This window comes from Microbulbifer regidiadema (SeqCode) (assembly GCF_052467605.1).
Genome location: NZ_CP174316.1, coordinates 573,550 through 688,892, shown reverse-complemented (window position 1 = coordinate 688,892; position 115,343 = coordinate 573,550). Strand labels below are relative to the sequence as shown.

The window sequence follows — 115,343 nt, the reverse complement described above, 5'->3', positions numbered from 1 at the left end:
GGTCTTGTGGGGAGGAAGCCGCTAGCAAAGCTACGAGCTGACGAACAGAAACATCATATAAGGCTTAGCCTGGAGGCGAGGTAGCCAAGGACACCGAAGCCGGGTGATCTATCCTTATTCGTTATGCATTTAGCTAGCCAATCACTGTATATTGACCTGGGGATACCTTGATAGGTTTAGGAAACCCCTTACCCAAAACTTTGAACCCATCGGCATTCAAACCTTCGCTATTATTGAAGCCTAGATTTACCACTTTTTCAAAGTGGCCGTACGACTCCCAGACTACGGTATTGATATATTTTATCGATCCGTCCTCTTCCCTATTTATGGACTTGAAGAATGTCGAACTTACAAAGCCGTCCTGCTTGCTAAAATAGGAAACGTATTCATTTCTGATTCTCTCAGCCGTTTCTTCCATTCCACTTGGAACAGTGATCGTATTAACTACGTGAACTTGATCCATTTTCTTTTATCCAGCGATGCATAACAGTGTACTCAAAAGCAGCTGCATTATATCTTATTATTTTGCCACTTTCGATCACAGGCATAAACCACTCGAAATCAAAAAACTAACGCCCCATATTAGTGTGGATATGCACACTTGCTTTTGATCTTCGATATTAACAATGTGATGAGCCAGCACCTGCTCAAGCTCCATAGTTCCAATTGGTTTTACCTGTTATTTCACCAATCACGTGGGGCTATCAACTCTTCTAGATCGACTTCAAATCCGTAAGCTTCTGCAACCTTTCCGAAACTCACAGCTATAGAATCGCGAGCTACGGTTTCTATTTCACTTCCTTCTTCTTCAAAGTCACTCTGTAAGTCATTTATTTTTTCGGTAGCACGGTGAGTAATCACATATAGTTCTTCTTCATTCTTGGGGTTGCCAGACTCAATCTTGCGGCAAATCTCAATCAGAACCCCCTTGACACGATCAACGAGGTGGTTTGGGAACCATCCATCTCGATACATCTCTTTAAGCAGATTTAATTGCTCAACTTCTTCCTCTGAAAGCCTTTTCATTTATCTTCTCCTTCGCATAACAGTATATTCAAAAGCAGCTGCATATATCACCTGTTAACATATCTCAGGAACAGGAAATCAAAAAATACATATAAATCAAGCAGTTAACCAACTCTAGCATAAAAATACCCAGGTGGATATATGCACTTGCTTTTGACCTTCAATATTAACCATCTAGAAAACAGCAAAAGAAAACGTCATAGATGATATTCGCCCTAAGCTACCCCCAAATCAGAGTGTTTTCTGGATATTTTTTATCAGCACACTCACAGATAGGTACCATCGAACCAGATGGCGCTGAATAATATCCGCTGGTACATGGAGTAGACTTCCCTCATTAACGCCCTACTTGTCAATATTTTGCGTTATCGCAGACGTGACCTTATTAATGGAGAGGAGCTCGGCGGTGCTGTTAGTCTAACAGCCGGATTTACCACCCGCAGTCCCACAACAGCCATGCTGTCCATCTGAGTGACAGGGTTGAGCGCGACCTCCGCGCCCCCACCTATCACATTCAATACAAGTGAGCCCAATAGACAGCCGCAACCACCATCACTACAAGCTACTTCAGGCCACCACCTCCACCTGTATCCACTAAGCGAAAGGTGTCACTGTAGTTGCTATGGGGACATTGGGAGAAACAAATACGCAAAGAGGAACTTCTTATTTAAATTTTCTAAGAAACGGCCTTGCTGGAGCTGTACGGAATAGTCTCCAATAAACAACCGCACTGAAACGCATCTAAATAAACAATGCTTTCATTGAGTTCTATTCGCTGTGATTTTTATTCTGCTGCAACCTTAGGCATTCGGCACAACAGTAGCTGCTTAGAAATTTATCCTTGTTATTCCGCCCTTATAATTTCCTATCGAATTATAAGGGCATCGTTTAATACGGATTCAGCAACACAACCGTTTTTTGTATTGGCTGGAAGAATAAGCTGGTTTATAGTTTTGGTTGTAGTAGCGGTATTTTTTGTTTCAATCTAATTTAGCTGGATAAAACAATAATAAATATAGGGTGCGACTAATGGCGATTGACGTCTGGTTCCCACTGGCGATTTACTACACTGACCTCACAAACCATTCAGAATATAAAAACGCTTTTCTAGACAGAATTCACACGCTGCGTGAACAATCGGGCAAGCAGCGCACTACGGAGAGCGCCAGCTGGACCGGCGACGTCCACAGGATAGACCAGATTCACAATGACCCGGCCTTCGCCTGGGTGACTGAACAGGTTGAACTTCACTCCTTGATCTATCTGAAAACTCTGGGCCACGATTTAAGCAAAATCGACATTTATATTCAGCGCTCCTGGCCCATTATTGCCACCAAGGGGCAGTATGTTGCCCGCCACGCTCACCATACCGCTAACCTCAGCGCCGTCTATTACATCTCTATACCCACAGAGGGTTATGCTGGGCAAACCCGCTTTTTTAATGAAACACGACAAAACGAACTGTCTAGTGGTATCGGCTCCAATATGACAGAGGGTTACAGCGAATTTAACCCGCTGAATTTCCAGCAGGCCAACTATGACCCCGTTGAAGGGCGGCTGCTGTTATTTCCTTCCAAGCAGATGCATGATGTTGCGGCCAATGAAACTGATGAAGAACGAGTCACCCTCTCTTTCGACCTGGTCCTGACCGCTAAAAATAGTGAAAACTGTGCCACCCCCGAATTCCTGATGCCCTCACCTGAGCACTGGAAAAGAGTCACCCAAATTTTGCCGGAAACTGACACTGAAACGGCTCTCGCCGGCTTAAACACATGATGGAACTAACTACCACCACCCGGTGCTATCAACCAACCGATAACTACACGCTGGTAAACCATCGCGGACACTGTCTCTGGCAAACCCAGCTCTTTGAGCACTGCTCCAGCCCAGCCGCTTGGCGACAGTATCAAGAGGCCCTAGGCCATTACCTGCCAGAAGATGGTTACCGGGATTTTACCGGTACGGTACAGTTGTGGTACGGCCTGGAGCAATGGCAGGGTTTTCTGGATTCAGTGGACAGGGTCTATTGCCACCTGAGGAATAATGATATTCCCATCAATGACTCAGCCATTGGCAATCTGGTACTTCAAGTGCGCGACGAGCACAGCGAAACCCCCTTCTTACGGGGGAAATCCGCTCTATGTGTCTATTTGAGATTGGATTTCGAGGCCGAGAAACCCTGCCAGTTAGAGTTTGATACTGGTGAAACGGCCCACCTAGCGGGAGGGACGCTGATCATCGCCAGCGGATATCGTCGCCACCGCCTTTCCGGCCAGGGCCATATTCTCCACTTTCAGCTGACTTTACCGGCACTGGCACGCCCTGAAGCGCTGATTACCCCGGAATTGCGCCAGCCGGATATCAGTGATGAAGTTGCCTTTGCCGCCGCAACCGCCCTGCCGCTGAATAAAGCCTTACCGTCGCCGACTGCGATTCTGGACAAACTGACCTGGCTACAGCGGCGAGCCTATCGGAGCCATCGCAATGGTCAAAGTCCATCAGTAAAACGCTTTTTACTCAACAATGCAGACCCAGCTTCAGCGACAGCTGAAGAGCTGGAACAAATTCGCAGCTATGGCACTAACAATAGCGCTCATGGAAACAGCCCTGTGGTTGTGGTTGACAACCTGCCCGTATTGACAGCGGATCAATGTACGGTATTGCGCAGGCATATTTGCGAGCATATTACTTCTGTCGTCCCGGACTCCGTCGACGACCAGCCCGAGTATCAAGTCAATATCACCTTGGAGCAACTGGCCGAACTACTCGACCAGTGCACCGTCGATAAGTTACTCGCCCTGCCGGATATACTCCACCAACATGCAGACCTGAACGGAGAGGAAGGCAACAGACAGACAACAATATTCCTCAGGATTTACTCACCCGACACCCGCCCCTATATCACCTTTCACTCCGATATCTGCCGCTATACCGCAGTACTGGCCCTGAATGATGAAAGTGAATTCCAGGGGGGCCGCTTTGTCATGTTGGGGGATAACCAATTGCAGACAGTGCCATGGCACTCGGGCAATGCCCTGCTCCACGCCGGCAATCTGGTTCACGGTGTGAGTCGGCTAACCGAAGGGGTGCGCTATTCGCTGGTGCTGTTTTACAGTGTTGCCCCATAGTCACTAGGGATGGGCGCCACTAACAGTGCCGGTAAGGCTGTGGTTTTTATGATTTTTAATTTCCTTCAATCTCGCCACCGACCTGCCCGATAAATTCGGATAGCTGGGCGATAGTCGGGTATTTATACAAGGTGAGTACCGACATATCCTGCCCCAGCTGTTGTTTGATCTGATTAATAATCTGCACTATCAGGAATGAGTTGGCATTCAGTTCAAAGAAATCATCGTGGATGCCGATTTTCTCAACACCCAGCCGCTCTTGCAGTATCTCGCACAACCTGATTTCCAGCGGGGTTTCGGCCCCGACAAAGGGGGTGGCCAGGTTCGGGCGGGCATAGCGCTTGATCGCCGCACTTTCCAACCCGGAAAGCTCGATCCACTGCTGCCTTCTTGTGGGCAGATCCCCTGTTGAATGGACCAGCACCTCGGTATCGCCGGCAGCAAGCGCCCGCTCAAACGCCAAAACAGCCTGCGCTGGGGTCATAAAGTAGTCGTCTTGTGCCACAGTAACAGGGCTACCCACTTGGGAAGCACTTTCTGTCTGCCAACCATCCCAGTTAACGCTGATCCAGGGGCTGAGCTGAGCCTGATTCTGTTCACGGACAAAAGCATCCATAAACTGATTGCCGGCGATATAGGCCGCGTGCCCCAGCCCGCCCAAGACATTGGAGATGGAGGACATGCACAGCACAAAGTCCACCGGTTTATCTGCCAAAACCGAAGCCAGAGCCTGAATTCCTTTTATCTTCGGCCACCACTGCTGTCGACAACCATCCGGATCGGTATTTACTACCGGTGAAAGCCACTCCATGCCCACCAGCCCGGCAGCATGAATCACGCCGTCGAGTGAACCGAAGTGTTCCTCCACCGTTATAATTGCAGACTTAAGGGCGCCCTCGTCGCCACAATCAGCAGCCAGGGCAATAAAGTCAGCCCCCATAACATCAAGCTGGGCGGTTTTATCTGCTGAAGGTTGCCTGGAGATCAAAGCCAATTTAGCCTGATACTCCCGCGCCAAATATTCTGCCAGGATCAATCCCACCCCACCCAGACCACCGGTAATCAGATAAACCCCTCCACGTTTCAATCGACTGGGAGCAAAGCATTCCGCCGGCATTGGCTCATAGCCCTCGGCCCAGCGCTGGTTACCCCGATAGGCCACTCTGGGTTTATCCCGGCTCTCATCCCCCAGCTCGCTCAGTAACTGCCGATTGATCAGTTGATAACCGCGCGCTGTAGTCATCGGGTTTATATCGATATGGCGACAGAGGATGTGCGGGTGCTCCTGTGGCAGTACCAAGGGCAACGCCAATATTGCAGTTTTTTCACACTGCACATCGGTCTCTCCGGCAACCTGCTGACTCCGATCGGATACCATCAGCCACTGAATTTTGCGCACCCCCGGGTGGACGGCCAGCACCCGGCTTAAATATATATTGCTGAAGAAGCCCCAATTCAGCGCTGATTGCCGCTCTAAAGGCAGGTGACCTGTCACTGTCCAAAGGTGCACCACATGTAACTCAACGGCCTCCAGTTCAGGCAGCGCCTGGAGCAGTTGCCGATAATCATCAGGGTTAGCCGGGTTGAGCACAAAGCGCAGCTCATCTATTTGGGAGAAAGCCTCCCCCCGACTCACCTGTACAACGAATTGGCCAGCGGCAATTAGCGAGTCGGCCAGTCTCTGCCCCACACCCAAGTCATCGACAAACAGCAATATCCGCTGTGGCTCCGGACCGATATGCGCACTTGTGGGCCGAGCTGGCGATGGCTGCCAAACAGGCTGATAGAACCACTGATCTATATCATCGATCATACCCTCTGAGTGGTGCTGACGACTGTCTGCCCGTGTTATTTCAGGTGGACTGAACAACTGCCGCTCGAAGGCATACAGTGGCAGTGGCAAGCGCAATCGACGCTCATTGGAATAATGGGCGGACCAGTCCGATAGCCCCCCATAAAGCCACAACTGCCCGAGACCGTTAAGCAAATAGGTAGTGTCATCTACCCGCTCATACTTAGTGCCGACCAGGTTCACCGCTTGCTGTGTTGAGGCTGTGGTAAGTTTCGAGCGCAGTAATACACTTAAGTCATTGCCTGGACCGACTTCCAACATAACGCCATCGCTGGTGGCGAGCAGGCTATCCAGGCAGTCTTCGAATTTGACCGTCTGCAACAGGTGCTGACACCAGAAAGCGCTGTCGGTGGCCTGCCCGGGCTCAACAATTCGGCCGGTCACGTTGCTGATATAGGGTATCCGGGGAGATCGCAGGTCAATTCGTTCGAGCGCCCGCTTGAACTCAGACTCTATGGCCTGCAATAGCGGGGAGTGGGCAAAGTGGGTCACGTCTACCGGGAAAGTAAAACAGCGTAACTGGCGCAGCTTTTGCTCCAGCTGCTCAATTTCACTTTTCAGGCCGGCAACAATACTGGTTCCAGGATTTTCTATGGCGATAGCCAGTGATCCAAATAACAGGGATTTGAGCTGTTCCCTGTCCAAGGAGGTGCTCAGCATGCGCCCCTCGGGCAGGGATTGCATAAGCCGCCCGCGGATATGTATCAGTTCCAGCCCCTGCCGCACGCTAAATACACCGGCGATGCAAGCTGCGGCATACTCGCCAAAACTGTACCCAACCATCAACTCCGGCACTATGCCTTTGCTAATCAGCATTCGGCTGAGAGCATATTCAAATATGAATAACAGTGGCTGGCTCACCCCGGTGTCGGTCAGGGTTTCCCTATTCTCATGATCGGGAAAAAGCACAACCTTTAGGTTATTGCCCGTTAAGTCCCGGTAGTCGTCAAAGCAGAGATCCATGATTTCGCGGAAGACCGGTTCCCGCTCATAGAGCCCGCGCCCCATATTAATGTACTGCCCCCCCTGCCCCGGGAACATAAACACCACTTGCCGCTTGTGCGCCGGACAGACACCACTCAGCACTCTGCCGGAGCGCTCTGAGCGCAGCTGCTCCAGCGCATCGCTGGCGCTGTTACAGACCAGGCTTCTGCGGTACTCAAATGCTTTTCTACCCAGCTGCAAGGTATAGGCAACATCCGCCATAGGAGCCGCTGGATTTTCATCCAGCCAGTTGCAAAAACGCTCTGTGGCCAGTGCCAGCGCCTGTTCTGATCTGGCCGACAGTGTGATCAGCCAGGGGCCAGCAGATGGCGTACCGGGCTGTATAGTCGGGCCTTGCTGCACAATAACATGCGCATTGGTGCCGCCAATTCCAAACGAGCTTACCCCCGCAATTTTCCTGTCCCCAGAACCGGGCCAGGGCTGTAACTCGCTATTAATCGTGAAGGGTGAACTTTCAAAATCAATGCTGGGGTTGGGGGTATCGAAATGCAGGGTTGCTGGCAGTTGGCGGTGCTTGAGTGCCAGCACAGTTTTAATCAGGCCCGCCGCACCAGAGGCACTGTTGCTGTGGCCGATATTGGTTTTTACCGCCCCAAGAACACATTTTTCCCGGGACTGGCTAAAAACGCTTTGCAAGGCTTCAACTTCAATCACATCCCCAAGGGCAGTCGCTGAGCCGTGAGTTTCGATATAGCCGACTTGTTCGGGACCGATCCCGGCAGCATTCATCGCAGAGCGGATCACATCCGCCTGCCCGGCCACACTCACGGCGGTATAGCCCAGTTTTCTGTCGCCATCGTTATTTAGTGCCGAGCCTTTGATCACCGCGTGTACGCTATCGCCATCCGCCAGTGCCTGCGACAGTTTTTTCACCACCACAACACCCACACCGTCACTGAACACCGAGCCACTGGCACAGGCATCAAAGCTGCGGTGATAGCCGTCCCCTGACAGAATCATCCCCTGCTCGTGCAGGTAACCGGTTTTTTGTGACAGCCATACCGATACACCACCCGCCAGGGCCATATCACACTCGCCCTGAAGCACGCTTTTACAGGCCATATGGACGGCCACCAGAGCGGTCGAACAAGCCGTAAAAAGGCTCAGGGTAGTGCCGGTTAAATTGAGTTTGTAGGCAATTCGCGAGGGGGAGAAATCTTTCTCGTAAAGCTGAACCCGGGCGTATTGATCAGAGGGTTTATCGGTTTCCATCACGGATGGCGTTGAGAGGTGTTCCCAGTACGGGTGTGGCCCGCCCCCGGCAAAAAAGCTAATTTTGCCGGGGTAATCTTGCGGGTTATAGCCGGCGTGCTCTAGTGCGTGCCAGGTACACTCATGCAACACCCTGGCCTGAGGGTCCATGGCTTCGGCTTCCCTGGGCGTATACCCGAAAAATTCCGCATCAAATGCCATGGCGTTTTCCAGCACACCGCGAGCCGCAACAAATGAAGGGTGATCAACTAACGAACCTGGCAGACCCGCTTCCAGCAGTTCTTCCCGGCCATATCGAGTCACAGAGTCGATACCGTCACGCAGGTTTTGCCAGAACTGCTCGATATTATCGGCACCGGGGAATTGCCCGGCCATGCCAATAATCGCCACATCATTTTCCCGCACTTCTAGCGGCTGTTGCGATACTACGCTTGGCGAGACCTTTCCAGCACTCTCTTTTGCAACTTCGCTGTTACCGGTTAAATAGCCCGCGAGCGACTGAATACTGGTGTAGGTTAGAAATTTGGCCAGGGGAACGGTTGTCGCGAACTGCCGGTTAACGAGTAAATTCAGCTGCACCAAATCTACCGAGCTGGCGCCAAGATCGAAGAAATTGTCGCAGACACTGATCTCGGCAAAACCAAAGTAATCGGCAAAAATCTCTGCCAGACGTTTTTCCAGCGCTCCCTGCGGGGCGATAAAAGGTGTCGCCAGACGATCGCGGCAAAGCGCTCCGGCAAAGCCCCCCTGGTGGCAGTGTGGCTTCAGCCTGGCCCATTGAGCCAGCTGTTCGGGCAAGTTACTCCCGGCCACCGCCAGCTGGGAGGGCACGGAGTGCTCAACAATACGCCTGAAGATGTCAAAGCCCTGCGCAGGCGTCAGCCCAATACTCCCCGTCACCTTGCGGAGGTAGGGGTTTTGACTGCTCCCGGGTGTCTCCCAGCGATCCCAGTTAACGCTAATCCAACGCTGATCGGAATTCGCCGCCACACTGTCCATATATTGATTTGCCGCCGCATAGGCGGCCAGCCCAAGCCCGCCAAGAGTGGCGGACAGGGAGGACATTAACAAACAAAAATCCAGTGAGCGGTCGGCGAACAGCTTGCCCAGCAATCGAGTCCCATGAACCTTGGCCTCAAAGTGCCGGGCGATGAAATCCGTATTTATCTCGGCCACCGGGCAGGCGGAATGCTCATCCGCCCAGCCAGCACAGTGAATTACCCCATGGATAACCCCAAACCTCTCCTCCGCCGCCTCAATCACTTGTCGCATCTGCCGTTCATCGGAACAGGAGGCGGCAAAGCAGAGCACATCGGCCCCCAGCGCCTTAACCCGGTCTTCGTCGTCACTGCCACGGCGCCCGAGCAGCACCAGCCTGGCTTGATATTGCCTGGCAAGCCCCTCGGCCAGAGCCAGGCCCACCTTGCCGAAGCCACCGGTAATAAGGTAGACGCCCCTCTTGCGCAGCCCCTGAGCCCTAGTCCTGTCAGTGAATAGCGCCCACTGTCGCTGCCAACACTGCCCTTCTCTCCATGCATAAATAACTTCATCACCGCTGTGGGACAGCGCCCGCGCCAGCACTGAGCCCGCAGCCTGCGTCAATTCCCGCCGATCAAAGTCCAGCAACTGACAGCTGATATTTCGGTACTCCTGATTGATCACCAGTGCCAGTCCCGCCAGCACCGTGTCCTCAGGTTGAACCTGTTCACCGGGGCGCACCGCATACAGGTTTTGGCTCAACAGGGTCAAACGTACCTGCGAGCCGTCCGCAAGTTGCTTGAGCAGAGCCACCACCCCCAGCATCCTGGCCGACATATCTGCCACTTGCGCACAACAATAAACAATATGGGCTATGGGTTCGGATGCCGAGGAAAGTGAGCCGAGCTCTTCGATAGAGCAGTAGCTTCCATAACCGTCTTCAGTCAGCTCCCGAGCCAACGCACGGTTATCGCCGACAATCAGTAACGTCTCCGGTAGATTCTGCTCAGGCAGATTTACGCGAGCCCAGCTTGGCTGATAGAGACAACTGTGCAGAGCTGGGGCTTCCGGCTGTGGCGGTTGCTGTGCGGAACAGGACAAACGGGCAAAAGAATAAGTGGGGAGCGGTAAAAAGCGGCGCAATTTCCCATCCAATAGATTCACTCTGATCGGTCTATTGCACTGCTGCTGGTATCGGTCCAAACACTGCTGTATGGGTTCAGCAGCGCCGTAAAAGATCGATACCCTGTCGCCCTTCCCTGAGATATGACACTGCCCATCCGACATATCAACACTAGCCGCAGGCGATTGCGCCAATAGATCTAGCGCCTCTTCCACACTGTCACAGATAAGCAGCCGCCGATAGTTAAACAGGCTCCGTCCAACCTGTAGGGTATAGGCGACATCAGCCAGGTTAACCCCGGGGTTTTGCGTGAAAAAGTTGGCGAGCTTGTCGACGCTGCCCTGCAAGGACTCAGCCGATTTCGCACTCAGCACAAGCAGGTGCGGTCCGCTACAGGGGCTGCTTTCAGTTTCAGGCGCCTGCTCCAGTATCAGGTGCGCATTGGTTCCGCCAATGCCAAACGAACTGACCCCGGCGCGGCGCTTTGCAAAGATTTCCGGCCAGGGTGTTAACTGCTGGCAAACAGTAAAAGGGCTATCACGGAAATCGAATTTAGTGGTGGGGTGATGAGCATGGAGGCTGGCGGGGATTTCTCCGTGACGGACAGCTAGAACGGTCTTGATCAGGCCGGCGATGCCCGAGGCAGTATTCAAGTGCCCCAGGTTGCTCTTAACGCTGCCAATATAACAGTACTGTTTGCGCTCAGTGGCAAAAGCCGCTTTCAGAGCCTCCAGCTCAATGGGGTCGCCCATAGACGTAGCGCTACCATGACCCTCCACATAGCCAATGGTGTCCGCAGAAACCGCCGCAGCCTTTTGCGCCATGCGAATAACCCTGGCCTGACCTGAGGCACTGGGCGCGGTATAACCCACTTTGCTGGCCCCATCATTATTGATGGCGCTGCCTTTGATTACGGCAACGATATTGTCACCGCTCTTTACGGCGCATCGCAAAGGTTTGAGCAACACGGCTCCGACACCGTCACCAAAACAGGAGCCGCTGGCTCCATTATCAAATGAGCGACAGTGACCGTCAGGTGAGAAAATCATCCCCTCCCGATAGAGATACCCACTTTGAAATGGCAACTCAACCGAGACGCCGCCGGCCACCGCCATATCGCACTCGCCGGCCAATAAACTCCGACAGGCCTGATGAACCGTAACCAAAGAGGTAGAGCAGCCGGTAAACTGCTGGGAAACCGGACCATTAAAGTTGAGCTTATGGGCCACTCTGGAAGCGAGAAATTCTTTGTGGCTGAGCAAGGTGGCTTCAAACTGCCCCAGAGTTGCCCCCTGGGAAGAATCCATCGCAGTCTTTTCCCAGGCAATATTGTGCGATGCACCAAAAAACAGGCCCACGGTCTGTTCGTGACTGTCCGGTGGATAGCCGCCGGCTTCCAATGCCTGCCAGATACATTCGTAACTCAAGCGCAATTGGGGAGAGCAAATCTGGGCCTCCCGAGGTGACAAACCAAAAAACTCGTAGTCAAAACGATCCAGATCGCGAACAACCCCCTTGGCCCGAACATAATGGGGGTCGGCCAGGGTCTCAGCATCAACTCCCGCGCTTAATAATTCATCCTCACTGAAAAAATGGATCGACTCCCGGCCCCCCTTAAGGTTCTGCCAGAACTCGTCAACATCCTTCGCCCCCGGGAAGCGGCAGGCCATACCAATAATGGCAATATCATCGCTGCCACTCTCTAAAGCCGGCATTGCAGCGGGCGGCGATACAACCTCTACAACGCTGCGCGCCAGATAGCCGGAATAGCTGTCAATGGTCGGATTGGCATAAAGAGCGGTCAGCGCCAGGGGGCGATTCAATCGCCGGCTCAGCTGCTGGTTCAGTTGGAACAGGTCCAGCGACTTCAGGCCAAGCTCAAAAAAGTTATCATAAATACCGACGTCAGCTATACCGACATACTGCTCGATCAGCGCAATGAGTAGCGCCTGATTCTCCGATTGCGCCGGGGCATAGGCTACCGACAAATTTGGCCTCGATTTCAGTGCAGCGGGCATAAACCCGGCCTGCTCAGGAATCTGCTCGATACGGTTTTGGCGCTCTGCAAACTCGGTGGCACAGACGATGACCTGCGCTTGCGACTGCCCCAGCGCCCAGGTCAGCGCCCTAATTCCCTGGGCCGGGCTGAGCCCCTCCTCCCCCATCAGAGAGGTCATAGAAGCCCGGGCAAAACTCGAATGGGCCAGGTTCAACCAGTGATCCCAGTTCACCGTGCGAACCCGGCACGGGAGTTTGTGGTGATGGGCAAACTCATCGAGGAAAGCATTGGCCGCACTATAGGCGGATTGCCCAGGAACATTTAACAGAGAGGCCACTGACGAACAGAGCAACAGAAAATCGCAGTTATGCCTGCACAGCAGTTCCGCCAATACCAGAGTGCCTTTAACTTTCGAATCAAATATCCGGGTATTCTGCTCCCGCTGGTCGGAGAGTATCAGCCCCCCGCCCGGTATCCCGGCACAGTGAATAGCCCCATCAATATGCCCAAATAACTCCTGGCCTTCGTTGAATATATCGGACATGGCCGCCGAGTTGGACACATCAGCCGTACGATAACTGACCCGACTGCCCAGGGATTGCAACTGTTTAATCTGGGACAGTTTGCCCGGCTGATCCGAGTCCAGGGCTGTCAGTCCAACAAGTATCAGATTGGCCTGAACTGTCTCGGCCAAATACTTGGCCAGAGCAAAACCGATACCGCCCAGGCCGCCGGTAATAACATAAGTCCCCAACCTCCTGAATCGATAGGAATCGTGAATATCGCTGGCTACTGGCTGGTACCTTGGCGCCAGGCGTCGCGATCCCTGTAGTTCAATAACATTCTCAGTCGGGTCTATAGCGGTGCTTAATTCCCGCACGAGCTGTTCAACCAGCAGGCAGCGCTCCTCTACACTGCCCTGTGGCCAGGTCACAGTTATAAGCGCACCGAAAATACTGCCCGTTTCACCCTGTATGGCCTTGAGTGGCCCAACAGCAGCGGCCTTGGAGAGGGTCGATCCGGCGCGGGCCAATACCCGGACATAACACCGCCGGGTATCCATATGTCTCATCAAACTTCTGAGCAAAGCGCAAATATCGAGATAGCTTTTATAAAACTGATCTATTTCAGTTGTGCCCTGCACCCCCATATGGAGAACGGCGGCGGGCAGGCAGCCGTTACGCTTTAGGCTATCCAGCACCGAGTCGTAGTCACCGGGACTGTGGACTGACACCGGTATACCCCGGTCTTGCAGAGCCTTTTGCAGGCAGGCGGCTAAACCACTGTCATTTTCAATCAGCAAAACTCCCGAGCTGAGGTCGACAGGGCCCCCCCTAGGGACATCAGCGGGAACTAAGCGGGGAATATAACTGTAAAAGTCGGCAGGCAGCGGGCTAGAGGAAAAGCACTGCCTCTCGAAGGGATAGGTTGGCAGGGCAACGCGATAACCATCGCCCTGCAAAGCCAGTTTGCACCAGTCAATGGGTGCGCCCGCAAGCCATAACCGGCCCACCTCCTCCAAACTGGCGGACTCTTCTGTGCCAATACCCTCAAACGGCTCCAATACCTGGGCGCGTTCGCACACCTTGTCACCGGTAAGGTAGGCCAGCGCATCTTGCAGACCTGAACAGACAAAATACAACCGGCAGTCAAAATGGTGCCTGCCCACTTGGAGGGTATGGCAAATAGCCCCCAGAGCGGGCGCTTGAGTTTGTTTTAGATACTCAGCCAGTTCCCTACAGCGAATATCAAGGGCTTTATCAGACCTGGCCGAAAGTACAAAAAGATAATCTTGTTGGGCTTCTCCGGCTGCGCTTCTGGGCGCAGGCGCCTCAAGTACAGCATGCACATTGGTACCGCCAATACCAAACGAGCTGACCCCAGCCAGAGCTGGCAGATTTTTATCCCAGGGGGTCAGATGAGTATTGATATAAAAGGGCCCCTCAGCAAAGTTGATGCGGGGGTTCGGATTACCAAAGTGAAGGCTGGGAGGCAATTGCCGGTGTATCAGCATTTTGACAACTTTTATCAACCCCGCGATACCGGCAGCGCTATTCAAATGGCCAATATTGGCCTTGACCGAACCCAGGGCGCACTGCCGGGCGCCGGGCATCGCCTGGCGGAGCGCTTCAACCTCAATCACATCCCCCAGTGCGGTAGCGCTGCCGTGGGCTTCGATATAACCGATATCCTGTGGCTGGGCCCCCGCCATCTGCTGTGCGCTGGAGATTACATCGGCCTGCCCGGCCACAGAGGGCGCGGTGTAACCCACCTTGCCTTTGCCATCATTATTTATGGCAATGCCTTTTATCACCGCCAGGATATTATCCCGATCCAACAGGGCTTTTTGCAGCGGCTTTAACAGCACAATACCCGCGCCGTCACTGAACACACTGCCGCTGGCATCCCGATCAAAACTGCGGTTCTGCCCATCCTTCGAAAACAGCATGCCCTCCTCGTACCGATAACCGCGCCGCACTGGCAGCATAATAGATACACCGCCGGCCAGCGCCATATCACACTGGCCCGCAGTCAGCGCCTGGCAAGCCGTAGCGACAGTAGCCAGCGAGGTGGAACAGGCGGTGTAGAGACTGACACTAGGCCCGCAGAGGTTGAGTTTGTATGACAGGCGAGTACTGAGAAAATCCTTGTCGGTCAACGGGGTGTCGACAAAGGCCTCGGCATCATTATCCCGACGCCAGCGGGATTCCCAGGCCTCGCTGGGGGAGGCTCCGACATAGCAACCGATTCTGCCGCTAAAAGTGTGGGGGTCATAACCGGCATGCTCCAGAGCGGTCCAGGCACACTCGTGCATGATTCGGGCCTGTGGATCGAGCTTGTGGGCCTCTATCGGTGCGTAGTTGAAGAATTCTGCATCAAAATCCTCTGCGCCGGCCAGCACCCCCTTGGCCCTGACATAGTCCGGGTGCTCCAGCTGCTCCCTGGCGACCCCCGCCTCCAACAGCTCCGCCACACTGAAATGGCTGATACTGTCCACACCATCCGTGAGGTTCTGCCAGAACTTATCGATATTGCTGGCCCCGGGAAAGCGCCCGGCCATACCGATAATGGCGATATCACAGCCGGGTCCGGCGCTTTTCTGCTGCGCTTCCGCAGCCTCGCCGGATAAATACTGAGCTAACTTTCTCAGCGTGGGATAGGAGAACAGTGTACTGTCGCCTACAGCGGCCCCAAATCTTTGCTGCAAAAGAGTTTGGACTTCCAGTATCTGTCTGGAGTCAGCGCCCAAATCAAAGAAGTTTTCATCCAGTCCCGGCTTCTCAATCGATAGAACCTGCTCAAATATCTGCACCAGTTCGACCAATACGCTGCTGCCTGGGTTAAATTCCCCCGCTTCGAAGCGCTGCTGCAAAAGTACCCGCTGTATTTTTCCACTGCTTGTTTTGGGTAATCGGGCCAGGGGAACCACTGCGGCAAGGGAGATGCCCGCTTCCCGAACCATATGCCGCTCCAGGCGCTGTTTCAGCGATATAAATTCGTCCTCCCCCCCTTTGCAGCGGACGAAAGCAACCACGGTTTCATCACCGCTCCCCGCCGGGTCACAGCCGACAAAAGCAGTCTGCTCAACACCTGGCAGTGTTTCAGCGATAGCCTCCAGATCGTAGGGGTAGAGGTTCTGGCCGTTGACAATCAGCATCTCCCTGGATCGTCCAACCAGGGTCAGCCTGCCATCGAGCAAAAAACCAATATCGCCGGTATCGAGCCAGCCATCGTCAGTGAATGTCTCCACAGCTGCTATCCCCAGATAACCGGAAGAGACATTTTCGCCTTTAATTTGCACATACCCTACGGTGCCCGCCGGGCATTCAAGACTGTTATCGCCGACAATCCGGATACGACAATTCGCTACAGGCTCGCCCAGATCAACCAGCTCCATGCCCTCCTTATCCAGCTGGACTGATTGACCGACGCTCAGAGAGGCGCGGTCAATACGCCGGGTTATTAATGCTTCACCGGCGGGGGGAAATGCCACGGCCAGACTGGCCTCGGCTAAACCATAAACCGGGAACATGGCGGCGGGAGCCAGTCCCAGTGGAGATAACCTTGCGGTAAATTCCCGGCACACTCCCGCATTAACCGGCTCGGCACCATTAAAAATCAAGCGGATAGACGATAAATCTATGTCAACGGAGGGGTTGGGCTTGAAGTGTTTTAGCAGATGTTTCAAACCAAAATTGGGCGACGCCGTTAAAGTCGCCCCTGTGGAACTGATCGCATCAAGCCAGATAGCCGGTCGCCTGACAAACAGTTCCGGGTCGATAAGCACCTGGGACCATCCGTGTACCAGGGGCACCAGATGAAAGCCAATCAGGCCCATATCGTGGGTGAGCGGCAGCCAGCTGAGTGTCTTTTCAAACGGTTGCGCATTTAGGGCCAAGCCGATGGCTTGAATATTAGTGAGCAGATTCTGATGGCTCAGTACTATCCCTTTCGGGTTGCCTGTAGAGCCGGAAGAGAACTGGATAAATGCAGTTGTTTCGGCCGCAATTTCCGCCACTAGCGGTACACCGCTCCCCTGGTTTAGCGCCTCTATAATTAGTATGCGCTCAATAATGGGGTGATCAACGGGCAAAGCTGCGGTCAGTTTTTCCAGATACTCCCCATCCCCGATCAGCAGCGCCCCATCGAGCCGCGCAAAAATCCGCAATACTCTATTGCGACTGTCAGCATTTAATCCGACCGCCAGTGGCACGGGGATATATTGCCCAATCAGGCAGGCCCAGAAAGCCACCAGAAAGTCTCTCTGGTTACTCAGCTGCAAAATAACCGTTTGTCCTTTCGGAAGATTCCGGGCCTGAAGAGAAGCCAGGGTCCGGCAGGCCTCGACATATAATTGCCGATAACCAAAAGATTGTCGCTTATTGCCGGAAAAATAGAAGACGATCCCCTGGTCTTTTTGGGCCTGTTCAGACAAGTGGGCAATCAAGTTGACTTTTAGCATTCCATGCTTCATTTTTTTAGTCAGGCCCTTGGAACAACACTAATAACGATTCCGCCGAACCATGAACGATAATATCAAGCCACAGATAAAGCGTTTCTTACTTCAGCATATTCGCGCCAATACCCTGGGTGATGACGACGATATTTTTAGCCGAGGGTTTGTCAATTCACTGTTTGCCATGAGGCTGGTCACTTTTATTGAAAATGTTTTTTCTCTGACCGTAGAAAACCATGAGCTGAGCATTGAGAATTTCAATACGGTCAATAATATCGCGGCGTATGTCGCGCAAAAAACTAACCAATAACAGAGTAACCGTCACTTCCAGCCAGCGGGCGGCCGTTGTCAAATATCCGCCCTGCCCTGCCGGGCTTGCCGTTTTTGCCAGGCTGCCCCGGGGTACCAGGACAGCCGCCGGGAGACCCGGCCATCCCCCCCAGGCCTGGCGCACCGCCACGGCCAACTCGCTGTTGATTTGGCGCTAGCAGCAAGCGGCTGTTCTCGCTGCGGTGCCAACAGGTGAGGTAAATATTGCGGCCATCCCCCATATTGCCCCCCACTCCGCCCGCCCCCCCGTTACCGCCATCGCCCCCTGAACCCCACGGTCCCGCAGGACAGTAGATTGAGCGCGCCCCCCCAGCGCCGCCGTCACCGCCGCAGCCGCCATTGCCCCCGCGTGCGCCATCGCCGCCACTGCCCCCATAATTTGCCAACAACACCGCCGCTCGCAGCTGCCCAACTTTTATTGTCAGGAAAAAAGCATCGCTCCCCCGACTGCCATTGCCGCCGCAGCTCCCGGGTTCACCTGCGCCCCCTGGATTGCCAGATCCCGCCTGTAAATAGCAACTCATATTACGGTCTCGCGCCGGGGTTCCGGGCAAACCGTGAGTACCGTCAGCGCCGGCAACGCCCGGAAGTGCAATTTCACCGTTTTCCCCCAGACTGTGTATCCGCACCGGCGCCGCTTGCGCCAGCATTGATTCACTTAGCGGTCGGCCCCTCTTATCTACCTGAATCAGAGCTCCCGTATAGATGGAGGTATCTGCGAGACAGTTAATTTCTGCTCCGCTCTCCATCAGAATTTGCTCAAAAAAAAGTACTATGGGTTCACCGTCGAAGCGGGCTTTGCTAATTACTGGGTGGTCCTTACGCACGTGCAGGGTTTTACCGGCATATACCGCCACATGAGTGGGGTAATGCAATTGATTAATCATCTCGCAGTAGCTGGCCACTGCTTTACTATCACCAAATAGAAAAGCCGAGTGGGCCTGACATATCTGGTTTTTCTGCTCATCGGTTAAATTCGCCGTAGCTGCAAAGCTGTTCAGATGGCAATCCCAAGAGGGCGGGATATCCAGATGCCTGGGAATCCCCCCCCTGTCATACAGCTCGTCGGCTATACCTCCCAGCGCCTTCTGTTCTGCTACTGTCGCCACAGTGATAAATTTGGCTTTAAGCGTGGCGGGGTACTGAGTGTCGCGGGAAAACCATGTCACACCGGGGTAGCTGCCGGTATCTATCACCCGCTCAGGAAAAGCACTAGCAGTCCAGCCCAGTTTTCGGGCGTACTCACTGAAAACCGTTTTCCAGTTATCTGGCCAGACAGTGCTGCGCGTCTCCACTACAGAATTATGCTGGGATTGCATGGTATTTATTCTTATTGATCTTGTTGGCAATAAAAACGGCTGGTACAACCGAGCGCCTATCCCGTCGGGATCCATTTACTGATGGAGGGCTCTGCTCTGCCGGCTGGCCCGTCGATGGCTTCATAGTTCAAGGTATAAACCACCCCCCTGGAATCCACTTCTATCCGCGCGCCGTTAACCCCCGCCGTGCGACTGATAAAATCGCCATCGGGCCGATACAAATCCAGGTAGTAGTCATTGACTTTGCTACCGTCACCGGTGTGGGACAGCACATAGATAATTCCCCCGGGGCTTACTGCCAGATCGAGGTAACAGGCACTGTCACTTTCTTGCAGGGGTAAGTACGGTGAGCCGCTAAACAGTGGGGTGGGATTTCCGTTTAAATCAAACGCTTGTAGACGCCTGCCCGCAGCTTCCAGCACCAAAATAAATCCGGATGGAGTGACGGCGGTTCCGATCGGCCCATTTAACAGGCCCTGCTCTGAACCCTCCCCACAAAGCAGTTGCGAGCGATTGGCATTGCTATCACTGGTCAGTGAGTCGGATAGCTGGACAATCTCCAGTTTACTGTTGGCCCAACTACAGGCTACGGCACAGCCTTCTGGGTGGATCGATAGCCCAGTGAGTCCATTTTCCAGAAAGCGCCCTGCGGTGGTGGATTCAGTGAGGTCAAACGGTCGGCCCGCGTGCAGATCGACCGGTCGCAAGGCGAACTGGCTGCTGCGCGGGTCCAGGTAAAAACTGCTGTTGTCCAGTACTGATTGAGCGGCTTGTGCATTCCAGTAAACCAGCCCCGGTTGCAGGGCAAAACCACAATCAATAACTTTGAGATTCTCTTCCGCCAGTACAGTACCCACATTCTGAAAAAAATAGGCCGTGCTCAATGTGTTGCCACTACTGCAATCGGTGACCGACAGGGAGGAAGCTCGCCAGCTATAACCCACCGACGCATTGGCCTGCTGAAGGGTAATATCTACCAGTCCAGACGGTTTCGAAGAGGCATCCAGATCCGTTTTTATTGCAGACGGTGCCGAAATATCGCTCTGCCAAAGATAGTGCCCGTCGGAGTAAGCCAGCTTGCAATAGTGTTTATACGCCGTGGATTCATCGATAGTAACGGGCATATTTTGAGCTGAAAAAATCAGGCTGCCCAGACGCTCGCTACAGTCTATAACCCCTTTATACTCTCCTGTGGCAACGACGCTGCCTCCGCTGTCGAAACAGCTCACACTGATGCTAACCGGGGCTTTATTGATGATGCTGCCAAAGTTCACCACGATGGGCTGAGCCAGGCTCATCAAATCAATATCAACGCTTTTTTTCTGGGTAAAACCTCCTGCATACTCGATATCGATTTCACATTGCTTAGTTTGCAAAGGCCATTGGCCATAGGTTTTATCCGCCTCAATGGTTACCTTGAGATCAATCAGGGAGGTCGGAGCCAGGGGCATATCGAAACTGGGAGGTCTGGCAAGTAGAGGCGCGGTGGTGGTAGCCAGGGCCCCACCATCGGGTTCCTCTCCACTATCCAACAGGGCTTTGAGGGTTTGTGCAGACCAACCGAGATATGGCAGAGCATTTTCTACGGTTTCCTGGCCGAAGCGGGTATTGATATTCTGCTTCAACGCGCTCAATTCCTCAGACAAGAATAAAGCTGCCAGTTGCCCGGACAGACAGCCCAGCGCCCCACTAACGCTATTGACCTGACTGCTATTCAGGAGAAAATCCCCGGCGTTGAGAATATCAGCCAGCAGTTCCTGATCGCTCAACAAATTGTCGTACCAGCTTTGTGTGGGCATCTGCTGGGCATTGGCCAGAATCATCGGCACGGAAATATCCAGTATGTACGACGTAATCAGGCCAGCGGCATCACTGCAAGCATCCCAGCCCCCTCTGCCAATACCGCCAAATACCAACTTTATCTGCTCCGCATTATCCGGCAGCGGAATATCAAAAGACTGACCCGTGCTGGCTACAGGAATGCCTGCAACTGCCGTCGTTGGCTTGAGCAGGCCGAGGTATTTCCGCGTTGCGCTTTCATAAGCCGAAGTTACTGAAGCGGGCAGTCGTGAAACCCAGTCCTTGGGTGTTACCTGTTTGCCACCTTGAAAAAACTCCACATAGACACCCAGGTGACAGGCCATATCGTTGGCCAGAAGCAGTTGAAAACTGTTGCTGTCACCGCTAAATCCAACCGACTGGAACAGCACTCCGCTCTGCGGGTTGAGACTGGTCTGTGTCCAGTTGGGAATTGATGAAGGGCCCTCCTGCGGCCCTGGTACAGTACCGTTTTGCACAGTCCACACCAGGTCTTTCAGGCGGGGATCATTGTTGGCCGGGGTTAATACGCTGGCAAGAAATGCCGGTACACCCTGTACGGTTTTATCGGATAGTTGCAGACGCTGGTAAGTGTTTTTTTCTCCATTGGGGGACGGAATATCCACCAACCGCGCCCAACCCGTATCGGTTGAGGGTGCCCCCTGGTCCATAATAACCTGTAGGAAATCCTGAAAATCTCCACTGTTTTCAACCAGCTTGCTGATCGTAGCGGCCGCATCACTTTGCAACATAATCAGCTGAGGAAAACTGCCGGCAATGGCACCCGGCACCTGATAAGGCGGCAATATTGTCATAGCGATATCCCCCTTGAACAGGAACAGGTCAGGCCCTTGGCATAACCTGTCCCGCTCCAGTCAGTTACGCGTCCGGCTCTCCTGGGGTCGACGGAATCCAGGTGCTGATTCCAGGCTCTGTGCGCTGGCCCGGGCCGAGCAGCGCGGTATAGTTCAAAGTGAACATATTGCGCCACTGGTCTACCGTTAGCTTGGCCGCATTGACCCCCGTTTGCGGCTCAGTGAGCAGGACACTGCCATCGGGGTTGTAGATATCCAGCATAAATTCCGGACTGCTGCCATTGGCTTTCATCAGCACGTAGATATAGCCCTTGTCCTCTACGGCAATATCCAAGTAACTGATGTCTTTACCCGTCTGCTGGCGCAGCGGCATTAAGGCCACCAATTGAGTCACCTGCAAGTTGCCACTTTGGGGTTTGACCACCCGGAAGTTCATAGCGTTAATGGTGTCGCTCACTTCCCACTGCAAACCTTTGGCATTGACCGTCACCCCGAGACTGAACGCGCGGTATATAAACAAATACGGAATCTGGTATTGATCCGGCAAAACACGCACGTCAAATACGGCACCGCTATCCTGGTCAGTAACCAGCCAAAGCTTGCCGGCCTCGGTGACCGTCACCGTGAAAACAGGATTGGCGTCTGCACCGCTGGCGTAGCCGTTGTTGACAAAGTCCGCACTGAGCGAGTCATCCACCTGCCCCTGGTCCAGGGCATCTACTGGCGAAGTGTCTGTGGTAAAACAGGGGGCCCTGGCTGGCAGTACATTTTTTTGGAACTCCTGCACCATATCAGTACCGGGTTCGCGGCTATCCAGCTCGGACACGAAGCTGAGCGGCATCTCCCAGGTTTCCTGTCCCACAGTAAAACAGGGCACAGCGTTACCCTTGACATCAAAGGCCTGTATGCGCTCATTGCCCTCTTCAAGAATCAGGATGCGACCGGCTGAGGTAATGGTCAATGCCACCGGCTTGTCCAGCAAACCTTCCCGCAAACCTTCACCGGACAGCGGCATGGCCACCGGCGACTCTTCATTGGCTACCGCCTCCCCCGGCAGGCGCAGCGCCAACAGTTTGTGGTTGTCGTAATCCACACCGATAACATACCCCTCCGGGTGTACCGCCATACCTTTGATGGTCACGTCCTGGAAGGAGCCCCAGGCTTTGGTCTGGTCGTAATCAAACGTGGAGACCCCGGGTTTAAACGAGACACCACGCAGGTAATAGAGCTGGTTTTCCTCGGTATAAGTGCGTGAGTCCAGATAGAAGTTATCCAGCTTGGGGACCGGGTAGGAGAAGACGCCGATAACGCTCACCCATTCGCCATCCCTGACCACCCGCTGGGTCACCAACTCGTACTCGGGTTCCTCGTCCGGGGCGCCAATGGTCCAATCCTGATCGCTGGTAACTACCGTGATGGTGGCATTATCCGGCAGCGGTAAACTGTAACCGGCAAACTCTTTGGCCAGTGCCTCCGGCACCGGCCCACCGCTATTGAGTGTTTCCCGATAGCTGTCGTAATCCAGTTCAAACAGGTCTGTTAATCCAAACTGGTCGTAGGCGATAAAACTGGGATTGGAGAAACCGCGACTGGGCTCAATGATGGCATCCTGTGGCTCCGCCAGGGTAGAGATGCTCTGGAAGCTGTACATCTGGCCATTCTCTTTGGCCGAGCCGTAGTCCCGGGGCAGGTTCTGGCCAGAGGCCCGCCAGGCATATCCCAGCTGATACTCTTTGTTATTGATGGTGATATCCATGCGGTCACATATACGGTGACCATCATTGGCACAGTCATTGAGAACCGCAGGCAGGCCGGGGGCGGGGTTGGTAGTGTTCTGCACTTCCAGCTCATAGTGGGTGGTGCCGTCGCCACTGTATATCTGTTTTTTATCAATGGCGAAATTCACCCCGGCGTCATTGTCCGCAAGCGTCCACTGGCTGCCGGCAGTGACCACTGTCACTAACGCATCGCTGGACAGATCATTACCATTTTCGGCAAAGGCCGCGCGCACGGCTTCATCTGGGTTACCGCCTTTATCCAGATCTGAAGCCAGGTCGGCACTGATAGAGAACTGAGTCACCTCCCAGTAGTGCTGGCGGCTGTCGGAATAGGCCAGTGTCTGCTTCTGGCTGTAAGAGGTATCTGCCGTCAGAGGCACTAACTTTTCCAAGATGGCACCAGTCACAGCCAGCTGATCATTGCGGTCCGGATCGGCATTTATCCAGCCGCTGTTATAAACCCCAGCCAGCCAATCATTGCTGGAATATACGCTGGCCACCACTTCAATCTTGCCGCCGGCAGGTATTTTCTCAAACGTGACTTCAATGGGGGCATCATGCTGACCCGGCATGGGGCCGGCCTTGGTAAAGGTTGTTCCCCCTTCCTTGCCGTCGCCTTTGGGATATTTGACCTGAATCACATAGTGGTCTGCTACCAGAGGCCAGATCGGCGCTTGTTCCTCGGTACCGTGGCGGGGATCGGGTTTTACTGTCACATTCAGATCAAGGGTATGCTGAACTTCCAGGGAATAAGTGGCCGGCGACAATACGCACTCCACCGTCGTGGCGCTCAGTGCGGCCAAGTCGGCAGCTATGCTAGCCACTTTCAACGCCCAGCCCGCTACGGGTATTTGTCCCAGGGCTTCCTCGGCAGTGATCTCGGCAACCGTTTCCGCAATGATCTTCTCAATGGCCTGCTTGTAGACTTGTTGAAGTATTTTCTGGACCGCGACACCAAAAATAATGCTGCTGGCGATATTGCCCAATTTGGACAGGATTGCTTTGCCGGCATTGGTTTTGTATTCCAGCCCCCCCAATATGGCCGCGACTGAGCCACCAAAGCCACAAACAATATAGAAGGCAATTTTGGCATCACCTTTCAGGCCACTGATAAATGGATTGACGATATAGACACTGAGTAAAGTACTCAAAACAGTGATGCCGTAGTTCACGATACCGGTACCCAGTACACCGACAATATCGACATCAGAGTCCCAGTCCTTGAAGCCATTGGCACAGCCCAGCCCCCCCAGCAGAACCCGCGCGGAAGAAGCCTCTTCCGGCCACTGGAATTCTACATCGGTCTTACCCGTCAGCGGCGGTACCGGCACCCCGAAAATAGCGTTGCCCGAGCTGATCCAATCCAGATAATTTTTACTGTCACTGGGCTCAAAAGCACTGCGCAAAAAGTCCGGCAAGGGGTCATCCCAGTCTTTGATATCCACCCGTTTAATGGGGGTGCCGTCCTGCTTGTAGAACTCCACATAAAGACTCAGATAGCGGCTGGGCCAGTTCTTGACCGGAAACGACAGCTTTTTGCTGTCATAGTCGTATTTGAGTTCGCTGTCGTATAGATAGAGTCCGTAGCTCGAAGTGATATTCTTGATACCGAAACCTGTGGCGTCAGCGCTGTCAGTCTCGACCGCCAATGCCACGGCATCTGCTGCCAGTGATGGTGGGTTGGGCGGCACCTCTGTTTCGGCTCTTTCTGTAGTACCGTTTTGTGCCGTCCATAACTGCCCGTTGAGCACCTCGTCGTTTTTAGTGAGTTTCAGTACCTGCTGCACCGCAGGCGTTGCCGCACCGATAACCCCGGTATCAGCGGCAGAGCCGGTACTGTATTCATCGGTTAATTCATAGTTGGGTATGGAGGGCTCGCCGGTATCGGGGTTGGTTGGCCAATCGGGTTTACTGCCGTCCTTGTAGTCCAGGTCCATATTGGCCGGAACCGGTTCTTCCTGATTGGTATCAGGATTGGTCCACATAACCCAGCTCTTTTTGTACCAGCAGGTTGGCGATCCGGGACCATTTATTTGTACATAGCTGATCAGGCTCTGAAAATCCTGGGTATTGTTGACGTGGTAATCAAACACATACTTGGTGACCGCCGGATTCACAGAGCCGATTTCCGGGTGCTGAAAGATAATTGCCCGGGCAGTTTCATAAGGCGGTTTGATATTATAGGCATCCGTGTGTAGCTGCTCGATTTCAGCCTCAGAAGCACTGGCTAGGTCAACCCCGTAGTGCTGAAAAACGGTATGGGGTTGAGCAGGACGTTTGGCCGCTTTATGGTGCAATGGTCTTCTATGAGCTATTTCCGGAATATGGATAAAACTCATGGCAATCTCGGGCAGCGGATGGTCATCCAGTGAATCGTAAACAACCTGCCGCATTGAGGACTGGTGCCTGGGCATGGGCACATCCTCAAGAAAATGGGTGATTTTATCGTGGTGGTGAGCGGGCAGCGCGGCCAGTGCCCTATTCTTCCCCTGATGCTGCTGGAACTTGCCCGGCGCGTCAGCATAGGCGGTCAGGTAGTGTTTCTTACCGTCGCCACCAATCAGGGAAAACTTGGCACTTTGGGGACAATGGCTCAGGTCAAAGTGCAGTAAGGTAGATTCCAGTGTTCTCATGCTCTTTCCTTATTTTTATCATTGTTATTCTGGTTTTAGACAAGCACTTCTCAATTCACAGGCGGGCTTGATGGGGGTTTTTGCGGGCAATAATAAATTCCATCCGCCGAAGGCACACAATAGGGAGACAGGGGCAGCTCTTTAGCTCGCATCCACTGGTTGTAATCAGTTCCGGCATGCTGGTTTACATCAAAGCGAACCGAATTGGGACAGATTGTCGATGCTTGCAGCACACTTTCCGGTAGCTCAGTAACACCACAAATAACATTCTCGTATTCAGTTTCCCCCTGGGCGGACAGCCGGATTACGCGAAACATATCACCGTAGATATTGAGCGTGTCACCAGCCTTGTCATTAACCAGATTGAACTTGATGTAATTGGTGATCGGGTTGAAGGGATTATTAGAATCATTGTCCACCCGCCAGCGCCCGGATTGGCTGCTACTGACGGTGGCCCGGTTGGTCAGGGGGCGGGAGTGCAGAGAAAACAGGGACAACAACATCGGCACCGCCGGCCTGGCAGTCAACGCCAGTTCATATAAATTCAGGCCGCGCCAGAGATTGTAAGACACCGACGTATCTGTCAGCAGCCAGTCGGTTTCCTGCTGTTTAGCTTCAACTGTGGCATCGCTACTCAGATCGATACCGTTCTGTTTGAACTGGGCGGCTATAGCGGCACTGACAGGGCCAGTTCCGAGCAGGCTCTCCAGATACAGCGGCATAAAGAACGCCGGTGTCTTGGTATCATCGGTACCCTCGGCAACGCCCAGAGCCGGCTGGTATTGGTCGCCGTCGACACTCTGGAAAATTACGTACTGACTGGTACCATCTGTTACTTGCCAATAGGTTCCATACTGCTGCACCGAGACAATAGCATCGTCGCTGATGGTGACACCATTGGCCGAGAAACCAGCCTGAATCTGTGGTGTTACCTTGCCCTGGTGTAAATAGGGCAGTAATTCTGTCGGCAGAGTGAAACTATTCTGAGCGTTAGTTAATTCTTCACTCAAACTAGCACTCTGCGCCGAGTCAAATAACCAGACACCATTGCGCACGCTGGTATCGGTTAAATCGCTCACTGACACCGCCGCATCGGTAAAAATAGCTTCATTCAGCTCGGTATCGGAAAAATTAGCACCCTGCAAATTGGCCCTGAGCAGGCTTGCCCCCCCGCCGCTCGCCGATTGAGTCAGTTTGGCGCCCTGAAACTCAGCATCCGTCAAGGTTGCATAATTGAAACTCACCCCATACAGCTGGGCCTGCTTCAAGTTGATGCCGCTCAGATTGGCATTGTCAAACTGGGCCCCTTCCAGAATCGCGCCGCCATCAAGCTTGGCACCACCGTAGAGTTGCACCCCGGATGCCCGAACATTGAACAGGTTGGCCGAGGTAAGGATGGTGCCCCGCATAAATGCATTGACCAAAATAGCCGCTGCCACAGTCTGATAAACGGCCAGAGAGTTACTGCCGCCCACGGATTCGAGTCGCACGGTATAAGTACCGGAAGAATCCTGTACCTCCCAGATTCTACCCGGTGCATAGGCGGCATCGGTGATGGAGACAGTACCGCTCAACGGATAACCGTTATCGCTAAAAATGGTTTTTACCGTATCGACATTGTCGTCCAGCAAAGCCTGTTTAAAGGTATCAAACTCGGCGGCATCCGTTACCCTAAAGCGCAGGCCAATAGAGCCCATTTGCGCTCCTGTCATATTGGCGTCGGTCAAGGTCGCGTTGGAAAAATTGGTGCCTACCATGGAGATGTTGCCGGTCAGCGAGGTAGCCGTCAGGTTGGCGTAGGCAAAATCTGCGCGATCCAGTTTACAGTTGTCCATCTTGCAGCCAGTCAAATCCGCATGACTGAATACCAGTCTGGTAAAATCATTATTCTGTAAATAGTTGTAGCGCAATTCCGTGCCGGTGAAATTGGTTTCCTCAGAGAAAATCATCTCCATCAGATCGATACTGCCACCGGCGGCACTGGGATTACTCAGGCGGGCATTTTTCAGATTGGCATCGGTGAAATCCGGCTGGCTAAGACTTGTGCCAGTCATATTGGTACCGGTGAGGTTGGCCCCGGTAAAATTTACCTTTATCAAAGTCGCATCGGTAAAATCCGTACCGGTAAAATCAGCTTGCAATAAGCTAGAACCACTTAAATCAGCACTGATCCCGGTCATCTTGGCATTTTTCACCAGCGCCCGGGTGAAAGTTACCGAGTTCATCGGTACATCTGAGAGGTTAACCCCGCACAGGTTCGCGTCTGTAGCATTGACGTTGGAGAAGTCAATAACGCTGGACAAGTCCGCATCCTCCAGATAAACCCAGCGCAAGTCTGGCTTGGGAGACTGGAAGCCTTCATTTTGAATCTGCTCCAGCCCAACGGTCACTACAGTTCGACTGAATACCGTTGTCGCCGCCGGCGTGCCGGATTTATCGACCCGTGTTAATTTACCGGAGCTGTTATCAAGGTAGTACTGGGTGCTGCCGCCCCCCTTTATTCCCCGGTCTACAATTCGAAAGTCGTTGCCATCGGTTTCCAGAGAAAAATAAGTCAGCTCCCCGTCGCGCTCAAGGCTGGCTTGATAGTGGTCTCCGCTCCAAGCGACATATTTACCATTGGGGCCCTGTAGGATAAACCCGCTGTCGCTGCCATAGGCATTGAATTTTTGTTCATCACCTTCGCTGGTACCACTGACATCTAGCTGTCCGTTATCGGAGCCGGTATCCAGAGTGATGTATTGGCTGTCCTGTCTGAAGGACCACTTCCCGTAAAAGTTCATAGACATTCAGCACCTGTCGTCCTTTCTGGATGCACGGGCCTATAGCCCCATCCCGATTTTATTTATTGTCCGGACGACTGACAGATACCGGACATTCTGGCTCAGCTGATATTAAGCACCAGCTTGTATTTTGGGTTTTCTTGGGGGGTGTACTTAGGTTGACCGCCCGTGCCGCCATCGCCCGACGGGCTGACATTACCGGGATCTCCTGAGCCGCCACTATCGGCGCGGGTCTTGCCATCGCTACCTAGCCCACCCTGGCCACCAGGGCCCGCTTTCCCGGCAGCGCCCGCAGAAGCCCCATTACCCCCATTGCTGGAGACGTCCGAAACGGGCAAGGGCAGCGTCTTGTCATAGGTAACTTCCACCTGTCCCCCATCCCCGCCCTTACCGCCGGAGCCCGCGTTAGCGCCATTACCACCCTGCCCCCCCATACCGCCCTCGGTTTCACCATGTTCGCTTTGGCAAACCTGCGGCTGCTTGCCACCGTTTCCACCATCGCCACCGCTGCCACCATCGCCGCCGTTACTGCCAGTGCCACCGTTGCCCCCCGAGGCCAGGACACTAAAAGTTCCGCTAAAGTCGACGCACTGCATTTTGACCGCACTCGGGCGCTGGCCGTCTCCGCCGTTTTGCGCATTAGGCGCCTTACCGCCGGGGTCGCCTGGTTGGCCGTCGCCCCCAGGTGTTTTACAGGTTTTGTGTTTTCCCTCGACACCATCGGTGCCTGGAGGCCCCGCTTTTCCGGTGTCACCATTGCCCTGAAACACTCCATTGGCACCGGCAGCCCCTCGGGATTGAATTGTATATATTTTCTCCATGACTATGCCTCACGGGTTAGAAGACAGCACCTTGCCGTTAACATACACTTGACCCCCCTTACCGGCACTGGCCTCACCACCGTTATCCCCAGTATCACCAGTACCACCGTCTGGATCACCCTTACCGCCTTCACCTCCGGCGCCGCCAACATTGCTGGAGCCGGCATTGCCCCCCTGGGTTGACGCATCGAAGGTAGGTTCCGGTGAACCTGCGTAATAAACGATATAGATCTCACCGGCATCACCGCCATCACCACCCTGGCCGCCCGGCCCACCCTGGCCGCCCTGACCTCCCGCACCCTGTTTACCACCGCTGCAATGCGAGGAGCTCTTGCCCCCCTTGCCGCCAATCTGACCGGGACCACCCTGCCCCCCCTGACTGGCGTCACCGCCGCTGCCGCCGGTAGTTGAAAAAGAGTAGTGACCTGTCATAACGTTGTTGGTGAACTTGATCACGGCGGCATCACCACCATTGCCGCCATTTTGCCCCGCTTGCCCGGTTTTTCCGGTAGTTCCAGCGTCGCCATCGGTGGCCTTGGTACCACAACTTTTACCGTCGTCTTTGGCATCTTTCCCTGAAGCCGCCTGCGGCGGGCTCACATCCCCCTGAGCCGGTGGCGCGGTGGTATTTTTACTGCCATCGCCGCCTTTAACGCTGATAGTGTACGGAACTGAATCACTGGCACTCATGGTCATCTCCCGAATAGGTTAAATTGAGAATAAGGCTGTAGCGGCTATTCGCTGACGAATTCTTGTACGGTCCAGGTAGCGTGGACTTCAAAATTGATACTCCCGCCCTCCTCTATGGTCAGCTTGCCAATATCAGCAACGGCGCCAGGAGTGGAGTCGGAAGTGACATTGAGTGTATCTCCCGATTTGACCGTAATATTCTCAGCGCTGAAAGCCATCAGGGTCATGGGAAAATGGTGTTTGTGAATAACGTCCTTATAGCTTTTGACATGGCTGGAGTGACCATAGACGTAGGTTTTCATCGCTTTGACGATATTGTTATTTTCCTCTGCCGACAGGGCTTCCGGGCCGTGGCTGTTTTTTGCCATATCCCAGTCGGGCAGGTTCTCGTGTAGGTGCCGCTCCATGGTGCCATTTTCGTAGTCTTGGTCGGCATTGCCGGCCAGTGCTTTTAAGTCATCCAAATTTTCAACTTCGATATACTGGGGTTTTATCAGCGACGCCTTACCTACACTATCGGTCAGATAGCATTCGCCACCACTGGTTTCGACATGCCCCGCAACACTGTCCTCACTCAGGCCCTTGTCCTTCACCCCCTGTAAGAGCCGCTTTTTCTGTTCCTTGGTCAACCCTTTGCTTTTTGACATCACTCGTCTCCTTTTTATGGTTTAGTGGGCAAAACCCAAACGGCCCAATATCAATGACACTGGAACCGCACTTCGACATAGTCCGGCAATGACTGGATATACTTAAATTCATGCTCCAATAGCAGCACTGCACCGAGCTGACTGACTTCACGGAAACCACCAAACTTGTATGTCACATACATCTGGCGGTTTCTGCCATTACAAATAAATTCAGCCTGTAAACGCACCGATTCTTTGCGGGCCTCATTCACAATGCTGTGCAACATGATGGTGCCGACCCCACGGGACATCACCCGGCAGGACATCAGCAACAACTTGATAATCCAGCATGCCTCCCGCAGCTCAACCAGTGCAAAACCGATAGTGCCGTAGCTGCCGAAATCATCGCTGAGCTTGGCGACTAAAACTAAATGATTATCGGACTGACAGAATGTTTTGAGTTGCTCGACGCTGTAGGTATAACCCGTAGTGTTCAACTGGTGGGTTCTCTGGATCAGCTCCTCAGTCCGCTCCAAATCCCGGGTAGTAGCGGGATGAATTTCAAAGACCATGTTGAGGGAAGCTAGAAAAGCTTCGCTTGGGCCAATAAAAGCCCGCTCGGCATAGCGGCGCTTTTCATCATTTTTATACAACTGTCTCCTAGCGATGCTTTCACCGGTGAGAAATTGCGGCTGCATAATGGGCCAGTCCAGTATTGACAGACTGTGTACGGCATCAATTACCGTCACCTGTGGGTGCTCAAACTGAACTTCTTTGCGCTCGAAGGATTGGTCGTCAACAAAAGCCAGTGCATCCAGTCCAATATTTAAGTCACTGGCAATCTGTTGCAGGGCTGAAGATTTGGTATTAAAGCTAATTTGTGGATAGAGAAAATACTCCCACAACCCCAGTGCCTTGAGCCGGGATCTGGCTAGAGTAAAATCATTTTTGCTGGCGATGGACTGTAAGATGCCACGGCTATCCAGAACTTTAATGACTCGGGTTATACCAGGCTTCAAATCAACCCTGTCGCTCTCCAGTAACACGCCCTGCCAGAGGGTATGATCCAGATCCCAGACCACACATTTAATCGGTTTGCTCTTGTTTTCTAGCATCGGTTCCTGAACTGGGCTGCCAGCAACTATCATATTGACGCCCCCAATATCAGTTGATGCATTTCATTACTGCCTTCGATGATTTCCATAACTTTGGCATCGCGATAAAACCTGGAGGCCAGATGGTCATCAATACATCCGCGCGCGCCATGAATCTGTACCGTATCCCGGGCCACATCTGCGGCTGTGGTCGCAGCAAAATATTTGGCCAGCATGATTTTTTCATCAGCTTCTGACAGCCCCGCATCCATAGCCAGCGCACCCTGGTAAGTTAACAGTCGCGCCGCTTCTAGCCGGGTTTTCATATTCGCCAGCATGCGCCGCACCAGCTGGAAGTCACCAATCGGTTGCGCAAACTGTTGGCGCTTGCCGGCGTGCTCGAAACTGGCTTCCATACAGGTCTGCCCCATACCCACACAGCCGCTGGCCACACTTAACCGTCCGATCGTAAGCGCTGACAGCGCTACGGCGCTGAATCCAAAACCGATACCACCGAGAACATGGCTTTTCGGAATTCGACAGTCGTCGAGGTAAATATTGGCAAGCAGGCTGGCACGGCAGCCACTTATGTTGTTGATAGGCTCAATGCAGATTCCCGGGCGACTGCTTTCCACAAGGCAGGCTAACGGTTTGCCGTCCTGCTGGGCGAAAACCAGCAAAAGATCGGCAATCTGGCCAAAAGAGATCCACTGTTTATGGCCATTAAGGGTATATTCTTGCCCCCTTGGCTCAGCAGATGCAGCCACACCTGCACCATTGCTACCGGTATCAGGCTCGCTGAGTGCAAAAGAGGCGATCTTCCGACCGAAGGCCAGGTCTTCCAGCCAGTCCAACTTTTGCTGCTGACTACCCCAGCGCTCAATTGCGTATGCCACCATACTGTGGACGGTAATAAGGCTGCGAGCTGAGCTACACCCCTGACCGACAGCTTCATTCAGAATGGCAAAATCAATCCATTGATACCCCGCACCGCCAAATTCAGAAGCAATAGTCGGCGCAAGGTAGCGCTCCCCAGCCATCAATCGCACCAAGCTATCGGGGAGCGATTGTTGGCGTTCAAACTCAGCGGCAAACGGCGAAATATACTCAGAAGTAAAAAGAGCAATTTTTTGCCGCAGCCGGTGTTGTTTTTCAGTGAATTGGAAATTCAAGCCTCACTCCATTATCCCGCAGAATTAGTAATTTTTATTGATTGCATTCACAGCCCAGGGGCTGGGCTGTGAATTACGGGTTGGCCAGTGCGCGCCTCTACCTATGATTTTTTACAGGTTATTATTGTTTTATAGAGGCCTTATTTGATGAAAAATTATTTACATATTATTTTTTTGAAGCTTATACCCCCAACTAGAGACACCCATAACCACTCTGTAAGTTTGGCAGCCATTTTCCGCCAGCGACTCGATTTGGGAATTGGTGCCTGCCAGTATTTTACAGGTAAAATGTAATCACCTTTTTCAAAGCGATACAAATGCTTATCCAGAATAAATAAGGCAGAGATGCTTAGCCAGAATTAATAAGCTACAGATACATCAACTTATGTCTGAACAAAACGGTGACAAGAGCCACGCTTGTGAGTGATTTTTAATAGCCGCTCTGAATATAATACAGCCAGAAAACTGCTGAATATTCGCCAGCAAAAATAGAGGTATACAAACTTCCGCAAGCCAATATTTTTAATTAGGACTATACAGAATGGAAAGCTCAGAGTTCAGTAATAATCGCTCTATTGCTGTCGTCGGAGTTGTAGGTGCCGGGGTGATGGGGCTCGGGGTCAGCCAGGCACTGCTTGAAACCGGGCATCAGGTTGTCCTGATTGAAAATAGCCATTCCACACTGAAACAAGCCAAAAACCGCCTTCACCAGCAGCTAAGAATGAGTATGATGATGGGCCGGATTAACCGCAACACGGATCTGGATAGTCTTCTTGGGCAGGTAGTGACCGATGGACAACTATCTGCCTTAGAGCCCGTCGACTTTGTCATTGAAAACGTGACCGAGCAATGGGCTGTAAAGGCACAAATCTACCCCGCGATAGATAAAATTTGCCGTCACAACTGTGTATTTGCTGCGAATACCTCCGCCATCCCAATCACTCGGATTGCCTCATTGACACAGCGGCCGGGGCAGATCATTGGCATCCATTTTATGAATCCGGTGGCACTGAAACACACAGTAGAGGTTATTAATGGTTACCACACAAGCGACCGGACCCTGGCCATCACTGCAACCCTGTTAAGACAGCTTGGCAAGGACAGCATAGTAGTCAAGGATGGTCCCGGTTTCGTGTCTAACCGCATCTCCCATTTATTTATGAATGAGGCCATTTGGGTAGTACAGGATAAACTGGCCAAAGCAAAAGATGTCGACGAGATTTTTATACAGTGCTACAACCATGAAATCGGCCCATTGGCCACAGCAGACCTGATAGGATTGGACACGGTCTTAAATACGCTGGAAGTGCTCTATGAGAACGCCCTTGACAGTAAGTTTCGCCCTGCCCCCCTGCTCCGGCAAATGGTCACAGCCGGACTGCTCGGTCAAAAATCAGGCCAGGGCTTTTATCAATACTAATACTCGACCGAAATACCCCTGTATATAGAGCGCGGTTTTTTTGTTTGCCAACTGCCAGCACACCCCCGCAAGCAGATCGCCAGACAGGCCCCATAGGTATATTCCCAATAAAGAGACTCGTAAAGAGAAGAGGTTTGTTTAAACTCTGATAAATAGCTTTGTGGGCATTCCGCCACAGGGGAAAGCATCTCAGAAATAGTAATTCGGGCTAGCGACACTGGAATAAGAATAGATGTCTATTAGCTTAACTATCTCGGCAATCATCTTTATCCTAATAGCCGCACGCCAATGGCTGCCACCAGCCATCCGTATCTGGCATATTATGACCCTTGGCGCAGCGGCACTGTTGGCCCTAGGGCAGATCACCTTTAAGGATGCCTTTTTTGCCGTTGACTGGGATTTAATCCTCTATTTATTCTCTGTATTTTCAATTGCAGCGGCTTTGTATGACACAGGAATTTCCGCACAAATCAGCAAACGAATACTTTCGCGGCAAACGCCCAATACCATGCTGGCAAGCTATGCCCTGATTATGGCGAGCTGTGCCGCCCTGCTTACCAATGATGCGGCAGCAGTTATTGGTGTACCTATCGCACTGCTAATGGCACGGGATTTAAACTGGAATGCTGTACCCCTACTTATTTTGCTCTGCGCTACCGTGACCGTCGGCAGTATGGTATCTCCGATTGGCAACCCCCAAAATATCTTGATTGCCAATGCAGGGCAGTTTGACAATATGTTTCTTGTATTTGTCCAGTGGATCTTTATCCCAGCAGCGATCACTATGCTATTTTCGATTCTCTGGTTAAAACGATTCCTGAAAGTTGACAAATCCAGTCACGAGGTGGGTATTCAGCCCAGTACAGACAATCAGATAACACAAAAGTGGCCACCCCTACTTTCGACAGCCCTCCTGATAGTCCTAATCGCTTTAAGGAATGTGTTACATGGTATAGAGGGTATCTACCTCCCAACCTTAGGCCAAATCGGTTTACTGGCGTGCTCTCCAATATATCTGGCAAGCGATAAGCGAAGAAGAGTCCTGCGAGAAGTGGATTGGACTACCCTCTTATTCTTTGTCTCGATGTTTATAGTAACTGGTTCACTGCTCGAATCCGGCTCGCTACAGCTGCTCCTCCACGGGAGCGAAATTAATTTGGCCGAGGCAAAAACTGTAACCTTTGTCAGCTTTTTTGCCAGCCAGCTGTTTTCCAATGTTCCCGTAGTAGAAATCTACCTGAACCTGCTGCATAAAAAAGAAACTCAAACACTAATGATGCTATCAGCCATATCCACAGCAGCAGGAAACCTCTTTATCATCAGCGCTGCCAGCAATGTGATAGTATTGCAACAGGCGGAAAAGTTTGGGGTAAAGCCATTTAACTTCTGGCAATTTTTTTTGTTAATGTTACCGGTAAGTCTTATCAGTGTAGCGGTTAGCTATTTCTATATCATTTACTTCGGCTCACTATAGATGTGATTTAGAGGCACCCTAAGGTTTCTCTATACGAGTGAAAGGGCGATAATCCCCACCCTCGAGTAGCAGGTAAATATAATAGGGCTCAAAGTTACCATCCACCTCCATCCCCGGACTGCCGACTGGCATCCCGGGCACTAACAAACCAATACCACCTTCCGGTGGGGCGTAAAGAAATTGCTGGATATAGACCGCTGGAACATGTCCTTCAAAGATATATTGGTTGTGCCATACCGCCGTATGGCAACCTTCCATTCCCCGGGGAATCCCCCATTGCTTGCGCACTTTTTCCATATTGACTTCAGCATGGGCAGTTACGGTAATATCGTTCTCCCGCAAATGATCAATCCAGCGGTTACAGCAAAAGCAAAGTGGGTGCTTATACACAACAAAGCTATCAGCATATTGCGCGACATCTTCCTCAGCAACAACCATTCCCACTGACACCCCAAGCGTAATCAGCGAGAGCAGCAAACCCAGTATTCCATTAGATCGCCTGGGCATAGTGGATAGCGTAGGATTCAGAGGAATCGGTCCAATAGCGAGCAGGCTCAAATCCGCCCTGCTTTAACAGCGCATTAAAATCACTAATTTTATACTTGTGACTATTCTCCGTATGAATGGTCTCCCCTTCTGCGAACACTATCTGCTCTCCAGCAACTGAAACACGCTGCTCCTTGAGACTGACCAGGTACATTTCTACACGCTGCCGCAACGGCTGGTAAAAGGCACGGTGGGAGAATAATGACAAATCAAAATTTCCGCCCAGTTCACTGTTGATTCGCTGTAACAGATTCTTGTTAAATTGCTCCGTGATATGTTCCCTATCGTGATAAGCTCTCTCAAGCACTATTGAATCTTTGACTAAATCGGTGGCGATCAGTAAGCCATCACCAGAACTCAGATTGGCGGCAAAGGTTTCCAGTAAAGCTTCCGCCCTACCCGCCTCAAAGTTTCCAATTGTCGAGCCCGGAAAAAAAACCACTCTTTTTCTTGAGTCAATAGTTGAAATGTTGCGCCAAACCGTTGCCTGGGTGAAGTCACCCACTTCCGGCCAGATGGAAAGATGCGGCAAACTCTTTTTAATACGCTGTCCGGCTTGATAGAGAATCTCTGGAGATATGTCGATCGGGTAGTAACCACTGGGGTCCTTCAGCAAGTGCAGTAAAGCCTCTACCTTTTCACAGTTGCCCGCACCCGGCTCAATCAATAGCGCCCCCGGCCCTATTTCCTCGGCAATATCCGGCAAATACTGCTTAAATATCCCAGCCTCTATACGAGTTAAATAATAATCCTCCACATCACATATTTTCTCGAATAACTGGGAGCCGATTTCATCATATAGATACTTACACGGCAGTGTTTTCTGCTCTCCTGCCAACCCCTGTAAAACATCTTCGCGAAATTTATAGTCCTGATATGAGCTTTCCTGCATCATTGATACGGCTACTTTCACACTTAGTCTCCTGCCAAACGGACACCAGTAAATTGCCACGATTGATGTGGGTAAAAGAAGTTGCGGTAACTGATCCGAATATGGTCAGCGGGAGTCGCAAAAGATCCACCGCGCAGAACCTTTTGGTTGCACATAAATTTTCCGTTGTACTCACCCACCGCATCCTCCCTCGCCTTGTAACCTCGATAAGGCAGGTAAGCACTGGAGGTCCACTCCCATAAATCTCCTAGAAACTGTGTTTGCCTCCGCTGTACCGGTAAAGGCTTGAAGAAACGCTTTTCCAGGAAGTTGGCCGCTGCCATCTGGTTGGGCTGGCGCAATTGACAAGCTGCGGCCTCCCATTCAAATTCGGTGGGCAATCGCTTTCCAGCCCAGGTGGCAAAGGCATCGGCCTCATAAAAAGAGAGGTGGCAGACCGGCTCGACAGGGTTTAGCGGCAGCAAACCATAGAGAGTGTACTGCTGCCAGCCACTACTATTCCGCCGCCAGTAAAACGGATGTTCTTGCTGCTGCTTTTGTACCAACGACCAGCCGTCTGACAGCCATAAGCGATGCTGTTGGTAGCCCCCATCCTCTATAAATTCAAGGTACTCAGCATTAGTTACCAGACGGGAGGCAATCACAAACTCATCGATAAACTGCTGGTGTTCTGGCCCCTCGTTATCAAAGCAGAAGGTGTCGCCATTACTGCCAATCCCATAGAATCCGCTGGGTATCTTGAGCCAGCGCAACGGCTCCAGCACCCCGTCCTCATCCTCGGGCAAGGCATCCCGGTAAGCCGGCATCATAGGATTAGCGGATAGCGCATGCTTGATATCGGTCAGTATCAATTCCTGATGCTGCTGCTCATGGTTCAGCCCCAACTGAACCAAGGCTGCCAAATTGTCACAAAGCGGCTGCTCATTGAGCAGCTGGCGCATAGCATCATCAATAAAGGCTCGATATTCGTAGATTTGGGAGCTATCCGGGCGCGAGATCACCCCCCTATTGGGGCGCGCAAAGGGGGTGCCCAGGCTATTGTAGTAAGAGTTGAACAGATGATTGAAATGCGGATTAAAGGCCTGATAACCTGATAATTGCGGCGCCAGGATAAAGGTTTCAAAGAACCAGCTGGTATGCGCCAGGTGCCATTTGGTGGGGCTGGCATCCGGCATGGATTGCAACTGCATATCCTCAGCAGACAACGGCGCTGCCAAATTTTCCGTCTCTGCGCGAACTTTCTGGTAATCCATCAGAAGCTGATATTGGATTTCCTCTAAAGTTACCTCACCGATATGTATTGCCATATTCCTAGTCAACCGGGATACATTGCCTCTCTATTGAAATCATCATACGCAGTTTTAGGCGTAAACCTACGGGCTCGCTATTTAACAGGGGGATATCTGTGCCAGTTTATTTTTCTTTTTATGCGGAAATAAAAAAAAGGGCCGGATAAACCGGCCCACTCTCTCGTCATGCTGACAGGAATACACTAATAAAATCAATCAAGAACCAAAACCAAGCGGGTTCGTTAACTTCTGTACACCCCATTTCAAACTATGGGTATTTTTCACCTCATACAGACCTTATCGGTTATCGTCTACTTGAGAAGCCCTGAATTATCTCACCATATCTGCATAAGATTTTCAGAAGCGTCTTTATTCGACAACAACACCTCCCTGTGCCGTATTAACCCACGGGTTAATTAAAATCGGACGGTCAAATCTGCACCGTACATTCTCGGCATAAAGCGCCAAGCGGGGCTGGCACCAATAGCAGCACCGGTACCACCGTAACCGCCGGCGATTTCTTCGTCGGTCAAATTCTGCACCCAAAGCGCCAGGGAGTAACTATCTGAAGGGCTGTTCCAAGCTCCTCGCAAGTTAAACAACTGGTAATCGTCTACAATCCGTGTGCGATCCGTAATTGAACCTATGCGTTCATCCGTCCAATTGTAATCGCCACGGAATAAAAGCTCTCCCCCAGAGGCCAGCGCTACAGTATATTCAGCCATAAGGTTGAGTTTGTGCTCCGGCGTTGATACCCGGGACTGGCCTACTTTCGAGTCCTCTTCTGTCTCACCAATCGCCTCAATGACCTGGTAATCGGTAAACTCTGTATCCAGATAGGAATAGTTACCGGCAATAAACAGGCTCTCTGTTACTGCCCACTGCACTTCAATCTCCGCCCCGGTACCCTCTGCATCTGAATTCCGCAGGTTATAACCGGGAATCGGGGTGCCGACTAAATCCAGCTCTTGCAGATTGCTGTATTCATAGGTGTAAACTGAGGTATTCAAGCGCACCCGGTTGTCGAACAAGCTGCTCTTAAGGCCAACCTCCAAGTTAACAACATCTTCCTGGTCGAATGATGACTCCACCCCGGGACCAAAGTTAAGACTGTTAAATCCGCCAGCTTTGAAGCCATCTGCCAGGGAGAGGTAGGTCATTACATCGTCATTCCAACGATAATCCAATACTATACGCCCAGATAAATCGCTCCAGCTATCGCTGAGTTTATCATCCAGAACGAGCTGGCCATTATTGTAAAACACAATGCCAAATAACTCAGACCCGAGGTCAAGTGTAGGCATATAGATAGAGCCTACAAAATTGCCATCTTCATCGACCAAGTTTACCGTTCCGCCGGAAAATGACAGGGGAATATAGTTGTTATAGGCCGTCTGGATGGTGAAATCTTTCTGATCGTAGGTATAGCGGGCACCGACAGTCAGATCCATCTTGTCGGTAAGACTCCAGGTCATATCGCCGTAGATGGCCGTTGACTTGTAATCACCGGTGTTGCGTACACTTTCCCCCCAAGGCGCATCCGAGGCTATCCAGGGATTAAAGCCCGCCATCATTTGTCCGATCATATCATCCGCGTGAAGCATTTCCGCACTAATTGAGTCCGGGTAGCCGAGCTCGCTGAGCAGTGCGGATATATCTCCCCTTTGCACCAATAAATCGTAAACAAAGGAGGCGCTGGCAATTCCCTCCAGACCCGCCTGCTGTAACTGCGTACGGGTGATAACCGCCAGCTCCTCCTGCTCGGTCTGGGTCAAATCTGGATAGGCAGCCTTGACCCCCTCATACACGGCAAAGGACTCCACCGAGCCGGTGGTAAAATTGGCGTAAGTGGTGTGATCCACCTCTTCTTCGGAATATGAAGCGCCCAGGGTCCATTTGATGGTGTCGGTAGTGCCGTTGAGGCGGAATTCCTGGGAGAACTGGCTTTGATCATCCGTATTCGCGGAGCCAAACATATAGTCCGGGTTGGCGGTGCCATCCTCATCCTGTTGCAGATGCGCATCGAACTCACGGTAAGCAGTAATCGAGGTAAAGGTGAAGTTATCGAAATCTTTGCTGATGGTCAGGGAGGTGCCAAAGGAATCCCGATCTTCAATCGTCGGCGTATCCAGGGCGTAATCACCAAAGACATCGGTTTCCCCTTTCAGGCTGGGGATAATTGTTGTCCGCAGAGCACTGCCCTGATCCATCACACCGTAATCGGCGCGCCACAAGACTTCGGTATCGCTAGATGGCTCCCATAACAAAGAGGCGCGATAGGTCTGAGTGTCCTGATCCCCGGCAGAAAAACCATTGGCCAAATTATCGGCGAAGGCATCGCGGCGATTGGTTGACGCAGAAAAACGCCCATACAGGTTGTCACTGATCTGACGATTGACCAATAAATCCGTTGACTGACGCCCATAGTTACCGGCTGTCAGGTTCAGTTCTGTAGAGTCATCCGCCTGGGGCTTGGTGGTAATAATATGAATCGCGCCACCGGTAGCATTGCGACCAAATAGCGTACCCTGTGGACCCTTGAGAACTTCGACCCGTTCAATATCGGTCAGTGGTATCTCTGCACCCGCACTGCGGCCGGTATAGACCCCATCCACATAAACGGCTACCGCAGGATCGGAGCCCACTGTCCAATCGTTAGTTTGCACCCCGCGAATACTGTAAGTCGGTTGCAGGGCGGTATCATTGTGCATTTCCACGCCCGGCGTATATTTCCCCAACTCGGTCAGATTTTTGACACCGGCTTCCTTTATATTTTCCCCGGTGAAAGCGGAAATCGCGATAGGTACTTCTTGCAGGTTTTCTGCTCGCTTCTGTGCGGTAACCACAACTTCTTCAATTTCTGCGGCGTGAACGTGAGAAGCCACAGCAGTGAGGAGAGCAATGGCCCCGGGGAGAATAGAAAAATTGAATTTACGGTTTATTACAGCTCTACCAACATCGTGCATCATCGCGTCCTCGCGTTTATTGTTATACCGCCTGATGTTTTCGACTGGTTGTTGTTTTTGTTATTGCACGCCATCTTACGGTTGCGTTTTCCTATTGAAAAGCCTGTAATGACTTTTTTCTTGTGACTGGTCAGTTCTTCGGTAGATAGCAGCGAAAGACAGGAAAATCCGGGGCTATAAGGCTGGAGTGTTGTCACCAAAAGTTACCCTCTGCTCCCCCACGGTAACTTTGTCGGTGAAACTCAAACTGCACGGCAAAGTATTATCGACATTAATCCAGAGATTTAGCGGCAATCACAATGGCAAAATTTCTATTTTCCAAGCGGTATCTACCGGTCCTTGCTATCAGTGTTTTAGCTCTGATTATTTTATTTTTAATGGGCTTCTGGATCTGGCTGCGGCAAAGTTTGCCGGCTCTCGACGGCACCATCGCCACGGGAGAATTAAAAAATTCAGTTACTATTGAACGGGATATACAGGGAGTTCCATTAATTCATTCGGAAAACCGAAATAGTTCGGCCTTCGCCCTGGGTTTTTTACATGCACAGGAGCGTTTTTTCCAAATGGATTTGTTGCGGAGAAGCTCCGCAGGAGAGTTATCAGAATTACTGGGACATGCAACAGTAAAGCACGACCAAAAAGTGCGCCAACATCAATTCCGCCAGCGAGCGGCGCGCAATATTTCCGCAATGCCTGCGCCACAGAAAATGCTACTAGAGCACTATGTCAACGGCGTTAATTTCGGTCTCAATCACCTCTCGGCAAAGCCCTGGGAGTACGCCTTACTCGGCCAGGAGCCCCGCCCCTGGAATTCTGCTGACAGCCTGTTAACTATCTACAGCATGTACCTGACACTGCAAAGTGAACGGGGTAGTTTTGAGTTGCGCGATACCGCTTTAGCCGAATTACTTCCAGCGGATCTATACGCGTTCTATTTTCCCAAAGGCGGGCCATGGGATGCACCATTATTTGGCAAGGCACGCAAAAAAGTCAGCATTCCCGAAACCCCAATTTCTACCCTCTTGGGGGATCGGGATTCTATCGTCTACCAGTCGATGGAAAGTGATGACAAAATTTATGGCAGTAACAATTGGGTCGTCGGCGGCAACTTGACCGCACACGGCGCTGCGATTCTTGCCAACGATATGCACCTCGGTCTCAATGTTCCCAATATCTGGTTTCGGGCCGGCTGGAGTATTCCCGGCAGCGACCGATTTGTTCGCGGTGTCACACTGCCCGGTGGCCCAATTACAGTTGCGGGTAGTAACGGCCTGGTTGCCTGGGGATTCACCAACACCGGTGGCGACTGGAGCGATCTGATCCCGCTGGAACTCAGCGAGGACGGAGATCAATATAAAACACCCGAGGGCTGGAGACGTTTTGGCCGCGAGACAGAATCTATTGCAATTAAAGACCGCGATGCAAAAATCATCGAAGTGCGCACCACTATCTGGGGGCCCGTGATCGGCACAAACCACCACGGAGTCCCCCTCGCGTTTCGCTGGGTTGCACACGATATCTCCGGCGCCAATATGAACCTGCTCAATATGGAGGAGGCCCGCAGTGCCGCAGAAGCGCTGAATCTTGCCGCCTCAATAGGCATTCCCCACCAGAACCTGGTGGTAGGCGACAGCGCGGGCAATATTGGCTGGTCTGTCGCCGGCGCTATCCCCAAGCGAGTGGGCTTTGATGGCAGTCGATCGGTCAGCTGGGCAGATGGCGGCGCCTACTGGGATGGCTATTTGCCTTCACAGCAGCAACCCCACCTGTACAACCCAAAGTCCGGCCGAATTTGGAGTGCCAATGCCCGCATTGTCGATGGAAACTACCTGGAACTGATGGGCAACCACGGTTATGCACTGGGCGCCCGCCAGCAACAGATTCGCGATCAGCTTTTCGCCCGGGAGCAATTCCATGAGCGCGATCTGCTGAATATCCAACTCGATGATCGGGCCCTATTCCTCGAACGCTGGCAACAGCACCTGCTCGCCCTGCTTGAGAAGCGGGAGGACTACCGCGAGATATATGAACAAATTCAAAACTGGGGGGCGCGAGCCAGTATCGACTCGGTGGGCTATCGCATTGTTCGCAACTATCGCCTCAAGTTGATGGAGCTGACAACAGCGCCAATTTTGACGTATATGCGCCGCTACCAGCCCAATTTTTCTTTTGGCCAACTCAAGCACCAATTTGAATACCCACTGTGGGAAATGGTTCAGCAGGAGCCCCCGCAACTTCTCAATCCAGACTTTGAATCCTGGAACGCAATAAAGCTCGCCGCCCTGGATCAAGTGCTGGAGAAAATGAGCTCCGATAACCTGCCCCTCAAGCGGCAGTCTTGGGGAGTCGAAAACAGGGCCAAGATTCAGCATCCACTGGGCAGGGCAATCCCGCTGCTCAACTGGTTTCTGGCCATGCCGGCCGACCCTCTCGCCGGGGATACCCATATGCCCCGCTTCCAGACCCCGACTCACGGCGCCTCCCAGCGTTTAGTCGTATCTCCAGGGCGGGATTCCAGTGGTATTTTCCATATGGCCACAGGCCAAAGTGCCCATCCACTGTCACCCTTTTTCGGCAATGGCCACCGGGATTGGGTTGAGGGAAATGCTTCACCATTTGTCGAGCGCGAGGCCCGCTACCGACTCACACTGAATTAGGCTCAACGGGCTATTGAGATCAGACACTCTCATCGAGAATGGCAAAAGATAAAAATGTAGTAAAGATGGCGAGAGTTAGAACAAAAGGCAGTATAGGAAAACACAGCATTAGCGTTATCGATACCAGCCAAAATTTTTTTACCCAACCTTTCTTTTGCTGGTAAGCATAGGTGTAGCGCCGAGTGTGGCTATCTTGCGCTGAAGGAATAACGATTTCACACACTGGCGGGAGGAAAAATCCCACGGCCTTGCTGCAATAGAAGCGAATAAATGCAAATAGCATTTTGAACACCCCCTGGGAGTACCTCCTGAGTATAGGTACTCCCAATCGGCGCAGGTGCCGGTGCTAACTCTCCCGGGTCGGCTGGTACCACTGAAGTTTTTCATGCAGGCTCACTACCCCGCCGATAATTGTGAGTGTTGGTGCGCGAACCTCACTATTTTCCGCAAGTGCCGGCAAACTGCTCAAATCACCGACAACCACTCGCTGATCTCGCGTCGTACCCTTTTCAACCAAGGCCGCCGGCGTACTCGCATCGAGTCCGTGCTTGATCAGTTCGGCACAAATCGTTGGCAAGCCCGTGAGCCCCATATAGAACACCAGGGTCTGTGCCGGACCCGCAAGCTCCTGCCAGGGAAGGTCCAGACCGCCCTCTTTCAGGTGCCCGGTAATAAAACGCACAGACTGCGCGTGATCCCGGTGGGTCAGCGGAATACCCGCATAGCTGGCACAACCGGAAGCGGCGGTAATTCCCGGCACTACCTGGAACGGAATACCCGCCTCTGACAGCTTATCTATTTCCTCGCCACCGCGGCCAAAAATAAAGGGATCACCCCCTTTAAGGCGCAATACTTTTTTGCCTTGGCTGGCCAAATCCACCAAGAGCTGGTTGATATCCTCCTGAGGCACCGCATGAAAAGCCTTGCGCTTGCCCACATAAATCCGCTCCGCATCCCGGCGCACCAACTCCATCACTTCCGCTGAGACCAGGCGATCGTAGAGCACCACATCGGCCTGCTGCATCAAGCGCAGCGCGCGAAAAGTGAGCAGGTCCGGATCTCCGGGGCCTCCGCCCACCAGGTAGACTTCACCTATCGGCTTGGGGCTCCCCTGCCAATCTCGAAGCGCATCCACAAATGCCCGCTCGGCATCTGCCGACTGCCCCGCTTCCATTCGGTTGGCAACGGGACCGGCAAATACCCACTCCCAAAAGTTTTTGCGGCGAGATTCAGGCAGTGCCGCTTTCACCCGGTCGCGCATCCGCGCCGCCAAAGCCACCAATGGACCCAGGCCCGGTGATAATAGCGCTTCGAGCTGAGCGCGAATTCTGCGGGCCAATACTGGCGCCGCGCCACCGCTGCTAATTCCAATAGACAGATCGCCGCGCTCCACAATGGCCGGGAAAGTAAAGGTGCACAACTCCGGGGCATCCACCGCATTGACCGGAAGGCGCTGGGCCTGGGCGTCGGCTGAAACCTGCGCATTAACCGATTCACTATCGGATGCGGCTACCACCAGCCCCACTTTCTGCAAATGCTCGCTCGAATAGGCCGCTTGAAACCACTCTCCAGCAGAATCCGCCACCATTTGCTGAAGCTCATCGGTGATTTGTGGGGATACCACCAATAAGCGTGCCCCAGCTTTGCGCAGTAAGCGGGCTTTACGCGTGGCGATGGAGCCACCGCCAACAATTAAACAGGGATAATCTTTGACATCAAATGCGAGGGGTAAATAACGCAACTTCTTATTCCATCAAATAGCGGGCAAAGTGAAACTCATTACTACAAACAAAAAAGGGCGAACTCTACGCTCGCCCTTTTGGAGTGCTACGCTCAGGAAGCTGAGATCACTTCCTGGCCTCGCATATAGGGCCGCAATACTTCCGGCACTTCAATACTGCCGTCCTCACGCTGGTAATTTTCCAGAACTGCGATAAGGGTACGACCCACGGCAAGGCCGGAGCCGTTCAGTGTGTGCACCAATTCGGGCTTGTTGGTTTCCGGGTTGCGCCAGCGCGCCTTCATTCGGCGCGCCTGGAAGTCACCTACCAGGGAGCAAGAGGATATCTCGCGGTACTTATCCTGGGACGGAATCCAAACTTCAATATCGTAGGTCTTGCGCGCGGAGAAACCGATATCGCCACCGCAGAGAATCACTGTGCGGTATGGCAGATTCAGCTTCTGCAAAATGGTCTCGGCATTTTGCGTGAGGGTTTCCAGGGCCTCTTCCGACTGATCCGGGCGCGCCACCCAAACCAATTCCACCTTTTCAAACTGGTGCTGGCGAATCATGCCGCGGGTATCGCGGCCGTGAGAGCCGGCTTCAGAGCGGAAGCAGGTAGTGTGGGCAACCAACTTATGCGGCAGACTCGCACCATCTTCAACAATATGATCGCGATACATATTGGTGAGGGGGACTTCCGCAGTCGGGATCAGGTAGAAACCGCGATCATCTTTCAGCTTGAACAGGTCTTCCCCAAATTTGGGCAGCTGGGAAGTGCCGTACAGGGAGTCACCGTTCACTACCACCGGTACATTGGTTTCCTGGTAGCCATGCTCTTCAGTATGCGTATCCAGCATAAACTGTGCCAGGGCGCGATGCAGGCGTGCAATATCACCACTCATAACCGCAAAGCGAGAGCCGGTGAGCTTCACCGCCATCTCAAAATCGAGGCCATTGAGCTGTGTACCCAGATCGACATGGTCTTTAACTTCAAAATCAAAAGTGCGCGGCTGACCCCAGCGGCGAATTTCTACGTTATCGTCTTCACTCTCGCCTTCGGGTACCGAGGCGTCCGGCAAATTGGGGATTGCGGACAAAATTGCATCCAACTCTTCCTGCAATTCAGTCAGTGCATGCTTGGCATCTTGCAATTCACCACCGAGGGACTCCACCTCTTTCAAAAGCGGAGCAATATCTTCACCATTTGCCTTGGCACGGCCGATATTTTTCGACTTGCTATTGCGCTCGTTTTGCAAACTCTCGGTGCGCACCTGCAATTCTTTGCGGCGCTCTTCAAGGGCTTCAAGTTTAGCAGTATCCAGTTCTACACCGCGCTTTTTCAGGGCGGTGGCCACCAGGTCCATATCCGTGCGAATCAGTTTGGGATCGAGCATCGTTTCCAGTTCGCCTGTTATCAGGCTCCTACAACAAAGAAGTTAAATTAAAAATACCGCGTCGCCAGAGCGACAGCAGCAGTGGTAGCCAACAGACAACTTACAAGGCTGCCGACAATATAGCCAAGGGCTACCAACGGTTGGCCATTGTGCCACAGTATCAGGCTTTCGAGGGAGAAAGTGGAGAAGGTTGTCAGCGCGCCAAGCATCCCCGTCATTAATAATAGGCGCCACTCCTCCCCCAACATGGCCCGCTGGGCGATCAGCACATACACGATGCCGATCAAAAAAGAACCCGCAATATTGACGATTAGCGTTCCCAGAGGAAAGCGGCCCTCGAATACCGGGTAACTCCAAATACTCACCAGGTGGCGAAGAACCGCCCCAAGTGCGCCACCCAAGGCGACTGCCAGCCACTGCATTGACCCGTTTCCTTCTATCTTGGCTCTCGGTAACGCTGCTTGTCACTCTCGCGATTTAAGCGGCGCAACATTTGCAGTTTTTCTGAAATCTTTAACTCCAACCCTCGGGAAACCGGCTGGTAGTACTCGCGCTCGGCAATCTCTTCGGGAAAGTAATTCTCCCCTGCCGCAAAAGCATCGGGCTCGTCGTGGGCGTAGCGATACTCCGCACCGTGGGACAGGCTTTTTGCCAGCTTGGTGGGTGCATTGCGCAAGTGCACCGGCACTTCGTAGCTGGGTTCGCGCCGGACATCCGCCACCGCGCGATTGTAAGCGGAGTACACCGCATTGCTCTTTGCCGCTACCGCCAGGTAGGTAATGGCCTGGGCGATAGCCAATTCACCCTCGGGGCTGCCGAGGCGCTCCTGCACGTCCCAGGCATTGAGTGACAGCTGCAACGCTCTTGGGTCCGCATTGCCAATATCTTCACTGGCCATACGCACCACACGACGGGCGATATACAGTGGGTCGCAGCCCCCGTCCAACATCCGTACAAACCAGTAGAGCGCCGCATCCGGGTCCGAGCCCCGCACGGATTTGTGCATGGCTGAAATTTGATCGTAGAAATAGTCACCGCCTTTATCAAAGCGGCGCACATCGGCACTGAGCACCTCGGCGAGCACGTCCTCATCGACGATCAGGCGCCCGCCCTCCTCTTTGGCCAAGTCGCAGGCCACCTCTAACAAGTTTAAGGCGCTGCGCGCATCCCCATCGGCAGCCCGGGCAATCTTACCCAGCACTTCCTCGGGAATCTTAACGCTCCGCTCTCGCAACTGCGGATCGGTTTGCAGGGCGTGGCGCAGTAACCCCAATAACTCAGCTTCGGGAATACTACGCAAGAGATAGACCCGGCACCGGGACAAAAGCGCATTGTTCAGTTCAAAAGACGGGTTCTCCGTCGTGGCGCCGACAAAGGTTACGGTGCCCTCTTCCACATAGGGAAGAAAGGCATCCTGTTGACCTTTATTAAATCGATGCACTTCATCGACAAATAAAATGGTGTGGCGGCCCGATTGTATGCGGTGCTGCTCCGCTTCGGCCACCGCCTGGCGAATATCTTTCACCCCGGCGAGTACCGCAGACAGCGTGGCAAAGCGGGCATCGCACTCCTCCGCCAGCAGTCGCGCAAAGGTGGTTTTACCGACGCCGGGAGGCCCCCACAAAATCATGGAGTGCAGCTGGCCGCGCTCTACCGCCTCGCGCAGAGGTTTGCCCTGCCCCAATAAATGCGACTGGCCCACATAGTGAGCCAGGGATGTTGGCCGCATACGGGCCGCGAGGGGTTGGTGGGTTCTGGGGGTATCGAACAGATCACTCATCTTTAATAATGTCAGTACCGGCTGGGGGCTCAAAATCAAATATAGAGGCAGCGAGTTTTGGGTTCGCCTCAATACCACTGAACTGGATTTCAGTGGTCTGGCCCATACCATCGCGCACAGTCATCGCTGACGGCAAGCCATTTTGGGCAAAGCGAATTTCCATGGCCTTAAATGGGGCCGATGGATTCTTGGGGGTCAAATGATAAACCCCGTCTTTGAGACTCACATTAAAAGAGCCTCGGATCTCCTCGACTTTGCCCCCCAGTAACAGCGCCGGAGTATCTTTAATGCGGGCATCTACCGGGCGGATTGTCACCTGCTCCAGGTCCGGGTCGTACAGCCAGAGGGTCTTATTGTTTGTCACCAGCAGTTGGGGGTAAGGCTCGCCGGTTTTCCAGCGCAATTTACCCGGGCGCTGCACCGAAAAGTTCCCATTGCTCTTTTGCGTCACTTCACCGCGCTCATCGATCAGCGTCTGGCTAAAATTGCCCGAAAGCGCCTCCAGCGGCTTGAGCAAACCGCTCAGATCATCGGTGGCATCAGCCCAGGCTGCGCTGGCGGTAACACTGATTGAAAGCAGCAGACCGTGCAGAATTCTTTTCATAGTAGGGTCTCAACATATTAATTTTTTAAAGATTAGCCCCGCCTAAGTGAACCGTGGCTTAACCCGCCAGCAGCCCCCGAGGGCTAACCTTCTATCAGGCTGGCGGCGGCGCCAGCACCTCTCGATTGCCGTTGTGGCCCGCTGGAGAGACCACCCCGGCCGCCTCCATGGCGTCAATAATTCGAGCCGCGCGATTGTAACCAATCCGCAACTGGCGCTGCACAGAAGAAATTGATGCCTTGCGCGACTTGGTAACGAAGGCGACCGCTTCATCGTAGAGCGCATCGGCTTCGGGGTCTTCGTCCTCACCGCCTTCAGACTGCAATCCCGGTACCGGGATGCTGTTGTTGCTGTCATCGACAATACCGTCGATATACTCGGGCTCACCGCGACGCCCCCAGTCGGCGACAACTTTATGCACTTCGTGATCATCGACAAAAGCGCCGTGGACACGCACCGGCACACCACTTCCCGGCGGCAGGTAGAGCATGTCACCGTGGCCCAACAACTGTTCCGCACCGCCCTGATCAAGAATTGTGCGGGAATCCACTTTGGAGGATACCTGGAACGCCATGCGAGTGGGTACGTTGGCTTTAATCAAGCCGGTAATAACATCCACCGATGGGCGCTGAGTTGCCAGCAACAGATGGATACCGGCAGCACGGGCCTTCTGGGCAATTCGCGCAATCAGCTGCTCGACCTTTTTACCGACAATCATCATCATGTCAGCAAACTCATCGATAACCACAACGATGGCCGGTAGCGCTTTCAGCGCTGGTGCGGTTTGTTCATCTTCCGGTACGCTGGAGGCGGGGTCTGGCTGCCAGATAGGATCAATCAGCGGTTCACCGGCCTCTTCCGCCTCTCTCACTTTGCGGTTAAAGCCCGCCAGGTTTCGCACCCCCATTGCCGCCATCAATTTATAGCGGCGTTCCATCTCACCAACACACCAGCGCAAACCGTTGGCCGCATCGTTCATATCGGTGATGACCGGGGTCAGCAAATGCGGAATGCCCTCGTACACCGAGAGCTCCAACATTTTCGGGTCTACCAGAATCAGGCGGACTTCATCGGGTGAGGATTTATACAGCAGGCTCAACAACATCACGTTGATACCGACGGATTTACCCGAGCCCGTGGTACCCGCTACCAACAAGTGGGGCATCTTGGCCAGGTCGGCGACTACCGGCTGGCCGGAAATATCGTGGCCCAGTGCCAGTGTCAGTGGCGACTTGGCATTGTCGTAGACATCCGCTGACAACACTTCACTGAGGCGCACCATCTGTCGGTTTTCGTTGGGAATCTCAATACCCACCACCGACTTGCCCGGAATTACCTCGACCACGCGCACACTGATCACCGCCAGTGAGCGGGCCAGGTCTTTTGCCAGGTTGGAAATCTTGCTCACTTTAACGCCGGGCGCCGGCTGAATTTCAAAGCGCGTTACCACCGGCCCGGGGAGTACAGAGACCACTTCGGCAACAACGCCAAAGTCCTTCAGCTTAAGCTCTAACAAACGGGACAGCGCTTCGAGGGACTCCCTGGAAAAGCCGGCCTTCTTGTTTTGATCTGCGGGATCGAGAAGACCCAGCGGCGGCAGGGTGCCGGTAACGGGCGTATTTTTGAAAAGCTCCTGCTGCTTTTTTTCTTTTGCCGCCCTGGGGCTCTGCTTGGGTTTGGGCGCAACCGGTTCGATCTTCGGGGGGATTCGCTTGGCCACGCGCTGCTTCTCCTCCTCGACAGCGGCCTTGCGCACGACGATCGCCTCCCGCGCAACTCTTTGCTCGTTGCGTTTTTGGCGCCAGCGCTGGTAGAGACTGCCCAGCAGGGCAAACAGGCCGAGGACATTTTTACCAATCGTTTCCGCCAGCTTGAGCCACGACAAGCCGGTAAATACCGTAACACCAATAGCAAATATGGCCAGCAGCAGAATGGTGGCGCCAACGTAACCGAGGCTTGATCCCAGCGCAGAAGACAGGGCATTGCCAATAATGCCCCCATTGGTAAACGGCAGAGGGGGATCGGCGGGATCAAAACACAGAGTCGCCATAGCCGCTCCAGTGATCAGCACCAGCAGCAGGCCAAAAACCCTCAAGGCAAATAGGGGCAGGTGGAAGCGCGCATTGCGATCGCGCAGAATATGGTAGGCCCGCAAACCAATCAGCAAGGGGAACAGGTAGGCCATCCACCCCAACAGAGACAGGCACACATCCGCCAGCCAAGCTCCGGCCGGACCGATGGCGTTGTGCACTTGCCGGGAACTCCCCGTCTGCGACCAGCCCGGGTCTTCTGCACTAAAACTTAACAGGCTGATGGCGAGCAGCAGAGCACCGGCCAGCAAACTGATCAGGGCCCCTTCGCGAACGAGTCGGGCGATCAGTGAGTCTGGCAATGCATTACTCTCCGCAGGGCTTTTTTCAGTTGCACTTTCGGCCTTCAATGGCTTACCTCAATAATTCTGTACTTTTTATATCCACATAGATTCGACAGGGTTTAGCGGAAAGCAAAATTTCCAAACCTTTCGACAAACTTCTGTACTACCTACAGAAGAAAATCACTCCATCAAACCATTTTACAATTTACGCTTTCAGATTGCGCCTTCCGGGCCCCAGTATCTAACGGTTTTTGTGATTTGGTGATAGCGCTGAAAAACGGGGAGCGCCCCCAGCCGGTATTCTCTTCTAAATTGATCGATTTGTACGTGTGGTAGATGCAATTTGGCATTATCGCCGAAGTATATTGCCCTCCACCTTTCCCGCACACGCCGCCGACAATCGCCTGGACCGCCCCCTCACAACCACTGTGGCGAACTGTGCGCAGGGTTATTTTGATTGCGACAGTATCCAATGATTCAGCGGGATAGCGCGAATCCGCCTACCTCTCCGCCCACCTCCTACCGAGAGAGGCCGACAACTCCTAGCTTAATATCGGAACTTTTCTATATTTTTCAATATCTTACAATCTATATCCAAAGTTAATCCAAAGCTTGAAGCAAGCTCTGGTGCCACTTGGATCGGGCTGGATAGGCGCGCTCAATCGAACAAATTAAAGCAAACTATTTCGCCGGATTGTAAATATCGCCTATTATATCGCCCAATTTAATAGTCTCGCCCGATCAAAAAGTGGACGGGCATACAGGCTCCCAGTCTATTGGGTAAACTTCACAAATTGGCTGTTTTTTTAAAGAGTACTTCATGAGCAATAACCATCATCGACTGATCATCCTCGGCTCAGGCCCCGCCGGTTATACTGCGGCGATCTACGCTGCCCGCGCAAACCTGAACCCGGTTGTTATCACTGGTATGCAGCAGGGTGGCCAGCTGACCACCACCACTGAAGTAGAGAACTGGCCGGGCGGCATTCCGGAACTTCAAGGTCCGGACCTGATGGTGCAAATGCAGCAGCACGCAGAGCGCTTCGAAACTGAAATCATCTTCGACCACATCGAATCTGTCGATCTGAAGCAGCGCCCTTTCACCCTGAAAGGCAATGAAACCTACACCTGCGACTCCCTGATTATCGCTACTGGCGCTTCCGCTCAGTACCTGGGCCTGCCCTCCGAAGAGGCGTTCCAGGGTCGCGGCGTCAGCGCCTGTGCAACCTGTGACGGTTTCTTCTACCGCGATCAGAAAGTCGCTGTTATCGGTGGTGGCAACACGGCAGTTGAAGAGGCCCTGTACCTCTCCAATATCGCCAGTGAAGTAACCCTGATCCACCGCCGCGACGAGTTGCGCGCAGAGAAAATCCTTCAGGATCGTCTGATGGATAAAGTGGAAAACGGCAATATCAAAGTCTGCTGGCACAACACCCTGGACGAGGTTTTGGGGGATGATAGCGGTGTTACTGGACTGCGCCTGCGCAACACCCAGGATGACACCACCCAGGAATTGGACGTTTCCGGTGTGTTTATTGCTATCGGCCACAAACCGAATACCGGTATCTTTGAAGGCCAGCTCGAGATGAATGGGGGTTACCTCATTGTGGAGAGCGGCCTGAATGGCAATGCCACCCAGACTTCTGTTCCCGGTGTATTTGCTGCAGGTGACGTATCCGACCACATCTACCGCCAGGCGGTAACTTCTGCGGGCACCGGCTGTATGGCCGCTCTGGACGCCGAGCGCTTCCTCGACGCCGAGAAGTAATTTGAACCTCCGGGCAGAAATCTTTCTGCCCGGCCCTCCCCCCTAGCGACAGGAGTCAGATCGTGGCAGGGAACACCCAAGGCCGCCTGATGTGGCTCGACCACAGCGTTGTCGGCTTTCCCCCTACCGAGCATGCACTGGACGACCCCAACGGCTTGCTGGCCGCCGGTGGCGACCTGACCCCCGAGTGGCTGAGTGAAGCCTATCAGCGGGGCATATTTCCCTGGTATTCAGAGGACCAGCCCATCCTGTGGTGGAGCCCCTCCCCCCGCTGCGTGGTCATCCCCGAGAAATTTCGTATAGGCCGCACGCTGCGCAAGGTATTGCGTCGGGGCACCTTTTCAGTCACCTTTGACCACGCCTTCGCCGACGTCATCGAGGCCTGCCGAGAGCCCCGGGCGAATGAAACCGGCACCTGGATCACCGATGAGATGTGCGATGCCTATATCGATATGCACCATCAAGGGCTCGCCCACTCTGTGGAGGTTTGGCGGGATGGCCAGCTGGTAGGTGGACTCTATGGTATTGCTTTGGGGCGGGTATTTTTTGGAGAGTCGATGTTCCACCGGGAGACAGATGCTTCAAAAGTCGCTTTTGCCCACCTCGTTCGGCAATTAGAATTGTGGGGCTGCCCACTGATTGACTGCCAGGTGAGCAATCCTCACCTCAGCAGCCTCGGCGCAGTGGAAATATGTCGTCAGGATTTCGAACAGCTGCTGGCGGACGGCGTTAAACAGCCGCCTTTCCCGCAGCCCTGGAAGCTTTCGTGGACTTATGGGTAAATATTCTCAGCTGGATTCGGTGCGCCTACTGGCCACCCTGCCCCACCCCTGCGGCTACCTGCCGGACCAGGAGGCGACGACGGTATTTGTCGATCCGCAAACCGATGTGGATCAACGGCTCTACAACCGTCTCTCCGAGCTGGGCTTCCGGCGCAGCGGCGCCTACCTCTATCGCCCGCAGTGCGCGACCTGCCACGCCTGTGTGCCGGCTCGTGTACCGGTAAGCCTGTTTGTCCCCGACCGCAACCAGCGCCGCTGTTGGAAGCGCAACAAGGATCTGGACATCTTTCATGTCGAGTCCATCGATACAGATGAACACTACGAACTCTACGCCCGCTATATCGAGCAGCGCCACGCCGACGGGGAGATGTACCCGCCCAGCCGCGAGCAGTATCGCAGCTTTCTCGGCCAGGCCTGGGGCGCCACGCGCTATATCGAGCTGAGGGCGCGGGGCAAGCTGATTGCCGTTGCGGTGACTGATATCCTGACTGCAGGGCTGTCAGCCATCTATACTTTTTTCGATCCCGAGGAGGACAAGCGGAGCCTGGGCAGCTACTGTATCCTCTACCAGATTGAGTGGGCCAGACGCCTGGGTCTATCCAATCTTTACCTGGGCTACTGGATCGAGCAGTGCCATAAAATGGCCTATAAAAGCCAGTTTCGCCCTATTGAAATGCTAAAAGAAAACCGCTGGAGCCTTAAATCGCTCTAGTTTAACCCACACGCCCTTTGCTCTATCTTGCCTTTTCGTGCAAAATGCTCGCCCGTCAAGCCGCGGCTAGGCCAAAGAGCCTCCGGGGTAAAGGTCTGATCACGTTATTGTAAGGTTGCTGCCGCATGGCAAAAGACGATTATATTGAAATGGAAGGCGAGGTGATCGACACCCTGCCGAACACTACTTTCCGCGTAAAGCTGGAAAACGGACACGTGGTAATTGCGCACATCTCTGGAAAGATGCGCAAGAACTACATCCGCATTCTCACCGGTGACAAGGTGAAGGTGGAGCTGACTCCATACGACCTGAGCAAGGGCCGCATTACGTACCGCGCGCGCTAATCTGCTCAGAGGCCAAAGCCGTGAGGCTGCTTGGCCAAAAACAAAAAAGCCACCTTGCGGTGGCTTTTTTGTTGCTTACCTGAAGCTAACTCACCTTAACCTCAGGCCGGCACCGCTGTCTTAATCGCCAGCTCATCGTTCTCAATGGTGACGCACACACGCCCGCCCTCTTCCGCCAGCTCGCCAAACAGCACGGCTTCCGCCAGGGGTTTGCGCAGCTTGTCGCGAATCAAGCGGGACATCGGCCTCGCGCCCATCTTCTCGTCATAACCCCGCACCGCCAGCCATTCGCGGGCCTCATCATCGACGATCAGTGTCACCTTGGAGTCATCCAGCTGCGCCTGCAACTCAACGATAAACTTATCTACCACCGTCTTCACCACCTCCAGAGGCAGGGAGCGGAACTGGATAATATTGTCGAGGCGGTTGCGGAACTCCGGGGTAAACATCTTCTTGATCTCCTCCATACCATCGCTGGAGTGATCTTGATGGGAGAAACCGATAGAGCGACGGCTCATCACCTCCGCCCCGGCATTGGTCGTCATAATCAAAATGACATTGCGGAAGTCCGCTTTGCGGCCGTTGTTATCGGTCAGAGTGCCGTGATCCATTACCTGTAATAACAGGTTGAATACTTCGGGGTGCGCCTTCTCAATTTCATCGAGCAGTACAACACTATGGGGGTGCTTGGTCACCGCATCGGTCAACAGGCCGCCCTGATCAAAGCCGACATATCCCGGCGGCGCGCCGATCAAGCGGGAAACCGTGTGGCGCTCCATATATTCAGACATATCGAAGCGAATCAGCTCGATACCCATCACTTTTGCCAGCTGACGACAGAGTTCTGTCTTGCCGACACCGGTGGGCCCCGAAAACAGGAAGGAGCCGATGGGCTTCTCTTCAGACCCCAACCCGGCGCGGCTTAACTTGATCGCCGTACCCAGCGCATCGATGGCACTATCCTGCCCAAACACCACCATTTTCAGGTTGTCGTCGAGGCGTGATAACTGCTCCTTATCGGAGGCAGAGACACTCTTGGCCGGTATCCTCGCCATTTTGGCGATCACCATCTCAATCTCACAAACCCCGATAACCTCTTTGCGCTCCTCGGCGGGCAGCAGAGATTGATAGGCTCCGGCCTCATCGATCACATCGATGGCCTTGTCCGGCAGGAAGCGCTCGGTGATATGGCGACTGGAGAGTTGCGCAGCGGCATCCAGAGCCCCGTCGGTAAAGCGAACCTTGTGGTGATCCTCAAAGCAGCTTCTGAGCCCCTGCAAAATCTGCACGGTCTCCTCGACCGAGGGCTCGCTGACATCGATCTTCTGGAAGCGGCGCGACAGCGCGCGGTCCTTTTCAAAGATGCCGCGATACTCAGTGAAGGTAGTGGAGCCGATACAGCGCAACTGGCCGCTGGAGAGCAGCGGTTTGAGCAGGTTGGAGGCATCCATCACTCCGCCAGAAGCGGCGCCGGCACCGATGATGGTATGAATCTCATCGATAAACAGCACCGCGTGCTCGCGCTTCTTAAGCTCCGCCAACAGCGCCTTAAAGCGCTTCTCAAAATCGCCCCGGTACTTGGTTCCCGCCAACAGGGAGCCGAGATCCAGCGAGTAAATTGTGCTCTCTTTAAGGGGCTCGGGAATATCCTCATCGACAATGCGGCGAGCCAGACCCTCTGCAATCGCCGTTTTACCGACGCCGGACTCCCCCACCAACAGCGGGTTATTCTTGCGGCGGCGGGCGAGCACCTGTGTGACGCGCTCTACCTCGGGCGCACGCCCCACGAGTGGATCAATACGGCCGAGAATTGCCTCCTGGTTAAGATTGGTGGCATAGCTCTCCAGCGGGTCGGAACCACCCGGTTCAGCCCCCCCACCAATTTCCTCATCGACCTGTTCGGGGGCCGCGTCGGAACTGTGATGGTGGTTATTGCTACTGGAGCCGACACGGGAAATTCCATGGGTGATGTAATTGACCACATCTATCCGCGCAACACTCTGCTGCTTCAGATAATAAACAGCCTGGCTCTCCTGCTCACAGAAAATGGCAACCAGAACATTAGCTCCGGTGACTTCCTTTTTACCCGATGACTGGACGTGAAAAACAGCCCTTTGCAGGACCCTCTGAAAGCCCAGTGTCGGCTGGGTTTCGCGATCTGTATCGGCCTCCGGGATCAACGGTGTTGTGGAGTCTACAAACTCCAGCAATTCACGGCGCAATGCACTTAAATCCGCCCCGCACGCATGTAATACATCTGCTGCGGATTCATTATCCAAGAGCGCCAGCAATAGGTGCTCGACGGTCATGAATTCATGCCGTTTCGCGCGAGCACCCTTGAACGCCAGATTAAGCGTTACCTCTAAGTCCTTGCTGAGCATCTAAACCTCAAACCCTAATCGCCAATATTTCCCGCCGACTCCACTGGTAGGCGCGCACCCTTCGCCGGCGTTTATACCCTGGCTGATTCCCTTCAGGTGACGGGACCCTTTGTTCAATGCAGCTTTTGTCAGAATCAATCCTCTTTGCTTTCGTCCGCTTCAATTTCACATAACAGGGGGTGCTCATTCTCTTGCGCGAACTGATTGACCTGTGCGGCCTTTGTCTCCGCTATATCCCGAGTATAGACACCGCACACCGCTTTTCCCCGTGTGTGAACCTGCAACATCAACTGTGTGGCGCGCTCCCGGTTTACTGAAAAAAATAACTCCAAAGTCTCAACAACAAAATCCATGGGGGTGTAATCATCATTGAGCATGATGACTTTATACATAGGTGGCCGCTTCAGTTGAGGCGGCGCCTCTTCAAGAGCCAACCCACCATCAAAATCATCGGAGTAAGGATTGCCCCCATCGGAGTCACTGGAGCTTAGTTTAATGATTTGCGAAGTACTCATAACAAATATCAGTGAATTCTATCGAGCCTGAAAATTGCACCCAATGCAACCCTCAATGACGTCACATTGTAACCTTATTTGACACTTGAAACAGCGATCAAGGGAAAACCCAAGCCCCAATTAACCCCGCAATACCACTAGCGACCTAGTGAGGGACTGACGCCAGACGCAACTTATCGCCAAAATAGCCACTGCGGCCAGCAAGAATTACACGTAGCGGCCACCCCCATCAAGACCCTTCACGAGCCAATCAGCGAGACCGCCTGAACGATTCACCCAATTAACCGGCGACTCCCTTGACATTCCACTAGCCGTTGACTACAAGAGGTAGTGATCGCTACATCAAACGTTAGTCGCAGATAGGATCGCAGCCGGCTAACCAGCAGGTCAAATAAATATAAAAACTCTGTAAGGTGGCCAGGGGCCACTCAGGCAATTAGAGGGAATCGTTATGCCTACCGGTACTGTAAAGTGGTTCAACAACGCTAAGGGATACGGGTTTATTCTTGCAGATGAGGGAGGGGAGGATCTGTTCGCGCACTATTCCGCTATTCAGATGGAAGGCTACCGAACCCTGAAGGCGGGCCAACAGGTCACTTTCGATATTATTCGAGGAGACAAGGGCTATCACGCCGCCAACATTTCTGCACTCACCTCCGAAACCACTTCGCACAAAAATGAAGCAGACGTAATACACGCAGAGAAGCCCAGGGAGAAGGAGGCCGAAGCCGTCGGCTAAAGCGCCTCAACCCACAGGCAATAAAAAAGCCCGTCACTAACGTGAAGGGCTTTTTTTATGGGACTCGGGCCAACTCAGAGCCGGCCCGGCCTCACGGGTGCGGCTTATGCCATGTGCTTGATAACTTCGTCACCAAACGCAGAACAGGACTTCAGCTCAGCACCGTCCATCAGACGCTCGAAATCGTAGGTTACGGTTTTGGCTTCGATAGCACCTTCCATACCCTTGATTACCAGGTCAGCGGCTTCGTTCCAGCCCAGGTGACGCAGCATCATCTCAGCGGAGAGGATCAGGGAGCCCGGGTTAACTTTGTCCTGACCAGCGTACTTAGGCGCAGTACCGTGAGTCGCTTCGAACAGAGCAACGTCGTCAGACAGGTTTGCACCCGGCGCGATACCGATACCGCCCACCTGCGCAGCCAGTGCGTCAGACAGGTAGTCACCGTTCAGGTTCAGGGTAGCAATTACGTCGTACTCAGCCGGACGCAGCAGGATCTGCTGCAGCATAGCGTCAGCAATTACGTCCTTAACAACGATTTCTTTGCCAGTCTTCGGGTTCTTGAAGCTGTGCCAGGGACCGCCGTCCAGCGGCTGAGCGCCAAACTCGTCGCGCGCCAGCTCGTAACCCCAATCGGCGAAGGCACCTTCGGTGAACTTCATGATGTTGCCTTTGTGTACCAGGGTTACGGAATCGCGATCCTGGTCCACAGCGTACTGGATAGCCTTGCGCACGAGACGCTTGGTGCCTTCAGAAGAAACCGGCTTAACGCCGATACCACAGTTCTCAGAGAAACGGATTTTCTTAACACCCATCTCGTCTTGCAGGAACTTGATAACTTTCTTAGCTTCGTCGGTGTCAGCTTTCCACTCGATACCCGCGTAGATATCTTCGGAGTTCTCACGGAAGATAACCATGTCTACCTTGTTCGGCTCTTTAACCGGAGAAGGTACACCGCTGAACCAGCGAACCGGACGCTGACATACGTACAGATCCAACTCCTGACGCAGAGCAACGTTCAGGGAGCGGAAGCCGCCACCAACTGGAGTGGTCAGAGGACCTTTGATGCTGACAACGTAGTCTTTGATCGCTTCCAGAGTTTCAGCCGGGAACCAGTCGCCAGCGTAAGTCTCTGCCGCTTTCTCACCACAGTAGATTTCCATCCACTCGATTTTCTTTTCGCCGCCGAAAGCTTTTTCTACAGACGCGTCGATCACCTTGCGCATTACCGGGGTGATATCCACACCGATGCCATCACCCTCGATGAAAGGAATAACCGGGCGATTCGGAACATTCAGCGAACCGTCGGAATTGACTGTAACTTTTTCGCCGTCTGCCGGCACTTGGATATGACCCATATTGCGTAAACTCCCAAAATTCTATGACTTTTTAGGTCCAGCGTTGCTTGCACCGCTCCCCCGGGACCTTGGGGCGGGGATAAAAAACGGCCGGATTATAGCAGCCTCGGCTAATTTTTGTAGTTGGATTACAATACTCAATTTTTGTTATGGCCAAGATTATTCTCCTCAACAAACCTTTTGGCGTGTTAAGCCAATTCACCGACGACCAGGATCGAGCCACTCTCGCCAACTATATTCCGCACAAAGGTTTCTATGCGGCGGGCCGTCTGGACTACGATTCTGAAGGTTTACTACTACTGACCGATGACGGAGCGCTACAACATCAAATTAGCCACCCCAAGCGCAAAATGCCCAAGACATACTGGGCTCAAGTGGAAGGTGAAGTCAGTATGGATGCCCTGTATATGCTCAGGCAGGGTGTCGATCTGAAAGATGGCCGCACCGCCCCCGCCAAAGCAAAGCGTCTGCCGGATATGGAGCCTTGGCCCCGCACGCCCCCCATTCGCGAGCGCAAGTCGATTCCAACCAGCTGGCTGGAGTTGACCATTTCCGAGGGGCGGAATCGCCAGGTCAGGCGGATGACCGCCGCTGTGGGCTTCCCCACCCTGCGATTGATCCGGGTATCCATTGGCAACTGGAAGCTCGACGCCCTGAAGCCCGGCGAATACCGCACAGAAGAGGTTTTCAGCCCCCCCAAACCCCGCACAAAGCCGCCACACAATCGCAATCGGCCGCGCCGAAAGCGATAATCTATAACGGAAGATCAAAGCGGTCTTGGTCAAAAGGGGCGATCACAGGTAAAATTCGCCCCCCTTTCATACCAGTGAAGTAGTGACTGTCCCTCTTATGCCTGATTCCACCCACAACAAACAGCCAAAGCGCGTTATCGTCGGCATGTCCGGCGGTGTAGATTCCTCTGTGGCCGCACACCTACTGATCCAGCAGGGCTATCAGGTAGAAGGCCTGTTTATGAAAAACTGGGATGAGGACGACGGCACGGAATACTGCACCGCCAAGGCGGACCTGGCCGATGCCCAGGCAGTTTGCGAGAAGCTGGGCATCAAGTTGCACACCGCCAACTTTGCCGCAGAGTACTGGGACCACGTCTTCGAGTACTTCCTGGCCGAGTATAAAGCCGGGCGCACTCCCAACCCGGACATCCTGTGTAACCGGGAAATCAAATTTAAGGTCTTCCTTGAGTACGCCGAAGTACTGGGTGCCGATGCGATCGCCACCGGACACTATACCCGCCGCCGCGATATCGACGGCCGCGCCTACCTATTGAAGGGGCTCGACGGCAACAAAGACCAGAGCTACTTCCTGCACGCGGTGGGAGAAGCTGAATTTGCCCGCTCCCTGTTTCCCCTTGGCGAGCTGGAAAAACCCGAGGTTCGCCGCATCGCCGAAGAAAACGGCTTTATCACCCACAACAAGAAAGACAGCACCGGCATCTGCTTTATCGGCGAGCGCCGCTTTAAGGATTTCCTTGAGCAATACCTGCCCGCCCAGCCCGGCAATATGGAAACGCCCGAGGGTGAAGTTATGGGGCGCCACGCGGGCCTGATGTACCACACCATCGGCCAGCGCCAGGGACTCGGTATTGGCGGGGTCAAAGGTGCCGGCGACCAACCCTGGTATGTGGTCGGAAAAGATCTGGAACGCAATGTGCTGATTGTGGCTCAGGGAGCCCACCACCACCTGCTTTATGCCACGGGACTGGAGGCGAGCCAGACCCACTGGATCAACGGCGCAGCACCGGGCAAAACTTTCCGCTGCCAGGCCAAGACCCGCTATCGCCAGCCGGACCAGGATTGCACCGTGCACCTGCGAGACAACGGCGATCTGGTAGTGAATTTTGATGAACCACAGCGTGCAATCACGCCAGGGCAATCCCTGGTGCTGTACGATGGGGAGACCTGTCTCGGTGGTGCGGTAATCGAGAGAGCCACCGGAGTTGGCACCGCAGTACCGGAAAAATACAAGAAAGATTAAGGAGTAATTTTGAATAACTGGCGGGATCAGGCACTGGCACTGGCAGGAATATTCCAATCCGCAACACTGGTGGAGCGCCTGGCCAAAACGGGCTCTGCACCGCAGGCACAGCTGGAAACCGGGGTGTACAGCCTCTTCCAGCTCAACCCCGATCGCACTGAAGAGATTTTCGCCGGTGCAGACAAACTGCTGCCCGGCTTAAAGGTATCGCAACAAATTCTGAAAACCCGGCAACACCCGGAATATACCGACGGTCTGCGCTACGCCCTCTCGGTGATCTACTTGCAGCGACAGCTCAGTAAAAATAATGACCTGCTGTCTATTATTGGCAACCGCCTGGATAAGGCCAAGGCACAAGCTGAGCACTTCGAGCTGACTCACGAGAATGTATTTTCCAATCTCGCCAGCATCTACAGCGATACTCTCGGCACCTTCCGTTTTCGCATTCAGGTACTGGGCGATTTCAACTACCTACAGCAGCAACGCATAGCCAATCAAATTCGCTCCATGTTGTTTGCCGGTGTTCGCTCGGCAACCCTGTGGCGACAGCTGGGTGGGCGCCGCCTGCACCTGCTGTTCCAGCGTAAAAAACTTTTGCGTGCGACCGACGAACTGATCGCACATATCGAATCTATAGAACACTAATCCCGGAGATTTACTATGACAGTTGAGCTTTCCGCACTCACAGCGGTATCCCCTATTGATGGTCGCTACGAGAGCAAGACTGCCCCCCTGCGTGAAATTTTCAGTGAATACGGCCTGATCCGCGCCCGCGTTGAAGTGGAAGTACGCTGGCTGCAAAAACTTTCCGCCCATACAAAGATCGCCGAAGTTGAGCAGTTTGATGGAGCGGCCAACCAATTGCTCGACAGCATTGTGGCTGATTTCTCCCTCGAAGATGCCGAGCGCATCAAGGAAATCGAGCGCACCACCAACCACGACGTCAAAGCGGTTGAATACTTCCTCAAAGAAAAAATCAGCAGCAACGCTCAGCTGGCGAAAGTGAGCGAATTCGTACACTTTGCCTGCACCTCTGAGGACATCAACAACCTGTCCCACGCCCTGATGCTGCGCGCCGGCCGCGACAGCGTTATGCTGCCGGCGATGGAAGCCCTGATTAAAGCCATCGCAGACCTGGCTCAGGAGTTCGCCGATGTCCCCATGCTGTCCCGCACCCACGGCCAGACAGCCAGCCCCTCTACTGTCGGTAAAGAGCTGGCCAATGTTGTAGCGCGCCTGCGCCGCCAGGTTGCTCAGATCAAAGCGGTACCACTGCTGGGTAAAATTAATGGCGCAGTGGGCAACTACAACGCCCACCTGTCTGCCTACCCCAATATTGACTGGGAGCAAAACGCCGAAGAGTTTATCTCTTCACTGGACCTTACCTGGAACCCCTACACCACCCAGATCGAACCCCACGACTACATTGCCGAACTGTTCGATGCCGCTGCCCGCTTCAACACCATCCTGATCGATTTCGATCGCGATGTGTGGGGTTATATTTCTCTCGGTTACTTCAAGCAGAAAGTGGTTGCCGGTGAAGTGGGCTCCTCCACCATGCCGCACAAAGTGAACCCCATTGACTTCGAAAACTCCGAGGGCAACCTGGGCCTCGCCAACGCCGTATTCCAGCACCTGGCCGCCAAACTGCCGGTATCCCGCTGGCAGCGCGATCTGACAGACTCCACTGTGCTGCGCAATATGGGGGTGGGTGCGGGTTACTCCGCCATTGCCTATGCCGCCACCATGAAAGGCCTGGGCAAACTGGAAATCAACCGCGAACGCCTGGCGGAAGACCTGGACAATTCATGGGAAGTATTGGCGGAGCCGATCCAAACGGTTATGCGCCGCTACAACATTGAAGAGCCTTACGAAAAACTGAAGGCCCTTACCCGTGGCCAGGGCATCACCCGCGATACCCTGAAAGTGTTTATCGAGAACCTGGAAATTCCCGCAGAAGCCAAGAGCGATCTGCTGGAAATGACCCCGGCATCCTATATCGGTAATGCCGTAGCGCAGGCTCGCAAAATTTAACCGAGCCCAGGGCTCAGCGGCACCCAGTGTGGCTGAGCCCAATTTGCAGAGACAAAAATACAGCGGATGATTTCGAGTAGCGAAATATCCTCAAGCGAACAAATTCCAGCCCATCTGACAGTGAGAGTTACCGTGGCCAGCCCCCTTACCCACCTTGGCGACATGCCCATCGAAGTTTTTATGCGTGACTATTGGCAGCAGAAACCCCTGCTGATACGCAACGCCTTCGCCGATTTTGAGTCGCCTATTTCCGGTGAAGAACTCGCGGGCATGGCCCTGGAAGAGGCGGTCGAGTCTCGCCTGGTATTGGAAAATGGTGAAAGCGGTCCCTGGGAGCTGCGCACGGGCCCATTCACTGAAGAGGATTTTCTCTCCCTGCCCAAAACCCACTGGACACTACTGGTACAGGCTGTCGATCAGTGGATGTCAGAAATCGCCGAACTGAAAGATTTCTTCCGCTTTATCCCCGACTGGCGCCTGGACGACGTAATGATCAGCTATGCCGCCGACAAGGGCAGCGTCGGCCCCCACTACGATCACTACGACGTATTTCTCCTTCAGGCCGAAGGCAAACGCCTGTGGCAACAAGGCCCCAAAGTGGATGAAAACGACCCTCGCCTGGAGGGCACCCCACTCAATATCCTGAGAGAGTTTGAAGCGGAAAACAGCTGGGTATTAGAACCCGGCGATATGCTTTACCTGCCGCCCCAGTACAGTCACTGGGGTATTGCCGAGGGCGGCTGCACCACGATTTCCATCGGCTTCCGCGCCCCCTCCGCCGCAGCGATCCTCGAAGACCTCGCCGCCGAAGTCGCCATGGATTTGCCGGACAGCCAGCGCTACACCGATGCCGGCGCCAAAGTGGCCGAGAACCCGGCAGAAATTGATCCCGCCTCTGTCGCCCGCCTGCAACAACAGCTCGGCGAATGGCTACAGCAGCCGGAAAAAATTGCCCAGTGGTTTGGCGCGGTTATGACAGAAGCGAAATACCCGGATACTGTCGCCCTGGATGCCGACGATGCCGCAGACTGGCGTGAGCAGATGCCCCAGGGCGTGCAGCTGGTATTGAACCCCGCCTCCAGAGCGGCCTTTTGCCGCGAACCCGCCACCTTATTTGTGGATGGTGAAGCCTTCCCCTGCCCCCTGGCATTTGCCGAGCAGTTTGCTGAATCCCATGAAATATCCTGGGATGATATCGAAGCCTTCCCGGAAATTGCCGAAGACAGCGGCCTCCTCGATCAACTGGTTGCCCAGGGTACCCTGATCTACCCCCCAGAGGATTTCTAATATGTCCATAGCCATACGCCCGGCCGACTGGAACACTGACCGAAAGGCTATTCGCTCAATACGCGAAGCGGTCTTTGTACAGGAACAGCAGGTCCCCGCAGATCTGGAGTGGGATGATCAAGAAGAGACATCCCAGCACTTTCTCGCCTACAGTGAAGCGCTCCCAGTGGCTACCGGGCGCCTGACTAAAGAGGGAAAGATCGGGCGTATGGCCGTCCAAAAATCCTCACGGGGTCTGGGCGTTGGGGCAAAGTTACTGCACGCTATTTGCGAGCACGCCCGCCAGCAGAACCACCAGCATCTCTATTTGCACGCACAGCAGCAGGCTCAAGGCTTCTACCTGAGAGCCGGATTTGAAGTTGAAGGCGAGGTTTTTTACGAGGCGGGAATTCCCCACGTGAAAATGGTGCGGACATTGATTTAACCCTTTTCGGGCCCGGCCTGCCGACAATTGTGGGCAGGCCTTTACTTCACCTCTTCCTGTCCCCTCCCCTATACGCCAAGCCGCGCTTATCAGCGCCGGCAACCCCTCCCCCCTACTGATTACGATTCGCGAGATGTTGCTATTGATAGAAAAAAACCATTTGATAACGACTTTATAAGTGTATTCTTTTTATTATTGAAATTGACTCGGTAATGGTGGACTTGAAACTCACTGCAGCCGCCTGAAAGGCCCTGCGCTCGCCCCTCAAAGGCATCCTTTTAACCCCGATGGAAACATGCCCGCGTCAATAACAGCGCCGCCAGCTACTTGCCGGTATCTTAACCGGCCCCGCTGGGCACAGGGTTGGGATTGCCAGAGTGAATTGAGCCTCAGCCCCCTCTTTCCCACAGTAGCCCCAAACAACCCCCGGCAATTGGCTACCATTGTCGCTGGGCGTTTTATGTCGCGGCCGGGGCAATGCTGGACTGCCCCCTACCTACAAAAGAATTTCAACTTGGCGATATCAACACTTCAAACCCTGCGATAACAACTTTTTCAAGCCCCCTCTCACACCCCCCGCAGGGTTTCTCAGCAGCCCGTTATTACTGGCAGCGACTCCCCTATTAGCCCGGCAGTTCTACTCCAGAACCTGAAAAGCGCTGTGCCAAAGCCCCCATACGGCGCCCCAGCTGTACGCCTGTCAAACGGTCCAGCTCGTGGATTTCACCGGCCCCCTCGGCAACCGCCACCAACCCCGACTGACAACCGCCCCGATTTCGGCCCTGCGGATCTTGGCTCGGCAGAATATCCAGCGGCACCCACAGCATCCCCATTTGGGCGGCAAAGACCTGTAAAGTCCTGATAGTAGCGAGTTGATCGCCACTAAAATGACTGCCCACAGTAAACCCGGTAGCCAGCTTATCCAGCCAGCTGCGATCCCCATAGCGCTCACTGGCCGCATCCATAAAGGCTTTGAACTGAGCCGAAACAGTTCCCATAAAGGTGGGAGATCCCAGTGCGATAGCTTCGCACTGATCCAACTGGCGCAACAGCGCCTGATCATCAAAGCGCCCCTGATGGATTTTTTCTCCCCGAATCTCAAGGGCGACGCCCTCGCAGCCATCCCGCGAGTGAATTCCCTCAACAATCGCTTCCGCTAAAGCTTTACTGCAACCAGATACCGAATGGTAAACAACACCTATTTTAATCATAAGCCCCTCCCCTACTCAGTCAGCGGCAAAAATCAGCTTTAATTTTTCATCAACTTCGGCACCAACTGGCACGTCAATATTGAAAATATCTCGCAGAGTGGTGCGCAGCGCCTCCACATCTGCCAACAGTGCAACACTCTTGGGCCCTGCCAGTGGCTGATAAGTGAACTGGCGATTGAGCAGTGCATGCCGCCCCCCAGGAAAGGCGCGGGCAACTATCAACTGCTCCACAAACTTGGAGTTGGGGTGTGTGGAGCAATACCAGTTGCCGATTTTATAATCGCCATCGGTTTTAGGACGCAAGTCAAAACTATACATAGGCTGCCAGCCCGTTCCGCTCGCAACTTCCAGCAAGTAATCCCCCTCTACGAAAGTAAAGCGGTATGTAGCGTGAGGTGTGCTCTGAAGAACACGGGAGTCGATATCCAGCGGCGCGGTTAAAGTATTGCTGCCAAAGCCCACATCAAGCAAAAACCGACGCCCCTCAAGCTCTACCATAAGGATCATATGGGATTGTGCAGCGGGATAACCCGCAGGCAATTGCCATAGCACTCGTGCGGCAAGATTCGTAACTTTAAAGCCGATTTTTCTCAGCACAGCCCCTAGTAAAGCATTTTGCTCATAGCAATAGCCCCCGCGCCGCTGCTCCACAAGCTTGGCCGCAATAGCGTCCAACGCAATATCGACCGCGTTTCCCAGAAAGGAGGTGATATTTTCGAAGGGAATATTGCGAACATGCTGGATTAGCAACTGCTCCAGGCACTTCAAACTGACCGCAGGCTCGCCCGCAAACTCTATACGGGCTAAATAACGCTCCAAGTTAATCGCTGGGGTATTCACTCAATTGCCTCCTCAAGATCTCGGCATAAAACGATATGGCGGGAGTCTATTACCTCAACCTAACTTTAGGTCAACAGCTATACTTCAAGTTTCTACCCTAATACCCGGCAAGGACAAGAACTTACGCCCGATAACCCTTGGCAACGAGTGCTCTCCTTTGAGTATGATTAGCGATTCATTTGACAGGCAGTAAAAAAATGGAATTACTTTTTCTTGGCACCTCTTCCGCTACCCCCACCAAGCAAAGGAACGTTAGCGGGATCGCACTTATCGAGAGCCAGGGCAAAGGCTGGTACTTAGTCGACTGTGGTGAAGCTACGCAGCACCAGGTCCTGCGTACCAATCTATCGCTAAATTCGCTGAGCACAGTTTTTATCACGCATATACATGGAGACCACTGCTATGGACTCCCCGGTTTACTGGCCAGTGCGGGAATGCAAGGGCGAACTAAGCCGCTCACGTTAATCGCACCCAAAGCGGTTTACGATTGGGTGGCCGCAACACAAACCCTCACCGAGCTGTATCTTCCTTTCGAGCTCAATTTTATCCCCCTGGAAGAGCTGCCCTCAGTAAATATCGGGCAGTTTACCGTTTGCTCTACGCAACTCTCTCACCGGGTGCCGTCTTACGCATACAGTTTTACCGAGAGAACCGTTGCCGCAGGGCTGGATACAGAGAAGCTCACCGCTATGGGGATTCCTCAGGGCCCTATGTGGGGCAAACTAAAAGCCGGTATCGATATCGCCTATAAGGGGCAGCAATACTCCGCTTCTGAGTTTATTTTACCGGCGAGGCGCCCTCGCAAGATCGTAATATGTGGAGATAATGACAAACCAGAATTACTCAAAAGCACCTGTGCTAACGGCGATATATTGGTACATGAGTCCACTTATACTGAAGACATGGCCGAGAAAGCGAGCCGTGTCGGCCATAGCTATGCCAAACAGGTTGCCTCCTTTGCTGAACAGCTTTCAATACCCAATCTAGTACTTACCCATTTCAGCTCTCGCTACCAAAGTAGCCCCGACGCAGATGCCTCAATTGAAGTTATTGAGCGGGAAGCCCATGCTGCTTATAGCGGAAACCTGTATTTAGCTGAAGATTTTATGCGGCTACATCTGGAGAAGTCTGGGGCACTTATTAAGCAGTGCTGAGTTACTGCTGACCCTATGGCGGGTATTGGGGTTAGCTTTTATTTGGAACAATCGCACCAATTATTGCCGCAATACCTGGATTGATATTTAGCTTTAGGGGCAGAGCCTCCGCAAAAGACACAACACCCAAAATAACTAGCCCCAAGCTGCCCAAAGTATTGACAATATAATTACTCAGTTACCTGTATACAGGCGGTTACCAGGACCATGGTATTAACTATCCGCATTGCACCAGCCCACTGAATCAGAAAAATTTTAACCCTAAAAAAAGTGATTACACCTCATTACATGAGGCCCTAAAACCAGGCAGAAACAAGAATATTTTTGTGATCTTGTTAACGTTTTAGCGGGAAAATATGGCTCAACTCCCTCAATCTAATATTTACATCAAATATTGTCGATCAGTGATAATTTTCGTAAATTTACACTTATAACAACAGCTGATAAATTACTAGAAATATGATTACTATTTGATTGGATAGATGCTTCCCACTCCAGGGAGCACTACCAATCTGATGCAATAACCCCAAACAGGACCAGGGATACTTAGCACTTATGGACCAGCGAACCGAGACTCATATTCTTTGTACTAGTGGTGGACGCAATCTTGTTGCCTCAAAAAAAACAGCTCAACTTTGGTCGCGTATCAGTTCAAGCGCAACGCACACTAAAGCACCTAACTATCACGCTGTGGGTGCTTATATGGCTATTCGGGGCTTACTGGCCAAACCCAATGATTTTGATACCCATTCAATGGTTGATAACCAGCGTATCAAAGTAAAAACCGAGCGAGGGTATCAGTTAAGCTACACTCTACTATCGGATGGTGATATTTATCTCAATGATATTCAAATTGATTTTGAGAATGAGTCTTTTGAGCAGAGTGAAAAAGGGGATACAATTTATAGGGTCTCAACAGAAAAAGAGAGTGACAATAATAACAAACTTATTTGGAAAGCTTCCGCAATCAAGCTAAGTCAGCTTAAAATTTCCCCCTCCTCAGTAACACATATATTAATCAGTGACTCTAACATGTTACAGCCCAAGGAGTGCGCAGCATATGGCCCCCCTGTCATTAATTCTGGCCATCCTGAACACACAATTGGCGAGGGCGATAAATTTTATATGTTCCATCGTCCCAAAGAAAAATTTATTAAGGGTTTTTTTAGATTACGCAGGCCTGACCCGGTTAACAAAGAAGCAAAGTTTATCAATGAAATTGTTAATGTGATCGCAGGCGCGGCCCGCATCAGTGCAAACGAATATCAACGCAGGCAAACGGCCTATGAAGGACCTATTCAAAAACTCAAAAAAAATGTAGACGCCAATAAAGCGTTAGGAAATCCTGACTTAGGCAATATAAGCACTCAAAACCAGCGTGAAATATTTAAAAAGAAAGGGGATAAGGTTCAAAAGGCAAAAGATATAAAATTTGGTGCCGCCGCAAAAATAGGGCTGCCTGACCCAGTAGTCTGCTGGACCACAACAGGGAATGGGGATAAAACTTTCAACCAGGCTGTAAAAAAAGCTGCTCAAATTGTTAATGTAGGTAATATTTATGGTGGCGAACTAAATAGCCACAAGCTACAGCACGTTTTCCTAAATAATTATACCGTTAACGATAATCGCTTAGACCGCTCCATGGCTAATATTGGCATGGAGTGGAGTTCGAAACGAGGAACTAGAAGTCCTGTTAGCCTCAAGAATCAACTTAAAGATAGTTTTTATTCTAGCGAATATAAGCTGCTAAAGCGTCGCTCTCAAGTAGCAATGAAAGACAGTGAATACGATAAACTGCACCCTGCATTTAGGGCTACTGATACCGATGAGCTGTATGACACCCTTAAGGCCGTAGCGCCAATAGGCAGCAAGCCCCGCCTTGGTGATGCAGCCGTTTCAGGCCTAGCTGCTGGGGGTACTGGAACTTACGCTGCGGTCTCAAAGGCCGGGGGAGTAAAGGAAGCTGAGGCTCTTCTAGCACAATCAGACGTACTTTTAGAGAAAACTACAGTAGCACTCAATCAAGGGCTAGGAACTGTGTATAAGCTATTAGATATAGTCGGTGACAGTATTGGCAGTGAGGCCTCTACATTTGGTATGTGGACTGCTGCTGGAATAGCTGTAACAACCATGACAGCGAAGTATATGAGAGGTGGCCCCATGAGAAAAGCAAAATTGCTTTATGGGCAAGCGCGCCATGGAAATTTGAGCTCTATGCCCACAAGTGAGCTGGCCAACGTGAAGAAAGCTCTGAGGTTTCATGCTAACCTAAGTGTTTCCAGCTCAGAAGTGTGAGATCTTGAATGTTATTTGGAACCACCAAAAATCCTAAAGGGCCTAAATTAGGTAAATCTAAGCGGGTAAGCTGCAACTTATCCGGCACAAGACTTAGTTTTCTTAAGCCCCCAAGTAATGCTTCGCTACCAGACTATGCTCCTACCCCCTCCAACGGCCCCCTAAATGTTGACCTCAATATCTATTCTTTGGCGGAGTTCGTTAAGACATCAGATAGAGCCAGGGCATACTTTCTTGGCGAGGAAAACTATCACTATTATGGCATCCCCCTATGGAACCCCCTTGTTGGCGGTATGAAATTTCATGTAGCTCTAAAAAGACCGAACAATCATCCTAATTTACTCGAAGCCAATAATTATGAAAGCTGGGTTGACAAAGACACAAAAGCTTTCTATAAACCTGGCAGAGGACCTTATTTTCAAGAATGGGAGCACCTATTTCCTCTTTTTTGGCAGACCTTTAAGTTACCCAAAACAGGGGATATTCAATGGATTGCCTATATCGTGCAAGATTTCTGCGGAAGAAATGGCGATCAGTTTATTTATTATGTAAGATCCGCCATTTCAAGTGAGCATGAATTAGTTTTTTCATTTAGGTCGGGTTGTGATCAATATGAGTCTGGCGCTTTTAATCTTTTTAAAAAGATTATTCGCTTTATTTTAAATAATGTTGAAATCACGCTTGTTGACTCTACGGAAAGGGAGATTAAAGAACTGGAGAAAGCGGGCTTGCGCAACTTCAGTACAGAAAAGCCAATCTGCCGTTATGATAACGCCCCTAAAAAGAGTTCCGGGGATTATCAACTCTTGGAGGATCCCTGCTTTTACTTTACCAGGATTGGCAAAACAATAGATCGCAGGCTATGGGTCGACTAGCTGTAATCTCAATTGCCGCTTAACCAAACCCGCCGGTCTATCTCCATAACGGATTTAGACCGGCAAATCTTCTATACAAGAACATAATCAGCAATAACTATTTAGATCGTACTATATAACCCCAAGTATCCCGACCGACCAGAAAGAACTATTGGCTTCTCGGTTTAATTCCGTCCTATTAATATGAAACCCTAGATGTTATTTGGAACCACAAAAAATCCTAAAGGGCCTAAATTAGGTAAGTCTAAGCGGGTAAGCTGCAACTTATCCGGCACAAGACTTAGCTTCCTCAAGCCCCCAAGTAACGCTTCACTACCAGGCTATGCTCCTACATCCTCAGACGGCCCCCTAAATGTTGACCTCAATATCTATTCTCTGGAGGGGTTCGTTAAGATATCAGATAGAGCCTGGGGATACTTTCTTGGTGAGGGAACCTATCACTATTATGGTATCCCCCTATGGAATCCCCTTATTGGTGGTATGGACTTTAATGTAGATCTAAAAAGATCGGACAATCACCCTAATTTACTCGAAGCCGTTCATTATGAAAGTTGGGTTGACAAAGATATAAAAGCTTTCTATGAACCTGGCAGAGCGCCGAATTTTCAAACATGGTTGCACCTATTTCCTCTTTTTTGGCAAAGCTTTAAGTTACCCAAAACAGGCGACATCCAATGGGTTGCCTATATTGTGCAAGATTTCTGCAGTAGAAGAGGTGATCGGTTTGCTTATTATGTAAGATCCGCCATTTCAAGTGAGCATGAATTAGTTTTTTCATTTAGGTCGCGTTGTGATCAATATGACTCTGGCGCCTTTAAGATTTTTAAAAAGATTGTTCGCTTTATTTTAAACCATATTGAAATCACACTTGTCGACTCTACAGAAAGGGAGATTAAAGAACTGGAGAAAGCGGGATTGCGCAACTTCAGTACAGAAAAGCCGATCTGCCGCTATGATAACGCCCCCAAAAACGATTTTGGAGACTATGAACTACTGGAAGACCCCTGCTTTTCCTTTACCAGGATTGGAAAAACGATAGATCGCAGGCTCTGGGTGGATTAGCCCATGCTTGAGAATGGTCAACTTAGTCAACGCCTGCTATTAAAGTGAACCTCTAGATGTTATTTGGAACCGTAAAAAATCCTAAAGGGCCTAACTTAAGTAAGTCCAAGCCGGCAAGCTACAATTTTTCCGGAACAAGACTTAATTTTATTAGGCCTCTTAGTAATACCTCAATCCCAGGCCTACATACTACAAAGCCTGACTCACCTTTGGAGCTGGATCTCAATATCTATTCTCTGGAGAAGTTTAAGAAACTTTCAGATAGAACCTGGGGGTTTCCTCTAGTCAGAGAGGCCTATATATACAATGGTATACCGCTATGGAGTCCCCATATTGGCGGAATGGTGTTTTCTTCTGAGTTGAGAAGAGCAACCAAATGGCCCAATTTACTCGAAGCCGCTCATTATGAGCATTTTGTCGAGAAAGAGATTAAAGGCTCCTACGAACCCAGTAATGGATCACCTTTTGACGATTGGCTATACCTATTCCCCCTTTTTTGGCAAACCTTCAAATTACCCAAAACAGGGGATATTCAGTGGGTTGCCTATATCGTTCAAGATCTCTGCAGTCGTAATGGTGATCAAATCACCTACTATGTTCGCGCCGCCATTTCAAGTGAGCATGACTTAGTTTTTTCATTTAGAGCAAACACAGATGAATATAATTCCGGCGCCTTCGCTCTTTTCAAGAAGATTGCTCGATTTATCCTAAATAATACTGAAATCACACTTGTCGATTCGACAGAAAAGGAGATTAAAGAGCTGGAGAAAGCGGGATTGCGCAACTTCAGTACAGAAAAGCCGATCTGCCGCTATGATAACGCCCCCAAAAACGATTTTGGAGACTATGAACTACTGGAAGACCCCTGCTTTTCCTTTACCAGGATTGGAAAAACGATAGATCGCAGGCTCTGGGTGGATTAGCCCATGCTTGAGAATGGTCAACTTAGTCAACGCCTGCTATTAAAGTGAACCTCTAGATGTTATTTGGAACCGTAAAAAATCCTAAAGGGCCTAACTTAAGTAAGTCCAAGCCGGCAAGCTACAATTTTTCCGGAACAAGACTTAATTTTATTAGGCCTCTTAGTAATACCTCAATCCCAGGCCTACATACTACAAAGCCTGACTCACCTTTGGAGCTGGATCTCAATATCTATTCTCTGGAGAAGTTTAAGAAACTTTCAGATAGAACCTGGGGGTTTCCTCTAGTCAGAGAGGCCTATATATACAATGGTATACCGCTATGGAGTCCCCATATTGGCGGAATGGTGTTTTCTTCTGAGTTGAGAAGAGCAACCAAATGGCCCAATTTACTCGAAGCCGCTCATTATGAGCATTTTGTCGAGAAAGAGATTAAAGGCTCCTACGAACCCAGTAATGGATCACCTTTTGACGATTGGCTATACCTATTCCCCCTTTTTTGGCAAACCTTCAAATTACCCAAAACAGGGGATATTCAGTGGGTTGCCTATATCGTTCAAGATCTCTGCAGTCGTAATGGTGATCAAATCACCTACTATGTTCGCGCCGCCATTTCAAGTGAGCATGACTTAGTTTTTTCATTTAGAGCAAACACAGATGAATATAATTCCGGCGCCTTCGCTCTTTTCAAGAAGATTGCTCGATTTATCCTAAATAATACTGAAATCACACTTGTCGATTCGACAGAAAAGGAGATTAAAGAGCTGGAGAAAGCGGGATTGCGCAACTTCAGCGCAGACAAGCCGATCTGCCGTTATGATGACGCCCCGAAAAATGAATTTGGAGACTATGAGCTAGTGGAAGATCCCTACTTTTACTTTACCAGGATTGGTAAAACCATAGATCGCAGGCTGTGGGTGGATTAGCCCGTTCTTGAGAATGGTCAACTTAGCCAACACCTGCTATTAAAGTGAATCTCTAGATGCTATTTGGAACCGTAAAAAACCCTAAAGGGCCTAACCTGGGCAAGTCCAAGTTGGTAAGCTACAACTTATCCGGCACAAGGCTTAACTTTGTCAAGCCCCCTACTAATTCCTCAATGCCAGGTATCGATACTATAAGGCCTGACTTGCCTTTGGAGCTGGATCTGAATATCTACTCTCTGGAGAAGTTTAAGAAACTTTCAGATATAGATTGGGGGTTTCCAATAGCCAGGGAGCACTATCAATACAACGGTATACCTCTATGGAGCCCCAGTATTGGCGGGATGGAGTTTTCTGCTGAATTGAGAAGAATATCCAAGCACCCCAATTTGCTCGAAGCCGCTCATTATGAAAGTTTTGTTGAGGAAGAGGTTAAATACTCCTATGCGCCAGGTGGATCAAAACCCTCTAAAAGGTGGCTATATCTATTCCCCCTTTTTTGGCAAACCTTCAAATTACCCAAAACAGGGAATATTCAATGGGTTGCCTATATCGTGCAAAAATTCTGCTGTTCGGATGGTGACCAATTCACTTACTATGTTCGCTCCGCTATTTCAAGTGAGCATGAGTTAATTTTTTCATTTAGAGCAAAAACGGATGAATATAATTCTGGTGCCTTCGCTCTTTTTAAAAAGATTATTCGCTTTATTTTAAACCATATTGAAATTGTGCTTGTCGAATCCACAGAAAGAAAGGTTAAAGAACTGGAGAAAGCGGGATTGCGTAACTTCAGCACAGACAAGCCGATCTGCCGCTATGATGATGCTCCCAAGAGCGAATTTGGGGACTATGAGCTATTGGAGGACCCCTGCTTTCACTTTACCAGGATTGGCAAAACGATAGATCGCAGGCTCTGGGTGGATTAGCCCATGCGTGAGAATGGTCAACTTAGTCAACGTCTGCTATTAAAGTGAATCTCTAGATGCTATTTGGAACCGTAAAAAACCCTAAAGGGCCTAACTTGGGCAAGTCCAAGCAGGTAAATTACAACCTATCCGGTACAAAGCTTAATTTTGTTAAGCCCCCAACCAATATGTCAGTGCCGGGTGTGGACCCTGCAGAGTTTGACTTACCTCTGGAGCTGGATCTGAATATCTATGCTCTGGAGAATTTTATCAACCTTGGAGGTGAGGGTGACGCCTGGGGATTTTCACTAGCTTGGGAGCACTATAGGTACAATGGTATCCCGCTATGGAGTCCCTATATTGGCAGAATGGAATTTTCTGTTGATCTGAGAAGGGCAACCAAGTATCCCAACTTACTCGAAGCCGCTCATTATGAAAACTGGATCGATAAAGATATAAAATCCTACTACGCACCAGGTAAAGCAAGCGGCTCTGAACGCTGGCTATACCTGTTCCCTCTTTTCTGGCAGACCTTTAAATTACCCAAAACAGGCAATGTTCAATGGGTTGCCTATATCGTGCAAAAATTCTGCTGTTCCGATGGCGACAAATTTACCTACTATGTTCGCTCCGCTATCTCAAGTGAACATGAGTTGATTTTTTCATTTAAGGCGGAGAGAGATGAGTATAATTCCGGTGCCTTCGTTCTTTTTAAGAAAATTATTCGCTTTGTTTTAAATAATATTGAAATCGCACTTGTTAACTCTACAGAGAGAGAGGTTAAAGAACTGGAGAAAGCGGGCTTACGCAACTTCAGTATAGAAAAACCGATCTGCCGCTATGATAATGCCCCCAAAAACAAATTTGGGAACTATGAATTACTGGAAGATCCCTACTTTCACTTTACCAGGATTGGCAAAACGATAGATCGCAGGCTATGGGTGGATTAGTCCATGCTTGAGAATGGTCAACTTAGTCAACGTCTGCTATTAAAGTGAATCTCTAGATGCTATTTGGAACCGTAAAAAACCCTAAAGGGCCTAACTTGGGCAAGTCCAAGCAGGTAAATTACAACCTATCCGGTACAAAGCTTAATTTTGTTAAGCCCCCAACCAATATATCAGTGCCGGGTGTGGACCCTGCAGAGTTTGACTTACCTCTGGAGCTGGATCTGAATATCTATGCTCTGGAGAATTTTATTAATCTTGGAGGTGAGGGTGACGCCTGGGGAAGGCTACTCGCCAAGGAGCACTATAGATACAACGGCATTCCCCTTTGGAGCCCTAAGATTGGCGGCATGGAATTCTATGCTGACCTCAGAAGGGCAACCAAGTACCCCAACTTACTCGAAGCCGCTCATTATGAAAACTGGATCGACAAAGATATAAAATCCTACTACGCACCAGGTAGAGCAAGCGGCTCTGAGCGCTGGCTATACCTATTCCCTCTTTTTTGGCAGACCTTTAAACTACCCCAAACAGGCAATGTTCAATGGGTTGCCTATATCGTGCAAGATTTCTGCAGTAGAAATGGCGACCAATTTGCATATCATGTAAGGTCCGCCATTTCAAGTGAGCATGAGTTAGTTTTTTCATTTAGAGCGACATCAGATGAATATGATTCCGGTGCCTTCGTTCTTTTTAAAAAGATTGTCCGCTTTATTTTAAATCATATTGAAATCACACTTGTCGAATCTACAGAAAGGGAGATTAAAGAACTGAAGAAAGCGGGATTGCGTAAATTTAGCACAGAAAAGCCAATCTGCCGCTATGATAACGCCCCTAAAAACGAACTTGGGAACTATGAACTGCTGGAAGATCCCTGCTTTTACTTTACCAGGATTGGCAAAACAATAGATCGCAGGCTATGGGTGGATTAGCCCATGCGTGAGAATGGTCAACTTAGTCAACGCCTGCTATTAAAGTGAATATCTAGATGCTATTTGGAACCGTAAAAAACCCTAAAGGGCCTAACTTGAGCAAATCCAAGTTGGTAAGCTACAACTTATCTGGCACAAGGCTTAACTTTGTCAAGCCTCCTACCAACTCCTCAATGCCAGGTATCGATACTATAAGACCTGACTTACCTTTAGAGCTGGATCTGAATATCTATTCCTTGGAGAAACTTAAGAAAATTTCAGATAGAGCCTGGGGGTTTCCGCTAGCCATGGAGTACTATCAATACAACGGTATACCGCTATGGAGCCCGGATATTGGTGGGATGGAGTTTTCTGCTGACTTAAGAAGAGCTATCAAGTGCCCCAATTTACTCGAAGCTACTCACTATGAAGATTTTGTCGATAGGGGGATTAAGCGCTCCTATGCGCCAGATAGATCAATCCACCCTAAAAGATGGCTACATCTATTCCCTCTTTTTTGGCAAACCTTCAAGCTACCCAAAACAGGGGATATTCAATGGGTTGCCTATATCGTGCAAGAGCTCAGTAGTGATGAAGGTGATCAATTTACCTACTATGTTCGTTCCGCAATTTCAAGTGAACATGAGTTGATTTTTTCATTTAGAGCGATGACAGATCGATATGATTCTGGCGCTTTCATTCTTTTCAAAAAAATTGTTCGCTTTATTTTAAACCATATTGAAATCACGCTTGTTGAGTCTACAGAAAGGGAGATTAAAGAGCTGGAGAAAGCCGGATTACGCAATTTCAGTACAGAAAAACCGATCTGTCGTTATGATGACGCTCCCAAGAGCGAATTTGGGAACTATGAACTGCTGGAAGATCCCTATTTTTACTTTACCAAGATTGGTAAAACGATAGATCGCAGGCTGTGGGTGGATTAGTCCATGCTTGAGAATGGTCAACTTAGTCAACGTCTGCTATTAAAGTGAATCTCTAGATGCTATTTGGAACCGTAAAAAACCCTAAAGGGCCTAACCTGAGCAAGTCCAACCGGGTAAGCTACAACTTATCTGGCACAAAGCTTAACTTTGTCAAGCCTCCTACTAACTCCTCAATGCTAGGCATCGATACTATAAGGCCTGACTTACCTTTAGAGCTAGATCTGAATATCTATTCTCTGGAGAAATTTAAGCAACTTTCAGATATAGATTGGGGCTTTCCAATAGCCAGCGAGTACTATCAATACAACGGTATACCTCTATGGAGCCCCAGTATTGGCGGGATGGAGTTTTCTGCTGAATTGAGAAGAATATCCAAGCACCCCAATTTGCTCGAAGCTGCTCATTATGAAAGTTTTGTTGAGGAAGAGGTTAAATACTCCTATGCACCAGGTGGATCAAAACCCTCTAAAAGGTGGCTATATCTATTCCCCCTTTTTTGGCAAACCTTCAAATTACCCAAAACAGGGGATATTCAATGGGTTGCCTATATCGTGCAAAATTTCTGCAGTGACGATGGTGACAAATTTACCTACTATGTTCGCTCTGCCATTTCAAGTGAACATGAGTTGATTTTTTCATTTAGAGCGATGACAGATCGATATGATTCTGGCGCTTTCATTCTTTTCAAAAAAATTGTTCGATTTATTTTAAATAATATTGAGGTCACGCTTGTTGATTCGATAGAAAAGGAGATTAAAGAGCTGGAGATAGCTGGATTGCGTAACTTCAGTACAGAAAAGCCAATCTGCCGCTATGATGACGCCCCTAAAAACGAATTTGGGAACTATGAACTGCTGGAAGATCCCTGCTTTTACTTTACCAGAATTGGTAAAACGATAGATCGCAGGCTCTGGGTGGATTAGCCCATGCTTGAGAATGGTCAACTTAGTCAACGCCTGCTATTAAAGTGAACCTCTAGATGCTATTTGGAACCGTAAAAAACCCTAAAGGGCCTAACTTGGGCAAGTCCAAGCCGGTAAGCTATAATTTGTCCGGCACAAGACTTAATTTTGTTAGCCCTTCTAGCAATGCTTCGCTACCAGGCAGAGTCCCTTCAGCTTCCCCCCCCCCACTGAAAGTTGATCTGAACATCTATTCTTTCGAGGAGTTTGTTAAACTTTCAGACAGGGCCTGGGGATACCCTCTTGCAAAAGAGCTCTATGATTATCATGGTATACCGTTATGGAGCCCTCATATTGGCGGCATGGATTTTTCTGCTGAACTGAGAAGACCAAGTAATCATCCCAATTTACTCAAAGCCACTCATTACGAAAACTGGGTTGACAAGGATATTAAAGGCTATTATGCGCCCAAGCCAGGATCAGTAATTGACGAATGGTCGTACCTATTTCCTCTTTTTTGGCAGACCTTTAAACTACCAAAAACAGGAAATATTCAATGGGTCGCCTATATCGTGCAAGATTTATGCGCTAGAAATGGCGATCAATTCACCTACTATGTAAGGTCCGCCATTTCAGCCGAGCATGAGTTAATTTTTTCATTTAGAGCGGCGACAGATGAATATAATTCTGGCGCTTTCACTCTCTTCAAAAGAATTGTTCGCTTTATTTTAAATAATATTGAAATCACACTTGTCGACTCTATAGAAAGGGAAATTGAAGAACTGAAGAAAGCAAAATTACGCAATTTTAGCACCGAAAAGCCAATTTGCCTCTATGATGACACACTCAAAAACCCTCTTGCTGACTATGAACTACTGGAAGATCCCTGCTTTTACTTTACCAGAATTGGTAAAACGATAGACCGCAGGCTATGGGTGGATTAGCCCATGCTTGAGAATAGTCAACTTAGTCAACGCCTGCTATTAAAGTGAATCTCTAAATGCTATTTGGAACCGTAAAAAACCCTAAAGGGCCTAACTTGAGCAAATCCAAGTTGGTAAGCTACAACTTATCTGGCACAAGGCTTAACTTTGTCAAGCCTCCGACCAACTCCTCAATGCTAGGCATCGATACTATAAGGCCTGACTTACCTTTAGAGCTAGATCTGAATATCTATTCTCTGGAGAAATTTAAGCAACTTTCAGATATAGATTGGGGCTTTCCAATAGCCAGCGAGTACTATCAATACAATGGTATACCACTATGGAGTCCCGATATTGGTGGAATGGAATTTTCGGCTGAGCTGAGAAGAGTAATCAAGTCTCCCAATTTACTCGAAGCCGCTCATTATGAGAATTTTGTCGGCAGGGATATTAAAAGCTACTACGAGCCCGGCACTGGATTACCTTTTGACAAATGGCTATACCTGTTTCCTCTTTTTTGGCAAACCTTTAGCCTACCTAAAACAGGGGATATTCAATGGGTTGCCTATATCGTGCAAAATTTCTGCAGTGACGATGGTGACAAATTTACCTACTATGTTCGCTCTGCCATTTCAAGTGAACATGAGTTGATTTTTTCATTTAGAGCGATGACAGATCGATATGATTCTGGTGCCTTCGCTCTTTTCAAGAAGATTGTTCGATTTATTTTAAATAATATTGAAATCACACTTGTTGAGTCTACAGAAAGGGAGATTAAAGAACTGAAGAAAGCAGGATTACGTAATTTCAGTACAGAAAAGTCGATCTGCCGCTATGATGACGCTCCCAAGAATAAATTTGGGGACTATGAGTTATTGGAAGATCCCTGCTTTTACTTTACCAAGATTGGTAAAACCATAGATCGCCGATTGTGGGTCGACTAGCCATAATCTCTATTGCCGTTTAACCAAGTCAGCCGATTTAATTTCGGCCTATTAATGTGAAAGCCTAGATGTTATTTGGAACCACAAAAAACCCTAAAGGACCCAACTTAGGTAAGTCTAAGCGGGTAAGCTGCAACTTATCCGGTACAAGACTTAATTTCCTTAAACCACCAAGTAATGCTTTGCTGCCAGGCCACGATCTTACATCCTCCGACGGCCCCCTAAATGTTGACCTTAATATCTATTCTCTGGAGGAGTTCGTTAAGACATCGGATAGAGCCTGGGGGTACTTTCTTGGCAAGGGAGCCTATTACTATTATGGCATCCCCCTATGGAACCCCCATATTGGCGCCATGAATTTTCGTGTAGACCTAAAAAGACCGAATAAGCATCCTAATTTGCTCGAAGCCGCTTATTATGAAAGCTGGGTTGAAAAGGACACAAAAGCTTTCTATGAACCGGGTAAAGAACCGAAGTTTCAAACCTGGGTATACCTATTTCCTCTTTTTTGGCAGACCTTTAAATTACCCAAAACAGGGAATGTTCAATGGGTTGCCTATATCGTTCAAAATTTCTGCAGTAGAAATGGCGATGAGTTTACTTATTATGTAAGGTCCGCCATTTCAAGTGAGCATGAATTAGTTTTTTCATTTGACGCGGGTATTGATCAATATGACTCTGGCGCCTTTAATCTTTTTAAAAAGATTGTTCGCTTTATTTTAAATCATATTGAAATCACACTTGTCGAATCTACAGAAAGGGAGATTAAAGAACTGAAGAAAGCGGGATTGCGTAACTTTAGCACAGAAAAGCCAATCTGCCGCTATGATAATGCCCCCAAAAACGCTTTTGGGGACTATCAACTATTGGAAGACCCCTACTTTTACTTTACAAAAATTGGCAAAACAATAGATCGCAGGCTCTGGGTGGATTAGCCCATGCGTGAGAATGGTCAACCTAGTCAACGCCTGCTATTAAAGTGAATATCTAGATGCTATTTGGAACCGTAAAAAACCCTAAAGGGCCTAACTTGAGCAAATCCAAGTTGGTAAGCTACAACTTATCTGGCACAAGGCTTAACTTTGTCAAGCCTCCTACCAACTCCTCAATGCCAGGTATCGATACTATAAGACCTGACTTACCTTTAGAGCTGGATCTGAATATCTATTCCTTGGAGAAACTTAAGAAAATTTCAGATAGAGCCTGGGGGTTTCCGCTAGCCATGGAGTACTATCAATACAACGGTATACCGCTATGGAGCCCGGATATTGGTGGGATGGAGTTTTCTGCTGACTTAAGAAGAGCTATCAAGCCCCCCAATTTACTCGAAGCTGCTCACTATGAAGATTTTGTCGATAAGGGGATTAAGCGCTGCTATGCGCCAGATAGATCAATCCACCCTAAAAGATGGCTATATCTATTTCCTCTTTTTTGGCAAACCTTCAAGCTACCCAAAACAGGGGATATTCAATGGGTTGCCTATATCGTGCAAAAGTTCAGTAGTAACGAGGGTGATCGACTTACCTACTATGTTCGCTCCGCAATTTCAAGTGAACATGAGTTAATTTTTTCGTTTAGAACGATGACGGATCTATATGATTCTGGCGCTTTCATTCTTTTCAAAAAAATTGTTCGATTTATTTTAAACCATATTGAAATCACGCTTATTGAGTCTACAGAAAGGGAGATTAAAGAGCTGGAGAAAGCCGGATTGCGCAATTTCAGTACAGAAAAGCCGATCTGTCGCTATGATGACGCTCCCAAGAGCGAATTTGGGAACTATGAGCTATTGGAAGATCCCTGCTTTTACTTTACTAAGATTGGCAAAACGATAGATCGCAGGCTATGGGTGGATTAGTCCATGCTTGAGAATGGTCAACTTAGTCAACGTCTGCTATTAAAGTGAATCTCTAGATGCTATTTGGAACCGTAAAAAACCCTAAAGGGCCTAACTTGGGCAAGTCCAAGCAGGTAAATTACAACCTATCCGGTACAAAGCTTAATTTTGTTAAGCCCCCAACCAATATGTCAGTTCCGGGTGTGGACCCTGCAGAGTTTGACTTACCTCTGGAGCTGGATCTGAATATCTATGCTCTGGAGAATTTTATTAACCTTGGAGGTGAGGGTGACGCCTGGGGGGGTTCACTAGCCTGGGAGTACTATAGGTACAACGGTATTCCCCTTTGGAGCCCTAGTATTGGCAACATGGAATTCTCCGCCGGCCTCAGAAGGGCAACCAAGTACCCCTGCTTACTCGAAGCCGCTCATTATGAAAACTGGATCATAAAGGATATTAAAAGCTATTACGAACCCAGCACTGGATCGGCTTTTGATGATTGGCTATACCTATTCCCTCTTTTCTGGCAGACCTTTAAACTACCCCAAACAGGCAATGTTCAATGGGTTGCCTATATCGTGCAAAATTTCTGCGGTAGAAAAGGCGATCAATTTACATATTATGTAAGGTCCGCCATTTCAAGTGAGCATGAATTAGTTTTTTCATTTAGGGCGGGTTGTGATCAATATGAGTCTGGCGCTTTTAATCTTTTTAAAAAGATTGTCCGCTTTATTTTAAATCATATTGAAATCACACTTGTTGACTCTACAGAGATGGAGATTAAAGAACTGGAGAAAGCGGGATTGCGCAACTTTAGCACAGAAAAGCCAATCTGCCGCTATGATGACGCCCCTAAAAACGAATTTGGGAACTATGAACTACTGGAAGATCCCTGCTTTTACTTTACCAAGATTGGTAAAACGATAGATCGTAGGCTGTGGGTGGATTAGCCCATGTTTGAGAATGGTCAACTTAGTCAACGCCTGCTATTAAAGTGAATCTCTAGATGCTATTTGGAACCGTAAAAAAACCTAAAGGGCCTAACTTGGGCAAGTCCAAGCAGGTAAATTACAACCTATCCGGTACAAGGCTTAATTTTGTTAAGCCCCCAACCAATACACCAGTGCCGGGTGTGGACACTGCAGATTTTGACTTACCTCTGGAGCTGGATCTAAATATCTATGCTCTGGATAACTTTATTAACCTTGGAGGTGAGGGTGACGCCTGGGGGTTTTCACTAGCTTGGGAGCACTATAGGTACAACGGTATTCCCCTTTGGAGCCCTAAGATTGGTGGCATGGAATTCTCTGTTGACCTCAGAAGGGCAACCAAGTACCCCAACTTACTCGAAGCCGCTCATTATGAAAGCTGGATCGACAAAGATATAAAGTCCTACTACGCACCAGGTAAAGCAACTGCCTCTGAGCGCTGGTTATACCTGTTCCCTCTTTTTTGGCAGACCTTTAAACTACCCAAAACAGGTAATGTCCAATGGGTTGCCTATATCGTACAAAAATTCTGCGGTAGAAATGGCGACCAATTTACATATTATGTAAGGTCCGCCATCTCAAGTGAACATGAGCTGATTTTTTCATTTAGAGCAAAAACAGATGAATATGATTCCGGTGCCTTCACTCTTTTTAAAAAGATTGTCCGCTTTATTTTAAATCATATTGAAATCACACTTGTCGACTCTACAGAAAGGGAGATTAAAGAACTGGAGAAAGCGGGATTGCGTAACTTTAGCACAGAAAAGCCAATCTGCCGCTATGATGACGCCCCTAAAAACGAATTTGGGAACTATGAACTGCTGGAAGATCCCTGCTTTTACTTTACCAGAATTGGTAAAACGATAGATCGCAGGCTCTGGGTGGATTAGCCCATGCTTGAGAATGGTCAACTTAGTCAACGCCTGCTATTAAAGTGAACCTCTAGATGTTATTTGGAACCGTAAAAAATCCTAAAGGGCCTAACTTAAGTAAGTCCAAGCCGGCAAGCTACAATTTTTCCGGAACAAGACTTAATTTTATTAGGCCCCCTAGTAATACCTCAGTGCCAGGCCTGCGTACTACAAAGCCTGACTCACCTCTGGAGTTGGATCTCAATATCTATTCTCTGGAGAAGTTTAAGAAACTTTCAGATAGAGCCTGGGGATTTCCTCTAATCAGAGAGGTCTATAAATACAATGGTATACCGCTATGGAGCCCCAATATTGGCGGAATGGTATTTTCTTCTGAGCTGAGAAGAGTAGCCAAACGTCCCAATTTACTCGAAGCCGCTCATTATGAAAGCTTTATCGAGGAGGATGTTAAATACTCCTATGCACCAGGTGAATCAACACACTCTAAAAGATGGCTATACCTATTCCCTCTTTTTTGGCAAACCTTTAAGTTACCCAAAACAGGCGATATTCAATGGATTGCCTATATCGTGCAAGATTTCTGCAGTGACGATGGAGACCAATTTACCTACTATATTCGCTCCGCCATCTCAAGCGAGCATGAGTTGTTTTTTTCATTTAGTGCAAGAACGGACAAATATGACTCCGGCGCCTTCGCTCTTTTTAAGAAGATTGCTCAATTTATTTTAAACAATATTGAAATCACGCTTGTCGATTCGATAGAAAAGGAGATTAAAGAGCTGGAGATAGCGGGATTGCGTAACTTCAGCACAGACAAGCCGATCTGCCGTTATGATGACGCCCCCAAAAACAAATTTGGGGACTATGAGCTAGTGGAAGATCCCTACTTTTACTTTACTAAGATTGGTAAAACGATAGATCGCCGATTGTGGGTAGACTAGCCCATGCTTGAGAATAATCAATTCAGTCAACACCTGCCATTAAAGTGAATCTCTAGATGTTATTTGGAACCACAAAAAATCCTAAAGGGCCTAACTTAGGTAAATCTAAGCGGGTAAGCTGCAACTTATCCGGTACAAGACTTAGTTTCCTTAAGCCCCCAAGTAATGCTTCGCTACCAGACTATGCTCCTACTCCCTCCAACGGCCCCCTAAATGTTGACCTCAATATCTATTCTTTGGCGGAGTTCGTTAAGACATCAGATAGAGCCAAGGCATACTTTCTTGGCGAGGAAAACTATCACTTTTATGGCATCCCCCTATGGAACCCCCTTATTGGCGGTATGAAATTTCATGTGGTTCTAAAAAGGCCGGACAATCCCCCTAATTTACTCGAAGCCGCTCATTATGAAAGCTGGGTTGAAAAAGATATAAAAGATTTCTATGAACCAGGCAGAGAGCCTAATTTTCAAACATGGTTGCACCTATTTCCTCTTTTTTGGCAGACCTTTAAGTTACCCAAAACAGGGGATATTCAATGGATTGCCTATATCGTGCAAGATTTCTGCGGAAGAAATGGCGATCAGTTTATTTATTATGTAAGATCCGCCATTTCAAGTGAGCATGAATTAGTTTTTTCATTTAGGTCGGGTTGTGATCAATATGAGTCTGGCGCTTTTAATCTTTTTAAAAAGATTATTCGCTTTATTTTAAATAATGTTGAAATCACGCTTGTTGACTCTACGGAAAGGGAGATTAAAGAACTGGAGAAAGCGGGCTTGCGCAACTTCAGTACAGAAAAGCCAATCTGCCGTTATGATAACGCCCCTAAAAACAGTTCCGGGGATTATCAACTCTTGGAAGATCCCTGCTTTTACTTTACCAAGATTGGTAAAACGATAGATCGCAGGCTCTGGGTGGATTAGCCCATACTTGAGAATGGTCAATTTAGTCAAATGTCTACTATTAAAGTGAATCTCTAGATGCTATTTGGAACCGTAAAAAACCCTAAAGGGCCTAACCTGAGCAAGTCCAACCGGGTAAGCTACAACTTATCTGGCACAAAGCTTAACTTTGTCAAGCCTCCTACCAACTCCTCAATGCTGGGCATCGGTACTATAAGACCTGACTTACCTTTGGACCTGGATCTGAATATCTATTCTCTGGAGAAATTTAAGCAACTTTCAGATATAGATTGGGGGTTTCTGTTAGCTAAAGAGTTCTATCAATACAACGGTATCCCCCTATGGAGTCCCGGTATTGGCGGAATGGCATTTTCGGCTGAGTTGAGAAGAGCAATCAAGTTCCCCAATTTACTCGAAGCCGCTCATTATGAGCATTTTATCGACAAGGATATTAAAGGCTACTACGAGCCCGGCACTGGATCATCTTTTGATGAATGGCTATACCTGTTTCCTCTTTTTTGGCAAACCTTTAGGCTGCCTAAAACAGGGGATCTTCAATGGGTTGCCTATATCGTGCAAAATTTCTGCTGTGATGAAGGTGACCGATTCACCTACTATGTTCGCTCCGCCATTTCAGCTGAACATGAATTGCTTTTTTCATTTAGTGCAGAGACAGATGAATATGATTCCGGCGCCTTCGCTCTTTTTAAGAAGATTGTTCGCTTTATTTTAAATAATATTGAAATCACGCTTGTCAACTCGATAGAGAAGGAAATTAAAGAACTGGAGAAAACCGGATTGCGCAACTTCAGTCAAGAAAAGCCGATCTGCCACTATGATAACGCCCCCAAGGATAAATTTGGGAGCTATGAGCTATTGAAAGATCCCTGCTTTTACTTTACTAAGATTGGTAAAACGATAGATCGCCGATTGTGGGTGGACTAAGCATGATCCATACTCTCTGACTAAGCTTACCTAAGGGGAGGCTTTTTAAAACTTTTCTCCCCTCCCCCAGCAATGAGAATATATACCCTAGATTCCCATAACAACTGACATTCTTGGCAATAGCAAAGGGAGCCCGCTGAGCTTAAAAGAACGATACCAGATAGAAGCAATCAATAGACAGGACGATTCAACCCGAGCCATTGCGCAGCAGCCAATCGTTCCAACAAAACCATCTCTCGTGAACTGTATCGTTGCAGCTCTTACTGTGCTAAAAGCACCCACCGCAAAGCCTACAGTTACGGTATGGGGGTAGGAAGCATACTAAGTTCGACTTCGCCATAAAGATGCAAATCGACCATCAACTGAAAAACACAAGTTCGGAGAAAGTCACTGAATTAATCAATTTAACTGAGGGCCGTGTCTACCAAGGTAAATCTTATCGTAACTGGATAGGCTTAGAATCAGGAGTAAAACTTATCCCAGATCGTATTGATATTGATGAGCGGCCGGTGATTGTTGATTAAAATAGCGAAGTCGGCCACAGGGAGGGCACCGGCAGCATTCCTGCTGCCGGGAGGGGATTGTTAGGGCTGGCAAGCCGCCTTAGTAAAGAAGTACTTCACCTCATAATCACTACAATCTCCCGTAGCGCAGGAAAAATGATAATCTGAGCCGGTATTCCCCACATGTATACTTTCACCAGTAAGAGTGTAATCCAACTTGGTGTCCACCAACCTGGCCTTAATACCTGCAATATCACTTACAGAACAGTTATCAGCAATATTTCCAGCTACCTTGTACTCATTAAAGGTTTCATGATCCATGTCATCTGAGGAAGGGTTATCCAGTTCCAACCATTCGCTGATATAGTAACCTGGATTGACCAAGGTATTGGACAGTTTATGTACCCCTAGTGCATCAATTTCATCACCGTGACGCCCATGAAAAGCAAAAATCTGCTGGGATGAGGTGGATGAATAAGTCTTACAAGATCCCTGCTGGCTTCCACCTGAAATAAATGAGTTATTGCTCGAAGTTAATTTGAGATAGTAAACACTACCACTTTCATGCTTTTCATCATCAATACAGATTTTAACATCATCGAGATATTCACCGCTGGCAGAATCAAAACTCAACACGCTACCCATTGAGCCCCCATCACCATCGCCATACTCAATACAATATTCATGGTCACTGGCTGTGGCATGGCTGAGTGATTGCTTGAATTCATAGCAAACCTTGAGCCCATCAATTCGGCTACCGGAACGAATCTGTACCGATTTTAGATTCATGGTTCCACTACCAAGTAATTTGCGTTTTACCAAATCGATCGAATCGAATTCATCACCACCAGTGCCTCCGAGTGCATCTTTTTTGATATACCCAAAATCCGAATAGCTCGTCTGGTTGGCAATCCAGAATCCTTCAAATGGTTCGTAGTAGTTTACCCAAACCGAAGTGGAAACCCCTTCTGAGTTTCTCTTAGCATAGAGCGCTGCATTCTCAAGTGCATTGTAGGGCATACCATAATGATAACCATCGGCCGCACAGATTGTATAACCTTCGCTCCAAGCCCCAGAAGTACGGCTAATATGCCAATTTCGCTCATCGTCTAGGCAGGCAAAAACCCGCTCTGTACTGCAGCTATAATCGCGAATTTCACCATCACTACTTAGCCAGGCGCAGCTATGGCTGCCACTGGGGGAATCATTACGCCAAGACCAGGTGAAATCTTCGATTTGTGGTGCTTTAGAGGCGCCTATAGTGGTCGCATTGGCCTCCACCAGTGCCAATTCAAGTATGTTATATCCGGCTTCGGCCTTCTCTTTAATGGCGCTGCCGGAATACTTGATATCATCCTTGCTGTACTCCGTTGTTGCATCCAGAGCCACACTAAGATTTCCATTGTGATAATGGGTGGCCGCAGAGGTATTGCCATCAATATCAGATGTAAGTTGACTGGAATTTTGTGCCAAAGGCTCATTGGGTGTGAGATTCCCCGATGCATCCATTTCATCCACACCGATCCAAACATTACGCCTGAATTTAGAAGTATTTGATTCGTCGTGATAGTCACAGAGATCATTATCACCGGTATGGGGATATTCCCTTGGCACCTGAATAAATAAGATAACGTTGCGCCCGGCATCTAACACATCCTGTTTCGTTAATGTCTGTACCGGTAGAGAGGCGCAATCATCTTCCGTATACCCCCAATCAGTGGGTTTAAATACCAAATCACCTAACCTACTTTCAATTTTTTCACCAATTTTATTGCGGAAATTTTGGTGGTAATCAGAGTCGTAGGCTTCAAATTTTAGAAAAATCACCTCATCAATATTCTCTACAAGAAAATCTTTAATTTCATCCAACCCATCTCCCAGTGTTGCAGCGGTGCCGAACATATAGATGCACATGGTGGCCTCTTCCAGGCCCATATGACATAGGTGTGGGGTAGAGCTGAGATTGGAAGCGGGGTACACATCGTATTCAACAAGACGAATACCGCGACTGAACAGTTTTTCCGGGGCATACCACTGGTTCACATCCGTATAAACTCCCTGATCCCATTGATAGGACGCATAGGCATTATGCGCCCCCGCCCATAGGGTCTTTGACAGTGGGGCCTTTGTATCGATCTGCCCCTGTAGGTCCAGACGCTTCACTTTATCATCACTAGAATCAATTTCGCCACTAACCTGCATCGAGAGTGACAAACTCAAGAATAAGCTCAAAACCAAACCAATCATTTTATTCATTATATTTTCCTGATAAGTATTTTTTATAGTTACTGCAAAATATAAACCCCCGCTAATTTCCCTCCCTATTGAACTGAATAAATGAAACAGGTGCGCCACCTATTGCGACCCGATAAGCTACAACAGTACCAAGTAGTCTAATCCGGTCATTTACCCTACTTTACACTTCCATAATTTATGCGTCTCTTGATCTAGATAAACGTTTACTCTCAGCTCAAAAACACACATTTAAAAAGGTACAAAACAATAAAATCGAAACATGACCGGTTAGTTACAAATCGAAGTTGACTTCATAAACATCCACTCTTTGCAATAGATCCAACATAAACATATGGTCATAAAATCACCTTGTGCTTTTATGATCCAAAAGTTCCCAAACAAGAGGTATAAAAGGCTTACATATCATAGAGAAGCCAGCATCTATTACACCCACAAAAAATACTCAATAGGCGAAACAAAAAACCAAAAGATAATAAAAAATGACAACAGAATCCTTTCCTTGATACAAAAGATAGGAAAAATAGTCAAAAATTAAGCTTCAAGGCGTGCAACCCAACTAAAAATCGGTCAAAATAAACCCTGAAGAATAAAGCAGAAATAGAACTTCAAACAGAGGGACTCAACAAGAAAATACATCTACCCCACAAGCCGAATTAAACAACAAATTGGAATATCAAAAGACTGCAAATTCACAAAGGGCATACTAAGAACAATTATGCGCACAAAAAAACAGGCCACCAGGGAGAGAGAATGAAAACCAAGATTTTTATCATACTAACCAGTATTATTGTGGCTTCATGCGGGTCTATACGACCACACGATGCAAGCAATTATCAACAAGACTTAATCGCCCCAGAAGAAACCAACAGCTTTGTACTCGCAAAAAGCAGTATTTTCGATGAACCCATGCTGGGAATTGCCCTAAAGTACGACAACAAGCAATACCCTACTGATATCATCAATATCTACATATATCCTATCGACACTATTTCATGGGAGGATACTGACGAAATTATCGCTATAGAGATGAAAGATATCCGAGATGAAATTGACCTGGCGGTAGAGCACGGCCACTATAAAGCCAGATCAGAGGAAAGTATTGAAGCGTTTAATTTCAAAACCGGTGATAAGTCCTACTCCGGCCAGAAGTCATCCTTCATGCTTACCGATAAAAATGATATAGAATATTTCTCAAATAGCTACGTATTTATCAACAAAGATAAATATATAAAATTCAGAACCAGCTTCGACAGCAGAGCTACCGTAAAATGGAATGGCGATACTGCGGTTAAAGAGATACTTCCTGAAATCACCGTTCCCGGCGAGTCTGAGTACATGAGGAACTTGAGAGCTGAACACCAGAAAGAAATTAATCAAGAGCTGATAGAATTACTATTTCAGGCCACGAAAGAGCCCCAACCCAGCCCTTAGTAACCCGTTCCTCTTATTAAAAGCGGAGCGACAGCACAAGCAGTAAATTCAATCTTCACTGCCATTAAAATCCGTAAAATTGATGTTAATGGCAGAATTACAGAATCTTAGACTGGCTTAGCATCAGACAAAACCCGCTGGAGTCAATATACGGGTTGCGGTCTAGATTTGAATATTTTGAGATAACTAAGGAGCCCTCACTCTACTTGAAGCACTAAAGCATACAGCCCCTATCTTCACCCGCGCTTGCCAGACGTTGGCTAGCTACCGCCTCATACCGTTAGCCGCCCTCCGCCATAGAACTCCATAAACTGCCTACAAATACTGGACAACGTAAATATTTACGCCTCTAATCAATGATCCACCATTAATAGCCTGTTTGAAGTTTCACGCCAAGATCAAGGGCCTTTTCTTTCTGGGCCTAGTCAACGATTTTTAGAAAAAAAAGGGGGAAAACCCATCCTACCGTACTGCCAGAATGATAACACGACTGAATCGTACTGAAAAAAATAGAGGAGTCATGAACTACCGACAGACCAATCAGGACTTGTAAGCTGCAAGTGGTGTCATCGAATCCTACTGTGAGTGCTGACATTTACCGGATAAGGGTCCACATTTAGGCGTGGACTCTTACAGGAAGGAACTCTGATAAAGGAACCTAACTATGGGCTTTTACCTAGACTCGGAATTTTCTACCGCCCTTGGCAAATATGCCAACTTACTAGATAGCTTGGCAGAGGCCCCTATTGGCGACATAGACACCCGTCGCAAAAATGGCGCGGTGCTTACCCAGGCACTCTTTCATGGGCATACCTTTCCCGCAGATGTTATCTTCCAGAATTTTGCCACTCGCGGTGCAGACCATGAAGAGGTGCAGCTGCGCTGGTACCGAAAAGCGGATAGTAATCCGGGCTCCGCTATCCTCTATATTCACGGGGGCGGTCTAATTTGCCACGATATCTCCCGCTACGACCTGGTACTTGCACAGTATGTCGCCGCCAGCGGAGTCCCACTCCTATCGGTAAACTATCGAAAGGCCCCTGAATTCCCCTACCCCACACCGATCGACGACTGCTATCGTGGACTTGTATGGCTGTTTCAGAATGCTCAGGAGCTCTCCATTGACCCCACACGAATTGGTGTAATGGGGGATAGTGCTGGAGGTGGGCTAGCTGCTGCCCTAACCATTATGGCCCGGGATAAGAAGGGGCCATCTCTCGCGCGGCAGCTATTGCTATACCCCATGTTAGATGACAGGACAGTCACTCCCGATCCCCAATTGTTGCCATTTATCACCTGGACCTACGAAGACAACCTTACTGGATGGACAGCTTACCTGGGTAATCAAGTAGGAAGTCCCAGTGTCAGCCCCCACGCAGCGCCGGCACGCCTACAGGATGCCCGAGATCTCCCTCCGGCATTTATCGATGTTGGCGAACTGGATATTTTCCGCGATGAAGATATGCAATATGCCCGCTTACTCACCGATGCTGGTGTCAGTACGGAACTCCATGTTCGTCCCGGTGTCATTCACTCCTGGGAACTTTTTGCCCCAGATATTTCCATCTCACAGCGGGCATTTGCAGATCGCGTGCGAGTTATGCAAGAAATCTAAGTGCGGTACGATTCAAACCAGAGCGCGCCCAGGCGTGGAAGAAACTGTAGCTTTCGGCGGCTTAATGTGTGTAGTAGCAACCGGGTAGCGCAACTATCAGACACCCCCTGACCCCTCTATGCTTTTAGTCCCAATGAAAGCAGCAGTGACAGAAGCCATTAGCGACATCTATCAAGCAGAGCCGAGCTATCTGATGTCGCCCCCTTCCCTACTCGCCTCAGTCCCCTCCTCTTGCAAGGAAATTGTTAATTCATGACAAGCCCGGTGAGATACGCACGAATGGGCCTTATCTGAAATACTTTACAAATAGATAGGAACTAGGCCCCTGTATCGATGTCATTCAATGGTCTGTAGTATTTCCAAGCAGACACGATACCATTCAGGTGCCCCTGGTTGACTCTGCGCTCTCGGCAAGCCTTACCAAGCCTGTCGCCTATAAAGTCCGCCAGCCTACTGTAATTCCGAGATATCAATTAGCCCAATCAAGTACTGGTAATTACAAGGTGCCGATTGTAGGATGCGCGCCACATATTCAGGTCATGGAAGATCTGAAGGACATAATGAGGAGGTAGTAGTGAAAGGACTAATAACAGTTATTTTTTCCCTATTGGTATTATCCGGGTGTAGTGGGATTGGCCCAAAGCCCCCAGAAGAAAATGAAGTCGTATTGGGTATCGACACCGAGAAAACGATTAAAGAGAAACTTGGCAAACCCTATGAAAAAGGGATGTTTATAAAAAACAATCAACAAATTGTAACAATTGCCTACGTATACCCCACTATAGGAAAAAAAACAGTTAAAGAAAATATTAACGGCACTCGTAACCAAGGGTTCTACTTTTTTAACGAAAAGCTTATCGGGCAAGATTTTGTCAGTTCTCTTGCCGAAGATTCTACTGACTTTGATGAATCAAAAGTACCACTAATCAAAGAAGGCCAAACCACCATTCAGGAAGCGCAGAAATTGCTAGGCAAACCTTCCGGAGAATATCAATATCCACTGATTAGTAACAAAGCAGAAAAGGCCAAAGTTTATATGTATAGCCAGACTAGCAAGGCTATATTCCAGCCAACATCCTACCAAAAAATTCTAATCCTCAACTACAACACTGACGGCATTATCACAAACGTCAAATTTTCTGAAATTGGTGATAAAACTTAAGCGCGGAATAGCGACCCCTTCGCCTGGGAAGTCCAACCTTTAGGCTTCCCAGAAATAAATAATAGGTAAACCCTAGCCTACCAACATAAGTGGTACATATCTACCCACCAGAAATTCAAGCAGACTCAGGTCATTTAATACTACCTTAAGCCCAGGGTTGATTCTAAATACTGCACCATCAATTCGGGCTTGGGGTATCTTGCCAGTTTCCAGTCATCTAAAATAAGCGCCTTAAACAACTATTAGCATTTTGTTCAGCCCTCGCCCCCAGGAGCGGCAAAGTTTCGCAAGCTATATTTTATACAGCCGACTGATATTTTTAAATCCAACCTCTAGCTGAGGAAACTTAAGCCCCCCTAAGAGTCTGTGTTATATAGTGAGGAGTTGACAGCAGTTGTGACTGCGATGAAAAAGCCCATAGGCAGTGTAGTCGACAGGATTTCCAACATAGATGACGAGTAAGACAGGGACTACTACAAGCAATATAAAGCACAATATTTTATTGATACCTTTATAGTCGAGGCCTATCTATGAAACCTGACAACCTAATTGCTCATCCTGAAGGCGGGAAATTTCTTGAGGTATTTAAATCGAGTGCGATTGTGACCAGAGAGGATGGGCAAAAACGAAGCGCCATAACACATATTTATTTCTCCTTGCAAAAAGGTGAAGTGTCACGATTTCACCGGGTAGAAGCGGATGAGGTTTGGAACCTATATCAAGGGGACGGTCTATATCTAACGATTTGGGATGAAGAACTTGGCCTTTTAGAGCGTATTGAGATATCAGAGAAGAGTAAGGTGTTTTGCCATGTGGTACAGGCTGGTGTTTGGCAGGCTGCGGAGCCTTTAGGAAATTACGTTCTAGCGGGGTGTTCAGTGGGGCCGGGGTTTGAATTTTCTGATTTTGAATTGGTTGTACCTGGGTCCAGGGTGGCTGAAGAAATATGTGCCGTAGATCCTTCTTTATCTCGGCTAATCGATTAAGTTTATTTCCCGCCTTCAACTCCGACTGGAAGGGAAAGCTTGAAAACTAAACCTGACCTGACAGCGCATCTTCTGAAAAATTGGCAACTGTCAGATCAAGCCTGAACCACTACAAGTTATCAGAAGCAGGGCTAAAGGCTAACCTCTTAGAAAATCCCTAGCTAGCAGCCACCTTTTTGCTATTTATTGCCACCCACTACAGTGCCTGAAATCTCTTTCTTGATGTATAGTGATTTGATGCCCATAAAATATCGCATCAATACACCTTCCTGTATCTCGACCTACTGCACAGCCAAACAGGTTTACGTAAAACGCTCTTGCCTTCCCTGGATCTGGAACAACGAACGATAAATAAAATGGCTTCATGCCGACCTCTTCTCTCGCAAATACCTATGATGTCCCAGTCAAGCATGCAGCAGGCACCTTCTGGGGTTTTCTATTAGCTCAAACCTACTTCAATTGAGATTTTGCAATTTGTATGCAGCCAGTCAAATCAGTCGAAAATTTAAGCCTCCTCGGCGCATTCGATTCAATAACACCCAGAAATAGAGAAAGCCTCGAAAATAACTAATCATGAAGAACACTAGCCAAATGCCGCACTTCCCGTAGAGCTAATCAATACAAAAGCAATCACGCAGGGCTCCTCACCGCTATTGACCCAATTGTGAACCGTGCCCCGCTGAACCAGCGTATCACCCGCTGACAATTGCACAACAACCTCATCGCCCATCTCCATTTCAATCTTTCCAGACATTACCACCGCATAATCGATACTATCGGTTTGGTGGGATCGTGGAGTCACTCCCGGCCCAAACTCTACCACCTTAAAAACTGACCCTCCTGGAATAGTAGTTCCAGCAATATTGCACCCTCCCCGGTCCTCGCCATCTTCACATAAATCCACAGGTAAATCCCGGGTGGTCCATAACTGCTGCTGGATCATATGTGGGCGCCAACTACTGGTATGCAAACCCCGGTCATCCATAAGCACCACCGGTTTACCCTGAGAATCACAGCCCGTTACTACGCGACGAATATTTATCGCCATACCCCCCTCCCGTACAGTAGTGACTAAAACACATGGGAATATAGTTCAGCTCAGGCCCTATTCCGTTGCGCCCTACAACCGTCAAGACCACAGAGTTTGAAAGGGCCGCGCTTTAACTTTTGGCCCTAGGCTTAACCTTTGAATAAGGTCCCAATACTGGTACCCCACACCTTGCGAAATCACTATAATCGCGCCCATGTCTGAGTTACCTATTCAAAGTACCCTTCCCAAGCTGCTCCAGACCCTAAGTGGGCATAGCAATGTCGTACTCCAGGCGCCACCCGGTGCCGGTAAAACAACCGCTGTGCCACTGGCCCTACTGGATGAGCCATGGTTGAACGGAAAGAAGATTATTATGCTGGAACCGCGCCGCTTAGCTGCGCGAACCGCAGCAGCACGAATGGCGGCCCAACTGGGCGAGAAAGTTGGCAATACCGTTGGGTTTCAGGTCCGAGGTGAGCGCCAGTCCAGCCAAAAAACCCGAATCCTGGTAGTGACCGAGGGCGTTCTTACACGCCTGCTACAAGCAGACCCAGAGCTGGCCTCATACGCCCTGGTGATATTTGATGAGTTCCACGAGCGCAGCTTACAGGCTGACCTCTCCCTCGCACTTTGCCTGGAATCCCAGGAGTACCTGCGAGAAGACCTCAAGTTACTGGTTATGTCGGCCACTCTGGATACCGATACAGTTTCCTCCCTGCTCAATAACGCTCCCATCATCACCAGCGAGGGACGGAGCTTCCCAGTAGATATCGAGTACCTGGAGCGGCGGGAAGAGCCTGAGGATCTGCGCCAAATGCCGTCATTAATGGCGAGAAAAATTGTACAGTCTTTGCACCGGGAGGATGGCAGCATCCTGGCATTCCTTCCTGGGGTTGCGGAGATTAAACAGGTAGAAGCCTTTCTGCATGAGCGATTCAGCGGGGATGATAATTACCGCGATATTATTATCGCCCCACTGTTTGGAGATTTGAGCCGCGAGCAACAAGATCAAGCCATAGCACCTGCGGCAAAGGGGCAGCGCAAAATTGTATTGGCCACCAATGTGGCAGAAACCAGCTTGACCATTGAAGGCATCCGGATTGTTATCGATTCCGGACTTATGCGTGAAGCGCGCTTCAACCCCAACTGCGCGATGAACCGATTGGTGACAAGCCATATTTCACAAGCTTCTGCCACCCAGCGTACCGGCCGGGCCGGGCGCTTAAGTGCCGGCTATTGCCTGCGGCTCTGGAGCGAGGGCCGCCAGCGCTCATTGAGTGCCAAAAATACCCCGGAAATCAAACGCAGTGACCTGGCCCCACTGGCCCTGGAGCTGGCAAAGTGGGGGGTGACCGATGTCAGTGAACTCAACTGGCTCGATACCCCACCCGCCGGTCCGATGGCCCAGGCGCAACAGCTATTACAGCAGCTGGGCGCTCTCGATAAGAAACTCCGAATCACCCCTCACGGCACCAACATGCTCACATTGGGTGCCCACCCCCGCCTGGCTCATATGCTGGTTGCCAGTGTTGCTTGGGGGTTGCAGGAACAGGCTTGCCTGCTCGCCGCCTTGCTGTCGGAAAGGGATATCTTTCGGGGAGAGGCGCGCTGGGACCGGGATATCAGCAAGCGTATGCATAGCCTGAAGTCTCAGGGCCATAACCCAAAGGCGGATCGCGGCACCATTCACCGGGTGCGCCAACAGTCCAAAACCTGGTTGGCTCAGCTGAAGGAATTTACAGCGGGAATGGAGAAACCTCAGCAGATTATCGATCGCTCAGATGAAATAGGCGTCCTGCTCGGGCTCGCCTATCCAGATCGAATTGCCAAGTCGCGCAGGGACAGTGCTCGCCGATATCTCCTCTCCAGTGGGAGCGGCGCCCACTTCTCCCACGACGACGCTCTCGCCCTAAGTGAATACCTGGTAATTGCTGACCTCGATGGCCAGGGCCGCGATGCCCGTATCCAACTGGCCGCAGAAATTTCCCTGTCCGCCTTAAAGGCAGTCTTTGCTCCCCAAATAAAGGAAGATATCTCTGTGCGCTGGGATCAAGCCTCTGGGCGCGCCGAAGCCCTTCAGCAAACGATGCTGGGAGCACTGGTGTTACACCAACAACCGGCCAAACAGGTTCCGGCTGAGGCTTTAAGTCGCGCGCTGCTCAACGCTATTCGCCAGAAAGGCCTGACCTCCCTACCCTGGACTCCAGAAGCCGATCAATTGCGCTTTCGCATCGAATTTTTACGCCAAAGCCCGGAGTCTGAGGACTTACTCGCAGGCACCCTAGTACCAGATTGGAGTGATACTGCGCTTCTCGATACCATGGAAGATTGGTTGCTCCCCCATTTACAGGGCTTCAATAAACTTGAGCAGCTCGCACAACTCGACCTGGCAAATATCTTGCGCGGCCAACTGGAATGGAACTTAGTGCAAAAACTTGACGAATTTGCCCCCAGCCACTATCTGGTTCCCAGCGGCTCCCGCATAAGTATCGACTATAAAGAAACCCCGCCGATTCTGGCTGTGCGACTGCAAGAGCTGTTTGGTCTAACGCAAACCCCCACCATCTTAAACAAGCGCTATCCACTGATGGTCCATTTGCTATCACCAGCGCGGCGGCCAGTACAAATTACCCGTGATCTTGCAAATTTTTGGGCCAATACTTACCAGGAGGTTAAGAAGGAGTTGCGGATTAAATATCAGAAACACTACTGGCCCGACGACCCCCTAACAGCTATTGCCACCACCAAGACCAAAAAAAGAATGGATATGGGACGTTAGTCTTTTAAATTTTGCTGCCCCAGTGGTGGCAAAGTGGTTTATCTGGGCAGCGGTTCAGTTATTATTTAGCAATAACTCGCAGTTTGTCACACGGGATAGGAACCCGTACCAATAAGGCAAACCTGAACCTGCTTGCCCCACAGTGAAGCTCTGAGAACGAATGCGTTCTCACTTATAGCAATGGAGATGTATTTTGCGCCGCACACTTTTATTATCTCTCAGCCCACTATTGATATCGGGCTGTAACCTCGATGATCTTCCCGAGGATTTGAATCAGTCACCCCTCGATTATGATCGGGAAATGCGTTACTTCGTAGAGGATATCAGCGCCTACGCGAAGGATATCAACCAGCAATTTATCATTGTCCCCCAGAATGGGGTTGAGTTGATTACCACAACAACGGCCACGACCGGCTCGATCAATGAGGCCTACCTGGACGCCACCGATGGCTTTGCCCAGGAGGCCCTATTCTTTGGTGAAAACAATATCGTTAACGAACCGGTTAGCACCTCTGAAACACAGCGCCTGCAAACTTACCTAGACTTGGCCAAAGATGAGGGCCATACAATCCTGATTACTGATTTCGCCAATATCCAACAAGATATTAATGACTCCTATCAGGATAATGAGGATGCTGAATATATTTCTTTTGCCGCAAATACAGAAACCCTGGACGATATACCGAGCCACCCCGATGAGCCATTCAATGTAAACTCACGGGATATCGACAGTCTCGATGAGGCCAGCAATTTTATCCACATCACAGATCCGCGCCTCTCTTCAACACCCGAGGAATTCGTCGATACTCTAAGTGAAACCGACTACGACATACTGATTATCGATTTCTTCTTTAACGACGAACCCTATACCGAAGAGCAAATTGAGCAGCTCAAACAAAAAGAAAATGGTGGACGCCGCCTGGTTTTAGCCTACATCAACATCGGCGAAGCACAAGACAGCCGGGACTATTGGAACTCCTACTGGTATAGCAGCCCACCCGACTGGCTACTGGAAGAGGTTCCCGGAGAATCGGGAAATTATTACGTGAATTACTGGCAGCAGGGCTGGCAAGATATTATTTACGGCAACAATGATTCTTACATATATAGGATTGTTGAAGCAGGGTTCGATGGGGCCTATATGGATGGAATCGAAGTATTTGAGCACTTCGATTCCAGCGAGTAATCACTCGGTCTCTATACTGTCAACTCAGCAGGCATCAAGCCTGCTGAACATCCTTATACTGAGTCACGTACTGGGAAAGGCGCCCAGACATCTCCTCAGCCAACTTTTGCAGGGCATTTAGGGGGCGGATCATCACTTCAAACTCAATGATCTTGCCCTCGTCATCAAAGCGAATAATATCCAGCCCCTTCAGGCTTTTATCGCCGATACTGGCGGTGAACTCCAGAGCCAGATCATACCCCGACTCAGTGGTAAACTTACGGTCGTACTCAAAGCTCTCAAACACCTGCATAACCGTATTGAGAATCAGACATACAGCGGCGGAGCTGTGGTAGGGCTTAAAGAATGCCGGTGAACGGAAAACCGCATCCTCCGCAACGATTGTTGGCAGACGACTCAGATCCTGCGCTGCGACCATTTCATGCCACAGAGCAATGGATTCCGCTATTTTTTTATTGGAGTTGTTCATTGGAAACTTTCCCTTCGTTCACTTGTTTTCGTAAAAATTCCTGCCCGTCAGCACAGCCCAGCTCGTAAGTTTGCTGTGCCAATTCAGGGTTGGTGTAATCCCAAACGCTGATAAATGGTGGCTTGGAGGGCTGAACATAAGTCCAGACCTGATCGCCTTTGCGCTGTGTAAACCGATCTGGATACCCGTCATAGCGCCGTGTCAGCAGTACCAGCACCCTGCCCTCGCCCCTATCCAGGCCCGCTACAGGGATATTGTCGACTACTCCTCCATCAAGGGCTGGGCGATCGTGCAACTGGAGTCTCGGGGTAAACGGCGGTGTGCAAGAGGAGCACAAAATCAAATCCACCAACTCCTCAACACTCGCGCAATCCCGCGCTCGATAAAACTGCTGCTTAAAGCCCAGGCGCTGGGCTATCTTGGGGTGGAGATTGCGCAAAAAGTGCTTATCTGCGTAGTAGGCCATAGCGCCCACCCCAAACGCTAAACCGCCGGCGAGCCCTTTGGGCGGGTGGACAACTGCAATACGCAACTCGGCGCCCTGCCGAAGGGTTTCCAGGCCATCGCGAAACAGCTCTAGCATCGCATGGCGATAGATACCGTACTGGGGGAATACGGGCTCCTTCGCAAACAGGTTACTCCAGTATGCATTTTTTTGATTGGCTGCAAATGCAGACCAAAAATACTCTCGCGCCTCCTCCGTCTTACCCATCAATACCAGGCTCGACATCAAGCCCCCGGCAGAGACTGCGGTAACGACTTTGGGAGAGAGGTCGATACTCTCGGCGATCGATTCCCAAAAACCAATCTGCCAGGTACACCGCCCGCCACCCCCAGCGAATACAACTTGGTCAAACATAACTTTACTTCCCTGTAACCACTTTTGGGGTAAAACACCAGAGTTTCCCCCGTGCTTTACGGCCTTCAGAGCCCCAGTCAAGTCCATCTCTCAAATCGCAGCCCCAAACCGTGACCAGTCAGTTTTGGCGCGCGGATCACAGACTTCTACCAAGCCCCATATGCAACTAATTGCATAAGCTAATGGAATTGTAAATATTGTGCAACCGCTACTATCGAGCCACAGCCCACCTGGGGCTCTAAATGACTCCACAATACCTCTGTCGGGCTTGAAGGCTACAGATGTTAAGACTCAGCTCGGCGCGCACAGCCCCAACGCTATGCCTTTTAGGGACCGCCCTAGATTTGCACTAAGCGCTCTTTGCCCGACAGGAGTACATCGACAAAGGCGCGGCCATCGGCCAAGCCAATTTTCAGGGTGCGCCTTAATGCGCAGGGGTTGGAAAAATTCCACATCCCTATAGGCAGGGGGCGGGATGGCTGCACATAGGTCCAAACCTGCTCCTTTTTGTGGACGCTAAAGCTATTTGGTAGATGTGGAAAGCGCCCCGTATCTAGAATCAACACCCGCCCCTTGATGGCATCCAACCCAGCTACCGGCGCATTGCCCACCAGAGCACCATCCAGCACCTCGGCGCCATAAAGGGATAATCGGGGGGAGATAGGCGGTGCGCAGCAGGAACTTAAAATAAGCTGTTCAAGCTCACTGCCGTCCTTGCAGTTACTCACCGGGTGAAACAACTGACGGAACCCCAGGTTCAGCGCGGTATTTGGGTGCAGGTCACGAAAGATATGCTTGTTGGAGTAGAAAATCGCCAATCCCAGTGTCAACGCCAAGGGCACAGGCAGCCATTCGGGGGGATAGGTCACTGCAATCCTGAGATCTGCCGATTGACGCAGAGACTCAAGGCTATCGTGAAACAGCTCGTGAACCCCTTTGCGATAAATATCAAACTGCGGAAAGACCGGCTCTTTGCGGAAAGAATTATTCCAATAAACATTCCTTTCATTTTTTTTACAGACAGAATGAAAGTAGTTAATTCCCTCCCGGCAGCGATCCGTCAACATAAGCGCCGCCACCATACTGCCCCCGGAGGCGGCGCATACCACTTCGGGGCGAACGGGCAGATCGCGACTTAATGACAGCAAAAAACCAATCTGCCAAGTACAGCGGCTCCCTCCACCACCAAACACCATTTGATTAAACATGTGGGCTCACTCCCCCCACTGGAAACATCACCTGATTAGGCTCCTCCCTTAAAAATAACAAAGCAGAAAAATATTGCCCCAAGCCTTCAGTGGGACCCCCGACTAATTCTGCGGTAGCGCTGCGGCCTATTAAAGAACAGCGGCCTCACCGAACTGGCCCGAGCCTACAAAACCAATCTAATTAAAGGCGCTCGGCAATAAGCCTCCCCTCGCCACTGAGGGCCGCCAGGAATTGGCGACCATCGGCAATTCCCATTCTGAAAGCCTCTTTCACCTCTTCCGGGCTGGCAAAATCCCACACATTCAGGGGGACATGTCCCGAGGGCTGAACGTATGTCCACTCCTGGTTAAATTTTTGTACGGTAAAACGATCCGGCAGTTGTGGAAAACGCCGAGTCAGCAAAATAAGTACCCGCCCCTCAGTAGCATCTAAGCCCCCGATAGGGACACTATCCACGACACCGCCATCCAGTACCTCCGCCCCGCCCAGCTTCAAGCGCGGCGTCAGTGGCGGGGTGCAAGACGAGGTTATCACCAAGTTTTCTAGCTGCGACGGTTCGGAGCAGTGGCGCACTTTGTGAAAAGATTGGCGGAAACCCAGCTTAACCGCCGTGCTCGGATGAAGATTGGGGAAAATATAGGTATCAGAGTAATCGATCGCAGCACCGACCATTAATGCGATCGGGCCGGGCAACCACCTGGGTGAGGTGCTGACGCCGATACGCAAATCCGCCGCCTCGCGCAGCTGATCAAAACCGCCGGAAAACAACTCACTTAATGCCCGGCGGTAAATTGTATAGTGTGGGAATACAGGGTCCTTGCGGAACATATTCTCCCAATAGACATTTTTGCCATTGGCTTTAAATGCTGAAATAAAGTGATCAACCCCATCCAGAGATCTGCCCATCAACACCAGGCTGGCCACCAAAGCTCCCGCAGATACCGCACTGACAACTCTCGGTGCCAGATCGATTTCCTTTGCAACCGACTCCCAAAACCCGATCTGCCAGGTACAGCGCACGCCGCCACCGGCAAACACCACTTGGTCAAACATAGATTTTCTTCCCTGGGATTGGCGCAGGCAGAATCAAAGTGTCAAGCTTGTCGCTCGATTGCTGCACCGGCGTTTTTCCTTACCTCAAAACTTCAAATTACTATTGAGGAATATTTCAAATATATACAGGAAGAGAGGAATTCGTGGGGAGGCTTTCGCGGGATCTAACCTAAGAGGGCCACGGCAATAAAAAAGGCGAACACTAGGTTCGCCTTTTTCTTTTGAGCCACTTGGCCGACTCAAGACAGTTGCAGGAACTCAATAGTAAGCCTGGGATTTATCGGTGTGATCCGTAATATCCTTCACCCCTGCGAGCTCGGGAATTTTCTCTTTGAGGGTTTTTTCCACACCCTCTTTCAGAGTCATATCCACCATGCCGCAACCCTGGCAACCACCGCCAAACTTCAGCACAGCAAACATATCCTCAGTCACCTCCACCAAACTTACCTGTCCACCGTGAGCGGCCAGACCGGGGTTTACTTCGTTGTATAAAACGTAGTTGATCCGGTCCTGGATGGGGCTGTCGTCGTTAATCTTGGGCATACGGGAGTTGGGCGCACGGATCGTGAGCTGCCCACCCATCTTGTCCGAGGAGTAGTCGACCCGGGCATCGTCCAGGTAGGGGACACTGCGCCCCTCAAAGTAGGCTTTGAGACCATTCATTTCCAACATCACATCACCCTCTTCCTCTTCTCCCGGGCGGCAGTAGGCGATGCAAGTCTCGGCATTGGGCGTACCGGGACTGGAAACAAACATGCGAATGGCAATACCCTCACAGTCCTGTTTGGCCAGTAGCTCTTTCAGGTACTCCTGAGCGGGTTCGGTAATAGTGACATTCAAATCAGACATATGGGCTCTCAAATAACCAAGCTTCTTTGTCGGGTATTCTACTCTCAGAAAGACTCAAGGGAAACCGGTCGCTTAGAAGCCTTTTGAGCGACCGGCTCCATCACTGACTCAGGCGGGGATAAACCCCAGCAGAGTCTGGGCCGTTTCCGCCGAAGATGCCGGGTTTTGGCCGGTCACCAGCTTGCCATCGACCACCACATAGGGTGTCCAATCATCACCCTTGGAGTAGTTTGCACCGCGCTCCTCAAGCATATCCTCAAGCAAAAACGGCACTACATCCACCAACCCAACTGCGGCCTCCTCCGAGTTAGTGAAGCCCGTCACGCCTTTCCCCGACACCAGGAAGGCACCGTCTTGACGGCGGGTATGGCGGAAAACACCCGGGGCATGACATACAGCACCGATCAGCTTGTCTGCGGCAAAGAAACGTTCAATCAGGGCAATTGAGGCTGGGTCCTCAGCCAGATCCCACAGAGGGCCATGTCCACCTGGGTAGAAGACTGCATCAAAATCGGCCTCGCTCATATCGGCCAACTCGTGGGTATTGGCCAAAATCTGTTGAGCATCCGCATCGGCCTGGAAGCGACGGGTATCATCCGTTTGGAAATCGGGTTCATCACTTTTAGGGTCCAGTGGTGGCTGCCCGCCTTTGGGTGAAGCCAAAGTCACTTCAGCCCCCGCATCCTTAAAAATGTAATAAGGTGCCACGAACTCCTCCAGCCAAAAACCGGTTTTCTCACCCGTATTACCCAGCGCATCGTGGGAAGTTAGCACCATCAAAATTTTCATATTTCTCTCCGCACAAGCTCGGACAACTTTGCTTTAATCATCGTTTCCGACACGCACAACCAACTTGCCGAAGTTCTTTCCTTCCAGCAGGCCGATAAAGGCTTCAGGTGCTTCTTCCAGCCCCTCAACCCTATCTTCAAGATATTTGATGCTGCCCTCAGCAACCCACTGATTTAATATACGCACTGCTTCATAGAAGCGCTCGTAGTAATCAAAAATAATAAAGCCCTGGATTTTTAAGCGCTTAACCAATATATCCCCCATCAGCATACTGGTGCGATCGGGCCCCTCCGGCAGAGAGGTTGCATTGTATTGTGAAATCAGCCCGCACACGGGAATCCGCGCGAAGTCATTAAGCAGCGGTTGCACAGAGTTGAACACCTTGCCACCGACACTTTCAAAGTAGATATCGATACCATCGGGACAGGCTGCGGCGAGCTGCTCGGCAAAATCTTCAGCGCGGTGGTCCAGGCACACATCGAAGCCCAATTTCTCTACGGCATAGCGACACTTTTCCTCGCCGCCCGCCACACCGACTACCCGGCACCCCTGCAACTTGCCAATTTGTCCAACCGTCGCCCCCACCGGGCCGGTCGCCGCCGCCACTACCAGGGTCTCCCCCTCTTTGGGTTCACCAATTTCCAGCAAACCAAAATAAGCTGTAATTCCCGGCATACCCAACACCCCCAGGGAGAAGGAGGGGTACTCGGGGCTCTTGCCCAGGTTTATCAGCCCGGTGCCATCAGAGAGGGCGTAATCCTGCCAGCCGCTATAGCCCAGGACCCAGTCGCCCTCCTCGAAACCGTCCAGTTGCGATTCGACAACGCGGCTCACAGTCCCCCCCACCATTGTGTCCCCCAGCGCTACCGGCTCGGCGTAAGACTTGGCATCATTCATTCGCCCCCTCATATAGGGATCGAGGGATAGGTAGATCGTGCGCAGCAACACCTCCCCAGCCTCCGGCTTGACCACAGGGGCCTGCTCCAGGCGGAAGTTCTCTATCGTCGGCGCGCCTTCTGGGCGCGATGCCAATACCAGGCGTCGGTTTATATCGCTCGATTGCATTTTTCAGTCTCCATAGCTCTATCAAATGGATTTCAGTACCGTTAAATTAGACCGGTCGTCTAATCCAACATTACAAAAAAACCCGCAGCGGTATTCCCTCTGCGGGCTCAGTTAAAATTTCAGTCTTTTCCCAGCATCTCCCGGGTCGCCTTCATCGCCTCTGCCATCGGCATATCGTTGCGGTTTAGCTTCTCCAGCAGGCTGGCGCCGAGCCACAATTGGTACAGGGCCGCCGCTTTTGCACGGGTATTTAATGAGACGGGCAGAGAACCGTCCTCTCCCGCCAATTCAATACAGCCCTGAAGCTTCTGAATAATCTGCTCCGTTCCATCCCGAAGGATAAGGCGCATCGACTCAGACAAATCCGCCACCTCTGCACCCAGCTTAACCGCTAGACAGCGGTGCGTATCGCAGCGCTCGCCACTACTTTTCTGCCAAGCCTCAAAGTAAGCCAATAGATTGTCGGCTGCCGACTGCTCCCGGGAGGAAAAGACAGCGTCCATCTGCTCAAGATAGCCGCGAAAATAATCCTCCAGCAGAGCCACGCCAAACTGCTCCTTGGACTTAAAGTAGTGATAAAAGGACCCCTTCGGCACACCGGCGGTCTTGAGGATTTCACTCAAGCCGACACCGGAAAAACCTTTTACGGCCATCACGGTGTAGCCCGTATCCAGAAGGTGTTGGCGAGTATCTTCATAGCTGCTTTTCATAAACCGCACCTTACACCCAACTAGACCGGTCGTCTAGAATTTTATCGTTAGAATAAGCCGTAAAGTACCCATAGATTGCTCAGCTTTAATTAAAACTACGCTGTTATTGTGGCGGAATAGTCAAAAAGCCATAAGTAGCGGCCAGTGGCAAGGTGTGACTATGGTACGATTGACGCCAGTTTCACCACAGGCAACCGAATAGACAACATAAGGATTGGTAAATGTCCCAGCAGTCCCGCGACCAACGTCTCGAGCAAATTAATGCCGCGCTCACACAGCGCATCCTGATTTTAGACGGCGCTATGGGGACCATGATCCAAAGGGAGAAGCTGGGAGAAGCCGATTATAGAGGCGGACGCTTCGCCGACTTTCCCCGTGACTTGAAGGGCAACAACGACCTGTTGAGCCTGACCCAGCCAGAGCTGATTGAGAAGATCCACCGGGAGTACCTGCAAGCCGGCGCCGATATTATTGAAACCAATACATTCAACGCGACCCAGCTGTCCCAGTCCGATTACGATATGGAGCATCTGGTCACAGAGATTAATCGCACCTCCGCAGAGATCGCGCGCCGCGCCGCAGATGCGTTCTCCACACCGGAGCGCCCGCGCTGGGTGGCCGGGGTAATCGGCCCCACGTCCCGCACTGCCAGTATCTCACCGGACGTCAATGATCCTGGTGCGCGCAATGTCACTTTCGATAAGCTGGTAGAAAATTATGTAGAAGCCGGCCGCGCCCTGATAGAGGGTGGCAGTGACCTGATCCTTATTGAAACGATTTTTGACACTCTCAATGCCAAGGCCGCTATCTATGCCATGCAGCAGCTGTTTGAGGAGTTGGGGTTCGAGCTGCCGATAATGATGTCCGGCACCATCACCGATGCCTCCGGGCGCACCCTTTCCGGCCAAACTACCGAGGCCTTTTACTACTCCATTGCACACGCCAAGCCGATTTCTGTCGGCCTGAACTGCGCCCTGGGCGCCACCGAATTGCGCCCCTATATAGAGGCCCTGTCCGGCACCTGCGCCTCTTATGTCTCGGCCCACCCCAACGCGGGACTGCCTAACGAATTTGGCGAGTACGACGAAACCCCAGAGCAAACCGCCGCAATCGTAGCGGAATTTGCCCGCAGCGGTTTTATCAATATCCTCGGCGGCTGCTGTGGCACCACCCCGGATCATATTCGCGCAATTGCCGAAGCGGTGGCCGACATGCCCCCGCGACAGCTGCCGGAAATTAAACCCGCGCTGCGCCTATCCGGTCTGGAGCCTTTTGTCTCTGCGGAGTCCTCCCTGTTTGTCAATGTGGGCGAGCGCTGTAATGTCACCGGTTCCGCCCGCTTTAAACGCCTCATCCTCGAGGAGGACTACGACACCGCCCTGCAAGTGGCTGCCGCCCAGGTGGAGGACGGTGCGCAGGTCATCGACTTTAATATGGATGAGGCGATGCTCGACGCGCTCGCCGCTATGCGCCGCTTCCTCAACCTTGCCGCGACCGAGCCGGATATCGCCAAGGTGCCATTTATGGTGGACTCCTCCAAGTGGGAGGTGATCGAAGCCGGCTTGCAGTGCATTCAAGGCAAGCCCATTGTGAACTCCATCAGCCTCAAGGAGGGCAAAGAGGAGTTTATCGACAAAGCCAAGCTGTGCCTGCGCTACGGTGCGGCGGTGGTGGTGATGGCCTTTGATGAAGATGGTCAGGCGGACACCCTCGAGCGCAAAATCGAAATCTGTCAGCGCAGCTACAACGTACTGGTCGATGAAGTCGGCTTTAATCCCACCGATATTATTTTCGACCCGAATATTTTTGCCGTCGCCACCGGTATTGAGGAGCACAACAATTACGCGGTGGACTTTATCGAGGCCTGCCGCTGGATTCGCGCAAACCTGCCCGGCGCACAGATCAGCGGCGGTGTATCCAACGTCTCTTTCTCCTTCCGCGGCAACAACCCGGTGCGCGAGGCTATCCACTCTGTATTTCTATTCCACGCCATCAAAGCCGGCCTCAATATGGGGATCGTCAACGCCGGCCAGCTGGCCGTTTACGACGACCTGCCGAAGGAACTGCGGGAAAAGGTTGAGGATGTCATTCTCAACCAAAGCCCCGATGCCACCGAGGCCCTGCTGGAAATCGCGCCCAAATACCAGGGCGGTGGCGGCGGTAGCGCGCGCAAAGAGGACCTGAGCTGGCGCCAGTTGCCGGTCAAAGAGCGCCTGGCGCACTCCCTGGTGAAAGGCATCAACCTCTATATCGAAGAGGATACCGAAGAGGCCCGCGCCAACTCCTCCCGCCCTCTAGACGTTATCGAGGGCCCGCTGATGGACGGTATGAATATCGTCGGCGACCTGTTTGGGGATGGAAAGATGTTCCTGCCCCAGGTTGTAAAGTCCGCCCGGGTTATGAAGCAGGCAGTCGCCTACTTGCAGCCATACATTGAAGCGGAGAAAACCGAGGACAGCCGCTCTAACGGCCGCATCCTGATGGCCACGGTAAAGGGTGACGTACACGATATCGGCAAAAATATCGTGGGCGTGGTACTGGCCTGTAACAATTACGAAGTAATCGACCTCGGCGTGATGGTGCCCGCAGAAACCATTCTGCAAACCGCCAAGGACAAGGCCTGCGATATTATCGGCCTGTCCGGCCTAATCACCCCATCCCTGGATGAAATGGTCCACGTGGCCGCCGAGATGGAGCGCCTGGAATTTGATATCCCCCTGCTGATCGGCGGCGCCACCACCTCCAAAGCCCACACCGCCGTAAAAATTGACCCCCAATTTAACCGCAACCAGGTGGTATACGTAGCCGACGCATCCCGCGCGGTAGGTGTCGCCAGTAGCCTGATATCCAATGAGCTGCGCCCGGCCTTTATAGAGAAAATTCAGGCCGAATACGAAAAAGTGCGTACCCGCACCGCCAACCGCAAGCGCAATGACACCCGCCTGACCTACGGTGACGCACAGAACACAGCGCCGGAATTTGACTGGGCCAACTACCAGCCCGCACGCCCCAACAAACTGGGCCTCACCGTCATCGACAATTTCCCCCTGGAGAAATTGCTCGACACCTTAGACTGGACCCCCTTCTTTATCTCCTGGGATCTGGCGGGTAAATTCCCGGCGATCCTAGAGGACGAAATTGTCGGGGAAGCGGCCACCGATCTGTACAACAATGCCCAGCGGATGCTGAAAGAGATTATCGATAAGAAACTGCTGCGCGCCCGCGCCGTATTCGGCCTCTGGCCCGCCAATAGCGTCGGCGACGATATTATTGTGTACAAGGACGAAAGCCGCAGCGAAGAGCTGGCCCGCCTGCACCATATGCGTCAGCAGGTACAGAAACGCGGCGGCGATGGCCTGTGCCGCTCCCTGGCAGACTTTGTCGCCCCCCTGGAATCGGGGCAAATCGACTATGTGGGCGGCTTTGCGGTAACGACGGGAATTGGTGCAGATGAACTGGCGGAGCACTACGAGGCCCAGCACGACGATTATAGTGCCATTATGGTAAAAGCCCTGGCGGACCGCATGGCGGAGTCCTTTGCCGAGACACTACACCGCCTGGTGCGCAAAGAGTACTGGGGCTATGCGGCAGACGAGGTGCTCAGCAATGAAGAGCTGATCAAGGAGGCCTACCAGGGCATCCGCCCTGCCCCCGGTTACCCGGCCTGCCCGGATCATTCGGAAAAAGCCACCCTGTTCAAATTGCTACAAGCGGAGCACAATGCTGGGGTCAGCCTCACCGAACATTTTGCGATGATGCCCGCAGCTGCAGTGAGCGGCTGGTACTTTGCCCACCCCCAGGCAAAATACTTTAATGTCGGCAAGATCGGCAGGGACCAGTTGCAGAGTCTGGCCGAACGAAAAGGGGTCAGCGAGCAGGAGTTGGAGCGCTGGCTACGTCCCAATCTTGAGGAATAATTTCATGGAAGAAAACAACAAGAAGGCGAAAAAACCCAATGTGGGCCAGGTGGTAATCAGCACCCTGGCCGCCGCGATCGGCGTACAGAGCAATAAAAATCGTGAACGGGATTTTCAGAGCGGCAGTATTATGACTTACATTATTGCCGGCGTTGTTTTTACCGCCATCTTTGTGATCGGCTTGGCGCTTCTGGTAAAAATCGTGCTCGGCAATATGGGCTAAAAGCGCTTAACAGCAATGCAAATAGCGGTAACTATATCTATTTGCATTGTTGTGAGCATGGTGCCCGGGACTACACAGCTCCGGGCCAGAAGCGGGCTAGCGCGTGGCCACCCAAAAAACACAAGTGGCTACGAAAATTGCAACTAATGCTACAGCCGCAATAGCATCTACCACATTATCATCTTCAGAAACTACAGCTACTTCATCGTCCATCGAATCTCTCCGATCATTCTTTATTGTTATTTAAAGTAGTTGGGCCGTCGACAACGGCCTCTCAAGTAGAGCAAATTGAGTCGGCGGTTGCAAGCTGGGTCCAGCCCAAACCCTCTATAGCGATGGCAGCCACCCTTACCATACTGAATTCGCCACGATTAACGACTCGTTATCACCAGGAAAATTTGGTGCCGTATATACTCGTGATATTTGGCGGTAACTGGAAACAGTTCCCCTTACAATTGCACATCAACTGCTACTGCAATTTTAAATATGAAAAAGCGGAAGAGCACTCTCGCCCCGCCACAGTAAAGTAACCCGTTACTTCCAGGTAACCTATGCACAAGCCACTAGTCTTAATTTTAGCCGCCCTATCGGGAGGCATCTCCGCTGAAAAAGCCAAAGCAGATTGCGATCTGCCAGAAAGCCTATGCAAACTACAAGCTCAATTCGAAGTGGCAGACAAAGCGCTCAACAATACCTATCGACAAATAATAACAGGAATAGATGCCGGCGGGCTGTCCGCCAGTTTAGTGGACAAAACTGTGCTAAAAAACAGCCTTATCAAAAGCCAGCGGTCTTGGATTAAATTTAAAAGCGCAAACTGCGATGCATTTTATACACTGCACAGTGGCGGCAGACAGCGGAATGAAGCCCAATTAGAGTGCGAAATTGAAATGACGAAATCGAGAACTCAATACTTAAACAAAACCTACTTACTTTGAGCGGGAAGTCACCGACGCACTAACAGAGATTTGTAGCGGCCGGTGTAGCGCTCAACTAGCCGCCTGTAAATTACCGACGTGAGGCGGGACAACCCGCCCGCCCAACCGTCTCTTTAGGCTTGCCCGGAGTAAAGGGCAATATGGAATCCTCCGCTGAGGGCCTGGCCAGTCTTGGCAACCTGTTTGCGACTGTCAACGTTGACATTCAGGTTACCCCACTTATTGGGTGAGACTGACATGATTCCGTTAACCCCCTTACCCTTGTTAGTGCTCGTCATATTACAAAATACCACGGCCCCACCACCATCTTTGTTGGTTGCCAGGGAGCCCGGACTCGGGCTTGAACCATCGGAGATTAGAATATGTACATCGACAGTTTTACCGTCCAGTGATTTTTTTAGCACTTTATTGTTGTGGTCCAAACAGATATCAATGCCAAACGTTAAGCCCTTGTGCGAGAAGGTACTTCCACTGACCTTAGACACAAAACTATCCTTGGTCTGATACTGATCGTTACCGACTTTATATTTCTTCAGCAGAAAATTGCCACCGGCCAGGATAGGCGCAATGCTCAGGTAAGAGGGTGAAGATAAGCATCCACCGCCTTTTGTATAAGCAATCGTCCCTGCCACAATCAAAATATTCGGGTATTGGCGAGAAACTGTGCGCAGACTGGAGTAAATATCGCTCTTGGAACCTTTACTCAGGGAGTCGATATGATTGGTAACGGCTTTAGAGGCATAGCCAGAGAAATAATACTCTGGTGCAACCAGCATCTTGATATATTTATCGTCAGGATAGTCCTGCATCATCGCCTTAGCGCGAGCTACTGCTCCTGTAAATACACTGAAGTTAGTATTGCTCACACCAGTGAACTTTGACGAGTCATCAAACTCAATCATCGCAGCAAGGATATCTTTAGCCATCCCGTTGACCTCTTGTAATTATGTTTAGCGCTCAACCACTCACCTGTCTTTTCGGGCAGATGATTCGTGACTGACAATTCGCGATTTATATCACTGTCGGCAAACGGAAAGATGGTACCAATTCACAGCTAGCCAAATTTGCTTGGCTATATCGAGCTATCGGCTAAAGTCACTACACTCAACTGACTGAGGCCCGATCAAAAATTGAGCAGCACACCTCAGCAACCCAGACCCCAACGCCCCGAGTAAACCTCCAACCGTTGGCAGGCAGAGGGTCCACTATCCCCTCTTATAACTGTTGGTTAGAGATATAGCGGAAAATATTGTTATTTATTGCATAAGAGCGCTGGTATGTTATGCGCCAGCGGAGAATTGTCCGGGGCCTGCCCCTTTCTCCACCATCAGCGCACAAAGGCAATGGAATCAAGCTGTTATGTATCGATACGACGACCGGGACCGCGCCATCATCAACGATCGCGTAGCCCAGTTCCGCGGCCAGACGGAACGTTACCTTGCCGGCGAGTTAAGCGAG

86 protein-coding genes (1 of these 86 running past the window's edge) are annotated in these 115,343 nt (G+C 50.7%); 47 read left to right on the top strand and 39 right to left on the bottom strand.

Annotation, left to right across the window (positions count from 1 at the left end):
- Positions 1-133: 133 nt before the first annotated feature.
- The gene (locus ACJJIF_RS03800) at positions 134-463 is read right to left on the bottom strand and encodes an antibiotic biosynthesis monooxygenase family protein (protein ID WP_444930917.1); all 330 of its coding nucleotides are present in this window, start codon (positions 461-463) and stop codon (positions 134-136) included.
- A gap of 221 nt (positions 464-684) precedes the next feature.
- Complete coding sequence (locus ACJJIF_RS03795; RefSeq protein ID WP_444930916.1) at positions 685-1,026, bottom strand: DUF5713 family protein; 342 nt, start codon at positions 1,024-1,026, stop codon at positions 685-687.
- A gap of 1,029 nt (positions 1,027-2,055) precedes the next feature.
- On the opposite strand from ACJJIF_RS03795, the gene ACJJIF_RS03790 reads away from it, so the two are divergent.
- Positions 2,056-2,802: a TIGR02466 family protein gene (locus ACJJIF_RS03790; protein ID WP_444930915.1), complete on the top strand. Its 747-nt coding sequence runs from the start codon at positions 2,056-2,058 to the stop codon at positions 2,800-2,802.
- A complete protein-coding gene (locus ACJJIF_RS03785; protein ID WP_444930914.1) occupies positions 2,799-4,154 on the top strand; it encodes a 2OG-Fe(II) oxygenase in 1,356 nt (451 codons plus the stop codon). Before ACJJIF_RS03790 ends, ACJJIF_RS03785 begins: the two co-directional genes overlap by 4 nt.
- Before the next feature lie 55 nt (positions 4,155-4,209).
- Here ACJJIF_RS03785 and ACJJIF_RS03780 read toward each other — a convergent pair whose 3' ends face one another.
- Entirely contained in the window at positions 4,210-17,286 is a 13,077-nt protein-coding gene (locus tag ACJJIF_RS03780; RefSeq protein ID WP_444930913.1) for an SDR family NAD(P)-dependent oxidoreductase, read from the bottom strand.
- A gap of 61 nt (positions 17,287-17,347) precedes the next feature.
- On the opposite strand from ACJJIF_RS03780, the gene ACJJIF_RS03775 reads away from it, so the two are divergent.
- Positions 17,348-17,590 (top strand): acyl carrier protein, encoded by a 243-nt coding sequence (locus ACJJIF_RS03775; RefSeq protein ID WP_444930912.1) that lies wholly within the window; start codon positions 17,348-17,350, stop codon positions 17,588-17,590.
- Here the strand turns inward: ACJJIF_RS03775 and ACJJIF_RS03770 are convergent.
- The 9 genes from ACJJIF_RS03770 to ACJJIF_RS03730 form a co-directional block, all read right to left on the bottom strand.
- Positions 17,580-18,929: a hypothetical protein gene (locus ACJJIF_RS03770; protein WP_444930911.1), complete on the bottom strand. Its 1,350-nt coding sequence runs from the start codon at positions 18,927-18,929 to the stop codon at positions 17,580-17,582. The genes ACJJIF_RS03775 and ACJJIF_RS03770 overlap by 11 nt on opposite strands.
- A gap of 56 nt (positions 18,930-18,985) precedes the next feature.
- A complete protein-coding gene (locus tag ACJJIF_RS03765; RefSeq protein WP_444930910.1) occupies positions 18,986-21,562 on the bottom strand; it encodes an NHL repeat-containing protein in 2,577 nt (858 codons plus the stop codon).
- Positions 21,563-21,626: 64 nt separating this feature from the next.
- Positions 21,627-25,973, bottom strand: a complete 4,347-nt coding sequence (locus tag ACJJIF_RS03760) for an NHL repeat-containing protein (protein WP_444930909.1) — start codon at positions 25,971-25,973, stop codon at positions 21,627-21,629.
- 50 nt (positions 25,974-26,023) lie between these two features.
- On the bottom strand, positions 26,024-28,762 hold the full coding sequence (locus ACJJIF_RS03755) for a pentapeptide repeat-containing protein (protein WP_444930908.1): 2,739 nt from the start codon (positions 28,760-28,762) through the stop codon (positions 26,024-26,026).
- A 95-nt stretch (positions 28,763-28,857) separates the two neighbouring features.
- Positions 28,858-29,577 (bottom strand): hypothetical protein, encoded by a 720-nt coding sequence (locus ACJJIF_RS03750; protein WP_444930907.1) that lies wholly within the window; start codon positions 29,575-29,577, stop codon positions 28,858-28,860.
- A 9-nt stretch (positions 29,578-29,586) separates the two neighbouring features.
- Positions 29,587-30,267, bottom strand: coding sequence for a hypothetical protein (locus ACJJIF_RS03745; RefSeq protein WP_444930906.1), 681 nt, complete (start codon positions 30,265-30,267; stop codon positions 29,587-29,589).
- A 44-nt stretch (positions 30,268-30,311) separates the two neighbouring features.
- Positions 30,312-30,914 (bottom strand): hypothetical protein, encoded by a 603-nt coding sequence (locus tag ACJJIF_RS03740; protein ID WP_444930905.1) that lies wholly within the window; start codon positions 30,912-30,914, stop codon positions 30,312-30,314.
- Between the two features lie 50 nt (positions 30,915-30,964).
- Complete coding sequence (locus ACJJIF_RS03735) at positions 30,965-32,008, bottom strand: HAD-IIIC family phosphatase (RefSeq protein ID WP_444930904.1); 1,044 nt, start codon at positions 32,006-32,008, stop codon at positions 30,965-30,967.
- 29 nt (positions 32,009-32,037) lie between these two features.
- Complete coding sequence (locus ACJJIF_RS03730) at positions 32,038-33,159, bottom strand: acyl-CoA dehydrogenase family protein (RefSeq protein ID WP_444930903.1); 1,122 nt, start codon at positions 33,157-33,159, stop codon at positions 32,038-32,040.
- 541 nt (positions 33,160-33,700) lie between these two features.
- On the opposite strand from ACJJIF_RS03730, the gene ACJJIF_RS03725 reads away from it, so the two are divergent.
- Together ACJJIF_RS03725 and ACJJIF_RS03720 are read left to right on the top strand one after the other, a co-directional pair.
- Positions 33,701-34,579: a 3-hydroxyacyl-CoA dehydrogenase family protein gene (locus ACJJIF_RS03725; protein ID WP_444930902.1), complete on the top strand. Its 879-nt coding sequence runs from the start codon at positions 33,701-33,703 to the stop codon at positions 34,577-34,579.
- 232 nt (positions 34,580-34,811) lie between these two features.
- Positions 34,812-36,053 carry an ArsB/NhaD family transporter gene (locus ACJJIF_RS03720; RefSeq protein ID WP_444930901.1) on the top strand — a complete coding sequence of 414 codons (1,242 nt, stop codon included), beginning with the start codon at positions 34,812-34,814 and terminating at the stop codon, positions 36,051-36,053.
- 18 nt (positions 36,054-36,071) lie between these two features.
- Here the strand turns inward: ACJJIF_RS03720 and ACJJIF_RS03715 are convergent, their stop codons facing one another.
- The 4 genes from ACJJIF_RS03715 to ACJJIF_RS03700 form a co-directional block, all read right to left on the bottom strand.
- Positions 36,072-36,491 (bottom strand): DUF411 domain-containing protein, encoded by a 420-nt coding sequence (locus ACJJIF_RS03715; RefSeq protein ID WP_444930900.1) that lies wholly within the window; start codon positions 36,489-36,491, stop codon positions 36,072-36,074.
- 52 nt (positions 36,492-36,543) lie between these two features.
- Positions 36,544-37,512, bottom strand: a complete 969-nt coding sequence (egtD, locus tag ACJJIF_RS03710) for an L-histidine N(alpha)-methyltransferase (RefSeq protein WP_444930899.1) — start codon at positions 37,510-37,512, stop codon at positions 36,544-36,546.
- A 2-nt stretch (positions 37,513-37,514) separates the two neighbouring features.
- Entirely contained in the window at positions 37,515-38,798 is a 1,284-nt protein-coding gene (gene egtB, locus ACJJIF_RS03705; RefSeq protein WP_444930898.1) for an ergothioneine biosynthesis protein EgtB, read from the bottom strand.
- Between the two features lie 398 nt (positions 38,799-39,196).
- Positions 39,197-41,749 carry a TonB-dependent receptor gene (locus ACJJIF_RS03700; protein ID WP_444930897.1) on the bottom strand — a complete coding sequence of 851 codons (2,553 nt, stop codon included), beginning with the start codon at positions 41,747-41,749 and terminating at the stop codon, positions 39,197-39,199.
- 296 nt (positions 41,750-42,045) lie between these two features.
- Here ACJJIF_RS03700 and ACJJIF_RS03695 point away from each other — a divergent pair, with 296 nt between their 5' ends.
- Entirely contained in the window at positions 42,046-44,403 is a 2,358-nt protein-coding gene (locus ACJJIF_RS03695; RefSeq protein WP_444930896.1) for a penicillin acylase family protein, read from the top strand.
- A 19-nt stretch (positions 44,404-44,422) separates the two neighbouring features.
- Here the strand turns inward: ACJJIF_RS03695 and ACJJIF_RS03690 are convergent, their stop codons facing one another.
- The 7 genes from ACJJIF_RS03690 to ACJJIF_RS03660 all read right to left on the bottom strand — a co-directional run bounded on the left by ACJJIF_RS03690 (position 44,423) and on the right by ACJJIF_RS03660 (position 52,344).
- Entirely contained in the window at positions 44,423-44,686 is a 264-nt protein-coding gene (locus ACJJIF_RS03690) for a hypothetical protein (RefSeq protein ID WP_444930895.1), read from the bottom strand.
- Between the two features lie 63 nt (positions 44,687-44,749).
- The gene (gene cysG, locus ACJJIF_RS03685; protein ID WP_444930894.1) at positions 44,750-46,144 is read right to left on the bottom strand and encodes a siroheme synthase CysG; all 1,395 of its coding nucleotides are present in this window, start codon (positions 46,142-46,144) and stop codon (positions 44,750-44,752) included.
- A 92-nt stretch (positions 46,145-46,236) separates the two neighbouring features.
- Positions 46,237-47,520, bottom strand: a complete 1,284-nt coding sequence (gene serS / locus ACJJIF_RS03680; protein WP_444930893.1) for a serine--tRNA ligase — start codon at positions 47,518-47,520, stop codon at positions 46,237-46,239.
- A 47-nt stretch (positions 47,521-47,567) separates the two neighbouring features.
- Positions 47,568-47,942 (bottom strand): fluoride efflux transporter CrcB, encoded by a 375-nt coding sequence (gene crcB / locus ACJJIF_RS03675; protein ID WP_444930892.1) that lies wholly within the window; start codon positions 47,940-47,942, stop codon positions 47,568-47,570.
- Positions 47,943-47,956: 14 nt separating this feature from the next.
- Positions 47,957-49,300 (bottom strand): replication-associated recombination protein A, encoded by a 1,344-nt coding sequence (locus ACJJIF_RS03670; protein ID WP_444930891.1) that lies wholly within the window; start codon positions 49,298-49,300, stop codon positions 47,957-47,959.
- Positions 49,293-49,904 (bottom strand): outer membrane lipoprotein periplasmic chaperone LolA, encoded by a 612-nt coding sequence (lolA, locus tag ACJJIF_RS03665; protein WP_444930890.1) that lies wholly within the window; start codon positions 49,902-49,904, stop codon positions 49,293-49,295. The genes ACJJIF_RS03670 and lolA overlap by 8 nt, the downstream gene beginning before the upstream one ends.
- 94 nt (positions 49,905-49,998) lie before the next feature.
- Positions 49,999-52,344, bottom strand: coding sequence for a DNA translocase FtsK (locus tag ACJJIF_RS03660; protein WP_444930889.1), 2,346 nt, complete (start codon positions 52,342-52,344; stop codon positions 49,999-50,001).
- Between the two features lie 754 nt (positions 52,345-53,098).
- Between ACJJIF_RS03660 and trxB the strand changes: the two genes are divergently transcribed.
- The 4 genes from trxB (at position 53,099) to infA (ending at position 55,884) form a co-directional block, all read left to right on the top strand.
- Positions 53,099-54,046, top strand: coding sequence for a thioredoxin-disulfide reductase (trxB, locus tag ACJJIF_RS03655; protein WP_444930888.1), 948 nt, complete (start codon positions 53,099-53,101; stop codon positions 54,044-54,046).
- A gap of 89 nt (positions 54,047-54,135) precedes the next feature.
- The gene (gene aat, locus ACJJIF_RS03650; RefSeq protein WP_444932313.1) at positions 54,136-54,828 is read left to right on the top strand and encodes a leucyl/phenylalanyl-tRNA--protein transferase; all 693 of its coding nucleotides are present in this window, start codon (positions 54,136-54,138) and stop codon (positions 54,826-54,828) included.
- Entirely contained in the window at positions 54,821-55,540 is a 720-nt protein-coding gene (locus ACJJIF_RS03645) for an arginyltransferase (protein ID WP_444930887.1), read from the top strand. The genes aat and ACJJIF_RS03645 overlap by 8 nt, the downstream gene beginning before the upstream one ends.
- A gap of 125 nt (positions 55,541-55,665) precedes the next feature.
- Entirely contained in the window at positions 55,666-55,884 is a 219-nt protein-coding gene (gene infA / locus ACJJIF_RS03640; RefSeq protein ID WP_010130378.1) for a translation initiation factor IF-1, read from the top strand.
- 101 nt (positions 55,885-55,985) lie between these two features.
- On the opposite strand, the gene clpA is transcribed toward infA, so the two are convergent.
- The gene (clpA, locus tag ACJJIF_RS03635) at positions 55,986-58,265 is read right to left on the bottom strand and encodes an ATP-dependent Clp protease ATP-binding subunit ClpA (RefSeq protein WP_444930886.1); all 2,280 of its coding nucleotides are present in this window, start codon (positions 58,263-58,265) and stop codon (positions 55,986-55,988) included.
- A gap of 134 nt (positions 58,266-58,399) precedes the next feature.
- Complete coding sequence (gene clpS / locus ACJJIF_RS03630) at positions 58,400-58,780, bottom strand: ATP-dependent Clp protease adapter ClpS (protein ID WP_444930885.1); 381 nt, start codon at positions 58,778-58,780, stop codon at positions 58,400-58,402.
- A gap of 451 nt (positions 58,781-59,231) precedes the next feature.
- On the opposite strand from clpS, the gene cspD reads away from it, so the two are divergent.
- Positions 59,232-59,519, top strand: a complete 288-nt coding sequence (gene cspD, locus ACJJIF_RS03625; protein ID WP_444930884.1) for a cold shock domain-containing protein CspD — start codon at positions 59,232-59,234, stop codon at positions 59,517-59,519.
- Positions 59,520-59,623: 104 nt separating this feature from the next.
- Here cspD and icd read toward each other — a convergent pair whose 3' ends face one another.
- Positions 59,624-60,874: an NADP-dependent isocitrate dehydrogenase gene (gene icd, locus ACJJIF_RS03620; RefSeq protein WP_444930883.1), complete on the bottom strand. Its 1,251-nt coding sequence runs from the start codon at positions 60,872-60,874 to the stop codon at positions 59,624-59,626.
- Positions 60,875-61,023: 149 nt separating this feature from the next.
- Between icd and ACJJIF_RS03615 the strand changes: the two genes are divergently transcribed.
- The 6 genes from ACJJIF_RS03615 (at position 61,024) to ACJJIF_RS03590 (ending at position 66,614) form a co-directional block, all read left to right on the top strand.
- Positions 61,024-61,626, top strand: a complete 603-nt coding sequence (locus ACJJIF_RS03615) for a pseudouridine synthase (RefSeq protein ID WP_444930882.1) — start codon at positions 61,024-61,026, stop codon at positions 61,624-61,626.
- A gap of 97 nt (positions 61,627-61,723) precedes the next feature.
- Positions 61,724-62,869 (top strand): tRNA 2-thiouridine(34) synthase MnmA, encoded by a 1,146-nt coding sequence (gene mnmA, locus ACJJIF_RS03610; protein WP_444930881.1) that lies wholly within the window; start codon positions 61,724-61,726, stop codon positions 62,867-62,869.
- A gap of 6 nt (positions 62,870-62,875) precedes the next feature.
- Positions 62,876-63,514 (top strand): high frequency lysogenization protein HflD, encoded by a 639-nt coding sequence (gene hflD / locus ACJJIF_RS03605; RefSeq protein WP_444932312.1) that lies wholly within the window; start codon positions 62,876-62,878, stop codon positions 63,512-63,514.
- 15 nt (positions 63,515-63,529) lie between these two features.
- Positions 63,530-64,903 (top strand): adenylosuccinate lyase, encoded by a 1,374-nt coding sequence (gene purB / locus ACJJIF_RS03600; protein WP_444930880.1) that lies wholly within the window; start codon positions 63,530-63,532, stop codon positions 64,901-64,903.
- A gap of 132 nt (positions 64,904-65,035) precedes the next feature.
- Positions 65,036-66,190, top strand: a complete 1,155-nt coding sequence (locus tag ACJJIF_RS03595; protein WP_444930879.1) for a JmjC domain-containing protein — start codon at positions 65,036-65,038, stop codon at positions 66,188-66,190.
- A 1-nt stretch (position 66,191) separates the two neighbouring features.
- Positions 66,192-66,614, top strand: coding sequence for a GNAT family N-acetyltransferase (locus ACJJIF_RS03590; protein ID WP_444930878.1), 423 nt, complete (start codon positions 66,192-66,194; stop codon positions 66,612-66,614).
- 623 nt (positions 66,615-67,237) lie between these two features.
- On the opposite strand, the gene ACJJIF_RS03585 is transcribed toward ACJJIF_RS03590, so the two are convergent.
- Both ACJJIF_RS03585 and ACJJIF_RS03580 read right to left on the bottom strand, forming a co-directional pair.
- Positions 67,238-67,825 (bottom strand): flavodoxin family protein, encoded by a 588-nt coding sequence (locus tag ACJJIF_RS03585; protein WP_444930877.1) that lies wholly within the window; start codon positions 67,823-67,825, stop codon positions 67,238-67,240.
- Positions 67,826-67,840: 15 nt separating this feature from the next.
- Positions 67,841-68,665: an arylamine N-acetyltransferase family protein gene (locus ACJJIF_RS03580; RefSeq protein WP_444930876.1), complete on the bottom strand. Its 825-nt coding sequence runs from the start codon at positions 68,663-68,665 to the stop codon at positions 67,841-67,843.
- 197 nt (positions 68,666-68,862) lie between these two features.
- On the opposite strand from ACJJIF_RS03580, the gene ACJJIF_RS03575 reads away from it, so the two are divergent.
- The 20 genes from ACJJIF_RS03575 (at position 68,863) to ACJJIF_RS03480 (ending at position 88,856) form a co-directional block, all read left to right on the top strand.
- Positions 68,863-69,819: a ribonuclease Z gene (locus ACJJIF_RS03575; RefSeq protein WP_444930875.1), complete on the top strand. Its 957-nt coding sequence runs from the start codon at positions 68,863-68,865 to the stop codon at positions 69,817-69,819.
- A 555-nt stretch (positions 69,820-70,374) separates the two neighbouring features.
- The gene (locus ACJJIF_RS03570; protein WP_444930874.1) at positions 70,375-72,114 is read left to right on the top strand and encodes a hypothetical protein; all 1,740 of its coding nucleotides are present in this window, start codon (positions 70,375-70,377) and stop codon (positions 72,112-72,114) included.
- 8 nt (positions 72,115-72,122) lie between these two features.
- Positions 72,123-72,989 carry a hypothetical protein gene (locus tag ACJJIF_RS03565; protein ID WP_444930873.1) on the top strand — a complete coding sequence of 289 codons (867 nt, stop codon included), beginning with the start codon at positions 72,123-72,125 and terminating at the stop codon, positions 72,987-72,989.
- A 195-nt stretch (positions 72,990-73,184) separates the two neighbouring features.
- Positions 73,185-74,051 carry a hypothetical protein gene (locus ACJJIF_RS03560; protein ID WP_444930872.1) on the top strand — a complete coding sequence of 289 codons (867 nt, stop codon included), beginning with the start codon at positions 73,185-73,187 and terminating at the stop codon, positions 74,049-74,051.
- A 209-nt stretch (positions 74,052-74,260) separates the two neighbouring features.
- The gene (locus ACJJIF_RS03555) at positions 74,261-74,974 is read left to right on the top strand and encodes a hypothetical protein (protein WP_444930871.1); all 714 of its coding nucleotides are present in this window, start codon (positions 74,261-74,263) and stop codon (positions 74,972-74,974) included.
- Between the two features lie 56 nt (positions 74,975-75,030).
- On the top strand, positions 75,031-75,897 hold the full coding sequence (locus tag ACJJIF_RS03550) for a hypothetical protein (RefSeq protein WP_444930870.1): 867 nt from the start codon (positions 75,031-75,033) through the stop codon (positions 75,895-75,897).
- A 56-nt stretch (positions 75,898-75,953) separates the two neighbouring features.
- Positions 75,954-76,820: a hypothetical protein gene (locus ACJJIF_RS03545; protein ID WP_444930869.1), complete on the top strand. Its 867-nt coding sequence runs from the start codon at positions 75,954-75,956 to the stop codon at positions 76,818-76,820.
- A gap of 56 nt (positions 76,821-76,876) precedes the next feature.
- Positions 76,877-77,749 (top strand): hypothetical protein, encoded by an 873-nt coding sequence (locus ACJJIF_RS03540; protein WP_444930868.1) that lies wholly within the window; start codon positions 76,877-76,879, stop codon positions 77,747-77,749.
- Positions 77,750-77,805: 56 nt separating this feature from the next.
- The gene (locus ACJJIF_RS03535) at positions 77,806-78,678 is read left to right on the top strand and encodes a hypothetical protein (RefSeq protein WP_444930867.1); all 873 of its coding nucleotides are present in this window, start codon (positions 77,806-77,808) and stop codon (positions 78,676-78,678) included.
- Between the two features lie 56 nt (positions 78,679-78,734).
- Complete coding sequence (locus ACJJIF_RS03530) at positions 78,735-79,601, top strand: hypothetical protein (RefSeq protein WP_444930866.1); 867 nt, start codon at positions 78,735-78,737, stop codon at positions 79,599-79,601.
- Positions 79,602-79,657: 56 nt separating this feature from the next.
- Positions 79,658-80,524 (top strand): hypothetical protein, encoded by an 867-nt coding sequence (locus ACJJIF_RS03525; RefSeq protein ID WP_444930865.1) that lies wholly within the window; start codon positions 79,658-79,660, stop codon positions 80,522-80,524.
- 56 nt (positions 80,525-80,580) lie between these two features.
- A complete protein-coding gene (locus tag ACJJIF_RS03520; RefSeq protein WP_444930864.1) occupies positions 80,581-81,447 on the top strand; it encodes a hypothetical protein in 867 nt (288 codons plus the stop codon).
- A gap of 56 nt (positions 81,448-81,503) precedes the next feature.
- The gene (locus tag ACJJIF_RS03515) at positions 81,504-82,370 is read left to right on the top strand and encodes a hypothetical protein (protein ID WP_444930863.1); all 867 of its coding nucleotides are present in this window, start codon (positions 81,504-81,506) and stop codon (positions 82,368-82,370) included.
- Positions 82,371-82,438: 68 nt separating this feature from the next.
- Positions 82,439-83,305, top strand: coding sequence for a hypothetical protein (locus ACJJIF_RS03510; RefSeq protein WP_444930862.1), 867 nt, complete (start codon positions 82,439-82,441; stop codon positions 83,303-83,305).
- 56 nt (positions 83,306-83,361) lie between these two features.
- A complete protein-coding gene (locus ACJJIF_RS03505; protein ID WP_444930861.1) occupies positions 83,362-84,228 on the top strand; it encodes a hypothetical protein in 867 nt (288 codons plus the stop codon).
- Positions 84,229-84,575: 347 nt separating this feature from the next.
- Positions 84,576-85,157 (top strand): hypothetical protein, encoded by a 582-nt coding sequence (locus tag ACJJIF_RS03500; RefSeq protein WP_444930860.1) that lies wholly within the window; start codon positions 84,576-84,578, stop codon positions 85,155-85,157.
- A 56-nt stretch (positions 85,158-85,213) separates the two neighbouring features.
- The gene (locus ACJJIF_RS03495; protein WP_444930859.1) at positions 85,214-86,086 is read left to right on the top strand and encodes a hypothetical protein; all 873 of its coding nucleotides are present in this window, start codon (positions 85,214-85,216) and stop codon (positions 86,084-86,086) included.
- 56 nt (positions 86,087-86,142) lie between these two features.
- A complete protein-coding gene (locus ACJJIF_RS03490; RefSeq protein ID WP_444930858.1) occupies positions 86,143-87,009 on the top strand; it encodes a hypothetical protein in 867 nt (288 codons plus the stop codon).
- A 56-nt stretch (positions 87,010-87,065) separates the two neighbouring features.
- The gene (locus tag ACJJIF_RS03485; RefSeq protein ID WP_444930857.1) at positions 87,066-87,932 is read left to right on the top strand and encodes a hypothetical protein; all 867 of its coding nucleotides are present in this window, start codon (positions 87,066-87,068) and stop codon (positions 87,930-87,932) included.
- Positions 87,933-87,989: 57 nt separating this feature from the next.
- Entirely contained in the window at positions 87,990-88,856 is an 867-nt protein-coding gene (locus tag ACJJIF_RS03480) for a hypothetical protein (protein WP_444930856.1), read from the top strand.
- 584 nt (positions 88,857-89,440) lie between these two features.
- Here the strand turns inward: ACJJIF_RS03480 and ACJJIF_RS03475 are convergent.
- Entirely contained in the window at positions 89,441-91,615 is a 2,175-nt protein-coding gene (locus ACJJIF_RS03475; protein ID WP_444930855.1) for a jacalin-like lectin, read from the bottom strand.
- A gap of 750 nt (positions 91,616-92,365) precedes the next feature.
- Here ACJJIF_RS03475 and ACJJIF_RS03470 point away from each other — a divergent pair.
- The 4 genes from ACJJIF_RS03470 (at position 92,366) to ACJJIF_RS03455 (ending at position 96,809) form a co-directional block, all read left to right on the top strand.
- On the top strand, positions 92,366-93,046 hold the full coding sequence (locus tag ACJJIF_RS03470) for a hypothetical protein (RefSeq protein ID WP_444930854.1): 681 nt from the start codon (positions 92,366-92,368) through the stop codon (positions 93,044-93,046).
- 664 nt (positions 93,047-93,710) lie between these two features.
- The gene (locus ACJJIF_RS03465) at positions 93,711-94,661 is read left to right on the top strand and encodes an alpha/beta hydrolase (RefSeq protein WP_444930853.1); all 951 of its coding nucleotides are present in this window, start codon (positions 93,711-93,713) and stop codon (positions 94,659-94,661) included.
- A gap of 574 nt (positions 94,662-95,235) precedes the next feature.
- Complete coding sequence (locus tag ACJJIF_RS03460) at positions 95,236-95,823, top strand: hypothetical protein (protein WP_444930852.1); 588 nt, start codon at positions 95,236-95,238, stop codon at positions 95,821-95,823.
- A 530-nt stretch (positions 95,824-96,353) separates the two neighbouring features.
- Positions 96,354-96,809, top strand: a complete 456-nt coding sequence (locus ACJJIF_RS03455; RefSeq protein ID WP_444930851.1) for a cupin domain-containing protein — start codon at positions 96,354-96,356, stop codon at positions 96,807-96,809.
- A 583-nt stretch (positions 96,810-97,392) separates the two neighbouring features.
- Here the strand turns inward: ACJJIF_RS03455 and ACJJIF_RS03450 are convergent.
- Positions 97,393-97,857: a cupin domain-containing protein gene (locus ACJJIF_RS03450; protein WP_444930850.1), complete on the bottom strand. Its 465-nt coding sequence runs from the start codon at positions 97,855-97,857 to the stop codon at positions 97,393-97,395.
- A gap of 196 nt (positions 97,858-98,053) precedes the next feature.
- Here ACJJIF_RS03450 and hrpB point away from each other — a divergent pair, with 196 nt between their 5' ends.
- The gene (gene hrpB / locus ACJJIF_RS03445) at positions 98,054-100,618 is read left to right on the top strand and encodes an ATP-dependent helicase HrpB (RefSeq protein WP_444930849.1); all 2,565 of its coding nucleotides are present in this window, start codon (positions 98,054-98,056) and stop codon (positions 100,616-100,618) included.
- A 193-nt stretch (positions 100,619-100,811) separates the two neighbouring features.
- Positions 100,812-101,804, top strand: coding sequence for an endo alpha-1,4 polygalactosaminidase (locus tag ACJJIF_RS03440; RefSeq protein WP_444930848.1), 993 nt, complete (start codon positions 100,812-100,814; stop codon positions 101,802-101,804).
- 34 nt (positions 101,805-101,838) lie between these two features.
- Here the strand turns inward: ACJJIF_RS03440 and ACJJIF_RS03435 are convergent, their stop codons facing one another.
- The 8 genes from ACJJIF_RS03435 to ACJJIF_RS03400 all read right to left on the bottom strand — a co-directional run bounded on the left by ACJJIF_RS03435 (position 101,839) and on the right by ACJJIF_RS03400 (position 108,807).
- Entirely contained in the window at positions 101,839-102,273 is a 435-nt protein-coding gene (locus ACJJIF_RS03435; RefSeq protein ID WP_444930847.1) for a nuclear transport factor 2 family protein, read from the bottom strand.
- Positions 102,257-103,132, bottom strand: a complete 876-nt coding sequence (locus ACJJIF_RS03430; protein ID WP_444930846.1) for a patatin-like phospholipase family protein — start codon at positions 103,130-103,132, stop codon at positions 102,257-102,259. Before ACJJIF_RS03430 ends, ACJJIF_RS03435 begins: the two co-directional genes overlap by 17 nt.
- A gap of 338 nt (positions 103,133-103,470) precedes the next feature.
- Positions 103,471-104,340 (bottom strand): patatin-like phospholipase family protein, encoded by an 870-nt coding sequence (locus ACJJIF_RS03425; RefSeq protein WP_444930845.1) that lies wholly within the window; start codon positions 104,338-104,340, stop codon positions 103,471-103,473.
- 181 nt (positions 104,341-104,521) lie between these two features.
- Complete coding sequence (locus tag ACJJIF_RS03420) at positions 104,522-105,394, bottom strand: patatin-like phospholipase family protein (RefSeq protein WP_444930844.1); 873 nt, start codon at positions 105,392-105,394, stop codon at positions 104,522-104,524.
- Between the two features lie 258 nt (positions 105,395-105,652).
- A complete protein-coding gene (nfuA, locus tag ACJJIF_RS03415) occupies positions 105,653-106,243 on the bottom strand; it encodes a Fe-S biogenesis protein NfuA (RefSeq protein ID WP_444930843.1) in 591 nt (196 codons plus the stop codon).
- Between the two features lie 108 nt (positions 106,244-106,351).
- Positions 106,352-107,032 (bottom strand): type 1 glutamine amidotransferase domain-containing protein, encoded by a 681-nt coding sequence (locus ACJJIF_RS03410; protein WP_444930842.1) that lies wholly within the window; start codon positions 107,030-107,032, stop codon positions 106,352-106,354.
- Between the two features lie 33 nt (positions 107,033-107,065).
- A complete protein-coding gene (curA, locus tag ACJJIF_RS03405; RefSeq protein ID WP_444930841.1) occupies positions 107,066-108,097 on the bottom strand; it encodes an NADPH-dependent curcumin/dihydrocurcumin reductase in 1,032 nt (343 codons plus the stop codon).
- 119 nt (positions 108,098-108,216) lie between these two features.
- The gene (locus ACJJIF_RS03400; RefSeq protein WP_444930840.1) at positions 108,217-108,807 is read right to left on the bottom strand and encodes a TetR/AcrR family transcriptional regulator; all 591 of its coding nucleotides are present in this window, start codon (positions 108,805-108,807) and stop codon (positions 108,217-108,219) included.
- Positions 108,808-109,028: 221 nt separating this feature from the next.
- Here ACJJIF_RS03400 and metH point away from each other — a divergent pair, with 221 nt between their 5' ends.
- From metH to ACJJIF_RS03385, 3 genes are all read left to right on the top strand, one after another.
- Positions 109,029-112,724: a methionine synthase gene (metH, locus tag ACJJIF_RS03395; RefSeq protein WP_444930839.1), complete on the top strand. Its 3,696-nt coding sequence runs from the start codon at positions 109,029-109,031 to the stop codon at positions 112,722-112,724.
- Between the two features lie 4 nt (positions 112,725-112,728).
- Positions 112,729-112,947: a DUF2970 domain-containing protein gene (locus ACJJIF_RS03390; protein ID WP_444930838.1), complete on the top strand. Its 219-nt coding sequence runs from the start codon at positions 112,729-112,731 to the stop codon at positions 112,945-112,947.
- Between the two features lie 551 nt (positions 112,948-113,498).
- Positions 113,499-113,885: a lysozyme inhibitor LprI family protein gene (locus tag ACJJIF_RS03385; protein ID WP_444930837.1), complete on the top strand. Its 387-nt coding sequence runs from the start codon at positions 113,499-113,501 to the stop codon at positions 113,883-113,885.
- Between the two features lie 113 nt (positions 113,886-113,998).
- Here the strand turns inward: ACJJIF_RS03385 and ACJJIF_RS03380 are convergent, their stop codons facing one another.
- Positions 113,999-114,811: a hypothetical protein gene (locus ACJJIF_RS03380; protein ID WP_444930836.1), complete on the bottom strand. Its 813-nt coding sequence runs from the start codon at positions 114,809-114,811 to the stop codon at positions 113,999-114,001.
- A 433-nt stretch (positions 114,812-115,244) separates the two neighbouring features.
- Between ACJJIF_RS03380 and ACJJIF_RS03375 the strand changes: the two genes are divergently transcribed.
- Positions 115,245-115,343, top strand: the beginning of a protein-coding gene (locus ACJJIF_RS03375) for a nitrite/sulfite reductase (RefSeq protein ID WP_444930835.1). Its footprint extends 1,563 nt past the window's final position; the window shows 99 of its 1,662 coding nt (coding positions 1-99); its start codon is at positions 115,245-115,247; its stop codon lies beyond the right edge, outside the window.

Coding starts and splice junctions, on each gene's coding strand:
- ACJJIF_RS03775 (WP_444930912.1), top strand. CDS start 17,348: ATGAACGATAATATCAAGCCACAGATAAAGCGTTTCTTACTTCAGCAT.
- ACJJIF_RS03540 (WP_444930868.1), top strand. CDS start 76,877: ATGCTATTTGGAACCGTAAAAAACCCTAAAGGGCCTAACTTGGGCAAG.
- ACJJIF_RS03645 (WP_444930887.1), top strand. CDS start 54,821: ATGGGTAAATATTCTCAGCTGGATTCGGTGCGCCTACTGGCCACCCTG.
- ACJJIF_RS03690 (WP_444930895.1), bottom strand. CDS start 44,686: ATGCTATTTGCATTTATTCGCTTCTATTGCAGCAAGGCCGTGGGATTT.
- ACJJIF_RS03480 (WP_444930856.1), top strand. CDS start 87,990: ATGCTATTTGGAACCGTAAAAAACCCTAAAGGGCCTAACCTGAGCAAG.
- curA (WP_444930841.1), bottom strand. CDS start 108,097: ATGCAATCGAGCGATATAAACCGACGCCTGGTATTGGCATCGCGCCCA.
- ACJJIF_RS03505 (WP_444930861.1), top strand. CDS start 83,362: ATGCTATTTGGAACCGTAAAAAACCCTAAAGGGCCTAACTTGAGCAAA.
- ACJJIF_RS03385 (WP_444930837.1), top strand. CDS start 113,499: ATGCACAAGCCACTAGTCTTAATTTTAGCCGCCCTATCGGGAGGCATC.
- ACJJIF_RS03550 (WP_444930870.1), top strand. CDS start 75,031: ATGTTATTTGGAACCGTAAAAAATCCTAAAGGGCCTAACTTAAGTAAG.
- ACJJIF_RS03790 (WP_444930915.1), top strand. CDS start 2,056: ATGGCGATTGACGTCTGGTTCCCACTGGCGATTTACTACACTGACCTC.
- ACJJIF_RS03740 (WP_444930905.1), bottom strand. CDS start 30,914: ATGTCAAAAAGCAAAGGGTTGACCAAGGAACAGAAAAAGCGGCTCTTA.
- ACJJIF_RS03735 (WP_444930904.1), bottom strand. CDS start 32,008: ATGCTAGAAAACAAGAGCAAACCGATTAAATGTGTGGTCTGGGATCTG.
- ACJJIF_RS03390 (WP_444930838.1), top strand. CDS start 112,729: ATGGAAGAAAACAACAAGAAGGCGAAAAAACCCAATGTGGGCCAGGTG.
- mnmA (WP_444930881.1), top strand. CDS start 61,724: ATGCCTGATTCCACCCACAACAAACAGCCAAAGCGCGTTATCGTCGGC.
- ACJJIF_RS03700 (WP_444930897.1), bottom strand. CDS start 41,749: ATGATGCACGATGTTGGTAGAGCTGTAATAAACCGTAAATTCAATTTT.
- ACJJIF_RS03545 (WP_444930869.1), top strand. CDS start 75,954: ATGCTATTTGGAACCGTAAAAAACCCTAAAGGGCCTAACCTGGGCAAG.
- lolA (WP_444930890.1), bottom strand. CDS start 49,904: ATGAAAAGAATTCTGCACGGTCTGCTGCTTTCAATCAGTGTTACCGCC.
- trxB (WP_444930888.1), top strand. CDS start 53,099: ATGAGCAATAACCATCATCGACTGATCATCCTCGGCTCAGGCCCCGCC.
- ACJJIF_RS03795 (WP_444930916.1), bottom strand. CDS start 1,026: ATGAAAAGGCTTTCAGAGGAAGAAGTTGAGCAATTAAATCTGCTTAAA.
- ACJJIF_RS03560 (WP_444930872.1), top strand. CDS start 73,185: ATGTTATTTGGAACCACAAAAAATCCTAAAGGGCCTAAATTAGGTAAG.
- serS (WP_444930893.1), bottom strand. CDS start 47,520: ATGCTCGATCCCAAACTGATTCGCACGGATATGGACCTGGTGGCCACC.
- ACJJIF_RS03500 (WP_444930860.1), top strand. CDS start 84,576: ATGGAATTCTCCGCCGGCCTCAGAAGGGCAACCAAGTACCCCTGCTTA.
- ACJJIF_RS03780 (WP_444930913.1), bottom strand. CDS start 17,286: ATGCTAAAAGTCAACTTGATTGCCCACTTGTCTGAACAGGCCCAAAAA.
- ACJJIF_RS03510 (WP_444930862.1), top strand. CDS start 82,439: ATGTTATTTGGAACCACAAAAAACCCTAAAGGACCCAACTTAGGTAAG.
- ACJJIF_RS03430 (WP_444930846.1), bottom strand. CDS start 103,132: ATGTTTGACCAAGTTGTATTCGCTGGGGGTGGCGGGCGGTGTACCTGG.
- clpS (WP_444930885.1), bottom strand. CDS start 58,780: ATGAGTACTTCGCAAATCATTAAACTAAGCTCCAGTGACTCCGATGGG.
- cspD (WP_444930884.1), top strand. CDS start 59,232: ATGCCTACCGGTACTGTAAAGTGGTTCAACAACGCTAAGGGATACGGG.
- infA (WP_010130378.1), top strand. CDS start 55,666: ATGGCAAAAGACGATTATATTGAAATGGAAGGCGAGGTGATCGACACC.
- clpA (WP_444930886.1), bottom strand. CDS start 58,265: ATGCTCAGCAAGGACTTAGAGGTAACGCTTAATCTGGCGTTCAAGGGT.
- ACJJIF_RS03470 (WP_444930854.1), top strand. CDS start 92,366: ATGAAAACCAAGATTTTTATCATACTAACCAGTATTATTGTGGCTTCA.
- ACJJIF_RS03755 (WP_444930908.1), bottom strand. CDS start 28,762: ATGTCTATGAACTTTTACGGGAAGTGGTCCTTCAGACAGGACAGCCAA.
- ACJJIF_RS03490 (WP_444930858.1), top strand. CDS start 86,143: ATGTTATTTGGAACCGTAAAAAATCCTAAAGGGCCTAACTTAAGTAAG.
- purB (WP_444930880.1), top strand. CDS start 63,530: ATGACAGTTGAGCTTTCCGCACTCACAGCGGTATCCCCTATTGATGGT.
- ACJJIF_RS03750 (WP_444930907.1), bottom strand. CDS start 29,577: ATGGAGAAAATATATACAATTCAATCCCGAGGGGCTGCCGGTGCCAAT.
- ACJJIF_RS03785 (WP_444930914.1), top strand. CDS start 2,799: ATGATGGAACTAACTACCACCACCCGGTGCTATCAACCAACCGATAAC.
- ACJJIF_RS03435 (WP_444930847.1), bottom strand. CDS start 102,273: ATGAACAACTCCAATAAAAAAATAGCGGAATCCATTGCTCTGTGGCAT.
- ACJJIF_RS03530 (WP_444930866.1), top strand. CDS start 78,735: ATGCTATTTGGAACCGTAAAAAACCCTAAAGGGCCTAACTTGAGCAAA.
- ACJJIF_RS03525 (WP_444930865.1), top strand. CDS start 79,658: ATGCTATTTGGAACCGTAAAAAACCCTAAAGGGCCTAACCTGAGCAAG.
- ACJJIF_RS03410 (WP_444930842.1), bottom strand. CDS start 107,032: ATGAAAATTTTGATGGTGCTAACTTCCCACGATGCGCTGGGTAATACG.
- ACJJIF_RS03615 (WP_444930882.1), top strand. CDS start 61,024: ATGGCCAAGATTATTCTCCTCAACAAACCTTTTGGCGTGTTAAGCCAA.
- ACJJIF_RS03800 (WP_444930917.1), bottom strand. CDS start 463: ATGGATCAAGTTCACGTAGTTAATACGATCACTGTTCCAAGTGGAATG.
- ACJJIF_RS03420 (WP_444930844.1), bottom strand. CDS start 105,394: ATGTTTGACCAAGTGGTGTTTGCCGGTGGCGGCGTGCGCTGTACCTGG.
- egtB (WP_444930898.1), bottom strand. CDS start 38,798: ATGGCAATACATATCGGTGAGGTAACTTTAGAGGAAATCCAATATCAG.
- ACJJIF_RS03450 (WP_444930850.1), bottom strand. CDS start 97,857: ATGGCGATAAATATTCGTCGCGTAGTAACGGGCTGTGATTCTCAGGGT.
- aat (WP_444932313.1), top strand. CDS start 54,136: ATGTGGCTCGACCACAGCGTTGTCGGCTTTCCCCCTACCGAGCATGCA.
- ACJJIF_RS03400 (WP_444930840.1), bottom strand. CDS start 108,807: ATGAAAAGCAGCTATGAAGATACTCGCCAACACCTTCTGGATACGGGC.
- ACJJIF_RS03465 (WP_444930853.1), top strand. CDS start 93,711: ATGGGCTTTTACCTAGACTCGGAATTTTCTACCGCCCTTGGCAAATAT.
- crcB (WP_444930892.1), bottom strand. CDS start 47,942: ATGCAGTGGCTGGCAGTCGCCTTGGGTGGCGCACTTGGGGCGGTTCTT.
- ACJJIF_RS03570 (WP_444930874.1), top strand. CDS start 70,375: ATGGACCAGCGAACCGAGACTCATATTCTTTGTACTAGTGGTGGACGC.
- ACJJIF_RS03670 (WP_444930891.1), bottom strand. CDS start 49,300: ATGAGTGATCTGTTCGATACCCCCAGAACCCACCAACCCCTCGCGGCC.
- ACJJIF_RS03495 (WP_444930859.1), top strand. CDS start 85,214: ATGCTATTTGGAACCGTAAAAAAACCTAAAGGGCCTAACTTGGGCAAG.
- ACJJIF_RS03590 (WP_444930878.1), top strand. CDS start 66,192: ATGTCCATAGCCATACGCCCGGCCGACTGGAACACTGACCGAAAGGCT.
- ACJJIF_RS03770 (WP_444930911.1), bottom strand. CDS start 18,929: ATGCAATCCCAGCATAATTCTGTAGTGGAGACGCGCAGCACTGTCTGG.
- ACJJIF_RS03725 (WP_444930902.1), top strand. CDS start 33,701: ATGGAAAGCTCAGAGTTCAGTAATAATCGCTCTATTGCTGTCGTCGGA.
- ACJJIF_RS03515 (WP_444930863.1), top strand. CDS start 81,504: ATGCTATTTGGAACCGTAAAAAACCCTAAAGGGCCTAACTTGAGCAAA.
- ACJJIF_RS03745 (WP_444930906.1), bottom strand. CDS start 30,267: ATGAGTGCCAGTGATTCAGTTCCGTACACTATCAGCGTTAAAGGCGGC.
- ACJJIF_RS03575 (WP_444930875.1), top strand. CDS start 68,863: ATGGAATTACTTTTTCTTGGCACCTCTTCCGCTACCCCCACCAAGCAA.
- nfuA (WP_444930843.1), bottom strand. CDS start 106,243: ATGTCTGATTTGAATGTCACTATTACCGAACCCGCTCAGGAGTACCTG.
- metH (WP_444930839.1), top strand. CDS start 109,029: ATGTCCCAGCAGTCCCGCGACCAACGTCTCGAGCAAATTAATGCCGCG.
- ACJJIF_RS03455 (WP_444930851.1), top strand. CDS start 96,354: ATGAAACCTGACAACCTAATTGCTCATCCTGAAGGCGGGAAATTTCTT.
- hrpB (WP_444930849.1), top strand. CDS start 98,054: ATGTCTGAGTTACCTATTCAAAGTACCCTTCCCAAGCTGCTCCAGACC.
- ACJJIF_RS03380 (WP_444930836.1), bottom strand. CDS start 114,811: ATGGCTAAAGATATCCTTGCTGCGATGATTGAGTTTGATGACTCGTCA.
- ACJJIF_RS03475 (WP_444930855.1), bottom strand. CDS start 91,615: ATGAATAAAATGATTGGTTTGGTTTTGAGCTTATTCTTGAGTTTGTCA.
- ACJJIF_RS03585 (WP_444930877.1), bottom strand. CDS start 67,825: ATGATTAAAATAGGTGTTGTTTACCATTCGGTATCTGGTTGCAGTAAA.
- icd (WP_444930883.1), bottom strand. CDS start 60,874: ATGGGTCATATCCAAGTGCCGGCAGACGGCGAAAAAGTTACAGTCAAT.
- ACJJIF_RS03565 (WP_444930873.1), top strand. CDS start 72,123: ATGTTATTTGGAACCACCAAAAATCCTAAAGGGCCTAAATTAGGTAAA.
- ACJJIF_RS03485 (WP_444930857.1), top strand. CDS start 87,066: ATGTTATTTGGAACCACAAAAAATCCTAAAGGGCCTAACTTAGGTAAA.
- ACJJIF_RS03695 (WP_444930896.1), top strand. CDS start 42,046: ATGGCAAAATTTCTATTTTCCAAGCGGTATCTACCGGTCCTTGCTATC.
- ACJJIF_RS03720 (WP_444930901.1), top strand. CDS start 34,812: ATGTCTATTAGCTTAACTATCTCGGCAATCATCTTTATCCTAATAGCC.
- ACJJIF_RS03425 (WP_444930845.1), bottom strand. CDS start 104,340: ATGTTTAATCAAATGGTGTTTGGTGGTGGAGGGAGCCGCTGTACTTGG.
- ACJJIF_RS03520 (WP_444930864.1), top strand. CDS start 80,581: ATGCTATTTGGAACCGTAAAAAACCCTAAAGGGCCTAACTTGGGCAAG.
- ACJJIF_RS03535 (WP_444930867.1), top strand. CDS start 77,806: ATGCTATTTGGAACCGTAAAAAACCCTAAAGGGCCTAACTTGGGCAAG.
- ACJJIF_RS03765 (WP_444930910.1), bottom strand. CDS start 21,562: ATGACAATATTGCCGCCTTATCAGGTGCCGGGTGCCATTGCCGGCAGT.
- ACJJIF_RS03760 (WP_444930909.1), bottom strand. CDS start 25,973: ATGAGAACACTGGAATCTACCTTACTGCACTTTGACCTGAGCCATTGT.
- ACJJIF_RS03715 (WP_444930900.1), bottom strand. CDS start 36,491: ATGGTTGTTGCTGAGGAAGATGTCGCGCAATATGCTGATAGCTTTGTT.